We start from the raw sequence: 114,304 nt of genomic DNA on the forward strand, positions 1-114,304 counted from the left end.
GGATGAGCACGGGGATCCAGAACCGTCTCAAGAGCTTCATGTTTCGCTGGTCAGCCTTTCGGGTGCGCGACGAGACAGCTGTCCTTGCCGTACGACAAGTGAAACCTATACAGTCGGCTAACTTCAATCAAGTCGATTGGGTAATCGAAGGTGTGACCTGAGACCCCCTTGGGTACGCTCCTGGCGACGGAGGGACGAGTGTGGCGAAGGCAGTAGCGCCGCGCGGGTTCGCGCGTGAACGAGTGCTGGAAGCGGCACTCGCTCTATTCGCCGAGCACGGGGTCAACGGCACGTCCCTGCAGATGATCGCCGACCGGCTCGGGGTCAGCAAGGCCGCCGTGTACTACCAGTTCCATTCGAAGGACGAGATCGTCCTGGCGGTCGTGCAACCGGTGTTCGACGATATGGCCCGGTTGGTCAGGTTCGCCGAGACCATGTCCACACGTGAGGCCCAACGCGAAGTCGCGATCAACGGCATGGTCGAACTCGCGGTGCGCCACCGCCGGGTGACGGCGGTGTTCCACGGCGACCCGGCCATCGACACCATCGTGAACAGCCGGGCGGACCTCGCCGAGATCATCGAGCAGCTCACCGCGATGCTGCTGGGCGACGAGCCCGACGTGGCCACCCGGATCATCATCTCTGTGCTGGCATCCGGGATCTACGGCAGTGCAACCGATCCCAAGCTGAGCGACGTCGGTGACGACGATCTGCAGCAGGTGCTCCTGGACTGCACCCAGCGGCTGTTGCGCACGCGAGGAGCAGGTGAGGATCTGCGCACGCGAGGAGCAAGTGAGGATCTGCGGGCGCAAGGAGCAAGTGAGAGCTCAGCCGCGCAGCGCGGAGGCGAAGATAGCCGGCAACTTGCCCCATCCCGGTGAGCCGGCGAAGTCGACCAGAAGCCGGCCCGTGGTGGCCGCGGTGCGGTTGTTGACGAACCACGGCGGCTTCGGCGACAGTGACCACTCCCGGTGCAGCACCGAGCGTGGCGCCGGCCGGAAGGGACCCCGCACGACCGTCCGCTCGGGCCGGTCGATCAGGAAAGCGTAGTGCACGACGCCGACTCCGCTCTGGATGTCGTTGCGCAAGTGGCCGGGGTACGCGCCCCACGTCGCGGTGGGAGTCAGGTAACCGACGCCCGTCCAGGCGTTGACGGCGATGGTGCCGTAGCGCAGTCGGGCGATCAGCTCCTCGAACTGCTCGCCGAGCCCGGCGATGGTGTCGGGGTGCGCGATGATGTTCACCCCGAGCGTGCCGACGAACTCGTCGTTGGCGACCCGGACCGCTTCCTCGGCGAATTGCTCACCGGCAGAATCGAGTTCGATCACGCCGAGGACCGGGCTGAAGTACTCGGTACGCAGCAGTGCCTGCCGATCCTGCGGATCGACCACGAGCACGCGGGCTCCGTTGACACCGAGGTGCTGGGCGTCCGGATAAGACGCGTCGGCGCCGGCCACCCGGGCATCCGAGCCCGGGTAGTACGCCGGCCGCTGCGGTGCGTCGTTGATGGCCTTGCGCAGCGCCGCGATGAATTCGTTGCGTTGCGGCCAGTGCTTGGACAGCACCACTACCTGGGCGGCGATGCAGTTGTATCCGTTGTTGTGTAGCCGCTGCGTCGCGACATGGTGGGCCTGGAACTGGATGTCTGCCTTGCTCCACTGACCCGGCAGGATGATCGTCGGCGATACTCCGCCCAGCTCGGCCGTCATCTCCTTGTCCAGGACCGGCTCGTCGGCGGCCTTACGGGCCGCGCCCTCGGTGCCGGTGCCGAACACGATCGCGTCGTAGGTCAACGCGCTGCCGGTCATGTGCACGTGGTCAACGAGCTTGTGCCGCACCAGATATGTGCCCTCCTCGGCGCCACCGGTGAGGATCCGCACCGCGCCGACGGCGATGAACGGGGCGAGCACCTTGGACAGCACCGGAAGCAGCGGATCGGTGATGGGGTTGAGCTTGAGTGCCACCACGCGGTTGTTGGCGAACAGTTCGTAGATGGTGTCCAGCGGCGCGATCGAGAAGATGTTGCCCGCCCCGAGTACCGCGCCCACGCCGTGGGTATGGCTCGGGTCCCGCTGGGCCAGTCCCGCGGCCCGCACCGCCTCGGCCTGCCCGATGCCGGGCTGCAGCCACACGTCGGCGCTGAAACCGGACAGCAGCAACTGGTCGAAGGTGGTGAGCGGCAACGCTTTCACGGTGATCCGCCCACCCGGGGCGGTGCCGAACTCGGCGTCGTCGAGCGGGCTGCGTCCGGCTTCGAGCTTGGCCAGGCTGTCCGAGAGAGCCGCCAGGCCGAAGGTCAGGGCGTACGGGCCGGACATCCACTCCTCGCCCACCAGCGGCGAGGACGCGTCGAGTCCCTTGATGCCGGCGGCGGCATGCACCCATTCGGCGGTGTGTTCGACGGTGAGTGTGCGCATCTCGTCGAGCAGGCGCCTGCGGGCGGCCAACGGCAATGCTGCCCAATTCTTTTCGCCCTCAACGAGTTCTTCGAGGGCGCGGTCGATCTGTGCGGTCATAGGTCAGCTCGCGGTCTTGTCGAATTCCAGCAGTGCATCGTGATGGTTGTGCGCATAGGGCGTGGGCCCCTCGCCGGTTGCCCGCTTGGCCACGATTTGACTGTACTGCTCGAACGGCGTCGGCTTGGCCCACTTGGCGCGGGCTTCTGCCGGGGTGTAGGTGACTGTGTTCTTGGCCGGGATGCCCAGCAGCACGGGACCGACGATCGGCGTGGTGTGCGGCGTCGTCAGGTCCAGTGCCTTGATCTCCAGCCGCGGATTGCTCGCGATCAGCTTGAGGAACGGACGCACCACCACGCGGGCAGCGACGTCGGCGAACCGATTCTGCGGGATACCGCCGAGCAGCCGCATCCATTGCGGCATGGTGGCGATGATGGCGGCGCGCATCGGGACGTTGAACGCCTTGCGCAGCAGGTGCGGCATCTTCTCCGGCAGGATGTGGTACCCGAGATCGCACAGGTAATCCATCATTCGCTGGGCCACCTCGGAGCCGACCAGGTCGGGACGGAAGCTCTCGAAGTATTCGCGGATGCCCTCGCGGGTGCGCGGCACGTCGTCGGGATTGATGGTCTGGAATTCGGCGGCCCGTGCGCACTCTTCCCAGTACTGCAGCTCCTCGGCCTCGGTGAGCTTGCCCGGGCCGAACATCTCGTAGGTGTAGAGGATCGAGTGCCAGGCCGTCAGGTGGATCCACAGCTGCGAGTGCGGATCGTTGGCGTCGAAGGGGCGCTTGGTGATGGGCTCGGTGCCGATGGCCTTCGAGTGGATCTTGACGAGGATCTCCGACGCGTCGAGCACCGACTTGGCGTCGCCGAAGGCCACCAGCGCGAAGTACTGCATGGTCCGGTCGTAGCGCAGCCGGGGGCGGGCGTAGACCTGCCCGGTGGCGTCGACGGCGGCCGCCAGGAATGGGTCCAGGTGCTCGATGGTGACCGCGCGCGAGAAGCCCAACAGCATCGAAGTGGGGTAACTCCACACCTTCCAGGTGACCGATTCGGGGCCGAAGAAGCCGTAGTCCTCGGCGGGGGCGAGTGCCGCGCTCATCTGCGTCATTCCCTTCGAAAGGAGGTGGTACAAGCTGTACCAGTTACGGTATGGTACGTCACGTACCAGTTAATTGGCTAGGGTGTGTTCCGTGGAGTCAGTCAGCGGCCGGACAAGCAGATGGGCCGGACAGCGCGAACGCCGCCGGGCCGAGTTCGTCGACGCGGCGTTGGCGGCCATCGCCGAGCACGGGCCGCAGACTTCGACCGAGCAGATCGCCGCATACGTCGGCGTCACCCGCACCAAGCTCTACCGGCATTTCACCGATGCGGCCGACCTGCAGCGCGCGGTGGCGCAGCGGGCCAGTGAGATGCTCAACGCCGAGCTGGCGCCGCTGTGGACACCCCACGGTTCGATGGCCCAGATCATCGAGGCCAGTGTGGGCGCCCACGTGCGGTTCCTCGTCGACCACCGCAATCTCTACCGCTACCTCGCCCGGTGTTCGCTCGGCGAGGACGCGCCAGACGCGATCGCCGACATCAAGCTCACCATCGGTACCCAGCTGTGCCAGTTGTTCGCTGTGTACCTCAACGCTTTCGGCGTCGACACCGACCCGCAGCCGCTGGCGTTCGCCATCGTCGGGCTCGTCGAGTCCTCCGCCGGTCGGTGGCTCGACCATCCGGGGCAGACATCGGCCGACGGGCTGGTCGCCGATCTGGTGCGCTGGATCTGGTTGCTGGTCGACGACACACTGCGGGCCGGCGGCGTCCATCTGGACCGCGACGAGCCGCTGGCGACGCCGGACGTTATCGCAGCCGACACGCAGCGTTATCGGATGGTGGGTCAATAACGGTCCCTGTGAACGCTTCGCGCCCTATCCTGACCTCGGGGAACCCGGTTCTTGAGGGGTGGCATGACGCTGACGGGACGCAACGACGAGCTCGGCACCATTCGTCGGGTGTTGCACGGCAGCAAGCATTGCGGCGTGATGATCGTCGGGCCGGCCGGCGTCGGCAAGACCGCACTGGCCCGTCAGGTGCTCAGCCAGGCCGCCACGACCGGTGACCGCACCAGCTGGTTCGTCGGCACCGAATCGGCCAGGTCGCTGCCGCTGGGCGCGTTCACCGGAGCCATCAGCCAGGACATGTGCGATCCGCTGCCCAGCGTCCGCAGGCTGATCGATTCCTTTGTCGCGCAACAACACCAACGGCGCAGCATGATCGGGGTCGACGACGCGCACCTGCTCGACGAGCTGTCCGCGCACGTCCTGCACCAACTCGCCCAGGCCAGGGGAGTGCGGCTGGTGGTCACCGCACGGGCGGGTGGCGCCGCGCCCGACGCCGTCACCGCGTTGTGGAAGGACGGCCTGCTCGCGCGGCTCGATCTGGAACCGCTTTCGGGCGAGGCGACGCGCGCGTTCATCGAGCAGACGCTCGGCGGCCCGGTCGACAGCCGCAGTGCGCGGCGGTTCTGGAAGCTCACCGGCGGCAACGCGCTATACCTGCAGCAGGTACTGAAAGACCAGATCGACGGCAGGCGCCTGCGGCGGGTGGCCGGGGTGTGGATGTGGGACGGCGACCTGGCGGTGTCGCAGAGCATCACCGACATGGTGGGCAGCAACCTCGACCGGTTGCCTGCCGGCCCGGCCATGGTGGTCGACCTGCTGTCGCAGTGCGAACCGCTCGATGTCGACGTGCTGTGCGACCTGGTGGGCCGCGAGGAGCTGGAGGCCGCCGAGAACCTGCGGGTCGTCACCGTGGAACGCGACGGGTCGCGGCTGCAGGTCCGGCTGGCCCACCCGCTCTACGGTGAGCTGCGTCGCGCGAGTGCCGGTGAGATGCACCTCTCGGGGCTGCGGGGACGGCTCGTCGAGCGGCTGTCGTCGCATCCCGACGACGATCTGAGCGCCACGGTTCGGCGCGCCCTGCTGATGCTCGGCTCGGACCTCAAGCCCGACCCGCAGCTGTACCTCGACGCCGCCCGAGCGGCGATGACACTGCTGGATCCGCACTCCGCGGACCGCTTCGCCGCCGCGGCCGACGAGTGCGGCGCCTACGAGGCCGCGCCGATGCGGGCGATGGCGCTGCTGTTGCTCGGCCAGGGTGCGCAGGCGGAAACCGTTCTGGCCCAGATCAGTTCGGATGGGCGGCCGGACGCGCACCACTGGGCGACGCTGCGGGCGGCCAACCTGACCTTCATGCTGGGCCGTCCCCGCGATGCCGCGGTCATCCTCGAAAAGCTGGCGGCCGGCCCGGAGTCGGAGGCTGACCGGGCGGCCCGGCTGGCGATCCAGGCCGGCGTCGACGCGGTACTGGGGCACTGTGAGGCGGCGCGCGAAAAGTCCCGGGCTGCAATCGCATCGGGTCTGCTGCCGGACTACCACGCCATGATCGCGGCAGTGGCACTGACGATGGCCCTCGGTGCGCTCGGCGAGGTCGGCGACCTCACTGCGGTGGCCACCGAGGCGATCGACCGGGCGATCAACTCGTTCGAGTCATCGCAGATGCGGTTCTGGTACGGCGGCGTGTACGCCCGGGCCTGCCGGCTGACCGGGCGCATCGACGAATGTGTGCGCAACGCCAAGCAACTGGCGGATTCGGCGCGTGACCTGCCCGGCCTGGCCCAGGCCAACCTGGCGTTCCTGCTCGGCCATGCCGAATTGGTACGCGGCGCGATCCCCGACGCGGTGGGGCTGCTGCACGAAGCGCTGGCAGGCGTCGAAACCCACGGTGGCTCAACAGGTCTGCGCCCCGCCAGCTGCTTCGGCCTGGCCGAGGCGCACGGCAAGCTCGGGCAGGCCGAGGAGGCGGCCCAGGCGCTGGCGCAGGCCCGGCAGTGGGTGCCCGACGACTACGTCTACATGCAGACCAACCTCTCGCTGGCGACCGGCTGGGCGTTGGCCGCAGGCGGATCGCTGACCGAGGCCATCGGTGCCGTCCGTGCCGCCGCCGCCGAGGCCCGCGAACGCCGCCAACCGACCCATGAACTCGCCTGCCTGCAGGCCGCGACCCAATGGGGTGACACATCGGGTGCTGCCCGGGCTGCCGAACTGGCAGCCGAGTTGCGACTTCCGCTGGCGGACGCGGTCGCTCGGCACGCTGCGGCACTCGCTGCGAACGACGGTCCTGGCCTGCTCGACGCGTCGACCCGGTACCAGGCGATCGGTGACCGGGTGACCGCCGCGGACGCTGCGGCACAGGCGGCTGTTGCGTTCAGCGGATCCGGGCAGGGCAAGCGCGGGCTGTACGCCGCGGCGGTCGCACGCCAACTCGCCACCGACTGCGGCGGCATCTGTACCCCGGCCCTGCGGCACCCGGCAGGGCAGCCGCTGACCCAAAGGCAGCGTGAGATCGTCGAATTCGTGGTGGCCGGGCTGTCCAACCGCGAGATCGCCAAGCGCCTCGTGATGTCGGTGCGCAGCGTCGAAGGCCACCTGTATCGCGCGTGTCAACGCGTCGGGGCGAGCTCGCGGGAGGAACTCGCGGCGATCGTGCGGGGCGGGTTTCGGGCGTAGCCACGGCGGGCGATCCGCGCCGATTCTGCCCGCTCCGACCACCGCCAACGCGCGTAATCTGGGCAGTGATGGATGGGTGCGGCAAGGCCGAACCCCTTGCCGCGTAACGGAAGGGGTAGAAAATGACAACGGTCCATTCGTCAATCGATCAACACCCCGACATCCTGGCGCTGCGGGCCCGATATGACCGCGTCGCCGAGTCGATGGCCGCGCAGGCGACGTTCGGCTTGACGTTGATGGCCGGGCTCTATGTCGCCCTGTCGCCGTGGATCATCGGCTATCAGGGGTTCACCCGGCTGTCGGCCAACGACCTTCTGGTCGGTGGCACCGTCGGATTCCTGGCGCTGTGCTTCGGGTGCGCGCTCGACCGCAGCCACGGCATGACGTGGACATTGCCGGTCCTCGGTGTGTGGCTGATCATCTCACCGTGGATCTACGTCAGCGGGCCGACCGCGGGCATGATCTGGTCGCACGTCATCAGCGGGGCGGTGGTGTTCCTGCTCGGCCTGTATGCAACGTATCTCGGTATGCGAGTGCGTAATTCAGACACCAGGCACGCCTGAGTGGGGGTCGGTCGAGTAGCCGCGGAGTACATCGGCCGCCTCGGTCTGATAGGCGTGCTCGGCCCATTGCAGCGGCGTGGAGCCGAACCGCCCATCGGTCAGTGACGGGTCGGCGCCCGCGTCCAGGAGTCTGCGGATCAGCACCAGGTCGCCGTCCCACGCGGCCTGGTGCAGCGGCGTGGCGCCCTCGTCGTCGCGGGCGTTGGGGTCGTCGGGAAAGGTGGGCACTTTCACGTCGGCCCCGGATATGTCGATGCCGTGGCGCGCCAGCAGCTCGAGTCGCTCGGTGAAGCCGTGCTCTGCTGCCCAGTGGATCTGGCGCTGCCACATCTGTTCTCGAGTTTCCATGGCCTCACCGAGTCGGCGCTCCCACGGGCTGGGCTCGGCATCGGCCAGGCCATGGGCGAACAGCAGATCCAGGTGGGAGTTGTCGGGCCGGAACATCCGGTTGTAGAGGGTCTGCTGGTCGGCGGGATGGGCTCCGCGTTGTAAGAGCAGGGTGGCCAACGCGGTGGCGTGCGGGTGGCGGGGCTGACGCCGCGGGCCTTGCTCGCCCTCGCCGAACACCCCGGTCAACAGCGTGAACGGCGTCGACAGACCGCACCACAGGTAGCCGGTGTTGGGGTCGGCGCCTGCGTCGAGCAGCAGCGCCGCGGCCGTGGTGACACGTTCGGCGCTGTGGCCCAACGGAACTCGTGAGTAGCAGAGGTACATCAGCGGCGCCCAGCCGAACGGTCCACCGCCGGTGTTGGCGAGCGTGGGCCGCTTGGTCAGGTGATCGGCGAGCGCGTCGGGGTCGGCGGCCGCAGCGGCGGCCCACACGCTGCGCGCGACGATTGTCGGGTCGGCTGCCAGCAGGTCGGCTGCGGACTGCCAACGGGGTGGGGCGTCGGACTCGTTGTAACGCAACGATGCCCAATTGCAGAAGCGGTCGGCCGGGTCGAGGGCGTTCTCGCCGACGGCGCCCGGGTCGACGCTGAGTGCGGCCGCTTCGCGCAGGTAGTGCACGAGAGCGGGCCAGCCGGTGAAACCGTAGTTACGCGCGACCGCGAGCTGAGCCTGATGCAGTGGGGTGTGATCCGCGCGCTGCAGCCTGCGCGCTTCGTCGCGGAGCTTGTCCAGTGACGGGTTGCTGGGGAGTCGGCTGGCCATGACGGCCTCCTCTCATACGCCCGCGTCCGCGATTCGGGCCGAGAAGAGGTCGGTCACAAGGTAAGTCAACCAGCAGGGAGGCTGAGCCTCTTCGAGCGGACATCGGGCGTTCCTGCGCGCCTGACGTCACTGTACCGGCCCGCGAGCGTGCACGGAATGCTGGAGATTTGCGGTGTGTCGGCCAGCAGACATGCACGCTCGCGGTGCAGAGGGCTAGGTGCAGAGGGCTAGGTGCAGAGGGCTAGGTGCAGACGGCGCCGACGGCAGCGGACTGGACCAGCTTGGTGTATTTGGCCAGCACGCCGGTCTTGTACCGCGGGGGCAGTGGCTGCCAGCCGTCCTTGCGTCCGGCCAGTTCGGCTTCGTCGACGAGGATGTCGAGTGTGCCGTTGGCGACGTCGAGGCGGATCCGGTCACCGTCTTTGACGAACGCGATGGGCCCGCCGTCGACGGCCTCCGGGGCGATGTGCCCGACGCACAGACCCGTCGTCCCGCCGGAGAACCGGCCGTCGGTCATCAGCAGCACATCCTTGCCCAGGCCCGCGCCCTTGATCGCGCCGGTGATGGCCAGCATCTCGCGCATACCGGGGCCGCCCTTGGGGCCCTCGTAGCGGATGACCACGACGTCGCCGTGGGTGATGGTGCCGTCCTCCAGCGCATCGAGCGCGGCGCGTTCGCGCTCGAAAACCCTTGCGGTGCCTTCGAACACGTCGGAGTCGAAGCCCGCGGACTTGACCACGGCGCCCTCTGGGGCCAGCGAGCCGTGCAGGATGGTGATGCCGCCGGTGGGATGGATGGGGTTGTTCATCGCGCGCAGCACCTTGCCGTCCGGGTCGGGCGGCGCGATGTGGGCGAGGTTCTCGGCCATGGTCTTGCCGGTGACCGTCAGGCAATCCCCGTGCAGCAGACCGGCATCCAGCAGCGCACGCATCACCACGGGCACGCCGCCGATCTCGTCGACGTCCTTCATGACGTGGCGGCCGAACGGTTTGACGTCGGCCAGGTGTGGCACCTTGTTGCCGATGCGGGTGAAGTCGGCCAGTGTCAGCTCGACCTCGGCCTCCCGGGCGATGGCCAGCAGGTGCAGCACCGCGTTGGTGGACCCGCCGAAGGCCATGACGACGGCGATGGCGTTCTCGAACGCCTCTTTGGTCAGGATGTCGCGCGCGGTGATGCCGCGGCGCAGCATTTCGACGACGGCTTCTCCGGACTTGCGGGCGAACTCGTCACGCCGCTTGTCGATGGCGACGGGAGAGGCGCTGCCCGGCAACGACATTCCGAGTGCCTCGGCCGCCGAGGCCATGGTGTTGGCGGTGTACATGCCACCGCAGGCTCCCTCGCCCGGACAGATGGCGCGCTCGATGATGTCGACATCCTCGCGCGACATCAGCCCGCGGGCGCACGCGCCGACGGCCTCGAAGGCGTCGATGATCGTGACTTCCTTCTCGGTGCCGTCGGTCAGCTTCGCGACACCGGGCATGATCGAGCCGTTGTAGAGGAAGACGTTGGCCAGGTCCAGCCGGGCTGCGGCCATCAGCATGCCGGGGATCGACTTGTCGCAGCCGGCCAGCAGCACGCTGCCGTCGAGGCGCTCGGCCTGCATCACCGTCTCGACGCTGTCGGCGATGACCTCACGCGACACCAGCGAGAAATGCATGCCCTCGTGGCCCATCGAGATGCCGTCGGACACCGAGATGGTGCCGAACTCCAGCGGGTAGCCACCGGCGGCGTGCACGCCCTCCTTGACGGCCTGCGCCAGCCGCTGCAGCGACATGTTGCACGGCGTGATCTCGTTCCACGACGACCCGACGCCGATCTGCGGTTTGCCCCAGTCGTCGTCACCCATGCCCACCGCGCGGAGCATGCCGCGGGCTGCGGTCTTCTCGAGTCCGTCGGTGACGTCGCGGCTGCGCGGCTTGATGTCAGGTGTTTCCGAGGAGGGCATGCATGCAGTATGCCGCCTGCCGTTTCTCCCGGCCAAACCAGTCTTTATACCCCGGAGGGGTACCGGTATGCTGGTCTGATGGATGTGGTTGAGGGCTCTGGGACAAACGGCGGCACGCCGTCCACAGCGCATGGCTACTCGCCCCAGAAGGAGAACTACGCCAAGCGGCTGCGCCGGATCGAGGGGCAGGTCCGCGGCATCGCGAAGATGATCGACGAGGACAAGTACTGCATCGACGTCCTCACCCAGATCAGCGCCGTCAACAGCGCGCTGCAATCGGTCGCGCTGGGCCTGCTCGACGAGCACCTGGGCCACTGCGTCAGCCAAGCCGTGGCCGAGGGCGGCGAGCAGGCAGACGCCAAGCTCGCCGAGGCCTCGGCCGCCATCGCGCGGCTGGTGCGGTCCTAGTTGCCGAGCTCGCGCTCGATGCGTTCGACCTTCGCGGTGAGCTGACCGGTGTAGCCCGGGCGAATATCGGCCTTGAGCACGAGGCTGACGCGCGGCGACACCGCCGCCACTGCTTCGACAGCCCGCTTGACCACGCCCATGACCTCGTCCCATTCACCCTCGATGTTGGTGAACATCGCGTTGGTCTCGTTGGGTAAGCCTGATTCGCGGACCACCCGCACGGCTTCGGCCACGGCGGCGCCGACACCGCCGGACTCGTCACCGCCCATCGGGCTGACACTGAAGGCGACAATCATGGCGGGGCCTAGTGCTTGCTGTAGAGGGTCGGGCGCACCACCAGGACCACGCGGTCGGCGGCGTCGGCCGGAACTTCGGTCAGCGATCCGCTGTAGCGGTCGTTGAGCTTGAGGAAGAACTCCGCCTTCGGATCCGGCACGATCTCCTCGACCACACCGCGGACCTCCAGGTAGCGGTACGGATTGTCGGGATCGTGAATCGACATCGCGACCGCGGGGTTGGCCGTCACGTTGCGGTATTTCTGGCGCTTGGTGGTGTGGGTGAACCGCAGCCGGGAGCCGTCCCAGTCGAACCACATCGGATTGACCTGGGCCGTGCCGTCCGGCCGGGTGGTGGCCAGATGGCCGAACAACGGCCGATCGAGCAGGTCTTCAAACCCATCCGGTACAGCAACCATTACGTATCCCTTCGGTTCGGTTGTCCGAAACTGCAACGCCTACCCGTTACCGTGGCATCCCACCATGACCGTCGAGCTGTCGTCGACATCCACAGGCCCGTGGACGGTGCGCGTCGCCGCATCGCTCACGGTGCTGGCCGCAGCGGCCTTCATCTACGTCACCGCCGAGATCCTCCCTGTCGGCGCGCTGCCGGTGATCGCCGCGGACCTGCGGGTCAGTGAAGGCCTCGTCGGCAGTCTGATGGCCTGCTACGCGCTGGTCGCCGCGGTGACCACCGTGGCCCTGGTGCGGCTGACCGCATCCTGGCCGCGGCGTCGCACGCTGCTCGCGACGCTGGTGTGCCTGGCCGTCTCGCAAGCGGTTTCGGCCGTCGCGCCGAATTTCGCGGTCCTGGCCGGCGGGCGCGTGCTGTGCGCGCTGACCCACGGTCTGATGTGGTCGGTGATCGCGCCCATCGGAGCCCGGCTGGTGCCGCCCAGCCACGCGGGCCGAGCGACCGCGGCGGTCTACGTCGGTACCGGCCTGGCGCTGGTGGCGGGCAATCCGCTGACCGCGGCGATGAGCGAGCTGTGGGGTTGGCGGATGGCCGTGGCGGCGGTGGCAGGCGCGGCCGCCGTGGTGGCACTGGCGGCCTGGGTGATCCTCCCGCCGATGCCGGTGGCCCGCGACGAAGTGCCTGCCCGCCAGGTGCATCGCCGCAACGGCCGGTTGATGACGCTCTCCGGGCTGACCCTGATCGGTGTCACCGGGCATTTCATCGCCTACACGTTCATCGTGGTGATCATCCGCGACGTGGTGGGTGTGCACGGACCGCATCTGGCGTGGCTGCTGACCGGATACGGCATCGCCGGCCTGATCGCGATGGCGGCCATGGCCCGGCCGCTGGACCACTGGCCCAAAGCCTCGGTGGTGGCCTGTCTGGGCGCGCTGGCCGCGGCCCTGGTGGCGTTGACGACGCTGGCGTTCGGCCACGCCGGCGGCATGGCGACGGTGCTGATCGGCGTCGCCGCCGTGGTGCTGTGGGGCGCGGCGTCGACGGCACTGCCCCCGATGCTGCAGGCCTCGGCGATGCGCACGTCACCCGAGGACCCCGATGGCGCGTCCGGTCGCTACGTGGCCGCCTTCCAGGTGGGCATCATGGCGGGCTCCCTGGTCGGTGGTGTGCTCTACGACAACGCCGGTCTGGCCGTCATGATCGCCACATCGGCGGGTCTGATCGTCGTCGCGATGGCCGGAGTGCTGGCCACGCGCGACGTTTTCAAGGTTTCCTGCGCAACCACCGGGAAGTAACGCTTGACACCTCCGCGCCGACTGACAGTGCAGTTCAGCGCCGTGGATGCGGCCGGAGTCGGGGTGTCATGGCCTCTCGCGGCAGTAGCTGGTCTCCGCGCTGTGCGACACTGGAGAAAGTTCTGCTGTCTGGAGGTTATCTATGCCGAAATCGGCAAAACGCAGACTGATCACCGTTTTCATGGCCGCGGGATTGGTCGGCGGACTCGTGTTGAGCCCGTCCGCACTGGCGGATCCCGACGTGCCCCCGGCACCTGTGGACCCAGCTTTCCCGCCGCCACCTCCAGGCGTGCTGCCTGCGCCCGATCCAGCCAACGCGGCCGATCCGCTGGCCCCGGCCGCGCAACCGGCCGCCGTTCCGCCGTCGGTCACCAACTACGGCGCCCCCGCCGTCATCCCCTCGGGCACCCCCCCAGGCCAGAACCCGACCCCCTACACGGGCGAGCCGGTGTTCCTGCCGCCGTCCTTCAACCCGGTCAACGGGTCCATGGTCGGCGTGGCCAAGCCCATCTACATCCAGTTCCAGCGGCCCATCGCCGACAAGAAGCTGGCTGAGGACGCCATCCACATCTCGTCGAATCCGCCGGTCCCCGGCCGGTTCTACTGGGTCAACGACACCCAGGTGCGCTGGCGGCCGCAGGACTTCTGGCCGGCCAACACCGTGGTGAACATCGATGCGGGCGGCACCAAGTCCAGCTTCCGCGTGGGCGACTACCTCGTGGCCACCGTCGACGACAAGGCCCACCAGATGCAGGTGATGCGCAACGGGAAGCTGGAGAAGACCTTCCCGGTGTCGATGGGCAAGCCCGACGGCAAGCACGAGACCAAGAACGGCACGTACTACGTGCTGGAGAAGTTCCCCAGCATCGTCATGGACTCGGCCACCTACGGCGTGCCGAACACGTCACCCGAGGGCTACAAGCTGACGGTGCAGGACGCGGTCCGCATCGACAACAGCGGCGCGTTCGTGCACAGCGCCCCGTGGTCGGTGGCCGATCAGGGCAAGCGCAACGTGAGCCACGGCTGCATCAACCTCAGCCCGGAGAACGCGCAGTGGTTCTACGACAACTTCGGCAGCGGTGACCCGGTCGTCATCAAGAACTCCACGGGCCTGTACAACCAGCCCGACGGTGCTTCCGACTGGCAGATTTTCTAGCCGCAACTCTTCTCGCCGCAACTCTTCTAGCCGCAACTCTCGCGAACAGACGCGAAACCGCCCTTTTTCACGCGAAAGAGGGCGGTTTCGCGTCTGTTCGGCCGCTCATCCCGTGGTGTGCCGCACCACCAGCCGCGGTTCGAGCACGACGTCGAGCCGTTCGGTGCGGCCGTTGTCGAGGCGGTCGACGATCGCCTTGACGGCGCTTTGTGCCTGCTGCCGGGGTTCCTGGCTGACGGTCGTCATGTCGATGTGGGCCAGCTGGGCCAGCACGCTGTCGTCGTATCCCGCGACGGCGATGTCACCGGGGACGGCCGCGCCGGCACGCATCAACTGGTCGAGCAGGCCGATGGCGCTCTGATCGTTGGCCGCCACCACGGCCGTCGGCCGCTGGGGCCGCTGCAGCAGGGCGTGTGCGGCTGCGATGCCCGAGCTCTCGGTCAGGTCGCCGTCGATGACGTCGATTTCGGCGGACAGGCCGTGGCGCTTCATGGCCCGCGTATAGCCCGCCTTGCGGTCGGCTGAGATGGTCCCTGGACCACCGCTGAGATGGCTTATGCGCCGGTGGCCCAACTCGACCAGATGCTCGACCACCCTGCCGATACCGCGCCCGTCGGCCGTGCGCACCACGTCGACCTCAGGGCACGAGGTGCGACGGCCGACGACGACGACGGGCACTCGTCCCGCCAGGTCGGCCAGCGTGCTCTCGGTGAGCTCCGGTCCGAGCAGGATCAGCGCCTCGCACCGGAAGCTCAAAAGGGTCTCGACGACGGCCGCTTCCGGATGCGTTGCGGTGACCGCGCCCAGCACCACTTCGTAGTCGTTCGCATCGGCCTCGGCCACGATGTCCTCGACCAGTTCGGCGTGAAATGGGCTGCTGATGTTCGCCACCACTCCTATGAGGTGGGTGCGCCGTGCCGTCATCAGGGCGGCGGCCCGGTTGACCCGGTAGCCCAGTTCGTCGGCCGCGGCCAGGACGCGTTCGCGCGTCTGGGCGCTGGGGCCCTGGGCGTTACGGAAAACGAGCGAGACCAGCGCCTTGGACACGCCCACTCTGTCGGCGATGTCCTGCATGGTCGGCCGCTCTCGGTTGGCGGGCATCCGACTCCTTTCCGGTCTTGACAAGGCGCTGTGACGCAGCCCATAGTATCGGAACTAGACCGGTCAAATAGATCGGTTTAAGAAATCAGTTTCAAAAGGGGCGTGAAGTAGCAGTGACCTCTCAATCAATCGGCGTCGCCGTCATCGGCGGAGGTATGGCCGGACGCGCACATGCGGCCGGATACCGCACCGCCACAACGCTATTCGAAACCGGTCCGGATGTGCGGCTGGTCGCGATCGCCGACACCAGCGCCGCGGTGGCCGACGACACCGCCCGGCGCTACGGGTACGAGCGCGCCTGCTACGACTGGCGTGCGATCGCCGAAGCGCCCGACATCGACGCCGTGAGTGTGGTGGTGGCCAACCATCTGCACCGCGAGATCGTCGAAGGTCTGCTCGCTGCGGGCAAGCACGTGCTGTGCGAAAAGCCTTTGGCGGGAAGCCTTGCCGACGCCGAAGCCATGGTGGCGGCCGCGGAGCAGTCCGATTGCGTGACCGCCGTGGGCTACACCTACCGCCGCTCGCCGGCCGTCGAGCAGATCCGTCGTGAGCTCGCTGCGGGAACCCTTGGCGAGTTGGTGCATTTCAACGGCCGCTACTGGTGCGACTACGCACTGGATCCGAGGTCGCCGATCACGTGGCGGTACCGGGGCGGGCCCGGAACGGGCGCTCTCGCCGACGTGGGTAGTCACCTGATCGACATGAGCGAATTCGTGTGCGGCCCCATCGCCGAGGTCGGCGGTGCGGCGTTTACCACGGTCATCACCGAACGTCCGGTGCCGATCGGCGTCACGTACGGGCACACCAAAGCCGCGGTGAGCGACGAGGTCGCAGCGGTGGAGAACGAAGATGTCGCCACGTTCACGGCGACTTTCGACAACGGCGCGGTCGGAACGTTCTCGGCATCGCGGGTGGCCCACAACTCGCCTGACGGGTTGGGGTTCGACCTGTTCGCCTCCGCCGGCTCGGCGTCGTGGAATCTCCACCGCCCCGCCGAATTCGAGATCTCGACCGCCGAGAGCCGCGTGGAGCTGGCCGGAACACGACGCGTCATCATCGGACCCGAGCACCCGTATATCCGCGGTGGGCTGCCCATGGATGCCGGCGGCGTCGGACATGGTGTCGCCGACCTCTTCGCCTATCAGAATCGTGCGTTCCTGAACCAGATCGCAGGGACCGGCGAACTGGGACCGCTGCCTGGCTTCGACGCGGGACTGCACGGGCTACGCGTCGTCGCCGCCGTCACAGAATCCGCCCTGTCGGGCGGGGCCACCGTCAAAGTCGTTTGACCTGAAAGGATTCTCAATGAGCGTGTCAAGCCGCCGCTGTGGTGATTTGGCTCGTGGGTTCCCAGGCTCGGTTGTCACGGATCAATGCGTAGAGGACGTTGACGCGTCGGCGGGCCAGACAGATGGTGGCCGGTATGGGTCGCTTACCTTGGTCCCGTTTGCGTTGGTAGTAGGCCTTCGACGTGGGATCGCAGCGGATCGCAGTCAGGGCGGACATGTACATCACTCGGCGCAGCCGGCGGCTGTAGCGCTTGGGTGTGTGCAGCCGGCCCGTGCGTTTGCCGGAGTCTTTGGATACCGGGGCCAGCCCGGCCCACGCGGCCAGGTGATCGGGCGATTCGAGCAGGGCGGGATCGCCGATGACGGCAAGGAATTCAGCGCCGAGTCGGAACCCGATGCCAGGCAGGCTGGTGATCACTTCCGCGAGCGGATGGCGGCGAAATCGTTCCTCGATGTCCGCATCAGTGGTCTTGATACGGTCGTCAAGGTTCATCACCTCCTGGGCCAACTCGGCGACCAATGCTGCGCCAACATCTTCACCGGGCAGTCCGACGGTCTGGGCCTTGGCGGCTGTTACCGCGGCCGCCGCGATCGTGGCGGCGTTACGCACCCCGGCGGTGGTAAGCGCTTTGGTCAGTCGCGAAACACCGTTTCGGCGAATGGCTTTCGGTCGTTGGTAGTGTGCCAGCAGCACCGCCCAGCCCCGGTCCTGGGTCAGCTCAGCGACACGTTCCAGCGCCGGGCACACCGCCACCAGCTGCTGGCGCAGGCGGTTGATGGTCCGGGTGCGGTCGGCAACCAAGTCCGCACGGTGGGCGGTGAGCATGCGCAGTTCGGTGATCAGGTCATCCCCGGGACGCAGGACCGGAAGGTCTTCACCGCGCATCCGAGATTGATCGGCGATCACCCGGGCGTCTTTGGCATCGGTCTTGGATTCGCCACCACGGTAGGTCGAGGAGGCCTGCCAGACTTGCCGGCCGGCCAGGTAGCGCACCGTTTTGCCGGCATCGGCGAGCACCGTGAGCACCAGGGTGGCGTAGACGTTGCTCAGGTCCACCGTCCAGAACACCTCATCGGCAAGCCCATCAATTTCGGTGGCAAGGTCGCGGATCGTGTGTTCGTCGTTGATGAACTTGCGCGACAACACCATGTTGCCGTTGACATCCACGACGCACACCCAGTGATGTTCTTTGCCTACGTCGACCCCAGCCCATACCTGGTTTGCCGTCATAGAGCCTCTTTTCGCTTGTCTGCCAACAGGATCCCCATGGACAACCCCGCCGGCATTTCCTTAAACAAGCGATCACATCGCAGATCTCAATCAGCGGCCAGAGAAGTCCAGGCAGGCCGGGCGGCCAATCCTTTCAAGCCGCACCACCAGGCCGGCAAAAAACCATTAAGCCTCACCCGACCCACCCGGGTCGCAGCACACCGTAACCGCATCAACAGCACGAAGAAACTGCAACTACAAACTTAAGGAATTCCTATCATGAAGCTCGGTGTCTACACCGCCATCCTGCACAGCAGGTCGCTGCGTGAAGCGCTGGAGACCATCGCCTCACTCGGGCTGACCGGCGCCGAGATCAACGCGGGCGGGTTCCTGCCGACCCCGCACCTGCCGGTGGGTGACCTGTTGTCCGGCGCGGTGACTCCGCAGCAGTACCTGGCGGAGTTCGAGGGCACTGGTGTGTCGATCGCCGGCCTGAACTGCAACGGAAACCCGTTGCACCCAGACCCCGAAGTCGGGCCCGAGGATGCCGAAGACCTGCGAAACGCCATCCGGGTCGCCGGTCTGCTGGGGGTGGACCGGGTGGTCACCATGTCCGGCCTGCCGCAGGCTCATCCCGGTGGGCAGTGGCCGGCCTGGCATGTGAATACTTGGGACTCAGGCTATCTGGACTCACTCGACTATCAGTGGAATGAGGTGGCGGTGCCGTTCTGGTCTGAGATCGACTCGTTGGCCCGTGAGAACGGTGTCAAGGTCGCCATCGAGATGCATCCACAGAACCTGGTGTTCAATCCGCCCACGCTCAAGCGCCTCGTCGAGCGCACCGGCGCGACCAACGTCGGCGCCGAAATGGATCCGTCGCACCTGTTTTGGCAAGGCATCGACCCGATCGCCGCGATCGACTGGCTGGGACCGCTGGTGTTCCACGCTGCCGCGAAGGACACCCGGATCAACGACAACTGCAAGATCTACGGGGTACTCGATGACCGGTTCACCCGAATTCCGTGGGACGAGAATCCGACCGGGCTCGGGGGCAGGCATGTGGTCAACAAATGGCCGGAAGACTCAGCGTGGGATTTCGTCGCCGTCGGGCGCGGCCACGACGTCGACTTCTGGTCCCGGTTCCTGGCGGCGCTGCACCGCGTCGATCCGAACATGTGGGTCAACATCGAACACGAAGACGTCGCGTTCGGACCGCTCGAGGGCCTGCAGGTCGCCGCGGAAACCCTCAAAGCCGCCAATTCCGCAGTAGTCGGGTGACCGCCATGAACAAATTACGGGCCACAACCGCGTTGGCGGCCATCGTGATTGGGTTGAGTGCGTGCTCGTCTACCGGTGGTAAGCCGCACACCTCCGGGGGCGGTATGAGCGCGGGGCAGGCCGACACACCGCGGTTCACCGTCGCGATGGTCACCCACGGCCCACCCGGCGATACATTCTGGGATCTGGTGCGTAAGGGCGCCGAGACCGCGGCTGCCAAGGACAACGTCGAACTGAAGTACTCGTCCGAACTCCAAGGCCCCGACCAGGCGAACCTGGTGCAGAACGCAGTCGACAGCAAGGTCGACGCGATCGCGGTGACACTCGCGCGACCGGAGGCGCTGACCGGAGTGGTGCAGCGCGCAGTCGCCGCGGGAATCCCGGTGGTCGCCTTGAACGCGGGTATCGACGCGTGGAAAGCCGCGGGCGCCAAAGCGTACTTCGGCCAGGACGAGAAGATCTCCGGAATCGCAGCAGGAAAGCGGCTCGCGGCCGATGGCGCGAAGAACGTAGTATGCGTCATCCAGGACCAGGGCAACATCGCGCTCGAATCTCGTTGCGCCGGAGTGGCCGAAGGCTACGGCGGGCAGATGCAGACCCTCAACGTCAACGGTACCGACATGCCGTCAGTACAGTCGACGATCACCGCCAAACTGCAGCAAGATCCGTCGATCGACTACGTCGTCGCCCTTGGCGCACCAATCGCGATCACGGCCACGCAGGCAGCCGCCACCGCGGGCAGTCGTGCGAAAGTCGCCACCTTCGACACCAACGCCGCCTTGGTCGATGCGATCAAGGACGGCAAGGTGCAATGGGCCATCGACCAACAACCGTTCCTACAGGGATATCTGGCTGTCGACGCGCTGTGGCTCTACCTCAACAACGGCAACGTGATCGGTGGCGGTCAGCCCACGCTCACCGGCCCGGCATTCATCGACCGGTCCAACGTCGATGCCATCGCCGATTACGCAAAGCGAGGAACCCGATGAAGATTGCGTTGGATCCGACGCCGTTTCACCATTCGCATGAGTTGCTGGAGTTTCCGAAGTTGGTGGCGGAGTTGGGGTATGAGTATCTGCAGTTGACGCCGCACCGGGATTTCATCCCGTTTTTCAATCATCCGCGCGCCGATGATGATCTGGTGGCCGCGTTCCGTAAGGCGTGTTCGGCGGCGGGGGTGGGGATCGCGTCGGTGTTGCCGGTGCTGCGCTGGTCGAGTCCTGACCCGGATGCCCGGGAAGCCGCGGTGCGTAACTGGAAACGCGTCATCGAGATCACTGTCGATCTCGGTGTCAATGTGATCAACACCGAGTTTTCCGGGCGTCCGGAGAAAGCCGAGGAGTCGGAGCGGGCGTTTTTCCGGTCGATGGAAGAGCTGCTGCCGATCACCGAGCGGGAGGGGATCGATGTGCGCATCGATCCGCATCCCGATGATTTCGTGGAGGACGGGCTGGAAGCGGTGCGCATCATCCGCGGGGTCAACTCGCCGAACATCGGCATGGTGTACGTGGCGTGTCATACGTTTCACATGGGTGCCAACATGGGGGAGGTCATGGCTGCGGCGGGGGAGAAGCTGCGGTTGGTGCATGTGGCCGACACCATGGACCATCACCGCAGTCATGGGTTGCGCTACATCACCAATCCGCCGGGGAATCCGGTGCGGGTGCATCAGCACCTCAAGATCGGTGACGGCGATATCGAGTGGGATGAGTTCTTTGGTGGCCTGGCCGGGATCGGTTTTTATGATCGGCCCGACACGGTCATGGTGTCGAGTGTGTTCGCCGAGGACGAGAACGCTCACGAGGTGTCGCGCTATCAGCTGGCCACCATGACCGATTACGTGGCGAAGTACCGCTGAGTTCTTTGGCGAGCAGACACCGCGGTACCGCAACTGCGGCGTGTCGGGTACCGCGGGGACTGCTCGCCGGAGAAAACGCGCGAGGAACGGTCAGTTCCAGATGCGCACGCGCTGTGCGGGATCCAGATACAGCTCGTCGGTGTCGGTCACCTCGAACGCCTCGTAGAAGGAGTCGATATTGCGGACGACGCCGTTGCAGCGGAACTCCGGCGGTGAATGCGGATCGACCGCCAACCGCCGGATGGCTTCGGCGTCACGGGATTTGGTGCGCCACACCTGGGCCCAGCCGAAGTAGACCCGCTGCACGCCGGTCAGCCCGTCGATCACCGGTGGCTCCTCGCCCTTGAGGGAGAGTTCGTAGGCCAGCAGTGCGATGGACAGCCCGCCGAGATCGCCGATGTTCTCGCCGACGGTGAAGGCGCCGTTCACGTGATGGCTCGCGTCGAGCGCACGCGGCGTGAACTTCTCGTACTGCTCGATCAAAGCCTTTGTGCGGAGCCCGAATTCGGCGCGGTCAGCGTCGGTCCACCAGTCCACCAGGTTGCCGTCACCGTCGTACTTGGCGCCTTGATCGTCGAAGCCGTGGCCGATCTCATGGCCGATGACGGCGCCGATCCCGCCGTAGTTGGCGGCGTCGTCGGCGTCGGCGTCGAAGAACGGCGGCTGGAGAATGGCTGCGGGGAAGACGATTTCGTTCATGCCCGGGTTGTAGTAGGCGTTGACCGTCTGCGGCGTCATGAACCATTCGTCGCGGTCCACCGGGCCGCCCAGCTTCGCCAGCTCCCGGTCGGAATTCACCAGGTGACCCCGCCGGTAGTTGCCGTAGAGATCGTCGCGCATGATGACCAGCGCCGAGTAGTCCCGCCAGCGTGCGGGATAGCCGATCTTCGGGGTGAACTTGTCGAGCTTGTCGAGCGCCTTGGCCCTGGTCTCCGGCGTCATCCAGTCGAGATTGGTGATGCTGACCCGGTAGGCTTCACGCAGATTGGCCACCAGTTCATCCATCCGGGCCTTGGCCTCCGGCGGGAAGTGCCGCTGCACATAGAGCTTGCCCAGTGAGTCGCCCATCAGGCTCTCCACCACCGACACGGCGCGCTTCCAGCGGTCGCGGATCTGCTCGGTGCCGCTCAGCGTGCGACCGTAGAACGCGAAATCCTCGGCGACCAGGTCGTCGGTGAGCAGGCCTGCGCGGCTGTGGATCACGCGCCAGCGGGCCCACGCCTTCCAGTCCTCGATGTCCTCGCTCGACCACAGCGCCGCGAACGCCGTCAGGTAGTCGGGCTGGCGGACCACGAGTTCGGCCACCGCTTCTGGCGTCGTTCCCAGGCCCCGCACCCAGACCGACCAGTCGAACCCGGGGGACTCGGCGGGCAGGTCGGCGAACGTCCGCAGGTTGTACGTGAGATCGGCGTCGCGACGCTTCACCACATCCCAGTGCGCGGCGGCCAGCTTGGTCTCCAGTGCCACGATGCGGGCAGCCGTCTCGGTCTGATCCCCGCCGTACACGAGGCTGAACATCCGCGCGATGTGCGCCGGGTAGGCCGCCAGGATCTCGGCGTGCTGCTCGTCGCGATAGTAGGACTCGTCCGGCAGCCCGATCCCGGACTGGCTGACATGCAACAGGTACCGCGTCGAATCCTTCGAATCGGTGTCGATGTAGACGCCGGCACCGCCGCCGACGCCCGTGCGCTGCAGCGCTCCGAGCACCCCGGCCAGCTCGTCGGGGGTGGTGGCCGCATCGATGGGCGCCAGCTCGTCGAGCAGGGGAGCCAGCCCGCGCTCGGCGATGGTCTGTTCGTCCATGAAACTCGCGTACAGGTCGCCGATGCGTTGCTCGTCGGTGCCGTTCGCGGCCCCCGACTGGGCAGCCTGGGTGATCAGATCGCGGATCTGCTCCTCGGCGCGGTCATAGAGAGACCGGAACGCGCCGTCGGTGGCCCGGTCGGCGGGGATGTCGTATTCGGTCAGCCAGCGACCGTTGACGTGGCCGAATAGATCGTCCTGCGGGCGGGCCTGCGCGTCGACATGGCTCAGGTCGATACCGGACTTGATAGCTTCTACCGTCACCCCGACATTCTTCCAGACGCCTCGGCGGTGCTCTGGGCCTTGCAGCACACCGGTAGCCTCACGCGCATGCCCGAAGCCCCTGCCAAGGACAGCACCGACGACAGCGTGGACGACACCGTCGGCCTCTTCACCGGCTACGGCGTCGCGTCGGCGGTACTGGGGGTGATCGCGGTGGCCGCCGTCGTGCTGGGCGTCCTGATCTGGACCGGACACCGCAGCGAGACCGCCGAGCGGGCCTACCAGACGCGCGTGCTGCAAACCGCGGCCGACTGGACCAACATCCTGATCAACCTCAACAAGGACACCGTCGAATCGGGCGTGCAGAAGCTGCACGAGGGCACCGTGGGCCAGCTCAACACCGACTTCGACGCCACCGTCCAGCCCTTCCGGGACCTCGTCAAGCGGCTGCAGTCGAACTCGACCGGTCAGATCGACTCGGTGTCCATCGAATCGATCTACCACCCGCCGCCAGCGCCGAACGGCGCGCCGCAGCAGCCGCCCCAACCCGAGCTGACCGGTCTGGTGTCGCGGATCGATCATGTGCTGGTGGTGGCCACCTCGGTCAGCCAGAACGCCGGCTCGGACAAACCGCAGACCGTGCGCTGGGCGCTGCGCCTGGACGTCTCCGATGTCGACGGGCAGTTGATGATCTCGCGGCTGGAGCCGATCCGATGAGGAACCGGTTGAGAGTCCTGGCATTCGACATCCTCGCGCCGCTGGCCGCGATCCTGGCGTTGGTGTTCATCGGTCTGGCGCTGGCCTGGCCGCTGTGGTGGGTGTCGGTGTGCTCGGTGCTGTGCCTGCTGATCGTGCAGGGCGTGATCGTCAACGTGGTGCTGGCGCGCCGCGACGGCGTGACCGTCGGCACCGACGACGACGGCCCGGGGCTACGGCTGGCCGTCGTGGGGGTGGCGACCGTTGCGCTGGTGGCCGCGGTGCTCGTCGGCTACCTGCGCTGGACGCAGCCCGACAGCACGTTCAACAGCGACCGGGGCCAGGTGGTGCGCATCGCCAGCAGCGTCGCGGAGGCCACCGCCACCTTCGCGCCTCAGAGCCCGACCGCGTCGATCGACCGGGCCGCGGCCATGATGACGCCCGAGCGGGCCGACGCGTTCAAGAAGGAATTCTCGGGCGTCGCCAAGGATTTGACGAGCAAGAACGTCTCGGCGACCGCCAGCACCATCTCCGCGGGCGTAGAGGCGCTCGGGCCCGCAGCGGCCAGCGTCGCGGTGGTGCTGCGCGGCACCCAGAGCGTGCCGGGCAAGCCCGCCGACAACGCCGTGCTGGCCCTGCGCGTCACCCTGACGAAGTCCGACGGTCGCTGGGTGGTCGACAACGTGGTGCCGCTGCACTCGCGGTGAAGACCGAGCCACCGCGAGACTGAACAGAGGGTTGCTCTCGCGCGGGATTGACAGCCGGGAATGCAGTTCCGCGGGGGGAGTGTGGCGTTACTGTCCCGCGCGCTGGGCGGCGAGTTTGGCGAACCGGTCGGACAACCGCTGCATCCGCAGCAGCAGCGACGCGGGCGGGCTGACCGTGCCCTCCAGGTAGTTGGCGAAGTCTTCGTTGGAAACCCCGGCGCGGGAGGCGAATTCCTGCGGAGCCAGCCCGGACCGGCGCAGCAGCCCCTGGATACCGCGAGCGACATCGGCGCGTTCGCTGGCCTCAAGATGTTCGCGGGTGCGCAGCAGCACCTCGGACAGGGCCTTGGACACCCCGTAGGGCCGTGCTGTCTCGAGAACTTCTTCGACCTGACGTGCCGTGCGGCCGTAGGGGTCTCGCTTGACCGCGGCGACGATCCGTTGCCACACCGCCATGTCGTCGGTCTCGAGCGCGGCCCGGATCGCGGCGGTGGGCCAGTACTCGACCGGCCGGTCATCGAACGGAGGTTTGCGCGGGGGCAGAGGGGAGCGAGAACGCCCGCGCGGGGGGACGTTCTCGCGGTGTGGATCGCGAGTGTCCCGTGCCTCCGGGGCCAACGTCACTTCGCCTCCTCCAGCATCGCTACAGCCACTGACAGGCAGCGTTGCCTGACTTTCTCCCAGTCATTTGCAGCCTCTGGTCCAGACATTCTGACATCGTGTTCGTCGGACGGTTGCGGATCGGCCAAGCGGCGCACCAGCTGGGTCGCCACCCACCTACTTCTGGGTTGTTGACCACAGTAATACCGGTCCATGCCCGACAACACCAGAGCCGCTGTCTGCGTTTCCATCGACTCGACCAGCTCAGCAAACTCGGCGTAGTCCTTGGTGGTGTTGCGGCACATGATCAGGTAGCACTTCAGGCGCAGCGTTTCGGCGCCCGTCGGGATCTGCAGCCGGTCGCCGGTGGGCAGCTGCACGTTGGTGGTCTCCATCGGGCCGCGCCGCTCCACGGGCGCGCGTTTGGCATCGGCCTCGGTCTCCAACGCGTCGACGGCGACCGACAGCCGGCCCCGCCACATCGTCACCGGATGCACCGCACACGGTTTGGCGCGGCCGGGGCGCTGCTCGGCCAGCCGGGTGGCGAACGGCCGGCAGCCGCTGAACGCCAACGGGTCGGTGACGGTAATGGTTTGTGGCGCAAGGCTTTTCATGCGTGCCGCGGAACGGACCATCATGCGCAGATCGGCTCCGGTCGGGCCCGTCGCGGCGATGTTGTCGGGGATGATGACCAGGTCGGTCACCTCGACCTTCGGCAGCGGCTTCTCGAAATCCACCTCGGGCAGGATGCGGTCCAGCCAGCGTGGCAGCCACCAGTTCCACTCGTCGAACATCGCCATGAGCGCGGGCACCAGCACCAGCCGGACCACCGTGGCGTCGACGGCGATGGCCACCGCGCAGGCCACCCCGAGCTGGGCCACGAGCGGCATGCCGGCAAATGCGAAACCGATGAAGACCGCGATCATGATCAACGCCGCGCTGGTGATGGTCCGCGCGCTGGTGCTGACCCCGTAGGCGACGGCGTCGCGCGTGTTGCTGGTCTGCAGGAACCGTTCGCGGATCCGGGTCAGCAGGAAGATCTCGTAGTCCATCGACAGACCGAACGTCATCGCGAGCACCAGCGGCGGGATGGTGCTGTCGAGCGAGCTGAGCTTCTCGAAGCCCAACCCTTCGAACCAGCCCCACTGAAAGACCACCACGAGGCTGCCGTAGGCCGCGGCCACCGACAGCACGGTCATCAGCACGCCCTTGAGGGCCAGGAACAGCGACCGGATGGACACCAGCAGCATCACGAAGGCGATGAGCGCGACGAACACGAACACCCAGGGCTGGGTGGCCGAGACCCGGTCATCGAAGTCCTTGATCAGCGCGGTCGGACCACCGACGTCGACGCGGACGTTCGGGCCCGCCGCCGCGGGCAGCCGGTCGCGCATCCAGTCGATGGCCTTGCGGGCTGCCAGGTCCTCGGGGTCCACCGACAGCACCGCCGAGAGCAGCGCGCTGTTGCCGTTGCCGCTGTCGGAGAACACCGGGGGTTGCACCATGATCACGCTGGGCGCCTGGGCCATCTGCTGGCGCACGGCGTCGACCGCCGACTTGTCGGCGGCCTTGCCGTCGGGCACCGTCACCAGCACCCGGATCGGGCCGAGCGCACCCGGACCCAGGGCGTCGGCGGCAGCGTTGACCCCGCCGCGGATCTCGTGCGTCGGCTCGAACTGACGCTGCATGCTGTTGCCGAGCACCATCGAGAAGGCGGGTGCCGCCAGCGTCAGCAGCAGCACGACGGCCGCCAGCGCCGACGCCCACGGACGCAGCATCACCGCGCCGGTCCAGCGGGTCCAGAACTTGGACTGGCTCGCCTCGACCCGGCGCGACCAGTGCAGATAGGACGACCGTTTGGCGGCCGCGTGGCCGAATGTGGCTAGCACCGCGGGCGTCAGCGTCGTCGACGTCAACACCGCGACCGCGACCGCGAGGATCGCGCCGGTGGCCATCGACACCAGCACCGGGGTGTTGATCAGGTAGATGCCCGTCATCGAGGCGATCACGGTCAGACCCGACAGCACGACGGCCAGCCCGGACGTGGCCATCGCGGCGTCTACCGCCTCGGTCGGATCGCGGCCCGCCCGCAGTTCCTCGCGGAAGCGCATCAGGATGAACAGCGAGTAGTCGATGGCCAGCGCGATGCCGAACATCGACACCGTCGACGTCACGAACACGCTCATGGTCGTGAACATCGACAGCAGATAGACCAGGCCCATGGTCACCACGACCGTGCAGATCCCGAGCACCAGCGGCAGTGCCGCGGCGGCCAGCGAGCCGAACACGGCCAGCAGCACGATCAGCACGATCGGCAGGTTCCACTTCTCGGCGGCGGTGATGTCGTGCTTGGTGGCCTGGGTGGCGGCGGCGCCGAGCGCGCCTTGCCCGATCACGTAGAACTTGACCTTGCCGTTGCTGCTCTCGCCGGGTTGGTCGCCGTGGATGCCGACCTTCTGGCGCAACTGCTTGGCGACGTCGACCGCGCCGGTGTTGTTGAAGTCCAGCTGCAGGGTCAGCACATAGGGCCGGTCGGGCTGCGGCGCGGGCTGCTGCGGATTGGGCACGATCTTGACGCTGGGAACCTGTTTGGCGATCTGCTCCAGCCGCGCCACCGCCGCGTTCATGTCATCGAACGACGCGTCGGCGCGCGGCGCCGCAACCAGTGCCAGCGGGGAGGCGCCCTGATCGGGGAAATGTTCTTCGAGCTGACGCTGCACGTACAGCGACTGCGAACCCTCGACTTCGAACCCGCCGCCGGTCAGATTGGACGACTGGTTCATCGCGAGGTAGATGGAGGGCACCAGCAGCAGCAACCAGGTGGCGAACACCGCCCAGCGGAATCTGCGCAGATTGCTGCTCAAGCGCATCATGAACTGCTGGATGCGAGGTCCCCTCTTTCTCCCCCCGGCGTTGCGTACGTGAGCGTACCCCGCACTGGGGTAGGCTCACCCGCCCGACGGTCGGCACTGATACCGCACCGTGATGTGGGCTGGATTACCGCCCGCGCGGCTAACGCTATTCGCTGACATCGCGACATAGATGGCAAGATGGCCCCCGGCTGTGCATGCGTCGGGGGCTTCGCATGCCGCTGATCGTGAGGAGCCTGGCCATGAAGCCGATATCTGCTGGACTGCGCCGCGGCCTTGCGGGCGCGTTTGCGGTGTCCGCGGCGGGCGGCGTGGCCGCCACCCTGTTCCTGGGGCCGACCGCGACCGCCGGGACCGATCCGTGCGCGGCCAGCGAGGTCGCCAAGACCGTCGGCGGCGTCGCCACCAACATGGGCTCCTACCTCGACGCCCATCCGCAGACCAACCAGGCGCTGACCACCATCAGCCAGCAGCAGGCGGGCCCGCAGACCCTCGGCGCGGTCAAGGCCTACTTCGACGCCAACCCGCAGGTGGCCAAGGACATGCAGCAGCTGCAGTCGCCGCTGGTCAGCCTCGGTACCCGCTGCCGGTTGCCGGTCAGCCTGCCGCAGATGATGGGCCTGCTGCAGGGTGCTCAGCAGAGCGTGCCCGCAGGTGTGCCGTCGGCGCTGTCGTCGACCGCCTCGGCGGTGAGCACCGGACCGTTGCCCGGGCCCGCGGCCGGCCCCGGATTCAACCCGGGAACCCTGCCGGGCGTGACCACCGCGACGGGCACCACCACCCGCTAGCGCGCCGAACCGGAGTTCGGCAGGCCGAGAAGGCACTTCATTGGACACAAGGCGGGAAACTCGCACCGGATTCTGCTTAGCTTGCAGTGCCGGTACCCGCCCGGGGTTACGGCCTCCCATCCGATGAAGGAGCTTGACCATGTTGCTCTCGGCCCTGAACGCGCGGCGCGTCGTAGCCGGCGTGGCCGGCGCCGGCGCGGTTGCCGGCGCGATGCTGTTCGGCGCGATCCCGTCGGCCATGGCCGACGACCCGCCCAACTGCACTGCGGCTGACCTCGCCGGAGTGGCCTCGGGTGTGTCCGCCTCGACGTCCGCCTACCTGTTCACCCATCCGGACGTGAACGCGTTCTTCACCGGCCTCAAGGGCCTGCCCCGGGATCAGGTGCGCACCAAGGTGCACGACTACCTCGAGCAGAACCCGCAGACCAAGGCCGACCTGATCGGGATCCGCCAGCCCCTGGTCGATCTGAAGAATCGGTGCGGCGGCACGCCGCCTCAGACCCCGTAACCTGGTGCGGGTGGGAACATCCCCCGCGAACGGCGAAGGACCCGTCGTGCCTGAGGGTGCGAATCGCACGGTCCTGATGGTCGACGACGACCCGGACGTACGTACCTCGGTGGCCCGCGGCCTGCGGCACTCCGGGTTCGACGTCCGGGTCGCGGCCAGCGGTAAGGAAGCCCTGCGACTGCTGTCCAGCGAATCGCATGACGCCCTGGTGCTCGACGTTCAGATGCCGGAACTCGACGGCGTCGCGGTGGTGACGGCGCTACGTGCGCTGGGCAACGACATCCCGATCTGCGTGCTGTCCGCGCGCGACACCGTCAACGACCGCATCGCCGGCCTGGAGGCAGGCGCGGACGACTATCTCACCAAGCCGTTCGACCTGGGCGAACTCGTGGCGCGGTTGAACGCGCTGCTGCGCCGGTCCAGCCACACCGACCGGCAGTCGGACAGCATGACCGTGGGGCCGCTGACCATCGACACAGCGCGGCGGCTGGTGTTCGTCGGCGGCGAGCGGGTGGAGCTGACCAAACGGGAATTCGACCTGCTGGCCGTGCTGGCCGAGAACGCCGGTGTGGTGTTGTCCCGGCAGCGGCTGCTGGAACTGGTGTGGGGCTACGACTTCGACGTCGACACCAACGTCGCCGATGTGTTCGTGTCCTATCTGCGTCGCAAGCTCGAACGTGACGACATGCCCCGGGTGATCCACACCGTGCGCGGTATCGGTTACGTGCTGCGGGACGAGTCGTGAGGGCCCGGCGCTAGGTGCGGCTGTTCAGCCTGTTCCGGTCGACCTCGCTGCGTACCAGGGTGGCCATCGCGGCCGCGGTGGCGGCGTCCGCGGTGGTCGCCGGGTTCACGATCCTCACCTCGGTCGTGCTGGCCAACAACGACGCCGCGCAGCTCGACCGTCGGCTCGACTCCATCATCGACGCCAGCTTCAACCCCGATCAGTTCCAGGATCCGCGACGCGGCGTGCTGACCACCGGCCGGGCCAAGACCACCGGCGAGCTGGTGTTCCAGCGCGGGCCGCAGCTGCCCGCCCTGCCGCCCGGGACCGCGACGGTGGAGGTCAACGGCGCCGAATACCGCGTCCGCACCATCGTGCTGGACCAGGACGGCGGTCTGCTGATGTCCATCGGTATCCGCGCCGACAGCATCCTGCTGAGCGCCAACCGGATCCCGGTCTACATCATGGTCGGTGTCGTCACGGTGCTGATCGCCGGTGGGCTGGGCTGGTTGCTGGCCGAGCCGGCCGTGCGTCCGTTGCGCAAACTCACCGAGCACACCAGCAAGCTGGGCCGCGACACCGCGACCATGCCGGAGGTGCGCGGCGTCCGGGAGGCCGAGGACCTGTCCGAGGCGATGGCGGGCATGCTGACCCGGCTGGCTGCCGCGCAGCAGGCCACCACCAATTCCCTGCAGGCCGCCCAGGACTTCGCCGCCAACGCCGCCCATGAGCTGCGCACGCCGCTCACCGCGATGCGGGCCGATCTGGACACCCTGCGCATCCACGATCTACCCGAAGACGAGCGCGACGAAGTGGTGGCCGACCTGTCCCGAGCGCAGCGCCGGGTGGAGGCCATCATCACCGCGCTGGGTCAGCTCGCCTCCGGTCAGCTCGCCCAACAGGAAGACCGTGAACTCATCGACGTCACCGAGATGCTCTACCGGGTCGCGCGGGAGAACATGCGCGGCGGATCGGTCGAGGTCGAGGTGCGTGCCGACAGCAATGTGGGGTCGGTGCTGGGCTGGCCTGCCGGGCTCCGGCTCGCGGTGGACAACCTGGTGCGCAACGCCGTAACGCACGGTCAGGCCACCCGGATCGTGCTGGCCGCGCACCGCCGGCACCCGGTGCTGACCATCGTGGTCGACGACAACGGGCGCGGCCTGCCCGCCGAGGAACACGAGACCGTGCTCGGCAGGTTCCGCCGGGGCAGCACCGCGGGTGCGGGCGGTTCCGGTCTGGGGCTGGCGCTGGTGGTGCAGCAGGCCGAGCTGCACGGCGGGTCGATCCGGCTCTCGGACAGTCCGCTGGGCGGTCTACGGGCGACGCTGACGGTGTCCACGTCGCGTGAGCGCGTGACCGACGGCGGTCAGCCGGACTGAACGCGGCTGCGGCGGCGTAACCCGGCCAGCGCGGCGCGCCAGCCGAGCAGCAGCACCGCGGTCACCACTGACGCGACCACGATGAAACTGCCTGCCACTCCGGCCGAGGTGAGCTTGCGCAGCAGCATGCCGACCACGACGGTGCTGATCCAGACCGCAATACCGGTGGGCGCCAACGACGTCGGACGCTGCCAGCCGCGCGACACCAGCCAGCCCGCGAGGGTGCCCACCAGGAAAGGCCACGCGGTCTCAGCGACGCCGGCCACCGTGATGCCCTCGGCGTGACTGCGCCGGCCGATGGTGCAGAAGACAACTACGGCAACAAGATCCGCGAGCAGAGCAAGCAGGCTAGCCCGTCGCATACGTCATCACATCCAATACCAGTGGGCTGACCTCGGATTGGTCGCGGATGGCGAAACCGGGCTGCAGCGCGGCCGGCTTGCCGTCGAGCAGCGGTTGGAGCGAATCCTGCGACACCAGCCGAGAGTCCAGCCGGAACGACTTGAACACGAATGGTAACCCGTTGGATCCCAACGGATCAGGCCCGTCCATCACATGGAAGTGCAGATGCGGCGCATCGGAATTGCCCGAGTTGCCCAGCGCGGCGATGACCTGACCGGTCTTGAGCTCATCGCCCGGTTTGACCTTCAGGCTGCCCGGCTTGAGATGGGCGTAGAACGCGTAGTTGCCGTCGCCGATGTCCTGCACGATGTGGTTGCCGCCGTACTGCTGCAACGTCAGCCCCTTCGGGGTCACCCCCGGGACTTGTTCGGGCTGCCCGTCGAGGACGGCCACCACCTTGCCGTCGGCGACCGCGTGGATGTCGGCGCCGAAGTACGGGTAGCTCTCGACCTTGGCCACATCGCCGGTGAGGATGCGGTGTTGCGCATCGAGCTGGACGTAGTCGATGGCGAATCTCTCAGCGGCCCAAAGCTTTCCGTTGATCGGATTGAGGGCCATCCGATGCGCGGTCATATCGCAGCAACTGTTGACATCGGCCCAGTCGTCGCCGGTCAGCGGGGGGTTGATCGACGCCGGTTTACGGGTCTGCACCGAGGCGGGCGCGACGGTCTCGGTGAGTTCGGCGGGTATCAGCGGCGGCATCGGCTTGCTCACCGACACGCTGACGGCATGGTCGATGTGACCCGGCAGGTGCGCTGGGTCGTCGGCGATGACGTCGAGCCACACGTACGCGCTCTGGCCCGGCCCGAGCACGTTGGTGCCGGTGGTCGGGAACGCGACCAACCGGGTCCAGTACTTCAAGTTGTCTCCGGACAGCGTCAGCAGTTTGCGGTCGCCGTCCAGTGCGCTGACCGAGGTCAACGTGACGTCGGCGGGCATGGTGTTGGTCAGCATCAGCTCGTATGCCAGGTGCGTGCGCCCGTCGGTCATGGCCACGGGCACGGGATCGGCGAGCACCGAACCGACCACCGGGGTGGCGGCCGCGGGCGGGGTGGTCGACGTGGTCGTGGTGGCCTGCGGCACCTGCGCCGACGAACATGCGGTCAGTGCGGCGGCCAGCACACCGACCAGTGCGATGGCCACGGCGGAGTAACGCATGAGCGCTCCTAGCGGTCGGATTCCGGGTTGGCGGGTGCCGGCCCGGCCGATGTGGGGTCGGTGCACGCGGGCGGTGGCGCGTCGGCATCCGGATCGATGTCCTTCTCCGTGCGGAACATGAAGAAGAACACCACCCAGCCGATCGCGGAGATGAAGATCCAGCTCACCAACCGGTAGATCAGCATCGCGGAGATCGCCGAGGCCAACGTCATCCCGCTGGAGACCAGGCCGGGCACCAGCACCGCCTCGACCACCAGCAGGCCGCCAGGCATCAGTGGGATCGAGCCGACGGCGCGAGCCGCCGCATAGGCCACCACCACACCCGCCAGGGAGGGGCGCCCACCGGCCGCGTAGCAGGCGAACGCCAGGCACGCCACGTCGGCGATCCAGTTGAACAGCGACCAACTGAACGCGACGCTGAGGTCGCGTCGTCCCAGGCTGACCGATTCCAGCTGGCACAGGATCTCGCGCCATTTCCCGATCCCGGTGTCGGCCGGCTTGCCGCGCACCGAGTTGACCCAGGTGAGCACCCTGACGCCGATACCTTCGATCAGCTCGGGCCGAGTCGCCACAGCCTGGGCCAGCAGGATGATCGCAACGAAGCCCCCGAGCGAAAAGATAAGGGACAGTGGGTTTTTGCTCGCGCCGAGCATGAACGCGCCACCGAGGCCCAGCAGCGCCAGGCCCACCACCTGCAGCACACCCGACATCACCAGCTGCCAGGACGCGACCAGCGGCGAGGCGCCCCAGATGCGTTGCTGACGGTAGACGAAGGTGGCCGAGAGCACGGGCCCGCCCGGCATCGTGGTGGACAGCGCGTTACCTGCGTAGAACGCCGCCTCGGATCGCCACTGCTGCACCGGCACCCCGGCCGAACGCAGCAGCGTGCGCTGAATCTGGGCGAAGCTGTGCATCGACGCCATCGCGGCCACCACAGCGGCCAACACCCACCACGCGTTCGCCGTCAGGATGCTTTTCCACGCCTTGGCGAGCTGATCCCACACGAACGTCAATTCCACGGCCAACACGGTGACCGCGACGGCGAGAACCAGCCATCGCAGCCACCAGTACTTGCCGCGTGTGGATCGCGCCCGGCCGCGGGCAGTGAGCGCCGGCGCGTCGTGTGACACGCCCTAAGGGTAACCGCGCAGGTCGCGCCGTCATGACCACTGGTACGGGCGTGGCGCAGCTACGCTACGGGCATGCCATCGGATTCGGTTGCTGACGATGCCGTGACACCCCTTGTCCGCAAGGCCGCCGCCTGGTGCTGGCGGTTGCTGGTCATCCTCGCCGCCATCATCGCGGTGCTGTGGCTGATCAAACGACTCGAGGTGCTCGTGGTGCCGGTGGCGTTGGCCGCCATGGTGACCGCGTTGCTGCTGCCCGCCGTCGACTTCATGGACACCCGTGGCGTGCCCCGCGGTATCGCGGTGGCACTGGTGTTGCTGACCGGTATCGCCGTGGTCGGCGGCATCCTCACCTTCGTCGTCAGCCAGTTCGTCGAGGGCGCCCCCGCGCTGGTCGAGCAGATGACCCGCAGCATCGACGGTCTGCGGCACTGGCTGATCAACGGGCCGCCGCATCTGAGCAAGGAGCAGATCGACCAGGCGGGCAACACCGCGATCAACGCGCTGCGCAACAACCAGGAGAAGCTCACCACCGGCGCGTTGTCGACCGCCGGGACGCTGACCGAACTGCTCACCGGCGCCCTGCTGGCACTGTTCACGCTGATTTTCCTGCTGCAGGGCGGACGCAATATCTTCGGATTCGTCACCAAGGTGTTCCCCGTCAACGTGCGTGAGCGTGTCCGCGACGCCGGGCGGGCGGGCTTTCACTCACTGGTCGGCTACGTGCGCGCCACGTTCCTGGTGGCCCTGGTCGATGCCGTCGGTATCGGCACGGGCCTGGCGATCATGGGCATCCCGCTGGCCCTGCCGCTCGCGTCCCTGGTGTTCATGGGCGCGTTCATCCCGCTGGTCGGCGCGGTGATCGCCGGGTTCCTGGCCGTCGTGGTGGCGCTGTTGGCCAAGGGCTTCATCTACGCGTTGATCACGCTGGGCCTCATCATCGCGGTGCAGCAGCTGGAGGGCCATGTGCTGCAGCCGCTGGTGATGGGCCGGGCGGTGTCCATCCATCCCCTGGCCGTGGTGCTCGCCATCGCGGGCGGTGGCGTGCTGGCCGGGATCGTGGGCGCGCTGCTCGCGGTGCCCGCCGTCGCCGTGCTCAACAGCGCGATCCGGGTGCTGATCTCCCCGGACCCGGCCGCCGAGGAAGCCCGCCAGGAGGCCGAAGGGGAGGGCGTGATGATCGAAGCCACGCCCGACACCCCGCAACGCCGGCTGGCGCCGTCCGACAAGGACTAGAGCCGGCCCTCGCGGCGCAGCAGATCCTGCGCGCTCATGCCGCCGCCGCGCCGCTTGGGCTCGTCCTCGCGGGTGTTGAGCTTCTCGGTGGCCGGTTCCTGATCACGCTGACGCAGCGACGGCATCGCCGTGGTGGCGTCCGAACCGCCGTTGTCGGCGGGCCGTTGCGCGCTGAACGCCGTCGTCGGTGCGGCGTCGTCGCCGCCTGACTGTGGCATCGCCCGGGTGGGGTCGGCAGACGGCCGCATCGGCGGCGGGGGAGTGGGCTGAGCCGACGGCCCGCCACGCAGCGCACCGAGCCAGGACTCGATCTCCCGTTCCTCCCGCTGGGCCGGGGCAGGGGGCTTCGCAGAGCCCTCCACCGGCTGCTGAGGCAGCTGGGTGCGTTCCGTCGGGGCGTTGCCGTGACCCGTCGCCGTGTTGACCGCATTGGTCACCGCGTTGCGCACCGCATTGCGGGCCATCGCCAGTCGCGTCGTGGCAGGCTCGTCGGCTTGCGGCCGGGGCGGCTGCGGTGGCTGCGGCGGCTGCGGTGGCGGAGGCATCCGTGTCGTGCCCGCCGCCGACGGGGCGTTGGTGCGGGCCGGCGGCAGCTGCCGCGGATCGGCTGCGGGATGAGTGGGATCGTGCGGACGGGGCCGCGCCGGTGGCGGCGGGGCCCCGGCGCCGACCAGCGCACGTTCGTCGTCCGCGGGCTCGCGGACGGCCGGACGCTTACGTTCGTCGGGCAGCTCGGTCTCGCCGAGACCGATGCGCTGCTGGAGCCGCTTCATCCACAGCGGCGCCCACCAGCAATCGTCGCCGAGCAGCTTCATGATGGCCGGCACCAGGAACATCCGGATCACGGTGGCGTCCAACAGCAGCGCGATCAGCAGACCGAACGCCAGGTACTTCATCATCACCAGGTCGGAGAAGGCGAACGCGCCTGCCACGACGGCGAGGACCAGGGCCGCGCCGGTGATCAGGCGGCCCGTCGTCGCGGTACCGATCCGGATGGCCTCGGCGGTCGACATGCCGCGTTCGCGGGCCTCCACCATGCGGGACACCAGGAACACTTCGTAGTCGGTCGACAAGCCCCAGATCACCGCGATGATCAAGCCGATCATCGGCGCCATCAGCGGCTGTGGTGTGTAGTTCAGCAGACCCGACCCGTGCCCTTCGATGAACATCCAGGTCAAGATGCCCATGGTCGAACCGAGGGTCAGCGCGCTCATCAACGCGGCCTTGATCGGCAGCACCACCGATCCGAAGGCCAGGAACATCAGCACGGTCGTGGTGCTCACCAGGATGACCACCATCAGTGGCAGCCTGGAGAACAAGCTGTGGATCGAATCCTGCTCGAGGGCCGGCGTGCCACCCACGTACACCGTGATGCCGCGCGGCGGCTGCAGGGCTCGCAGATCACCGACCTTGGTGGCCGCATCGCCCCGATTCACCAGACCGTTCTGGATCACGCGGACCGACGGATCCTTGGACCCGCTGTCGTTGGCCGGGCGCTCCTTCCACATCGCATCCGGGTTGTTGTCCGGATCGGTGAAGCCGGAGACGGTCAGCGCTTTGGCGCGCATGTCGGCGATCTGGTTGTCGGTGATCGGCTGGCCGTCGTCGCGCTTCATCACGATGGTGAGCGGCTCGGTGCGGAAACCGGGGAAGAGCTTGTCGAACTCTTCCTGTGACTGGCGCACCGGGTTGTCCGGCGGCAGGTACTTCTCGCTGATACCGGCGAGTGCCAGGTGCCCGATGGGCAGGACCAGCAGCGTCATCAGGATCAGGATGGGTGCGGCGAACGCGATCGGCCGCTTCATCACCACGTTGACCAGCCGGCCCCAGAAGCCCCGTTCGACTTCTTCGCGGGTCTTGGTCTTCTGGGTCTTCTCGGCGAACCAGTCGATGATCCGGCGGGAGAACGGCCAGTTGGCCAGGAACGGCACGCGCAGCAGTGTGCGGACGCCGAGCGCGTCGACGTTGGCCCCGAGGATGCCCAGCGTCGCGGGCAGCACCGTGATCGAGAGGAACGCCGCGAGCATGACCGAGGCGATGATCGCGTAGGTGATCGACTTGAGGAAGCCGAGCGGGATCAGCAGCAGGGGCAGCGACGAAGCCACGATGATGACCGCGGAGAAGGCCACCGTGCGGCCCGAGGTCATCACCGATCTTCGTACCGCGGCTTCGGTGTCGTAGCCCTCGGCGAGTTCTTCTCGGAACCGGCTCACGATGAACAGGCCGTAGTCGATCGCGATACCGAAGCCCATCATCGTCACGACCGGCTGCGCGAAGAAGTGGACCGGGCCGAACTCTGCGGTGAACCGCAGGATGCCCAGCGCACCGCCGATGGTCAGACCGCCGATGATCGCGGGCAGGGCCGCCGCGACGGCGCCGCCGAACACGAAGAACAGCACCACGGCCACGAGCGGGACGATGGCCAGCTCGGCGCGCTTCTGGTCGGTGCCGATGGTTCCCGTCAGCTCGCTGGCCAGCGGGTTGAGCCCGGCCAGTTTGATGTCGCCGCCGTTGACCTTCTGCAGGTCGGGTGCGACGGCCTGGTAGTTCTTGAGGATCGCGTCGTCGTTGTCGCCCTTGAGCGGGACGCTGATGAAGGTGTGGCGCAGGTCCTGCGTCTTCATCTGGCTGACCGTCGGATCGGTCGTGTCGGGCGCCTTGAGCCAGCCCACCCAGCCGACGATCTGGTCCGGGTGGTCCTTGGTCACCTTGTCGAGCTCCCCGATGACCTTCTTCTGCCAGTCCTTGTCGGTGACCTTCTTGTCACCCGGCGGAGTCAGGATCGCCACGACGTGGCTGGTCCGGTCGCGGCCGTACACCTCGTCGCCCAGCAGCGACGCCGCCACGGACTGGCTGCCCTCGTCGTAGAAGCCGCTTTGCGTGACGTGCTTTCCCAGGTCGGCCCCGTAGATGCCGCCACCGAGGCAAAGCGCCACCATGACACCGATGACGATGTACCTGAACCGGTACACCGTTCGACCCCACCAGGCGAACACTTATGCTCCTAACTAGATCCGTGGAGACCCGCGCATCGAATTTCTCGGCGAAATTTCTTCAGGCCTTGTGCAGTTGTTACACGCGCGAGTTCAGCAGCGATGACAGCGGCCGGAACGGCTGCAGCCATGCCCCCTGCTCGGGCAGCGAGTCCAGGCCGATCCGTGGCAGCGGTTCCCGGAAAACACCAGGAATGTCCTCTAGATCGACAAACTCCAAGGTATCCGACGCTAGCGCCCAGCTTGCATGTTCGCGAAATCCGAGCACCTGCACCGGGGTGCCTTCGCGAGCAATGTCTTCCAGCGGCTGCCGGAACGCCTGCCCGTCGGCGGACGCGACAAGCACCGCGGCCAGCCCCTCGCGGCGGCGCAGCGCGATGTGGTCGAGCATGTCGCTGTCGACGTCGCTGTCGTCGTCAATCTTCGGTTTTGCGAAGACGGCGAACCCCACGTTACGCAAAGCCTCCACCCATGGGCGAACGACATCGGCGCTACCTGGGGCGATGTTGGTGAAGACGGTTGCTTCGGGCTCCAGCGATATGCCGGGTTCGGCCGCGGAGAGCTCAGCGGTGTAGCCCAGCAGCCAGCGGCCCAGCGCGTCGAAGCGGGGCCGGTGCGCGGCGGTCGGCCGGCCGCCCAGGATGGAGCCGAGGCCCATGTCGAGATTGGGTGCGTCCCACACCAGCAAAACCCGCCGGGTGGTGATGGTGGCGTCGGACTGTGACGCGTCTTGCACACTGTGCTCTTGCACACCGTCGTCGAGCTCGGGGAACACACTCATGGCCGCTTCTCCCAGATCAATTCGGTGATATCCGGACCGGCGAGGGCCTTTTGTTCGTATTTGGTGACGGGCCGCTGCACCGAGATGGGCAGCTCGTCGCTGTCGGAGACCCTGCGCAGCAGCGGCTCGGCGTCGCCGACCTCGGCCATGAATTCGGCGTAGCCGGCATGGTCGGTGGCGGCGTGCAGCACCCCGCCGGGACGCAGCCGGTCGGCGATCAGGGCGACTGTCGCGGGCTGCAGCAGCCTGCGCTTGTGGTGCCGCGACTTGGGCCACGGGTCAGGGAAGAAAACCCGAACCCCGGTCAGCGATTCATGGCCGATCATGTGTTCGAGCACGTCGACACCGTCGCCGCGGATCAGGCGGATGTTGTCGATGCCTGCCCGGTCGATGCCGCTGAGCAGCTGGGCCAAGCCCTTGCGGTAGACCTCGACGGCGATCACGTCGATATCGGGTTCGGCCTGTGCCATCGCCAGGGTCGAGGTTCCGGTGCCCGAGCCGATCTCCAGCACGAGCGGAGCGCTGCGGCCGAACCAGGCCGCGATGTCCAGGTCGACCACGGGTTGGCCGTCGTCGGTGCGGGCCTGCATGCCGAGGTCTGGCCAGCGGCGGTCCCAGGTGGCCTGTTGTCCGGTCGACAGCGTCGAACGCCGGGTGCGGAAGCTGGTCACGCGGGGCAGGCGGTGCGGCTGGTCGGTGTCGTCCGGTTGCGGTGCCGGCCCGCCGGCATCATCCGGCCCCGGAGCCGGCCCGCCGGCGACATCCAGCCAGGGCACGTGCATTTGTCCATGGTGTCTCATTGGCGCCGAAGTCCCCGCATCGTGGTAGAGATTGATACCCAACAGTTGCCTTGAACTGTCAGGGTCAAACGGCCGTTCGTGAGCCTGCCCGGGACATGCCACGATTTCCAGTGGGGACCGGATCGGGTCCGGATGTCGCAGGAAGGCCGCCACATTTTCGCAGATGAACTCGCGTGTTTCGCTGACCGTGCTGGTGGTTCACGGTTGGCGCAGATAAGCGCGCGGGTATCGGCCCCGGTGCGTATTGCGGTGCGGGGCCGCCCCGGCGTCGGTGCCGCGACCGTCGCCGACGCATTGGCGGCCGCGGGTGTGGTGGTGTCCGACGCCGGCCAGGTCGTGGTCCTGGTGATCGCCGAGGTGTGCAAGCCCGAGGACCTGGCGGTGTTGGCGGAGCTGCGCCGAGCCGGGACCCCGGTGTTGATCGTGTTCAACAAGGCCGACCTGGCCGGTTCGGGTCCCGGCGGTCCGATGGCCACCGCGCAGCGCCGGACCGCCGAGCTGCGTGCCTTGACCGGGTTCCCCGTGGTGCCCATGGTGGCGTTGTTGGCGGCGGTGACCCTGCCCGCCGAGTTGGTCTCGGCGCTGCGGACGCTTGCGGCGCAACCGGCGGTTCTGACCTCGGCCGACGCGTTCGTTGCCGGCGCGCACCCTGTGCCGCGCGCGGTGCGGGCCCAGCTGCTGGCCGCCCTCGACCGCTTCGGTGTCGCGCACGCCAGCCTGGCGCTGAGCCGCGGCGCCGACGCGGACGAGTTGCCCGGTCTGCTGCGCCGGCGCAGCGGCGTCGAGGACGTCCTCGCCGCGTTGCACGAGGTGTCCGCGCCGGTGCGTTATCAGCGGGTGCGCGGTGCACTGGCCGAGTTGCGGGCGCTGGGCGGTGACGAGGTCGGTCGTTTTTTGGCGGCCGACGACACCGTGGTCGCGGTGATGGCCGCGGCCGTCGATGTCGTGCAGGCGCATGGTCTGGTGGTCGATCCCGGTACGCATCCCGATGCGCATGTGCGGCGGGCCAGGCATTGGCGCAATTACGGTCGGGGACCTGTGGACGCGCTGCACCGCAGCTGCAGCGCGGACATCGTCCGCGGCTCGCTGCGGCTGTTGGGCGCCCGATGACCGATCCCGATCAGGATCCGGTCGCTGCGGCCGATGCCGTCGTCGCAGCGATCGATCCGGGACTGAACTCACCCGGCGTCGAACCCCGTGACGTCGTCCTGGTCACCGGGCCGTGGCTGGCCGGCGCCACCAGTGTGTTGGCGGCGCTGCGGGACCGCATGCCGCAGCAGCCGTTCGTCGAATCGACCGAGCTGGTGGCCGGTGAGGCGCCGGCGGCCGTCGTGTTCGTCGTTTCGGCAGCCGCACCGCTGACCGAATCCGATTGTGCCCTGGTCGATTTGGCGTCCACCTACACCGATCTGGTGATCGGCGTGGTGTCGAAGATCGACGCTCACCGCGGTTGGCGGGAGATCCGGGATGCCGACGCCGCGATCCTCTCGCAGCGATCCGCCCGGTATGCCCACATGCCGTGGGTTGGGGTGGCGGCGGCGCCGGACCTGGGCGAGCCGCAACTCGACGAGCTTGTCGAGCTGCTGACCGTTCGGCTGGCCGAACCCGAGGTGCGGCGGCGCAACCGGCTGCGGGCCTGGGAGGCCAGGCTGGATGCCGTGATCGGCAGATATGAGGCCGACGGCGCGGGAGCGGACCGCAAGGCCAGGGTGGAGGCGCTGCGCCAGCGTCGCGACGACATCGCGCGCAGTCGCAGGCTGGCCAGAACCGAACGCAGCATCGCGCTGCGCAGTCAGCTCCAGCAGGCCCGGGTGCAGCTGGGTTACTTCGCGCGCAATCGCTGCAATTCGGTGCGCACCGAATTGCAGGAAGACATCGCCGGGCTGAGCCGGCGGCGGATGGACGCGTTCGAGCAGTACGTGCACCGCCGTGCCGACGATGTGGTCGGTGAGGTCGACGACGGTGTCACCCAACATCTCGGCGACGTGGCGGCGGAGTTCGGTCTGACGGCCCCGGCGTCGGCCGGGCAACCGCCGCAGCCGGTCATCGAGTCGCCGTCGCTACGATCGCGCAGCACCGAGACCCGGCTGATGGCTGTGCTGGGTGTCGGCTTCGGTCTGGGTGTGGCGTTCGCGGTGAGCCGCATGCTGGTCGGGGCGGCGCCGCAGCTGGCCGTGGCCGGTCTGGTGGTCGGGGCCGTGGTGGGGCTGCTGTTGACCGTCTGGGTGGTCGGCGTCCGCGGGCTGCTGCGGGACCGTGCGGTGCTCGACCGCTGGGTCGCCGACACCACCGCATCGCTGCGGTCGACGCTCGAAGAATTCGTTGCCACCCGGGTGCTGGCCGCGGAGACGGCGTTGACCACCGAATCGGCCACGGTGGAGGAAACCGAAGCACAGACCACCGCCCGACAAATCGCCGAAATCGACGCCGAATTGCGCGAGCACGCCATCGCGACGGCACGGGCGGCCGCTCAGCGGGATCGCCGGATACCTCCCTTACAGCGGGCGCTCGACGCCGTCCGGGCCGATCTTTATGGCAGCTCAGGGGCTACTGCGGAGTAACCCGTCAACTGAATCGTTCTTGTGAGTAATCGGACATTGCAGTCGTCCACAATGGGTATGTCACCCGCGTTAACCTCATAGCCAAAGGACCCCCCGACCGCGTTATTTACGTGGTACGCGCTCCGAACAAACTCACGCAGGAGACTTTGATGCCCGCAGCGACCATTCCGGGTTTGGACACCGCACCGACCAAGCATGAGGGCCTACTGGCCTGGGTCCGTGAGGTGGCCGAACTGACGCAGCCCGACCGAGTGGCGTTCGCAGACGGGTCCGAGGAGGAGTTCAACCGACTCGCCGCCCACCTGGTCGAAGCCGGCACCTTCCAGAAGCTCAACGAGAAGAAGCTGCCCAACTCCTACCTCGCCTTGTCGGATCCCTCCGACGTGGCCCGCGTCGAGTCCCGGACCTTCATCTGTTCCGAGCGTGAGATCGACGCCGGGCCGACCAACAACTGGATGGACCCGGCCGAGATGCGCGGCATCATGACCGAGCTGTACCGGGGGTCGATGCGCGGCCGCACCATGTGGGTGGTGCCGTTCTGCATGGGCCCGCTGGATGCCGAGGATCCGAAGCTGGGTGTGGAGATCACCGACTCGGAGTACGTCGTCGTCTCCATGCGCACCATGACCCGGATGGGCCAGGCCGCGCTGGACAAGCTCGGCGACGACCGCTTCTTCGTCAAGGCGCTGCACTCGCTCGGCGCACCGCTGGAGCCCGGTCAGGACGATGTGCCGTGGCCGTGCAACGACACCAAATACATCACCCACTTCCCCGAGACGCGGGAGATCTGGAGCTACGGCTCGGGCTACGGCGGCAACGCGCTGCTGGGCAAGAAGTGCTACTCACTGCGCATCGCCTCGGCCATGGCCCACGACGAGGGCTGGCTCGCCGAGCACATGCTGATCCTCAAGCTGATCTCCCCGGAGAACAAGGCCTACTTCATCGCCGCGGCGTTCCCGTCGGCGTGCGGCAAGACCAACCTCGCGATGCTGCAGCCGACCATCCCTGGCTGGCGCGCCGAGACCGTCGGTGACGACATCGCGTGGATGCGGTTCGGCAAGGACGGCCGCCTCTACGCCGTCAACCCCGAGTTCGGCTTCTTCGGTGTCGCGCCCGGCACCAACTGGTCGTCGAACCCGAACGCGATGAAGACCATCGAGGCAGGCAACACCGTCTTCACCAACGTCGCCAAGACCGACGACAACGAGGTCTGGTGGGAGGGTCTGGAAGGCGATCCCGATCACCTCATCGACTGGAAGGGCCACGACTGGTACCGCGAGTCGGAGGAAAAGGCGGCGCACCCGAACTCGCGTTACTGCACCCCGATCTCGCAGTGCCCGACGCTTGCGCCGGAATGGGACGACCCGCAGGGCGTGCCGATCTCGGCCATCCTGTTCGGCGGGCGCCGTAAGACCACGGTGCCCCTGATCACGCAGGCCCGCGACTGGCAGCACGGTGTGTTCATCGGCGCCACGCTGGGCTCCGAGCAGACCGCCGCCGCTGAGGGCAAGGTCGGCACGGTACGCCGCGACCCCATGGCCATGCTGCCGTTCCTGGGCTACAACGTCGGCGACTACTTCCAGCACTGGATCAACATCGGCAAGAACGCCGACGAGTCGAAGATGCCCGCCGTGTTCTTCGTCAACTGGTTCCGCCGTGGCGAGGACGGCCGCTTCCTGTGGCCGGGCTTTGGCGAGAACAGCCGCGTGCTCAAGTGGGCCATCGAGCGCATCGAGCACCAGGCAGACGGCAAGAGCACCCCGATCGGCATCGTGCCGACAGCCTCCGACCTGGACCTGAGCGGCCTTGACGTGGACCCCGCCGACGTCGATGAGGCGCTGGCCGTCAATCCCGAGGAGTGGCGGGCCGAACTGCCGCAGATCGAGGAGTGGTTCGAGTTCGTGGGCGAGAAGCTGCCGACCGGGCTCAAGGACGAGTTCGACGCGCTCAAGCACCGTCTCGCCGAGGACGCCTAGGCCCAGCGGGCCACCTAGGCACCTAGCACCGCGAGCGTGCGTGTCTGCCCGTAGACACGCCGCAATATCTCAGCATTTCGCGCACCCTCGTGACCTCACGAGGGTGCGCGTTTGCATTGCCGGGCCCGCCGTCACGTGCGTAACGCAGTGGCGGCTTTCCGGCCGAATCCCCGCCCTGGCGTTACGCGCGCGGTGGCCGCGCCGGCAACCGCTGAAGCGTCCGGCAGCTTCCTCGTCAGCCCGCATCTCCCGGCGCGGCTGCGCGCGTCGCGGGCCACCCCTGTCGTCGGCCCGGTGCAGCTGTTGCGCCACGTCGGCGCCGGTTGAGTCCCAGGATCCACACATCAGGATTGCCACACTCGATAGTTTGGCCGCACGAAAACTATTCTTCAGGATTCTGACCAGCAAATTTGCGATGCCAGGACGCGAATATTCATAGATGCGCTACGTTGCTGGGTCGGTGGGCAAAGGGTAGCCTTCCTCGCAGCGAAGGGGAGTAGTTCCTGACCGTCGGCCTGGCCGGCGCGATGCGGATGGTCGACATGCTGGCGGCGAAGTCGCCCGGTCATCCACTGGAAGCGATATCCGGCGAGCGAGACCTTCGGCCGACATGACCGTGTCGGTCCGAGGTTTCGTCGTGCCGTCGATGAGGCCACGGGCCGCCCGAAGACTAAGGACTTCACGTGACCCGCACGCACGGACGAACCCTCGCCCGGTCGCTGATCACCACAGCCCTGTTCATCGCGCCTGCCCTGGTCGTCAGGATCGTCGGGCTGCATCCCAACCCCGTCGTCGCTCTCGTGATCTACGGCGCGGCCGTGGTCGCCGCGAGCTTCCTGCTGGCATGGGCAGCCGAGGCCGCGCAGATCGACGTCTCCGGAGGCCTGGCCATCGCGGTGCTGGCGCTCATCGCCGTGCTGCCCGAGTACGCCGTGGACCTCTATTACGCCTACACCGCAGGCCACAACCCGGACTATGTGCAGTTCGCCGCCGCCAACATGACGGGGTCCAACCGGCTGCTGATGGGTGTCGGCTGGCCGGTCGTGGTCTTGGTGGGCCTGTGGGTGGCTCGCAAGATGTCGGGTCGAAAGGCCGGATCGATGGCGCTCGATCCGGGTAACCGCGTCGAGTTGGGATTCCTGCTGATCGCCGGTGTCGTCGCCTTCGTGATCCCGGTGACCGGGCAGATCCACCTCGTCCTCGGCGTCGCGCTGCTGGCCTGGTTCGGCTTCTACCTCTACAAGATGAGCCGCGGCGAGGTCGAGGAGCCGGATCTCATCGGCACCGCGGCCGCGCTCGGCGCGCTGTCGGTGCGGGCTCGCCGCTCGAGCGTTATGGCGCTGTTCGTCATCGCGGGCGGCGTGATCCTGATGTGCGCGGAACCGTTCGCCGAGAGCCTGATCGGCGCGGGCACCCAGCTCGGCATCGACCAGTTCCTGCTGGTCCAGTGGCTCGCGCCGCTGGCCTCGGAGGCCCCCGAGTTCATCATCGCGATCATCTTCGCCAGCCGCGGCAACGGCACCGCGGCCATCGCCACCCTGATCTCGTCGAAGGTCAACCAGTGGACGTTGCTGATGGGCTCGCTGCCCATCGCCTACATCGCCGGCGGGGGCGGCACCGCGCTGGTGCTCGACGGGCGGCAGGTGGAAGAGGTCCTGCTGACGGCCACCCAGACGATGATGGGTATCGCACTGATCCTGGCGCTGCGGTTCCACCGCTACACCGCGCTGGCGCTGCTTGCACTGTTCGTCGTGCAATTCCCGATCACCTCGACCGACGGCCGGCTGGTGCTGTGCGGCGTGTACGCGGTACTGGCGCTGATCGGGTTCGTGGTCAATCGTCGCCATGTGGCGGTCACGCTGCGCGCGCCGTTCCGCTCGGCCGAGGTCGCCGACGACACAGCTGACGAGCCGGCGCTGGCGCGATAGCGACAACCGGCACCACTTGACACCTGTCAAGTGGTGCCGGTTACAGTGCCTCATGCAGATCCGCGAGCACGTCGGGACCAATAAGCCGGCGATCATCCTCCACCCGTCGGGCACCGTCGTCACGTTCGACGAACTGGAGGCGCGCGCCAACCGGCTGGCGCACTACTTCCGTCAGCGCGGACTGGTCGAGGGTGACGTGGTTGCGATCCTGATGGAGAACAACCAGCACATGCACGCCGTCATGTGGGCAGCCCGCCGGTCCGGCCTGTACTACGTGCCGATCAACACCCATCTCACGGCAGCCGAGGCCGCCTACATCGTCGACAACAGCGGCGCCAAGGCCATCGTGGGCTCCGGTGCCCTCAAGGACGTCCTGAGTGGCCTGGACAAGGATCTGCCCAACGGCCTGCCGGACATCCTGCTCATTGCCGACGGCGAGTTGGACGGCTGGCAGTCCTATCCGGAATGCGTTGCGGACCAACCCGGTACCCCCATCGATGACGAGATCGAGGGAGATCTGCTGCAGTATTCGTCGGGCACCACCGGTAGGCCGAAGGGTATCAAACGCGAACTCCCGCATCTCCCGCCGACAGCGGTGCCGGGCCTGATGGCCGGGCTGGTCGGATTCTGGATGACGCCGGATTCGGTGTACCTGAGCCCCGCGCCGCTTTATCACACCGCGCCGTCGGTGTGGTCGATGCAGGCGCAGGCCGCCGGCATCACCACCGTGGTGCTCGAGAAGTTCGACGCCGAGGGCACGCTCGACGCGATTCGACGGCACAAGGTGACGCACGGCCAGTTCGTCCCCGTGATGTTCACCCGGCTGCTGAAACTGCCTCAGAGCGTGCGTGATTCGTACGACGTGTCGAGCCTGCAGCGGGTCATGCACGCCGCGGCGCCGTGTCCGGTGGAGATCAAGAAACAGATGATCGACTGGTGGGGACCGATCGTCGACGAGTACTACGCCTCATCGGAAGCCATCGGCGCGACCCTGATCACCGCCGATGAATGGCTGGCGCACCCCGGTTCGGTCGGCCGGGCGATGACGGGCACAGTGCACATCCTCGACGAGAACGGCAACGAGCAGCCCGTGGGCCAGCCCGGCGAGATCTTCTTCGAGGGCGGTGCGGATTTCGAATACCTCAACGATTCGGAGAAGACCGCGTCCTCACGCGACGCGCATGGCTGGAAAACCGTGGGGGACATCGGATATCTCGACGAGGACGGCTACCTGTACCTCACCGACCGCCGGCATCACATGATCATCTCCGGTGGGGTGAACATCTACCCCCAGGAAGCCGAGAACATGCTGGTGGTCCACCCCAAGGTGATGGACGCCGCGGTGTTCGGCGTCCCCGACGACGAGATGGGGCAAGCAGTCAAGGGCGTGGTGCAAACCGTCGATCCTGCCGATGCCACACCGGAGTTCGCCGACGAACTGCTGTCCTGGTTGCGCGGCCGGCTCTCGCATTACAAGTGCCCGCGGTCGATCTCGTTCGAGACTCAGTTGCCCCGCACCGATACGGGCAAGCTGTACAAGCAGGGACTGATCGAGAAGTATTCATGATGTGATCGAACTGCCGGGCGGGATCCGCGTCGCCGTCGAAAAGCCCAGTGACACCGCGGCGTTCACCCTCACCGAGGCCGCGACCGCGGACCGCCGTGCGGTGACGGTGGATTCGGTCGAGCAGACCCTGCGGGTGCTCGCCGAGCGGTGCGAACGCTGGCCGCTGGCGGCGGCGGTGTGCGACGACGTGCTGCGCTCTGTCGACGTCGCGGCACCTGCGTTCGGCGGGCTGATCACCGAATCCCTGGCTTATTCGACGCTGCAGTCCGGGCCGGAATTCGCGCGCTGGCTGGCCGAGCGCGGTCCGGCGACGGTGCCTCTGCTGCCCGATCCGGTGCAAGCCGAGCGTGACGGCAACACGCTGCATATCCGGTTCAACCGTCCGCAGCGCCACAACGCCTTCTCCACCGACGCGCGGGCGGCGCTGCTGGAGGCGTTGGAGGTGGCCCGGCTCGACCTGTCGGTCGATGCGGTGGTGCTCAGCGGCAACGGCCGATCCTTCTGCAGCGGAGGCGATCTCGCGGAATTCGGGTCGTTCGACGACCCTGCCACCGCGCATCTGGCCCGCACGCGGCACAGCCCGGCGCTGGTGCTCGACGAATTGACCGGACGCCTGGGCCGCCACTGCCGGGCGGACGTGCACGGTCAGGTGCTGGGCAGCGGTCTGGAGATGGCGGCGTTCTGCGGGTGGGTCAGTGCACACCCCCAGGCCACGCTGGGCCTACCGGAGTTGGCGCTGGGACTCATTCCCGGCGCGGGCGGCACCGTGAGCATCACGCGACGCATCGGCCGATGGCGCACTGCGTATCTGGTGCTCACCGGGCGCAGCATCGACGCCGCGACGGCGCTGGACTGGGGGCTGGTCGACGAGGTCGTCAGTCGGTGAAGTCGATGCGCACCGAGACCGGCGTGGTCTCCAGGGCCTTGGCCACCCGCGCCCCGATCACGCCGAACTTGCGGCCCCGCGCCACGACATCGTCGTCCGGACGGAACTGGGCGACACCCGTACGCCACCGGTGTCCTTGTCGCAGGCGGACATTCGGGTTCGACGTGATGTTGCTACCCCAGCCGGAACGCGTTCCGTGCTGGCAGATCACCCACGCGCCGGTCGCGTCGAACTGCGCCGAGACTGGCACCCTGCGCAGCTGACCGGTCTTGCGGCCGATGGTCTCCAACTCCGACGCCAATGCGGTGCGCAACCCCAGTCGCGACAGCGCCGTAACGGCCGGGTTCAGAAGATGGCGTCCCAGCGCTCGCTCGCGACGGAACTTGTTCAGCGTCTTGTCGGTCATGAGTTCCTCCGGGCGCGAAAGGCGTTGACTCCGTTGTTCTTGAGCAGCGCAACGGCGGTCGCGAGCGGGCCGATCGTGGGGTCGGGCTCACCGCCCGCGGCAAGCCGGTGCAACTGGGTCCCATGCCATTGCAGCTCGAGTGCGCTGAGGAAAGTCTTGGCGCGCGCGGTATTCGTGATTCGGGCAGGCAGGGCCGGTGCGATGTCGGGCACGTGGAGGTGTGTCTGATGTGCCACCAGCAGGCTGTCGGCAGCGGCCGGGTTGACGGTGGTCGGCCTGCCCAGCCCGACCACGTCGCAGGCTCCTGAGCTGACGGCCTCGCTCATCGCCGCTCGCGTCCGGAAGCCGCCGGTCACCGCCAGCGGCACGCTACCCGCGAACTCCCGGGCGGCTCGGGCGTATTCGACGAAGTACGCCTCGCGCGCCGCGGTGGATGCGGACTGTATGACGGGCCGGCCTTCCATCGCAGGCGATTCGTATGTGCCGCCGCTGATTTCGATCAGATCGAGGTCTTCGGCGGCCAGCGCGGCGATGACGGCGCGGGACTCCTCTTCGGTGAATCCGCCCCGCTGGAAGTCCGCGGAGTTCAACTTGATGGCCACGGAGAAACCGGGACTGACCGCTGCGCGGGTCCGTCGCACCACTTCGAGTGCGAATCGCATGCGGCGCTCCGGGTCCCCACCCCAGCGATCTGTGCGCTGATTGGTGCGGGGCGACAGGAATTGCGCGACGAGATATCCGTGCGCACCGTGGATCTGGACGCCGTCGAAACCGGCCGCATCCGCGATCGCGGCGGTGTGCGCGTACCGGTCGATCGTGGCCTCGATCTCATCGTCGGTCAGCGCACGGGGTGCCTGCCATCCGGGCACGCTCATGCGGACGGCTGACGGCGCCACCGGCTGCGACCGCGTGGCCAGCGGATTGGCTTGTCGCCCAGGGTGGTTCACCTGCATCCAGACCAGTCCGCCGCCGTCCTTGGTGGCCTTGGCCCAGCGGGACAGCCCGTCGAGGTGGCGGTCGTCCTCGACGACGACATTGCCCGGCTCGCCCAGGTGGTCGCGGTCGACCATCACGTTCCCGGTGATCACCAGGCCGAAGCCGCCGGTGCCCCAGCGCCGGAAGAGCTCGACCAGCCTCTGGTCCGGCCCGTGGTCGGGTGTGCCGAGGCCCTCGCTGAGAGCCGACTTCATCAGCCGGTTGCGCAGCACCTGGCCGCTGGCAAGCGGGAGCGGGTCGTGAAGGTCGGGCATGTAGGTCTCCTGGGGGAAGTGCCGGGGATACCTCCGCGACGGTAGTACACCGATCGGTCTACTGCAATGTCCGGCAGGTGGCAGTCGGACGAGAGCGCTGCGCCAACTGTGTGCCAATACAGTTCACCGGCCGAGGTTCATGTCCTGAAATAAGGTCGGCGGTGCCGGCGGGCGATATATTCCAGCAGTGACCAGTGCCGCTGACGGTCTCGGACGCGACATGACAGCGCGTCCGAGCGGACCCGGCAGTGTCAGCGTCCGTGACATCGTCGAGCTGAGGCTTCTCCAGGCGACGCTGCTCGCAGGTGAGGCGGGGCTCGACCGCCGGGTGTCGTGGGCACACGTGACGGACGCATTCGACCCGTGGAACTGGCTGGATCCGGGCGACCTCGTGCTGACCTGTGGCTACATCGTCCCGCAGGAGCCGTCGGCGCAGGTGCGGTTCGTGCAGAACATGTTCGACGCGGGCTTGAGCGGAATCGTCATCGGTGAGGACGACCGCTGTCCTCACCTGTCCGACGAAATGCTCACCACCGCAGACCATCTCGGCTTCCCCGTGATCCACGGCGCACACGCGGTCGGCTTCGCGCAGTACGTGCGGTTCGTGGCCGCCGCCAACGCCAGGGGCGAGGATCAGTCCTTCATCCAGATCGCCCGGGTCAACGGCGAAGTGATGGCGAGCCTGCGCGAGACGCTCGCGGGCACCGAGTTCGTAGGCCGCCTCAGCAGGGTGGTGAGCTGCCGGCTGCACGTCGTCGACCCGGAGATGTGGGAATCGCTGATCCGCGGCAGCGAAACCCCCGACCGCGCGTGGAAGGACGCCTACGACGCCGAGCTGCGCCGCTCGTCGGGTCGCGCGCCGTTCGTGATGAACCTGACCGTCGGAGACCGGAGCGCCCTGACCATGCCGATCGTCGGCGAGCGTTCGGCCTGTCTCATCGCCTTCCCCGAGGGAGATGTGAGACCCCGGCTCGCAGTCCTGCAGCAGATCGCTGCGGCGTGCGCGCTGGAGATCGGTCGCGTCGATGCGGCGGTGGAGCGCTCTCGCCGGTCGGGAGCTGGTTTGCTGAACGACACGCTCAACGCCCGGCTCGAGCCGGCAGTTTTGACCGCGCTCTTCCGCGAGCGTCGCCTGCAGGGTGACCTGCGTGCGCTGGCCGTCGACGGCCGACCCGACGCGATCGAGAGGCTGGCGCGCCGATGGCTGATCCGCGGAATCCCGTTCCTGCTCGGTGAGATCGGCCAGATCGCCATCGCAGTGGTGCGGGCGGTCGACGTCCCGCAGGCGGACTTCGAGGAACGCACGATGCTGGAACGGTGGCGGGCCGGGCTCAGTGACCCGTTCGTCGGGCCGGCCAACCTCGGCGATGCCGTTCGCCAAGCCAGGTGGGCGCTGGAGACCGTCAGTCCGGATGGGTCGGCGCTGGCTCTCTACGGTGACAGCAGTCCGTCCTTCCTGCCGCGCACACTCGCGGAGTCCAAGCTCGCGGCCGACCGCGTGCTCGGCGCGGTCATCGAGTACGACCGCGAGCAGGGCACCGATCTGATCAAGACGCTTCAGGCGTATCTCGAATGCGATCGTTCGCCGAGCCGTGCCAGCGAGATGCTCTTCATCCACACACAAACCGTCAACTACCGGATCGCCCGCATTCAGGAGCTGACCGGCCGCTCGATGCGGTCTACCGGCGACGTCAGCGAGCTCTGGTTCGCGCTGCGGGCACTTGCGCTGTCCCAAGCCACGTAGCTGCCGCGCCGGGTCCCTATCCGGGCATATGACCGCCAGTGTGCGGGTCATATCCGCACACAGTGGGCAGCATCGAGTCGGGGTGACAGGCTGCCCCGGATGGCCACTGACGACAAGACGAGGGAACAGCTATGAGCACGTCATTCGAAGGACGCAGCGTGATCGTCACCGGGGTCGCGTCTGGTCTCGGGAGCGCGCTGGCGCGGGAGTTCGCAGCTGAGGGTGCGCAGGTCCTCGGCTGCGATGTCAACGACGAGGCGGGTGCGGCGGTGATGGACGGCATCGGCGTCTATCGCCACACCGACGTATCGAAGGAGGCGCAGGTCGAGGCCCTCGTCGACGACGCGGTGCAGCGTTTCGGCCGGCTCGATGTCATGGTCAACAACGCCGCGATCCAGGTCGAACAGGCACTGGCCGACACCACCGAGGAGCAGCTCGACCGCATCCTCGCGGTCAACTTGAAAGGCCCGTTCTTCGGCTGCAAGCACGCGATCCGCGTCATGCAGGGCACGGGCGGCGGTGCCATCGTCAACATCTCGTCGGTCCTTGCGGTGGCCGGCGACCCCATGCTCGCCGCGTACGGCGCGGCGAAAGGCGGTGTGCTTGCCCTGACGAAATCGGCGGCGGTGAAGTACGGCCGCGACAAGATCCGGTGCAACACCGTATTGCCCGGGGATATGCAGACAGAAATGGTCGAGGCGTACTTCGCCGCGGCCGAGGATCCGGCCGCGCTGCGCGCTCAGGCCGAAGGCGAATATCCGCTCGGCAGGATCGGCCAGCCTCGTGAGGTTGCCCGGGCTGTGCTCTTCCTCGCCTCCGATGACGCGAGTTTTGTCACGGGTGAAGCGCTCGTCGTCGACGGCGGCCTGCTGGCCGAATGCTACTGAACGAGAAGGGTTCTCATGCAAAAGCTCGGTATCGTCCACACCGTCTCCCAGCTCGCGCCCACCTTTGCCGACCTCGCTGCCGAATTGCTCCCCGGTGTGCAGACCACCGTCGTCGCCGACGAACTCCTGCTCAAGCGAACGATCCGCGACGGTGAGGTCGACGATGTGACGCGCGAACGGCTGCGCGGTCATGTCGCCGCACTCGCCGACTTCGGCGTCGACGCGGTACTGGTGACCTGTTCATCGGTGGGCGCGGTGGTCGACGAGATCGCCTCGGAGACAGACATTCCCGTGCACCGGGTCGACCGCGCCATGGCCGAGCGCGCAGTCGCGCTCGGGGCTCGTGTCGGCGTACTCGCCACCCTGACCACGACACTCGCGCCGACCACCGAGCTCGTAGCGGCCGCCGCACGTGACGCCGGCCGAGCGATCACCGTCGTCTCACGGCTCTGTGACGGTGCATTCGCCGCGCTGGGGCGCGGTGACGGCGCGCGGCACGACGCGATAGTCGCCGAGGAGCTCGACCGCTTGGCCGCCGAGGTCGATGTGGTCGTGCTCGCCCAGGCCTCGATGGCGCGGGTCGCCGCTGCGCGGCCCGGCGGCGGTACCCCCGTGCTGTCCAGCCCGCGGCCGGCGATGGAGAGGCTCGCCGAATGTGCCTATACCGAGCGATAAGCAGCCGACTCAGGTTGGTGCGGCGCGCTAATGGCGGAGATCACAGGAGTCCACCAGCATGATTGACGTGGAAGTTGAATGGATCCCTCGCATTCTCGGTATCGGCGGCACGACCCGTCCGGGATCGTCGTCAGAGCGGGCGCTGCGTGCCGCACTACAACTCGCCGAGGACGCCGGCGCCCAGACCGACATCCTCTTGGCCGATGATCTGGAGTTCCCGGCGTACGCACCGGAGCGCGGCGTGCTCGGGTCGAAGGCCGAGCGCATGCTGGATCTCGCCCGCCGTGCCGACGGGGTGATCGTCGCCAGCCCGGGCTTCCACGGTGGGCCGTCGGGGCTCATCAAGAACGCGCTCGACCACCTGGAGGAGCTGCGTGCCGACGAGCGGCCGTACCTCGACGGCCGTGCGATCGGTTGCATCGTGTGTGCGGCCGGCTGGCAGGCGACGGCGACAACGCTCGCGGCGTTGCGCTCGACCGTGCATGCGCTGCGCGGCTGGCCGACACCGCTTGGCGTCACGATCAACTCGACCACGCGCGGCGACGCGGATCCGATCGTGGCCGCCGCGCCGCAACTCGGCTTGCTCGTCGACCAGGTCATCGCATTCGCCCACTGGCGGCGGGCGGCGGCTGTTGTCGAGGTCTCCGCGTGACCCAGCCCCATATCACCACCGGCGTTCCCGCATCGGTCACCGGCCCTGGCCTGCGCACCGTGGTCGAGGGCTTACAACACCCCGAGGGCGTGTGTTGGTCCCCGAGCGAGCAGCTGCTCTACGCAGGCGGTGAGGGCGGCCAGTTGTACCGGTTCGGGTTGCAGGGCGGGGCATTCGAGACGGTGTGCACGGTGCCGGGCGGTTCGATGCTCGGACTGGCCCTCGACGGCGCGGGCGCCGTGTACATCTGCGATGTCGGCAACGGATGCGTCCAGAAGATCGCGCCCGACGGCAGCGTCCGGCAGTACGGCGCCGCCATCGGTTACCCGAATTACCCGGCCTTCGACGGCGCCGGCCGGCTGTGGGTGTCCGACTCCGGGGACTGGGGTCGAGCAAGCGGGTCAATCGTGCGGATCGACCCCGACGGCACCACCGAGCGGGTCCTCGGTGGCCTGTATTTTGCGAACGGCCTTGCGGTACAGGGGGATTGGCTGTACATCGTCGAATCGACGTGGCCACGGATCGTGCGGATCCCGCTGTGCGGCGGCGAGCCGGAGCCGGTCGTCGTTCTCGACCGGGTCGTACCGGACGGCATCGCATTCGACGCCGAGGGCGGTCTGTGGATCGGCTGCTGGCAGCCCAACCGCGTGTACCGCCTCGCCCCGGGCGGCACGCTCGACGTCGTCGTCGACGACTGGTCGGGTGTGTATGCGCCGACGCCGACGAACCTCGCGTTCGCCGGGGCCGAACTCGATGTCCTGGCACTCGCGTCGTTGGGCACGCTGGTGGTGACCGCGTGCGATCCCGGCGTTCGCGGGGCGCCGCTGCACCTGCCGGTGGACCTGGACCGAGTCTGACCGTGTTTGACAACGGCGCCCATGCGGATCGCCGAGCAGAGAGCTAGAGGGATTCACAGATGAATGACGAGATGTACGACGCCTTGGTGATCGGCGCGGGATTCGCTGGGCTGACGGCCGCGCGCGATCTCGCGCAGGACGGCAAACGGGTGCTGATCGTGGAAGCGCGGGACCGCATCGGCGGCCGTGCCTGGTACCGGCCCTTCGCCGACACCGGTTTCTGTATCGAGCTGGGCGGCAACTGGGTCGACCCGGAAGGCAACTCCGCCCTCATGGCGGAGGTGAAGCGCTACGGCGTACCGCTCGCCCAGAGTCCGCACCCCGAGCATCACGTTTCCCTGCTCGACGGCGTTCGCAGCCACGCGGCCTGCCCGATCAGCAGCGATGACGAGCTCGCCCTCGCGGAGGTGGTCCGGGAGGTCACCGCGCAGGTACGGCGAATCGACTCGGCGCTGCCATTGGATCAGCAGGATGTCGCCGACCTCGACGTCCCACTCGACACCTACCTCGATGGCTTCGGGCTGTCCGCGACGCTGCGCGAGCTCATGGGTGCGTGGATCCGCGAGAACACGGGCTGCCACGAGTCGCAGATCTCGGCTCTGCACCTGATGTCGTGGATCCCGAATCTCGGCAACGACGTTCTGGCGCTTGGGCATACGCCTACACACCGCTTCGCCGCGGGGACGATCGACCTCCTGCAGCGGATACTGGACGACTCCGGGGCGCAGCTGCGACTGTCGACGCCGGTGGTCACGGTGACGCAGTCGGCCGAGCATGTCGAAGCGCGTACCCAGGGTGGCGAGGTGCTGCGCGCCCGCGCCGCGGTGATCGCCTTGCCGCTCAACTGCCTGCCCGACATCACCTTCACGCCGCCACTGTCGCCCGAGAAGACTGCCGGTGCGGCGATCGGCCAGACCGGGGCGGCCAAGAAGCTGTGGGCGCTGGTCACGGGCTTGCCTCCGAAACTTCTCGGCGTGGGCGCGCACGACGAGCCGATCGACGTCTTCTTCACCGATTTCCCGGCCGAGAAGACCGGCCTGGGCGGCGATCTCGTCGTCGGCTTCTCAACGCAGGAGCGCCCGCTGGACATCCTCGACCGCCACGACATGGAGGCCGCTTTTCGTCGCTACGTACCGGAAGCGGGCGTCGTGAAGGTCGACGGTCACGACTGGCTCGCCGACCCCTACGCCAAGGGAACATGGTGCGCAGCCCCTGCGGGCCTGCTGTCCAAATACGCCTCCGCTCTGGAAGCCACAGAGGGCCGCCTGGTGTTCGCCGGATCCGACATCGCCCACGCCTTCCGGGGGTGGATGGAAGGCGCGGTCGCGACCGGCGCCACCGCCGCGACACGACTCTCGGCGATCCTGGCGCAGCACTGAGAACTGACAACGAGTTCCCAACACGATAGGAGAACCATGAGTTCTGCACGCGCACTTCAAGAATCCGCGTGGGACGCCGAGTGCCGCCACGACCTCGACGGCCTGCTGGACCACTTCCTCCCCGACGCGACGTTCTACGCCTACGGCCGGCCGCCGCAACAGGGCCACGACGCCATCCGCCGGCTGACCGAGGACTTCTACCGGTCGTATCCCGAACTCGCGATCGACGTCCTGGGCGAGTGGACCAACGGTGACTCGTCGGCGGCCTTCGAGTTCCGGGCCCGGCTGAAGGACACGGCCGGTGACCGATTCACCCTGCAGGGCGTGATTCTCGTCGAGATCGAGAGCGGGAAGTTCAAGACGGTGCGGTACTACGAGGAGGCGCCGGTCCCGGTGACCGACTGAGCGGCAAGCGCCAAAGGGCGGCATCCGGATGCGGATGCCGCCCTTTATGTTGTGCGGGAACGCTATTCGGGAGACGTGGTCCAGATCGTGTACACCTTGCGCACGGTCTCGCGGATGACCCAGGTACCACGCCAGCCGTCCGGGGCGACGAGCACGACGCCGGGGCGGATCTCGTGGACCGTACCGTCGGCCGTGGTGATGGTGCCTGCCCCGGCGATGAAGTGCATCAACTCGGTATCTCCCGTGCGTGCGGAGTCGAAACTCCCGGGCGTGCACTCCCAGATGCCGCTGCGCCCAACGGAATTCCGGTGTAACACGTGGACCGACTCGACCGGCGCACCGGCGAGTGCGGGCGTACGGGGGCCGAGGACGGTCAGCTCCAGTGTCTCGGGTTCGGCGTCGTAGACGATAACCGGGATCGTGCCGGTCACGCGCCGGTGACCGCGGGGATGGACAGCGTGGCGACACGAGGGCCGAGCGTGGCGATCTGCGGGCCGACCTCGCGCCCCAGAAGCTCAAGGTGGCGCCGATAAGGCTCGGGGTCCCGGCTGAAGTCGAAAGTGAACGACAGCAGGGCTCCGACGCCGCCGAGGTCTTCGTTGAAGCGCGTGATCTTCTCGACCACCGTGTCGGGGGAGCCGACGATGAAGAAGTGGTCGACCATCCAGTCGAGTGTCAGCTCATCGATGGTCATGCCGGGGTCGAGGAGCAGCTCGCCGAGTGCATACGGCTTGCCCCCGCGATCGCGCACGACGCGGAATGTCGGGAGTACCAGCTCGTCCCATGTGCGGCCGGCGGGTCCCGAGAGAAAGAGCCGGCGTGCCTCCTCGTCGGTTCCGGCGACGAAGACGTCGCGCATGACGCGCCAGTTGGCCCGGTCCGGCGTGTGGCCGGCCTCGATCGCCGTCGTCGCGTATGTCTCCCACTGCTGGCGCAGGGCGGCCATGCCGACCTGCTGGCTCATGGGGGAGAAGCCCCGCCGTGCGGCGTCGGCGAAGGTGGGCGATGTCGGCTGCACCCCGGTCATCACGACCTCGGGCCGCGGTCGCTGAAAAGGCTTGAGGTGCGGTCCATTCCATTGCGAGGTGTGCGCAGGCATGTCGACGGTCCAGAACTCACCCTCGATGCGGAACGGCCCCTGTCGCGTCCACATGGCTTCGATGATGTCGATGGCCTCGTCCATCATCTTCGCGTTGCCCTGCCCGACGCCGAACAGCTGCCCGTCGGTAGGGAACGAGCCGGGCGCGAAACCAGCGATGTAGCGGCCGCCCGTCATGTGGTCCAGATACATGAGCCGGCTCGCCAGCGCGATGGGGTTGTGGTAAGGCAGCAGATGGGCTGCAGCGCCGAGACGCAGCCGCTGCGTCTCGCGCCCGGCGGCGGCGATCATCAGGTCGGGAGCCGGGTTCGGCTCGTGACCGATCGTGTGGTGTTCGGCGAAGAAAAGTTCGGCCAGCCCGTATTCGTCGGCCCACCTGGCGATCTGGAGATCCCACTCGATCACTTCCTGCAGTGTGCGTCGGCCCGCGACGTACTCCTGTGCGTACGGCGGGCTGAAGAGTCCAAGTTCCATGGCTTCGGTCGATTCCTTGTCGTTTGTTGGGCGATACCCTCCCAACGTCGGTGAGCAGACACGTCTGCACAATTGGTGCCGACCTCAAACAACCCGCCATTGGCTGTCGATGCGTACAAGCCCTTAGATTTCGGGCTAACGCGCCGTCGGCGGTTCATGTCCATATACAGTGGCGCGTCGCCGGCGCGGCCGGGAAGCTCAGCGGCATGGTTAATCGGCTGGAAGGCAAGGTTGCGCTGGTCACCGGCGCAGCGCAGGGACAGGGCGCGGCGCACGCGGACCTGCTGGCCCGTCAGGGCGCCCGGGTGATCGCCACGGACGTCCTCGACGATCAGGGTGAGGCACTGGCGGAGCAGTTGGACGCCGAGGGCCTCGAGGTCGTCTACCGGCACCTCGATGTCGCATCCGAAAAAGACTGGGCGTCAGTCGTTGCCGGTGTCGACCCCGCCTGGGGACCGATCAACGTGCTCGTCAACAACGCGGGCATCAGCTCGCCTGCCGCGGTCGCCGACGTCAGCATCGACGAATGGAACCGTGTCGTCGCGATCAACCAGACCGGAATTCTGCTGGGCATGCAGGCGGTCATCCCGGGAATGATGGAGCTGGGCTCGGGATCCATCATCAACATCGCGTCGTCCTGGGCCCACCGCGGTGGCACGGAGAACGGTTTCATCGCCTACGTCGCGACGAAGGCCGCGGTTCTGGGGATCACCCGCAACGCAGCCATGAACCTTGGCCGGCATGGCATTCGGGTGAATTCGGTGTCGCCGGGTTACGTCCGGACACCGCAAGTCGAGTACGCAGAAAAGACCGAGCCCGACCGGGTCGCGAACGACGTCGCGAAGATCCCGATGCGGCGCATGGCGCGGCCGGCCGAGATCGCCAAGACGATCGCGTTTCTCGCCTCGGATGATTCGTCGTACACCACGGGCGTCGACCTTCTCGTCGACGGCGGTTTGAACCTCACATGACGCGTGATCGCCGCTGCGCACCGGTCGGCTTCATCGCCGACGACATCACCGGTGCGACGGATCTCGCCAGTGCCCTCGCGGCACGGGGGCTCGATACGCGTCTCGCCTTCGGCAGCTCCGCGGTGTGCGACGAGGGCGGCGACGCGATCGTCGTCGCTCTCAAGATCCGTAGTGTCCCCGCAGCCGAGGCACGCGCAGCCGCGATCGAGGCGGCCGAGGCGCTGCTCGCCACCGGCGCCGAGCAGCTGTTCTCCAAGTACTGCAGCACCTTTGATTCGACGCCCGGCGGGAACATCGGTCCGATCGCCGACGCGCTCATCGACGTGACGGGTGCCCGCCGTGTCGTGCACTGCCCGTCGTACCCGGCGAACGGCCGGACGGTTTACCTCGGACATCTGTTCGTTGGCGACACGTTGCTCAGCGAGTCGACGATGCGCGACCATCCGCTCAACCCGATGCGCGATCCGCACCTGCCGCGCGTCCTCGCACGACAGACGTCGCGAGACGTGGCACTCGTGGAATTCACCGCGGTCGATGCGGGCGCGGAAGCGGTCACCACATGTCTGGAGGGTATTGCCGACCAGGCCGCCGGCGCGCACCACGTGATCGCGGACGCCGTCCGGGACACCGACCTCGATACGATCGCGCAGGCCACGGCGGGCGACCGACTCTGCGCCGGCGGTGCGGCATACGGTGCCGCGTTCGCCGCGGCCGCGCGTACCCGTGCGGGGCATGCCCCGCACATGCAGCGGGAGCGGCCGGTGCTGCCGCGCGGGCCGAGCGCCGTCCTCGCCGGCAGCCTCTCGCAAGCGACGCACGAACAGATACGAGCGTTCGATGGACCGACGCTGACCCTCGGCGTGGTCGAGCTTGTCGACGGAGACATCGCCGTGCGCCGGTCGCTCGAGTTCGCCGAGCGCTGCCTCTCCAGCGGCCCACTGCTGATCACCACCGACCACGACGCTGTCGGGCTCCGCGCGGGCGCGACCGGACTGAGTCCGGCGCAGGTGTCGCGCAGAATCGAAGTGGCCATGGGCCGCATAGGGATTGGTCTTGAGAAGGCCGGCGTCCGGCGGCTCATCGTCGCCGGGGGTGAGACGTCGGGCGCGGTAGCCGAGGCGCTCTCCTTGCGGTCAGCGCGGATCGGTCCCGACATCAGTGTCGGCGTGCCGTGGCTCGTGGCCGAGGACCGCGGACTGGCCATCGCCTTCAAGTCGGGAAACTTCGGTGGGCCGTCGTTCTTCCGTGATGCACTGCAGGTGGCGCAGACATGAGTTTCGACGACGCAGCGCGCACCCAGATGGTGCGACTGGGTGCCGCCCTCTACGACCGGGGCCTGACGCCGGGCCGGACAGGGAATCTCAGTGTGCGGATGGACGATCAGATCATGATCACGCCGACCAATGCATGCCTGGGCCGGCTCGAGCCTGAGCGGCTGGCCGTGATGTCCGTCGACGGGGAGCATCTCGCGGGCGACCGCCCGTCGAAAGAGCTCGTGTTGCATCGGGCTTTCTACCGGCACCACCCCACGTGTACCGCGGTGGCGCACCTGCATTCGACCTCCGCTGTCGCCGTGTCGTGCCTGCCGGGCTTGCGTTGCGACGATGCGCTACCGCCCATCACGCCGTACTTTGTCATGCGCGTCGGGCGGTTGCCGCTGATCGACTATGGGGCACCGGGAAGCGCTGAGCTCGAAGAGTTGGTTTCGCGGGCGGCCAAGCACTCCCGCTCGGTGTTGATGCGCAACCATGGGTCATTCGCCGCGGCGAAGTCGCTCGAGAGCGCCGTCGACGCGGTGGAGGAGATCGAGGAGACCGCGCGTCTGTACTTGCTCCTGGCGGGCCGCTCGCCGGTGTACCTGGGAGAGGAGGCCGTGGCGGAGCTACACCGCCGCTATCCCTCGACCGCGTAGGCGGAATCGGCGGACGACATCTATCCGATCGAATTTTCTGACCCACGGCATGTCGCCTGGATGTGCCGGCAAATGCTAAGGCGGGCAAATGAATCGAAAAGCAACTGACGTCTCGGTTGCGTCGCCGGAAACCGGCTCCACGCACAAGGCCGTAGGCCTGACCGGATCTATGGGCACGTTCCGCCTCTTCGCGTTGGTGATGGCTTTCGTATCGCCGCTCGTGACGGTGGCTGGGTGGCTCGTCATCCTGATCGCCTACGGTGGTCCGGCCGCGCCGGCGATGATGCTTGTGGCCGCGGTGCTCGTCACGCTGTTCTCGCTGGGTTTCGTGGCGATGGGGCACCACATGCCCAATCCCGGAGCCTTTTACTCCTACGTCGCGGCGAGTTTGGGACGTGTGATGGGGCTCGGCGCGGGCTTCGTCGCGATCATCGTCTATGTACTCCTGGGGCTGTCGTCGTTCATCTTCTTCGGCGTTGCCGCATCGAACTTCGTCACTGGCGAACTCCACGGTCCCCATATCAGTTGGTACTGCTACACGCTGGTGTTGTTGGCCGTCGTGAGTGTCTTCGGTTACCTGCAGGTCGAAGTGTCGGCGAAGGTTCTGCTGGTCGCGATGGCGCTCGAAGTCGTGGTGGTCCTGATCTTCGATCTGGCGATATTCGGCGGCGGCAGGGTCGCTGAGAAGGGCGGTGTATCCCTCGAACCGTTTTCGTGGGGTTCGCTGACCGGGGCATCCTGGGGGCTGGGTCTGCTGTTCGCGATCTTGTTCTTCAACGGTTTCGAGGGCACGGCGGCTTTTCGTGAAGAGATCAAGAACCCTGCCCGTACGATCGGTCGGGCCACCCTGTTGGTGGTCGCTTTCGTCGGCATCTTCTACTGCATTGCGTCGTGGGCCATCATCTCTTATTTCGGCGCGGACAAGGCCGTCGAACTGGCCACGTCCGATCCGGTGAGCATGTTTTCCACAGCACTGGGCGCTTCGGTCGGTACCTGGTTGGTTGACGTCGCCAACGTGCTGCTCTTGAGCTCGATCTTTGCGGCTTCTGTCTCGATCTACAGCATCCTGGCGCGCTACATCTACTCACTCGGCGTCGACCGGGTCCTGCCGAGACAGCTCGGTGCCGTCCATCCCAAACACAACTCACCGCACAACGCGGCGTTCGCCGCGGGCGGCCTGTTCCTCGTCGGCGTTCTGCCCTTCGTGGTCGCCGGTACCGATCCCGCGCTGCTCTACGGCCAGCTCGGCGGCACCGGTGGGTACGGGTATCTCTTGCTTTTCGCGCTTGTCAGCCTCGCGGTCATCGTCTACTTCTGGAGGCAGCGAGGATCGCATTCGGTCAGCCTGTGGGTGTCCGTGGTTGCCCCGGGCGTCTCCCTGGTGGCAATGAGCGTTCTTCTGATCGTGGGGATCGTCAACTTCTCGACACTGACCGGTGGCTCCGGCGTATTCGCGGTCATTCTTCAGGCTGCCGTGTGGGGCAGCGGCCTCATGGGGATCGCGCTCGGCCTCTTCTACCGATCGAAACGGCCCGACATCTTTGCTCGGATCGGCAGGAGAAACTTGTCGAAGACCGCTTCGGGATCAACGGATGCACCGCCTGTGGGCCTTCGATAGCGACTTGCCGTGATTCCGAAGCACCCGGGGCCATGCGCCGCAGACGTTGTGAGAGTCGACGACTTCGATTGGGACATCGTGACATTCATATTGCGCTGGGCGCCATACGGAGGGCCGAGCGAAGAGGAGTGCTGGCCTCGCTTCGGTATGACCTGCGCGCAGCTTCACACCCGGTTCGCGGACATCATGCGTAAGCTCGGCGGTTTCGGTCACGCGAATCTCAGCGATCGCCAGCGCGAGCTCGTTCGGCAGGGGCAGAGACTGCTGGCGACAGTTACCGGCGAACCCACCCCAGTGCCGTCCACACCGGACGTCCGGCTCGCCACCGACCTCTCCGAAGCCCCCGGTCATTGGTCACTGCGGCAGGGCGTGTGGCATTGGACGAGCTGCGCCCGCTAACGCGAACGATCACGGGTGCAAGCACGCCGTCTCCCGATCCGGTCCCCCACGACCAGGTAGACTGACCGGTCTAGCAGGGAGGCGTGATGTCGGTACGAGAGACGTTGATCGAGAGCGTGACGGGGTTGGTGCGGCGCCGGGGCGTCGCGGGAACCGGTCTCAACGCGCTACTCGAAGACAGCGGTGTCTCGCGGCGGTCGATCTACCTGAACTTCCCGGGTGGCAAGGAGGAGCTCGTCGCCGAGGCCACCCGCGTTGCCGGGCAGGCGCTCACGGCCCTCATCCGGGCGGCCGATGACGGGCGCGAACCCGCCGAAGCCGTGCAGGAGTTCATCGACCAATGGAAGCTGCAGTTGGCCGAGACACACATGGAAGGTGGCTGCCCGATCGTCGCGGCCGTCCTCGGCCGCTGCGATGCACCGCAAGCCGCCGATGCGGCCGCTGAAGCCTTCCAGGACTGGCACGCGATCTTGGCGCAGCGGCTGGTCCGTGCCGGTACCGATGCCGACGTGGCGCGGTCGCTGGCGACGATGACGATTGCCTCCATCGAGGGTGCGGTCATCATGGCCATCGCGGCGCAAAAGACCGATGCCCTCGACGATGTCGGTCGCCATCTCGTCGAACTCACCAAGCTGCACCTACCGAGCACCTGAGCGGGTGCCGGTCTGCGACACAATGACCGGGTGGGTGCATGCGCGGTCTCGGCATCGGTGCTGACGCGTGCCCAGCGGGTGGCCGATGACTTCACCGCGCGGACCGGCGTCAGAGTTGATGCGACCGAATTGATCACCGGCCGGGCCGCGCTGCTCGATTTCACCCCCGGGGGCCGGATTTCGGCGGGTGGAGCGACACGACTCTTCGAGGCCGCCGACGGCTGGTGCGCGTTGACGCTGTCACGAGGCGACGATCTCGCCATGGTGCCCGCCCTGTTGCAGGCCGATACGGTCGCCGAGGACCCGTGGCCCGCCATCGAGGCATGGGCCGCCGGGGCGCCGGGGGCCACGGTGGCCGGCCGGGCGCGACTACTCGGATTGCCGGTCGCCGTCCTCGGGGAGACGGCGGTGGCACCGCCCCGGGTGACGACGCTCGGTCCACCGCGCTCGACGCCGCTATCGGAGGTGCTCGTCGCGGATCTGTCCTCGATGTGGGCCGGGCCGCTGTGCGGCCAACTGCTGGCGCGCGCCGGGGCCACGGTGGTGAAGGTCGAGAGCGTGGCCCGTCCTGATGGCACCCGAGGCGGGGAGCCGGCCTTCTTCGACTGGATGAACAGCGGAAAGCTCTCCTATGCAGTGGATTTCGACAGACCGGATGACGTTGCCGCGTTGCTGGCCGTTGCCGACGTGGTCATCGAGGCGTCCCGGCCTGCCGCCCTCGAGCGTCGGGGCCTGGGGCCGCACACCGCGCCACCGCGCCCGGGGCGAGTGTGGCTGCGCATCACGGGTCACGGCACGCGTGGGGACCAGGCCGGCTGGGTGGCATTCGGCGACGACGCCGCGGTATCGGGTGGTTTGGTCGGATACCGGGACGGCACACCGGTATTCGCCGCGGACGCGATAGCGGATCCGCTCACCGGCCTGCATGCCGCTGCGGCGGTCGTGGCCGCCCTCGGCCGCGGCGGCGGAGAGCTCATCGAATTCGCCATGGCGGCAGTGGCTGCCGAGTATGCCGGGCTGCCCACCGACGACAACGTCCTTCCCGCCGTGGCGCCCGCAGCGGTCCCGGTCGGCCCCGCGCTGGGCGCTGACAACGCCGCAGCACGCCAGCTCGTGACCCAAAGAGCAACTCCACCATGCTGATTCAGGGAGCGAGCCTACTCGACGGCAAGGTTGTCGACATCCGGCTGGGCGAGCAGATCGAGCAGGTGGCGGAGCGGCTGCGGCCCCGGCCGCGCGAGCACGTTCTCGACGCAGGATTCGGCACGGTGATCCCCGGTCTGCACGACCATCACCTGCACGTGTATTCCGCAGCGGCCGCGCTGAATTCGGTACGGGTCGGTCCGCAGGACGTACGGGGTGCAGACGGCATGGCCCGGGCCCTGGCCCGGGCGGTACCCGGTGCCGACGGCTGGATCAGGGCCGTCGGCTACCACGACGCCGTCGCCGGCCCGCTGGACCGCGACCTGCTCGACACGCTCACACCGCCCGTACCCGTACGGGTGCAACACCGCAGCGGCGTGATGTGGACGCTGAACTCGGCCGGCCTGGCCGCGCTCGGGCTCGCCGACCACCCCGACGGTCGGCTGCGCAGCGCCGACCGGACCTGGTCGGACGCCCTCGAGCGCACGCAGCCCACACTCGACGAATTCAGTGCGCGGCTGGCCGCCTACGGCGTCACCGGTGTCACCGATGCCACGCCCGATCTCGACGCCACGATCGGAATGCGCCAGCGGGTGCACGTGCTGGCTCCGGGCAAGCGGATTCTGCACGACGATGCCCTCGACCTCGACGCGCTCACCGCGTGGGTCGGCGAGAAGCACGCCGACGGCGTGCCGGTCGCCCTGCACTGTGTGACCGCGGCGCAACTCGTCGTCGCCATCGCCGCACTGCAGGCTGCGGGCCGACATCCCGGCGACCGCATCGAACACGCGGCGATGGTGCCCGCCGACTGCATCGCGGATCTGGCGGTCCTCGGTGCCACAGTGGTCACCCAGCCGAACTTCATCGCCGAACGGGGCGACCAGTACCGTACCGATGTGCCTGCGAGCGAACAAGACCAGCTGTGGCGCTTGGCTTCTCTACTGCGCGCCGGAGTGCCGGTGGCCCTGTCGACCGACGCGCCGTTCGGTGACAGCGATCCGTGGGCGGCGATGCGCGCCGCCGTGCATCGACGGTCGCCCGCGGGCCGGGCCCTCAACAAGGCCGAATGTGTCGATGCGCGAACGGCTCTGACGCTGTTCCTGGGCAGTGCCACCCAGCCGAGCAGGCCACGCACCATCGCGCCTGGGCAACCAGGGGACGTCTGCGTGCTGTCCGCGCCGCCGCGCGAGGCGCTCGACCAACTCGATGCCGACCTGGTGGCCGTGACCGTGATCGATGGGGCGACGGTCTTCACTCGATGACACAGACAACGGTATGGAGGACACCCGGCATGCCCGCGTTGCTGGGTGTCGCCGTGCTGGGCTTCATCGGATTCGCGTTGCTGCTGCCGGTCGCCCCGATGTGGGCCGTGCACAACGGCGCCGACGATTTCGGGGCGGGTGCGGTCAACGCGGTCCTGATGGCATGCACCGTGGTGGCGCAACTATCGGTCGGGCTGGTGTTGCGACGCCTGCGGTGGCCGGTCACCCTGGCGATCGGCCTGGCCCTGCTCGGTGCTCCCGCCATCGCGCATCTGCCGGCGCACAACCTGCCGACGGTGCTCCTGCTCGCGGCGTTGCGCGGGCTGGGTTTCGGCATCGTCACGGTGTACGGGGTCGACGGTATCGCAGGCCTATTCGGTCATGAGCAGCGTGGCCGGGCAGCCGGAGCGTATGGACTTGCCATCGCCGCACCGCAATTCGTGCTCACCCCGGTGGCGACATGGCTGGTCCACCACGTCGGATACACCCCGGTGTTCGTGCTGGCCACTGCGCCGGTGCTGGGCGTGCCGCTGGCACTGATGTTCATCCATCCGGTGCCGCGACCTCCGGCACAGCGCGGTGAATTCCGGGCGGTGAGCCGCGGGCTGATCGGCCCGATCGGTGCGCTCGTCGCGATCACCGCCGCGGGCGGGGCAGTCCTCACGTTTGCGCCCCAATTCGCCGACACCACAACGGCCTTTGCGACCCTGCTGGCGCTGACCGGGCCGGCGACGCTGGGGCGGTGGCTGATCGGCGGCCCGGCCGACCGCTTCGGGGCACACCGATTCATCACCCCGATGTTGTGCCTGGGTGTGGCGGGGCTGGCGGCGATCGCGGTGGGAATCCTCCACAGTCCTGCGGTGATCGTCGTCGGCGCTCTGCTGCTCGGCTTGGCGTACGGCTCGTTGCAGAACCTCACCCTGGTGCAGGCCCTGGCGGCCAGCGGTGGGCAATCCCGCGGCGCGGTGAGCGCAGCCTGGAACATCGGCTTCGACGGTGGGACGGGCCTGGGCGCGTTGGTGGCCGGTGCGCTCGCCACGTCGGGTTCGTTCCCGATTGCGTTTGCGGTGCTGGCCGGTGCGTGTGCGGTGATGGCGCTCATCTGGCGCCGGACAGGCATTGCGCGCGCAGGCTGACGTCAAACAGGTTGCGGCGCATCAGGTTGCCCATCAATGCTCTGCCGAGCAGAACGGGGTCGCGCAGGATGTCCGGCGGGTCGATGAGGCTGCTGACGCGCATGAGTCGTTCGGTGATGACGATGTCGTTCGCCGCGGCCTGCAGCACCTGCCCACGGATCCAGCTCATCAGCCGTCCGGCCAATCCCCGCTGAGGTGTCCCGGCACCCGCGGTGGCCCGGTTCATCGACCACACGGGACCGATGTGGCGCGCCGCGGCGCCGAAGAACAGTTGTGGTGCTCCAGTGCCGTATTCGGCGAGGTGGTCGCGCAACGCGAGGGCCTGCAGCGCGGCGACGGTCATGCCCTGACCGAAGATCGGATCGAGTCGGCACAGCGCATCACCGATCACCAGCAAGCCCGACGGAAAGCGATCCATGCGGTCGTAGCGCTGCCAGGATCCGCCCGGGTACCGGAACGGTTGCACTGGGCCGAGCGGTTTCGCGGCACGCAGCGCCGCGATGATCTGGCGCGGGACGAACCGCTCGGCCAACGCCAGCATGTCGGCGAAATCGGCTGGCGGATCCGCGAAATCATCGGCAGGCCCGGTCACCGTGAGCATCCACGTGTCGTCCTCGTAGGCGATGAGTCCGCCTCGGCTTGCCCCGCGGTCGGGCTGGACCAGCACCAGCCTCTCGCGAATGGAGCCGCTCGGCATCGTGACAAGCTGGCTGTAGTAGGCGCCCCGGCCAGGCATGACGCGCTCGTCGGGCGGGCCGTAGCCGAGCCGCTCGAGCAGCGCGGGTGTGCGCGTGGAGCGGCCCAGCGCGTCGACGACGAGATCTGCCGCGATCGATGATCGAGTGCCGGTGTTGCGGTCGGCGACCTGCGCCCCGGCGACGTGATCGGCGCGCGGAGTGTCGAATCCGATGACATCGAGACCGTCGCGGAACGTCACGTTGGGGTGGTCGGCGATCCGCTGGCGGAGATGGAATTCCAGGAACGGACGGCTGGCCAGGTAGATCGCGAGCGCGTCGGGATCGGCGAGGCTGCCGGTGCGGTTCATGGTGTACGGACCCATCCGGGTGTAGACCTTGGACAGGTTCGCGCCGTCGATCTTGTGCGCTCCGGCAGCGGTCAGCGTGTCGAGGATGCCGGGGTGCAACTCCTCGAGTGCGTGCGAGCCGCGACTGAGCAAGCTGTGCAGATGACGCCCCTGCGGGATGCCGCGTCGCTGAATCGGACTGTCCGGCAGTCGGTCCCGTTCCACCACCGTCACGGCGGCGAACTGCTCTGCCAGCACCCCTGCCGCGAGCAGGCCTGCGAATCCGGCCCCCAAGACCACCGCATGACCGTGTGCTTGATGCATGAGTCCCCCTCATCGTCCAACGGATGAGGGGGACGCTATCTCGAGTCTAAGAAAAGTAAGGAATTATTAAACAAACTCTAAGGGAGACGTCGGGGGGTCACACCGCTTGGCGCTGCAGCGTCACCGATGCGGTGTTGGCGTCCGACCGGGCGATGCCGCGGCCTTGCGCTGTGACGGCCAGTGCGGTCCGGTCGCCGCGGAACAGATCGCGGGAGAACTCGCAGGGGTTGCCGTTCTGGTCATAGGTGACCCGCGTGATCAGCAGCAGGGCGGCCTTCGGTTTGATGCCGAGCAGGGTGGCCTCACTGCTGGTGGCGTTGACTGCTTCGATCCGCTCGTCGGCCCTACCGGTCACCAAACCGTATCGGGTTTCCAGGATTTCGTAGAGTGACCCGCCGAGTTGCTGTTCCAGTAGCCCGGGGAAGGCATCGGCGGGGAACTGGGCGTGCTCCAGGGAGAACGGAGAGCCGTCGGCCAGCCGGATGCGCTGGATCTCGACGACATACTCGCCGTCATTGAGGCGCAGCGCGGTCTTGGTGGCCTGATCGGGAGTGGTGATGCGGGTGGACAGCACCCGGGTCCCGGCGATGTAGCCCTGGCTGGTCAGAAATGCGGGCACGCCGACGACGTCGGACAGGTTGCGTTCGACCTGGCCGTGGCTGATGAAGATGCCGCCGGCTCGGCCGATGATCCGGTGTACCAGCCCCGCCTCCTCCAGCGCGGCAAGCACTTGGCGCAGGCTGGAGCGGCTGGTGCCGTAGCGTTCGGCGAGGTCGCGTTCGCTGCCGAGTTTGGCGCCCGGGGTGCCCGCGCTGATGTCGGCGACTATGCGTCGCCGCAACTCCTCGCTCTGCGCTGCCACCCCGGACCCCTCTCCACTTTTGGTACAGCCAATTCTAGCCGTTTGGGGTATCAGAGTTCGGCGATAGCCAGATGCGATTCGGGCAGAATCTGACCACCGTCGACCACCAGCGATTGACCGGTGATGTAGGCGGCCTCGTCGGTGGCGAAGAACAGCGCGGCGTTGCCGATGTCGGCCACCGAACCTAACCGGCCCGCGGGTACTGCCGAGGCCATTTGGTCGAGGTATTCCTGGCCCATTTCGCCGAGGCCCTCGGTGATGATGTTGCCGGGAAGCACAGCGTTGATGGTGATGTGCTTGGGAGCCAGTTCCATGGCCGCGGTGCGCAGGAAGCCCAGCTGAGCCGCCTTGGACGCGCCGTAGTGCGACCACCCGGGGTATCCGGTGATCGGGCCGGTGATCGACGACGTGATCACCACGCGGCCGTGGCCGCTGGCGGTCAGCGCTGCGAGCGCGGCCTGCACGATGTACACGGTGCCCTTGAAGTTGACGGCCAGCACCTCTTCGATGGACTCGGGAGTGAGGTCCTCGAGCCGGCCCGACGGGAAGATGCCCGCGTTGGCGCACACGATGTCCAGACCGCCATGCCGCTCGACTGCCTCGGCCACCACGCGGCGCGCGTCCTCGGGGCTGGCCACGTCGGCGCTGAGCCCGCTGACCTTGCCCGGCGCACCGGACAGATCGGCCACGGCCTTGTCGAGATCGGCCTGGCTGCGGCCCGTGATCAGTACGTTGACACCGGCATTGGCGAACGTTTCGGCGATACCTCGGCCGATACCCTTGCTGCCGCCGGTGACGATGGCCGAGCGGCCCTGAAGCGATGCGAACATAGTGGGGTCCTTTGTGAGTCAGGTCAGAGTGCGGCCGTCGGAGCGCAGATACCGTTCGGCAAGTTCACAACTTCCCGCGGCGTAGCTGATCGCCTTGGTGGCCGATTCCCTGGAATGGCTGTGGCTGCCCATCCAAGCCAACAACAGCAGCCTGCGCAACAGCACGAACGATGCGAGCATGTCTTCATCCGCGGCAGGCAGTTCACGACGGCTGCGGTAGCCGCTCACCCATGATGCCTGCCATTCGGGCAGCGCCGGATCGTCTTCGATGAACGATACGGCGGTGCCGAAATCATAGAAATACCAGCCGAATCCGCAGTCGTCGAAATCGATGACGGTGATCTTCGACCCGGAATCGACCAGCAGATTGGCCAACCTCAGATCGGCGTGGATCAGCCCGAACCGATCCGGCCCGGTTCCGTACGCCTCCAGCCGCGTACGCAGCAGCGTCTGCGCCCGCTCGAGGACGTCGTTCTCCGACGGCCCGACGCCTTCGGCGTCCTGCCAGCGTCCCCACCGGGGCTGGGCACCCAGGCTGTGTTCCCAGTCCCAGGCGAACCGATCGAATCCGGAGGGACGCGCCCACCGCTGGGAATGGTCGTGCAGCGCAGCGGTGATCCTGCCCAGGGTGTGGAAGTCCTCCGCCGTGAGGGCGTTCTCGTCGGGTTCCGCGCCGGCGACCATGTCGAAATGGACGGCGTACCGGTCAGTTCCGTCGACGTTGACGGTGACCACACGACGCCCGTCGCGGGTGGGGAGCACTGTCGGCACTGTGACGTCACTGTCGGCCCGTAACGCCGCCAGCCAGTCCAACTCCGACTCGATCTCGTGCGCGCGGTGATAATCCCGCCGGTGTACCCGCAGGATCGACTGTGTTCCGGCATCCTCGACGAGATATGTGGCGTTCTCGGAGAGATTCAGCAACCGCAACGTCGCGTTGGGTCCGATGTCGTACTGCTCCAGGGCAAGCTGGGCGACATCGATCTCGTCGGTGATAACCATCTAGTGGTCCTGTCCTTCAATTCCCGCCAACACTGTCGTGATCCGGTCGCGGGCCGCTGTCACGTCCGCGACACTGCCACCGATGTACAGCCGCCCGGCAGCGCCGATCATTTGTACGTCCACCACGGTAAGCCCGGGTGCGGCCCGTTCGGCCTCATTGGCAGCCACGGCCGCGAACAGGGCCGGGGTCATTTCGTAGACCAGCAGCGACTGTCCGGGCAGGATCATGGAGGCCTGCCGGTTGCGGTTGAGGATCACCGCGTGTTGATCGGTGATGTCCTCGATGATGTCGTGGTAGAGCACCCGGGGCCGCAGCTGATCGGACGCCGAGTTGCCGGTGCCCGCCAGAATCGCCTTGCCGGCCCGCTGCACATCTTCGAGGTTGGCGGAGTGGATCTCCAGCACCCCGAATTGCCGCTCCACATAGAGGATCCCGGGCTGGATACCGGGCACCTCGCGCAGGGCAAGGTCGATCACGCGCTCGATGGCCAAGGCGGGGGACACCTCGACGATCAGCGCGTGTTCGCCCTCGTACGGCGGGTAGCCGCGGGCCCGGGTCGGCGTACCCAGGTAGGCGGCGAACTGCCGCTGCAGGTCTTCGACCAGCAGGTAGACGCGGATCTGGGTGCGGATCCGCGTGCTCTCGTCTGCTTGCGTCGGCATGGCTACTTGCTGGACACCGAGAAGTGCGCGCCGAGCTCGTTGTGCGGCCGCGGGATGACGTGGACGCTGACCAGTTCGCCGACCTGCGATGCGGTCTCCGCTCCCGCCTCCGTGGCGGCCTTGACTGCGCCGACCTCACCGGTGACGATCACGGCCACCAGCCCGTCGCCGACCTGTTGGCGATCGGTGATGGTGACATTGGCGGCCTTCACCATGGCGTCGGCAGCGGCCAGCGCAGCCACGAAGCCCTTGGTCTCGATCAATCCGATTGCATTGCTGGACATGGGGATATCTCCTTATTTGTTGGGGTTGGAATCGATGGATCCGATGATGAGTGCGTCGACCGGGGGCGGTGTGCCGGTGAACCAGCCGGAGGCCACGGAGCCCTGCGCGACCAGGACGTGCTCACCGACACCGGTGCCAAGGACGTCGAACGCGATCAACCGGGACCCGGTGCCGTCGACCTCGACCTCGAGGAAAGCACCGGCCGGGATACCTTCGATACGTCGCGTCGCCCAGACATTCCCGGTGACAGTCGCTTTAATCACATTCGCTCCTTGGTGATCGTGATGCCCAGGGATCGAGCCTTCTCCCTGGCCAGTGGGGTGAGCACGGCGCGCCGGCCCAGGATCAGGGTGCCGCCCGCGAGGTCGGCGATATGGCGTTCGGTGACCGCGCCGCTGTCGATGCGGTGTGTCGCGCCGCCGGACGGTGTCGCACTGCCTGCCAGCCGGAAGCTCAGCCGGCCGGCCTTCAGATCCGCGCGGGTCTTCGGGCTTTCGAACAGCCGCAACAACTTCCGTACGAAGGCATCGAGGTCGGAGTCCTTGGACAGCCGCACGGTCTCGACCCGGTTCTTGCCTTCGACGGCACGGGGCCCGGTGGGGTCGAGACCCAATTGATCGGCCACCGTGGTGGGTGCGGCCGGGGTGGGGGCCGGGGCCGGAGGCGAGGGGACAGCCACCGGCCCCGGAGTCTGGGCGGGTTTGAGACCCGAAACCGCCTCGCGCACCACCTCTCTGACGAGAGCGCGCAGATCGTCACGGTTGATGTTCATGCAGTGGCCCTTGCCAACGCATCCTGAGCAGCTTCGGCGGCCTGACGCACGTCGGCCTCGGTGCCGGAGAGGTACACGCGGCCGGTCGCGCCGATCATCCGGAAATCGACCACCTTGATGTCAGCGGCCTTCTCGGCTTCGTTGGTGGCCAGGATCGCATACGACGCCGGGGCGACCTCCAGGACGAACAGCGACTCGCCCGGCAGCACCATCGACCCGATCTTGTTGCGGTTGATCAGGAACGCATGCTGGTGGTCGATGCTGGAGATGATGCGCGAGGCCAGCACATTGGGCCGCACCGCGCTGTCCAGCGTGGCGCCCAGCTCGTCGAGTGCAGCGTCGGCGGCAGCCTTCACCGCGCCGGTCTCCCCGTGGAACTCCAGATATCCGAATTGCCGCTCCACCACCAGGATTCCGGCCTTGACCTCAGCATGCTTGAGGGCCACATCGGTGACGCCCTCGATGTCCAGGCCGGGAGCCACCTCAATGATCTGCGCAGCCTGGTTGGCGCGCGGCAGCGCGCCCTTGATCCAGGTGCCCAGATACGACATGGTCTGCGGTTGCAGCCGGTCGATGAAGATGAACGAACGCAGTTCAGCCACAGCCCTACCTCTTGATCAGTTGTGCGAGTTCTTCGACGACCAGCGCGCGCAATTCGGCTCGCAGCGCGTCCAGTCCGGGATCCGACGCCCGGCTCGGCGTCGCATACGACCGCCGCGGTGGCACCGCAACGCCGGCACGGTCGTTGGATGCGCGCGGATACTGCGGCACCGGCCCGGATGACGAGCGCCAGGGGTCGACGCCGGCGAAATTGCCCATCACCACGCCCGGTTCGCTGTTGTAGGCGATGCGGGCCCAGTTGATCAGGTTCTGCGGCTGCAGGTTCTCCCCGATCGAGCTGCGCCCGACGAACCCGGTGCCGATGGTCATCGACGGTGCCAGGTTGGTGTCCAGCCCGGAGCTGCCGGTCGAATTCCCGACGTTGACCGACACTCGCAGTACCGGCACCTGAGCCGCGAAATCGGTGATCACCGCGGGGTTTTCGCTGTGGATGGCGGCCGAATGCCCGGCCCCGCCGATCCGCACCACCGCACGCGCGGCGCGGATGCCGCGGGCGGCGTCGGCCGCGGTGGTCATGCCAAGCACGGGGGAGAGCTTCTCGTGGGCCAGCATCTCTTCGGCGATGACGTCGTCGAACGGCGCGATCAGGACCCGGGTCTTCGGTGTCACGCGCAGCCCCGCCTGCCCGGCGATCCACGCGGCGTCGCGGCCCACCACATCGGTGTTGAGATGACCGTCGGCGAACATGTAGGCCCGCAGCCGTCGTGCCCCGTCTTCATCGAGGATGTGGGCCCCGGCGCGGGTCAGTGCCGAGCGCAGCTTGTCGGCGACGGTGTCCTCGACGATGAGCACCGATTCGTTGGTGCACAGCACCGAGTTGTCGAATGCCTTGCTGTCGACGATGCGCTTGGCCGCGGCGTTGATGTCGGCGCTCGCGTCGACGAAAACCGGGACGTTGCCCGGACCGACGCCCAGCGCCGGGTTTCCCGACGAGTACGCGGCGCGTACGACGCCGGTGCCGCCCGTGGCCACGATGACATCGGTGCGCTCATCGGCCATGAGGGCCTGAACGAGCGGGATGGATGGCTCGTCGACCACCTGCACGATGCCGTCGGGCGCGCCGGCGGCGACGGCGGCCTCGGCGAGCACCCGGGCGGCGTCGGCCGAGCACCGCGTGGCCCGCGGGTGCGGCGCGACCACTACGGCGTTGCGGGTCATCAGCGCCAGGATCACCTTGAAGTACACCGTGGCAACGGGATTGGTGGTCGGCGTCAGAGCCAGCACCACCCCTGCGGGCCGGGGCAGCTCGACGATCTTGCGGGCCTCGTCGATGCGCGGGGACACATAGTCCTCGCCGCGGTAGAAGTCGACGATGCCGCGCGAGCACGCCTGGTTCTTGATGACCTTGTCGGCCGCGACGCCCATGCCGGTCTCGGCGACCGCCTCGGCGGCGAACCGTTCGGCCTCGGCGTAGCCGGCCTCGGCCACGGCGTTGACGATGTTGCCCACCGCAGCGGCGTCGTAGTCGGCGTATGCCGCGGCAGCCCACCGGGCCCGCTCAAGCATGTGGCCGGCCTGCGCAACGTTTGTCATGATGCTTTGCGTCCCTTCGCAGCAGTCTTGGCCCTTCCCACCGCTACAGCGAGGCGGTCCAGCACGTCCTCACACAGTTCTCGGGACAGCAGCAGGCCCGGTTTGAACTGCAGCACACGGGGATCCAGTGTCGAGAAGATCGCCCACACCCCGAGCTGATAGAGCTCGCGCATCACGAACTTGGCACCCTCGGGGTGGTCGAATTCCAGCCCGATCACCACGCCGTTCTGGCGGATCCCGACGAACCAGTCCGGATGGTCGGCCTGAATGCGCTGCAGGCCGTGGTCGAAGATGTCGGAGATGTAGTGGACCATCGAGCGCACTTCGGGGCGGGTGCAGATCTCCAGTGTCTTGATCGCGGCGACACAGCCGAGTTCGGCGCCACCGAACGTGGAGATGTGGCCGAACCCGTCCTCGTTGAGCCACTGCGCAGCTCGATCGCCGAGCAGCGCCGCCGTGATCGGGTACATGCCGCCGGACAGCCCCTTGCCTGTCACCAGGATGTCGGGTTCGATGCCATGTTTGGTGATGCCCCACAGTTCACCGGTGCGCATCAGGCCGGTCTGCACCTCGTCGGCGATGTAGAGCGTGCCGTACTTCTCGGTGGCGGCCTTGACCGCTTCGAGGTAACCCGGTGCGGGAAGGGGGAATCCGTACGTTGCCGGGATGGTCTCCATGATCACCGCGGCGATGTCGCCGGAGGCCAGCACCTTCTCCATCGCGTCGATGTCGTTGAACGGCACCTGCAGGAATTCGTCGGGCTGGTCGGCGAGGAAGAATTTGGCGAACCGGTCGTCGCCGGTGGCCACCGCCAAGCCGGTGTGACCGTGGTAGGCCTTGACGATCGAGACGATCTTGCGGCGCTTGGTGGCATGCCGGGCACTCTTGAGCGCGATGTCGATGGCTTCGCCGCCGCCCGATCCGAACGCGACCTTCTTGATCGACGCCGGCGCGGTCTCGACCAGGCGCTGCGCCAGAGCGGTACGGGCCACCGACGGGAAGTGGTGGTTGCCGACGTCGAAGTGCTGCATGCCTTCGGTAATCGCTTGCATCACTTCGGGATTGCGGTGGCCCAGGTTGTAGGTGCCGCCGTTGAGGTGCATGTCGATGAGACGACGCCCCTCCATGTCCCAGAGGAAATAACCCTCGCGGCGGTCGATCACCAGATCGACACCCGTGTCGGTCCAGAATTGTGTTTTGTCTGGATTCCAGAACGTCTTCGCCTTATCCAGCACTTCGGCTTTGGATTCGAACGTGAACGTGCCGTAGTCGTACATGCGGCTCCCTCTTGAGCTACCTGGTAGCTGTGATGCCCCACACGCTAAATGGTCGCAACCATTTCTGTCAATGGATCACACGAACCCTTGCCATTGGGTTTTGGTAGTGCCAATATACGTAGAGTTCGTACTGTGGCCCAGGCCACATCGAGCCTTCACCATAAGCCTGGAAGGTAAGCCGGTAGATGACCGAACAAGCTGTCACGAAGAGTGAACACGCAGCTCAAGATGTACAACGCTTGAAACGTAACGCCGTAGGCACCATCGGCGTGATCTTCATGGCGGTGGCTACCGCCGCTCCCATCACCGCAATGGTCGGCAACGTCCCGATCGCTGTAGGCGCCGGAAATGGTTCACACGCTCCCGCGGGCTACATCGTAGCCACCGTGGTCCTGGGCCTGTTTGCCGTCGGCTACGCCACCATGGCCAAGCACATCACCACCACCGGTGCGTTCTACGGCTACATCTCCCACGGCCTCGGCCGCATCATCGGGATGGCCAGCGGCGGTTTGATCACCATGGCCTACGTGGTGTTCGAGCCCTCGCTCATCGGCATCTTCTCGTTCTTCTTCCAGAACCTGATGCAGTCGCAGCTGGGCATCCATGTTCACTGGATCATCCCGGCCCTGCTGATGCTGACGGCCAACGCGATCCTCACCTACTTCGACGTGAACCTGACCGCCAAGGTGCTCGGCGTATTCCTGGTGACCGAGATCGTCATGCTGGCACTCGGTGCGGTGGCGGTGCTGGTCCACGGCGGCGGTCCGGACGGCTTTGCGGTGAGCGAGACGCTCAACCCTGCGGGGGCATTCACGCCTGCCGCCGGAATCGCCGGTGCCAGTGCAGGTTTGGGCTTGTTCTTCGCCTTCTGGTCGTGGGTCGGGTTCGAGTCGACGGCGATGTACGGCGAGGAATCGCGCGACCCCAAGCGGATCATCCCGCGCGCGACCATGCTCAGCGTCCTCGGCGTCGGCGTGTTCTACGTGTTCGTGTCGTGGATGGCGATCGCGGGCACCGGCCCCCAGAAATCGGTCGAACTCGCGCAGAGCGCAGACACCGCGTCGGAGATCTTCTTCGGTCCGGTGCGGGGCTACTACGGGGAATGGGCCATCACCGTCTTCAACATCCTCCTGGTCACCGGCTCGTTCGCGTGCGGCATGGCGTTCCACAACTGCGCGTCGCGTTACCTCTACGCGCTGGGCCGGGAGGGTCTGTCCAAGGGGCTGCAGAGGACCCTCGGCGCAACACATCCCAAGCACGGCTCGCCGCACATCGCGTCGTTCGTCCAGACCGGTATCGCCCTGGTGATCATCCTGGCGTTCCTGTTCGCGGGCATGGATCCGTACGTCCACATGTATTCGCTGCTGGCCATCCTCGGCACCATGGCGATCCTGATCGTGCAGTCGCTGTGTGCGTTCTCCGTCATCAGCTACTTCCACCTGCGCAAGAACCATCCGGTGTCCAAGCACTGGTTCAAGACGCTGGTCGCCCCGGGGCTCGGCGGGATCGGCATGCTCTACGTGGTCTGGCTGCTCTGGGAGCACAAAGATGCGGCGGCCGGGACCGCGTCGGGCACCCTGCTGTTCAAGCTGACTCCGTGGATCGTGGTGGGGCTGTTCGTGTTCGGCGCAGCCCTGGCCACCTACTTCAAGCTGCGTGATCCGCGCCGCTATGACCTGATCGGCCGGATCGTGTTCGAGGACACCGTCATTCGAGACTGACGTCGTGGACACGTTCGAGCGTGGCGTCCTGCAGTTCGTCCTCGCGTGGGCTCCCTACGGGGGTCCACGCGAGGACGACGTCTGGGTGCAGTTCGGGATGACGGTCGAGCAACTGGGCGCACGGTTCGCCAAGATCGTGGCCGGCCTCCTGCCGCGTGTCCGGGCGCTGCCCAACGCCGACAGGTGTCTGCTCCAGCGAGCCTGCGTGCACCTGCGGCAGTCAAGGTCCGATGCTGAAAGCCTTTCGCAGGGCAGAGATCTGGCTGGCGATGAAGGCGCGTGACACCGTGGATTTCGGCGCCAGCTGATCGAATCCGTGGAAGGCGCCGTCCACGATGTCGAGCTCGCAGGGCACCCCGGCGTCGCGCAGCCGCTTGGCGTACCTGACGTCCTCGTCGTGGAACAGGTCGAGCGTGCCGACGCCGATCCACGCAGGCGGCAGGCCGGACAGATCCGTTCGGCGGGCCGGTACGGCGGTCGCCGGGTCCGCGTCACCCAGGTAGGCCGACCAGCCGAACCGGTTGCTGCCCTGTGTCCACAACCGGTGGCCCGGGTGATCGAACTCCGCACCCGCCGTGCGGTCGTCGAGCATCGGATACACCAGAATCTGTGCGACAAGCGGTATTTCACCACGATCACGCGCCAGCAGGGCGAGCGCGGCGGCCAACCCTCCGCCCGCGCTGGCACCGGCGACCGCCACCCTGGCGGGATCGACTGCCGGTAGCGCAGCCAACCACGCCAGTGCCGAGTAGCAGTCCTCGAGGCCGGCCGGATACGGATGTTGCGGTGCCAGACGGTACTTCACCGCCGCGACGGTGATGCCCAGTTCGGCGGCGAAGCGGCGGCAGAGCGCATCGTCCTGCGCGGGGCTGCCGATCACATAGCCACCGCCGTGAATCCACAACAGTGCGGGCCCCGCGGTGGTGCGAGCCGTCGGGCGGAACAATCGCACCCCGGCCCCCGAGGCCAGCGTCAGCACCTCGACGTCTTTCGGGGTGGCCCGGCCGTGCCATTCGGTGAGCTTCTGCATGACCGGCAGCGTCGAGCGGGTGACGAGGCTGCGCGGTATGAACCGCGCCAGCCGGGCCAGGTCGGGGTGGAAGGCAGTGGCGGGCGTCACACAACCTGTCTACCACTTAGCTTGGCTATCGGTTACGTCAGCACCGTCTCGAACGCGATTCGGTCCCCACGGTAAAGCGCCCGCACCAGTTCGATCGGCACCCCTTCCGTGTCCAGAGACCGCCGGTTGAGCAGCAGCATCGGCATCGCGGTGGTGGATTCGAGCAGCTCGGCTTCGCGTGGTGACGCCAGGGCGGTCTCGATGCGTTCGGTGGCCGAGCCGAATTGCACGCCTGTGGCCCGGATGGCCGCATACAGCGATGTGGTCGGATCGAAGGTGGTCGCCAGGTCGGCGAAGCGGGCCGACGAGAGGTACGTGCTCTCCAGGCCGATGCGCTGATCGTCGGCGAGCAGGACCCGCTCCAGGTGCAGCACTGGGCCGCCGAGCGGAATGCCCAGGCCCGCAGCGAGTTCGGTACCGGCGTCGATGATCTCCGTGGTGACCTCGAGCCGGCCCGGCGTCCGCCCGACCGCCAGTGCGCCCTCGGTGTAGGACTGCAGGCTGAGCGGCTGGGTGAGTTTGGGGCGTGACACCACCGTGCCGCGGCCGCGCCGTTCGATGCGCCCGGCCACCAGCAGTTCGTGCAGCGCCTGCCGGACGGTTTCGCGGGCCACCCCGAACTGGACGGCGAGTTCACGTTCGGCGGGTACAGGGTCGCCCTCGGCAAGGTCGGCCAGCATGGTGTCGAGCGCGGTGCGAATCACATAGGGCTTCGGGAGCGGCTTCTGCTGGGGCGACGTCACCGGTCAGTTACCTTGCCGCACAATCCGTTCGGCGACGGCCAGCACGTCGTCGACGGTGGCGCCGCGGGCCTGCGGGTCCTTTGCCGCGTCGTCGTAGTGGCGCAGCCGCAGCGCATCGGGCCACCAGGGGTGCGCGACGTAGGTCGCGTCCACGCTCGCGCCACCCTGGTGTTGCAGCGACAGGGCCGAAACATCCGAGAGCGCGTAGTTCGGGTCGGTCGCGGCCAGGTAGCGCTTGGCCGCGACGTGCGCACCCGCCAGCCAGCCGACGCGCTCGCCGAACCGCGGGGTCAGCCAGTCCCGCGCGAAGCGGTCGTGCTGCTCGACGCCCTCGTGCTGCGCGAACAGCGGGCTGTGGGCCAGGTCGTGCAGTGCTGCGGCAAGCACCAGTTCATCGTCGGCACCGTCGTCGACGGCGCGGGCTGCGGACTGCAGTGCGTGGTCCAATTCGTCGACGGCTTCCTCGTCCCATACGCCGCGCAGGGAGTGGAGGACGCGGCCGATCTCGGCGACCTGTTGCATGCCGACAGTGTAACCCCGTTTGGTCTATACCAGTTCTTAACCTGGTGTTCGGCGCCACAACACCCGCAGGACTGCGGCCTGTCGTGATCAGCAGCGATGGTCATCAACCATGCGCGTGACGATCATCGGTGGTGGGATTCTCGGCACCGCGCACGCCGTCGAAGCGGTGAGTCGCGGTCATCAGGTCGTACACCTTGAGCGCGAAGCCGAGGCCCGGGGTGCGTCGGTGCGCAACTTCGGCCTCGTATGGGTTTCGGGGCGCTCGACCGGTGAACTCGAGGCCGCCCTGCGGTCACGTGAGCTGTGGGAGAAGCTCGCCGCCGACATCCCCGGAATCGGGTTCCGGCCGGCCGGTTCGATCACGCTGCTGCGCACGCCGGCCGAACTGGCTGTCGCGCAAGAGGCCGCGCAGGGCGTGAACGCGTATCACCGCGGCTTCACCCTGCTCGAACCGGACGAGGTGCGCGCGCTCAACCCTGCCCTGCGAGGAGACTTTCTCGGCGGGCTGCATTGCGCGCTCGACGCCGCGGTCGAGTCCCGCCAGGCACTGCCGGCGATCCGTGACTACCTGTCCGCGAGCGGCCGCTACGAATTCGTACCGGGCGTCGAGGCTCGCGCGGTCGACAACCGCACCGTGCGCGATGACCACGGCAACCGCTATGACGCCGACCTGGTGCTGGTGTGCGCGGGAGCCGCGCACGGCGGGCTGGTCCGCGAACTCGCGGGCAATCTTCCGGTCCGGCGGGTGCGATTGCAGATGATGCAGACCGAGCCGCTCGGTGAGACCATGACCACCGCCATCGCCGATGCGGACAGTTTCCGCTACTACCCTGCCTTCGCCGGTGCCGCGTTGGACACGTTGCGCACCAACGAGGCTCAGCATCCCGTCGCCGAGGCGGCGCACATGCAACTACTGTGTGTCCAGCGTCTGCACGGCGGCCTGACCATCGGCGACACGCACGAATATGACGAACCGTTCGGATTCGACGTGCACGAACCGCCCTACGACTACCTCGTGAGCGTCGTCGAGGAGTTCCTCGGCCGCACCCTGCCCCCGATCCGGCAGCGCTGGGCCGGGGTGTACAGCCAATGCGTCGACCCGCATCAGCTGGTGTGCCGGGCCGAACCCGAAAACGACGTGTGGGTGATCACCGGTCCGGGGGGACGCGGGATGACGCTCGGGCCCGCCATCGCCGAGCAGACCGCCGATCTCATCGGATTCTGAGTGAGGGAAACGCATGTCTACCAATGACATACAACTTGATGACATTCAGCTCGCTGTCATCGACATGGCAGGCACGACGGTGTCCGACGACGGGCTGGTGGTCAGTGCGTTCGATTCCGCCGCAACGGCCGTCGGGCTGCCCGCAGCCGGGCCCGAACGGGACCGCGCCCGCGAGTACGTGCTCGACACCATGGGGCAGTCCAAGATCGAGGTGTTCCGTGCCCTGTTCGGCACCGAGGACCTGGCGCGCCGCGCCAACGCCGAATTCGAGAAGGCCTATGCCAAGTTGATCGCGGCCGGCCGGGCGGAGCCCATCGACGGTGCGGCCGAAGCGATCACAGAGTTGCGCCAGGCCGGTATCAAGGTCGCGCTGACCACCGGATTCAGTGGCGTCACGCAGGGCAAGCTGCTGTCCGCGCTCGGCTGGCAGGACCTGGCCGATCTGGTGCTTGCGCCGGAACCCGGCGTGCGCGGGCGTCCCCATCCGGACCTCATCCTGACCGCGTTGATCCGGCTTCAGGTCGAGGCCGTAGAGAACGTCGCGGTCCTCGGCGACACCGCCAACGACATCGAAAGTGCCCTGCGCGCAGGCGCTGCCATCGCCGCGGGCACCCTCACCGGCGCGCATTCCGAAGAACAACTGCGCGCCGCCGGAGCCACCCACGTGGTCGGCTCCGTCACCGACTTCGCCGACCTGTTGTTGCTTGGCTGATCAGAGAAGGAACCCATGAAGACACGACATCTACTGCGCGCGACGGCAATCGCGGCGCTCGCCCTCACCAGCATGTTGAGCGCAGCCTGCGGCGGTACCGGAACGACCGGCTCGGGTGCGGCCGGCGCCGTCACCATCTATAGCGCGGATGGCCTGGGCTCCTGGTACAAGTCGACCTTCGACGCGTTCACCAAGGACACCGGTATCGTGGTGAACGTCGTCGAGGCAGGCTCGGGTGAGGTGGTCTCGCGGGTGGAGAAGGAGCAGTCCAATCCACAGGCCGACCTGCTGGTGACCCTGCCGCCCTTCATCCAGAAGGCTGACAAGTCAGGGCTTCTCGTACCCAGCGGGGTCGACACCACCGGCATCGCGGCAGGGCAGGTCGGACCGGACGGCAGGTATGTGCCCATCGTCAACAACGCGCTGAGCTTCATCGCCAACCCGTCCGTCAAACCCGCCCCCGCGGGATGGGACGATCTGCTCGCCCCGCGATTCAAAGGCAAGCTGCAGTACTCCACGCCGGGGCAGGCCGGCGACGGTACCGCGGTGCTCGTGCTGCTGCAGCACCTGCGCGGCCGCGACGGTGCGCTCGACTACCTGACCAAGCTGCAGGCAAACAACGTCGGGCCGTCGTCGTCGACCGGCAAGCTGCAACCCAAGGTCAGCAATGGTGAACTGCTGGTCGCCAACGGCGACGTGCAGATGAACCTCGGCTCCATCAAGGACGACAAGTCGACGTTCAGCATCTTCATTCCCGCCCACGACGGCAAGCGCACGACTGTGTCACTGCCCTACGTCGCGGGTGTCACCAAGGGCGCACCGCACGCCGACAACGCCAAGAAGCTGCTGAGCTACCTGCTCACCGACGGCGTGCAGAAGACCGTCGCCACCGGTGCGCTGGGCATCCCGGTGCGCGACAACCTTGCGGATCACGGTGCACCGCAGCCGAATACGCCTGCGAGCGTGCTCGACGGGGTCGAGGTGTGGGTACCGGACTGGAATGCGGTGTTGGCAGGGCTCGACGCCGACCTTGCGGCTTATCAGAAGGCAACAGGCAACTGATATGACCGAGACAGGGCTGGGCAGGCCGAACACCAAGGCCGAACAGAATGCGGACACGAAGCAGGAATCGCTCACGCCGGCCATCACTTTCGACCGGGTGGGGGTGCGCTTCGGCCGGGGCAAGCGGGTGACGCAGGCCCTGATCGACTTCAACCTGCGGGTGGCCACCGGTGAGACAGTCGCGCTGCTGGGGCCGAGCGGATCGGGCAAGTCGACCGCGCTGGGAGCGCTCGCCGGTTTCGTCCGGCCCACGTCGGGCACTGTCCGGCTGGCCGGGCGCGACGTCACCGACCTGCCGCCCGCCAAACGCGGCATCGGGGTGGTGCTGCAGTCCTATGCGCTGTTCCCGCACATGCGGGTGGCCGAGAACGTCGCGTTCGGCTTGAAGGCGCAACGGGTTCCGCGCGCCGAGATCGGCGCCCGGGTGGCCGAAGCCTTGGACATGGTCGGCATGGCAGCCTACGGGAAACGCTTGCCCCGTGAGCTTTCCGGCGGTCAGCAGCAGCGCATCGCGATCGCCCGGGCACTGGCGATCCGGCCCAAGGTGCTGCTGCTCGACGAGCCGCTCGCGGCACTGGACGCGCAACTGCGGCAGTCGATGCTGGCCGAACTGCAGCAGCTCAAGGAGTCGCTGCCCGACACCGCCATGCTCTATGTCACCCACGACCAGGCCGAGGCGCTGGCGCTGGCCGACCGGATCGTCGTGATGAACAACGCCCGGCTGATGGACGTCGACACCGCCGAAAACCTGTGGAAACGTCCGCCTACCAGCTTCACCGCGGCGTTCCTCGGCGGTGCCAACCTGATTCCCTGCACGGTGGGGCGGGTCATCGGGACCTCAGCACTGGTGACCGTCGCCAACCGCACCGTCAGCGCCGAGGCGCCTCAACCTGCCGTCGGCAAGATCGACTGGGCACCAGGGTCTTCCGCGTTGCTGTGCATCCGCCCGCACGCCCTGCAATTGGTGTCACTGGGCAACCGCGACGCCATGCGCGCCGAGGTGAAATCCGCGGTGTGGCGAGGCGCGACAACGCGTCTCGTGGTGTCGGTCAACGGTCTTCCCGACAGCCTCGTCGAACTCGACGTGCCGGGCCACGCACAGTTCGAGGTGGGTAACGAGGTCGGCGTCCGGATTCCCGAGCCGGCCGGGGTGCTCGTGCAGGCCGCCGCGTGACGCTTCTCGACGAGCCCACCGCAGCAGCCCCGGAGCGGGCCGCCGCACCGCGGTCCCGGGCCGCGCTGTGGGTGCTGCCGCCACTGCTGGTGGTGCTGCTGATCGCGCTCTACCCGCTGCTGCGGGTGCTCGGGGAGTCGGCTGACCCGGGAACCTGGGCCGAGGTGCTGGGCTCGGCGGTGTTCCGGGATGCGTTGTGGCGCACCGTCGCCATCGCGGTGACGTCGACGGCAGGCTGTCTGGTTCTCGGCACCTTCGTGGGGATCGTGCTGGCCTTCGTGCCGTTTCCGGGGTCGCAGCTGGTGGGCCGGCTGATCGACACCGTGCTGTCGCTGCCGTCGTTCCTCATCACGCTGGCCTTCACGTTCCTGTACGGCACCGCCGGTGCGGTGAACGCGGCGATCCTGAGCGTCACCGGCGGTGATACTCCGCTGCTGAACTTCCTCTACACGCCGGCCGGTGTCGTCGCCGCCGAGATCACGTTCTTCACCCCGTTCGTGGTGCGGCCGCTCCTGGCGGCGTTCGCGTTGGTGCCGCGTGCGCAGCTCGACGTGGCGGCGAGTCTGGGGGCCTCGCCGCTGCGGGTGCTCCGGTCGGTGATCATGCCTGAGGCCTGGCCCGCTCTGGTAGCCGGGGGCAGCTTGGTTCTGCTGTTGACCCTCAACGAATTCGGCATCGTGCTGTTCACCGGCGCGAAGGGCGTCATCACCCTGCCGGTGCTGATCTACACGCGCGGCATCGTGACGTTCGACCTGCCCGGCGCCGCGGTCATCGCGACCGTACAGGTGGTGCTGTCACTGGGCCTGTACGGGGGATACCGAATGGTGTTCGCCCGCATGACAACCGGAAGGGGCGTGGCCGATGCTGCTGTGGAACAGGCGAAGTAAGGCTTTGGTCCTCACGGTTTTCGGACTCGTGGTTCTCGTGGTGTTCGTGGCACCGCTGGCCACTGTGGTATTGGCTGGTCTGGCCGGAACGTGGACATCGGCTCTGCCGTCGAACCTCGGCTTCGGTCATTTTCACGACGCGTTGTCCGGCGAGAACCTGGCCAGCCTGTCGGTGAGCCTGCAGACCGCATTCGCGGCCGGGGCCGTCGCGCTGGTGCTGGGAACCTGGGCGGCGCTCGCCGCGCGCGAATGTCCTTCGTGGCTGCGGAAATTCACCGATGCCGTGTTTCACCTACCGATCGCCGTGCCGTCGGTGGCCATCGGCCTCGGGTTGCTCATCGCGTTCAACTCACGTCCGCTGCTGCTCGGTGGCACGCGGTGGATCGTCATCCTCGCGCACACCATGCTGGTGCTGGCATTCGCGTTCAGTGCGGTGTCGGCAGCGCTGGATCGGCTCGACCCGGCCTATCGGCAGGCCGCGGAATCGCTTGGCGCCGGGCCTGTTCGGGTGTTGACGCGGGTGACGTTGCCGTTGCTGCTGCCGTCGTTGGGAGCCGCGGCCGGGTTGGCCGTCGCGCTGTCGATGGGCGAACTCGGGGCCACCGTGATGGTGTACCCCGCGACCTGGAAGACCCTGCCCGTCAACATCTTCGGGCTCACCGACCGTGGTCAGGCGTTCCAGGCCGCCGCATGCACCACCATCCTGCTGCTCGTCACCCTGCTCGCCCTCGTGGTCCTTGGCCGCATTCGCGGCCGCGCCGCCGTGCGTTAGCCCTTGCAGTCAGGAACCCTTGCACCGGGAACCCTTGCACCGCGAGCGTGCGTGTCTGTTGCCCGCCACGCCGTATTCCGCCAGCGCGTTCCGCACGCTCGCGGGCCGTCAGGGTGCGGGCCGTCAGGGTGCGGAGGCCGTCAACGCTGCCCGGATTTCGACGTATCGCGTCAGGAAGAGACGTTCGTCGAGCCGCTTACGCCGCATCCAGCCGGTCACCTCGTCATTGCATTTGCTCGCATTGCATGACGCGCACGCAGGCACGACGTTGTCGATGGTGTACCGCCCACCCCGCGAGATGGCCATGACGCAATCTCGCTGCAATGCGGTACCGGTAGTGCCGCAGTAGGCGCAACCGTTCCACGCATCCTTAATCGCGGACCATTGCGCGTCGGTCAGGTCGTTGACCACGCTGTCGAGGCGACGCTTGCGCTTGCGGGCGGCCCGCGCCCGACGAGTTCGACTGACCGCCATGGGATGAGCGTAGGCGGGACGAGCGTGCGTGAACTGCCGGTGAGACCCGGCGTGTCGGGGGACAGACACGCACGCTCGCGGTGCTAGGTGCTAGGTGCCAGGTGCCAGGTGCAACTGCTACCGGAGCAGCGGGTCTCGGGGGAGGCCGAGGATGCGCTCGGCGATGGTGTTGCGGGTGATCTCGGAGGTGCCGCCGGCGATGGTCATCGCCCGGTTGCCGAGGTAGGCGCGGGTCAGCTTGCGGGTGGCACCGGAGACCGCGGCTGCCCCGGCCAGATCCATACCCAGTTCGGTCAACCGTTGCGAATGCTCGGCCACCAGTAGCTTGGTCACGTTGCCTTCCGGGCCGGGTTCGGCACCGGCGATGGCCCGCGACACGCGGCGCAGGTTGAGCAGCCGCAGCGTGTGGCCGACGGCGATCACCTCGCCGGCGCGCCACGCGTAGCCGGCGCCGGCGGGCGACGCGTCGAGCATGGCCACGAGATCGTCGGCACTGAACCCGGTCGGCGCCGCGGAGCCCCCGCCGATCGAGATGCGCTCGTTGCCCAGCGTCGCCCGCGCCACCAGCCAGCCCTTGTTCACGTCGCCCACCACGTCCTCGTCGGGCACGAAGACGTCGTCGAAGAACACCTCGTTGAAGTGCGCGTCGCCGGTCAGGCCCTGCAACGGATTCACCGTAACGCCAGGCGATTTCATGTCGATTGCCATCATCGTCACGCCGGCGTGCTTGGGTGCGTCGGGATCGGTGCGCACCGTGGCCAGGCCCCACTGGCAGTGCTGAGCCAGGCTGGTCCACACCTTCTGACCCGTGACCCGCCAGCCGCCGTCGACCTTCTTCGCCGCCGTGCGCACCGCCGCGGCATCGGATCCCGCACCCGGTTCGGAGAACAGCTGGCACCACATGACCTGACCGCGCAGCACCGGCTCCACCCAGCGGTCACGCTGATCGTCGGTGCCGGCCTGCGCGATGGTCAGCGTCACCCAGCCGGTGATGCCCATGTCGGGGCGCTCAATGTCGGCGAATTCCTCTTCGATCACCAACTGCTCCAACACATCTGCGCCGCGGCCCCACGGCTTGGGCCAATGCGGTACGAGATAGCCGGAGTCGACGAGATAGTCGCGACGCTGCTCGGCGGGCAGGGCCCGCACCTCAGCGGCCGCCTCGGCGGCGGCCTTCCGGTGCACGTCCGCTTCCGGCGGAAGGGTGAACGACGCGCCGTGCGCCCGGCCGGTGCGCTGCCCGTCGACGACGTCGAGCAACGGGTCGGCGGCCTCGCCCAGTAGCGCGGCCAGTGTCCTGGCCCGGCGCAGGTACAGGTGCGCGTCGTGTTCCCAGGTGAACCCGATGCCGCCGTGCAGCTGAATGTTGTTCTCGGCGTTGAAGACCACAGCCCGGGCGGCATGCGCTGCGGCGACGGCGGCGGCGAACCAGGCGCCGTCGAGATCATCGGCGCGGGCCGCGTCCCAGACGGCGGCGGTGGTCTGCTCGGCGGCGACGAGCATGTTGGCGGCGTGGTGTTTGACGGCCTGGAACGTTCCGATGGTGCGGCCGAACTGTTCGCGCACCTTCGCGTACTCCACTGCCATGTCCAGCGCGGCCCACGCCACGCCGACCGCCTCGGCACCCGCCAGGATGCGAAACACCGTGCGGGCCAAGGGCGCAGCGCCACGGATCACGCGTTCATCGGCGACGGAGACCGCACGCAGCGTGACGGCGCCGATACTGCGGGTGGGGTCAAGCCCGTCTTCGGCCGTCACCGTGACTCCGTCGGCGGCGGCGTCGACGATGACCAGGTCGTCTCCCGCGGCGAGCACCAGTACGTGGGCGTCGGGTGCGCCCAGCACGGCGGCCGCGGTTCCTGCGAGTAAGCCGTCCGCACCGATGTCCACGGTGCCGGCCAACCCAAGCGCTCCGATGGAAGAGCCGCCTGCCAGTCCCGGAAGCAATTGCGCCCGAACAGGTTCGGTCGCAAGGCGATCGATCGCCACCGCCGCGGCGACGGTGGGCAGAAACGGACCCGACATCAGCTCGCGGCCCGCGACCTCGACCACGACGGCCAGTTCGGCGAGTCCGAAACCCAATCCTTCGTGCTCTTCGGCGACGGCTAGCCCGTTCCACCCGAGATCGACTGCTGCCGACCAGATTTCGTCGGGAAAGGAACCCGGGGCGGCCAGCGTGGCGCGGGCCGCACCGCGGCTGCCGAGCCGTGACAGCTGCCCGAGAGCCGATTCGGCAAGGTCTTGGTGTTCTTCGGTGATGGCCAGAGCTGACTTACCCATGTTTAGCGAAGCTAACGGGATGCGGGGCCGACGGCTAGGTGATCCAGGTCACAGTCCGACATCCACTGTACAAGTTGGCGAAGTTGTCACCTGGCAGCCGTCGATGCGCGGTACGCTCGCGAAATGACGGCACGACCGGACGACCGGCACCGCGGACCCAGCCTTGCCAGCCGGGCTCGTTGGCTGCTGCGGGCCACGCCGGCCGACCACATGCTGGCCTGGACCGTGGCCTCGGCCTCATTACCGGTCGTCGGTAAGCACCTAGAGCCACTCGGCGCCATGGCGGCCATGGGGGTGTGGGGCTTCCGGCATATGCCCGACTTCTTTGCGGCATCGGCGAAATCCTGGTTGACCCCCGGTAATGCCCAGGTCCGCAAGGCGGAGCGGGACCAGACCAACGAAATCGCCCAGACCGCATTGCGCGGCGTGGTCACCCCCGCCGATCTCGATATCCAGTGGCCGGCGCAGCGGCCCATGCCGCCGTTGTGCAACACGCTGGAATACCGCCGGGACGTGTACCGGACCTCGGTGCGCTACGGCGACAGCCCGACACAGCTGCTCGACGTGTGGCGGCCCAAGCACCTGCCCAGTGAACCCGCGCCGGTTCTGTTGTTCGTCCCCGGCGGAGCCTGGGTGCACGGGAGCCGGATGTTGCAGGGCTACGCCCTGATGTCGCACCTCGCGCAGCGGGGCTGGGTGTGCCTGTCCATCGACTACCGGGTGGCTCCGCATCACCGTTGGCCACGGCACATCACCGACGTCAAGGCTGCGATCGCGTGGGCCAGGGCCAACGTCGACAAATTCGGTGGTGATCGCAGCTTCGTTGCGGTGGCGGGATGCTCGGCTGGCGGGCATCTGGCCGCGTTGGCCGGACTCACGCCCAACCATCCTGATCTGCAGGGCGCGTTGCCCGATGGGTCGGACACGTCGGTGGACGCCGTCGTCGGCATCTACGGCCGCTATGACTGGGAGGACCAGTCCACCGAGGAGCGGGTGCGCTTCGTCAACTTCCTCGAACGCGTCGTCGTCGGTCGCCGCATCGACCGGCACCCGGAGATCTACCGGTTGGCCTCGCCCATCGCACAGATCCACCGTGACGCCCCACCGTTCCTTGTCGTCCACGGCACCGGCGACAGCGTCATCCCGGTCGCGCAGGCGCGCAGCTTCGTCGACCGGCTCAAGGCCGTATCACGCTCACCCGTCAGCTATATCGAATTGCCCGGTGCCGGGCACGCGTTCGATATGACCGACGGTGCCCGCACCGGATCCGTTGCGACCGCAATCGGGCTGTTCCTCAACCAAATTCACCGAAATCGGATGCTTGAACGGGCCAAAGCGGTTATATAGACGCCTCCACAGGGGAGGTCAAGAGTGAAGCGGTTGAGTGGGTGGGACGCGTTCCTGCTGTACACCGAAACGCCCAATGTGCACATGCACACGTTGAAGATCGCGATCATCGCGTTGGACGACCTCGGCGACCGCACGTTCGGGATCGAAGAGTTCCGTCAAGTGATCCACAGCCGGCTCTACAAGCTCGACCCGTTCCGGTACCAGTTGGTCGACATCCCGTTCAAGTTCCACCACCCCATGTGGCGGGAGAACTGCGACGTCGACCTTGAGTACCACATCCGGCCGTGGCGGCTACCCGCCCCCGGTGGCCGTCGCGAACTCGATGCCGCCATCGGCGAAATCGCCAGCACCCAGCTGGACCGCAGCCGCCCGCTATGGGAGATGTACTTCGTCGAAGGCCTGGCCAACGGCCGGATTGCCGTCGTCGGCAAGGTGCACCACGCGCTCGCCGACGGCGTCGCGTCGGCGAATCTCATGGCCCGCGGCATGGACCTGCAGCAGGGGCCGCAGCGCGACCGGGATTCCTACGCCACCGATCCGGCTCCGTCCAAGAGTGAGCTGGTGCGTTCGGCGTTCCGCGACCACCTGCGGCAGATCGGGCGGTTGCCGGCGACGGTGCGCTACACCGCCGAAGGCATCGGCCGGGTGCGCCGCAGCCACCGCAAGCTGTCCCCGGAGCTGACCCGGCCGTTCACCCCGCCGCCGAGCTTCATCAACCACGTGCTCGGCCCCAAGCGGTTGTTCGCGACAGCGACGCTGGCGCTCGCCGACGTCAAAGAAACCAGCAAGGCGCTCGGCGTGACCATCAACGATCTGGTGCTGTCCATGGCCTCGGGAGCGCTGCGGACGTTGTTGTTGCGGTACGACGGCAAGGCCGATCATCCGTTGCTGGCGTCGGTCCCGATGAGTTTCGACTTCTCCCCGGACCGGATCTCGGGCAACCGGTTCAGTGGTGTGCTGGTTGCGCTGCCGGTCGACGTCGACGACACGGCCGAACGCATCCGCCGCGCACGCGAAGCGGCCAATCTGGCAAAGGAAAGCCATCAACTGGTCGGCCCTGAGTTGGTCGCCCGGTGGGCCGCGTACATGCCGCCGGCACCCGTCGAGGCAGCATTCAAACGGTTGTCCGCGAAGGACGGCCAGAACAAGGTGCTCAACCTCAACATCTCCAACGTTCCGGGCCCCCGGGAACGCGGCAAGGTCGGCGGCGCCACCGTCACCGAGATCTACTCGGTGGGGCCCATCACGGCGGGCAGCGGTCTGAACATCACCGTGTGGAGCTACGTCGACCAGCTCAACATCTCGGTGCTCTCCGATGACGCCACCGTCAAGGATCCGCACGAGGTCACCGACGCGATGCTTGATGAGTTCGGCAGCATCCGGCGAGTGGCGGGATTGCCGGACACGCTGACCGTGGTCGAGTCGGCCATGCCGCAATAGCGGGGGCAGGGCCGGTGTGCGGGGTTAATCTGGCCTGAGATGGGCTGATTCCGGATCGAGGATTGCAGCGATGGCCGAGGGTGATCCGCTGGCGACGCGGCAGAGCTATGTCGGCGATCTTGCTGCCGAACTCGCCGACGAGGGTTTCGGCGAGGCGCAGGAGATCGGTCGCGGGGGCTTCGGCATCGTCTACCGCTGCGCGCAGCCGACGCTGGATCGCACCGTCGCGGTCAAGGTGCTCAACTCGGATCTGGACGACGAGAACATCGACCGGTTCCTGCGCGAACAACGCGCCATGGGCCGGCTCTCCGGGCATCCGAACATCGCCACCATCATGCAGGTGGGCGTGACCACCGGGGGCAGGCCGTACCTGGTGATGCCGTTCTACGCGAAAGGCTCGCTGGAGGCGCTCATCTCCAAACACGGGCCGCTGGACTGGGTGGAGATGCTCAGCGTGGGGGTGAAGATCGCCGGCGCACTCGACGCCGCGCACGGCGCAGGCATCCTGCACCGCGACGTCAAACCGGGCAACATCCTGCTGTCCGATTACGGCGAGCCGCAGCTGACGGACTTCGGGATCGCCCGGGTTTCCGGCGGGTTCCAGACGTCGTCGGGTCTCATCACCGGATCGCCCGCGTTCACCGCGCCCGAGGTTCTCGAAGGGGGCGCCCCCAGCGTCGCCTCCGATGTGTATTCGCTTGGCGCAACCCTGTTCTGCGCGCTCACGGGGCATGCGGCGTTCGAACGTAAACAGGGTGAGAAGGTGGTGGCCCAGTTCCTGCGGATCACCTCGCAGCCGATCCCGGACCTGCGGGAGCGGGGTATGCCCGGTGACGTGGCGGCCGCCATTGAGCAGGCGATGTCCCGCGATCCCGCGGAGCGCCCCGCGAGCGCCACCGAACTCGGCGACATCCTGCGCGACGTGCAGCAGCACAACAAACTCGGCGTCGACGCGATGGCCAAGCCCGTCGAGCTCGGCGTCGAACGGCAGACGCCGCCCGCGGCGTCGGCCGAGCGGCGTCGCACCGTAACCACGCCACCCACGCCGGCCACCAAGTACCGCCCCGCGACCCCGGTCAAGGGCCTGGTCAACCGGGAGCGGCTGCTCCGCCTGCTGCGCGACGGCGGTCGACGGCGACTCGTATTCATCCATGCCCCATTGGGTTACGGCAAGAGCACGCTGGCGGCCCAGTGGCGCGACGAACTCACCGGCGCGGGTGTCGCTGTGGGCTGGCTGACCATCGACGAGGACGACAACAACGTGGTGTGGTTCCTGGCGCACCTGGTCGAGGCGATCCGCCAGGTCCGGCCGGGCCTGGCCGCGTCGCTGGGGGCGACGCTGGAGGAGCACGGCGAGAATGCCGATCGCTATGTCCTGACCGCTCTGGTCGACGAAATCCATTGCAGCGGTGAGCGCATGGCCGTCGTGATCGACGATTGGCACCGGGTGTCCGACCCTCGCACCGCCGCCGCCCTCGGCTTCCTGATCGACAACGGATGCCATCACCTGCAGCTCATCGTGACGAGTTGGTCGGGTTCGGGCCTTCCCCTGAGCAAGCTCAGGATTCATGACGAACTCGTCGAAATCAACGAGACCACACTGCGATTCGACGTCAAAGAATCGCGGGCCCTGCTGCTCGAAGTGGGAAAGCTTGACCTCTCACCCACCGACGTGGCGGCACTGACCACCTCGACCGACGGATGGGCCGCCGCGCTGCAGCTGGCCACGTTGTCGTTGCGCGGGGCCGAGGACACCGCCAGCCTGCTCGCCCGTATCGCGGAGCACGACGCGGTCGTCGGTGAGGCGGTGGGCGAGTTTCTCGCCGAAAACGTCCTGGACACACTGGAACCCGAGCTGCTCGACTTCCTCATGCTGACCTCGATCACCGAACGGACCTGCGGTGCGCTGGCGGGCGTGCTTGCCGGGGTGCCCGGCGGCCAGGCTCGGCTCGAGGACGTGGAACGCCGTGGCCTGTTCCTGCGCCGCGCCTGCGAAGACCGCACGTGGTTCCGGTACCACCACATGTTCGCCGAGTTCCTCCGGCGCCGGCTCGAACGCGACCGGCCCGACGTCATCACCACTCTGCACCGGGCGGCCGCGGCCTGGTTCGCCGCCAACCACGACCTCAACGATGCGGTCGATCATGCTCTGGCTGCCGGAGATCCGGAGTATGCGATCGAATTGGTCGAGCAGGACGAGACTTATCTGCTCGAGCAGTCGAAGATGACGACGTTCCTGGCGATCGTCAAGAAGCTGCCGGCTCAGGCGGTGGTGGCACGGGCGCGGCTGCAGCTCGTCATCGCCTGGGCGAACATCCTGCTGCAGCGCCGCGCGGAAACCTATACCGCGCTCAACCGATTCGAGACGGCGCTCAAGAACAGCGGGCTGCCCGAGTCGGTGCAGACGGACCTTCGCGTCGACGCCGACGTGGTACGAAGCGTCGCAGAGGCTTTCGGGGATCACACCGACCGCATCGAAGCATTGGTGGCCGAGGTGCTGGCCCGGCCGGACACTCTGCCGCCCCGCGTCGCGGGCGTGGCGGGCAACATCGCCACCTTCGCGGCCATCTACCGCTTCGACTACGAGGCCGCCCGGCGGCACTCGGCGTTCGCCGCGCGGTATCACGACCTGATGGGTGCCTTCGCCCCGGTGTACCGGCTGTGCTTCGACGCCATCGCCGCCAAGCATCAGCTGGACATCCCCGGGGCAATGGATGCGTTACGGCAGGCCCACGGGATGGGCGCGGAGCTGGGCCCACACTCGCACGCGGTGCGGGTGGCGGGCGCGCTTCTCGGTGAATTGCTCTATGACACAGGCGAGTTGGCCGAGGCGTCACGCATCATCGAGGAGAGCTACGCGCTCGGCTCCGAAGGCGGCGCGGTGGACTACATGATCGCGCTGTACGGAACGGCGGCCCGGCTCAAAGCGGCCGACCGCGACCTCGATGCCGCGGGCACCCGGCTGTCCGACGGTATGCGGGCCGCCGAACGGCTCGACCTGCCCCGGCTCGCCGCGGTGATGACGAACCTGCGGATCCGCCTCGGCCTGCCGATCACCGCCGACGTAGCGGATCGCTTGCGGTCGCCGGGCTCGCCGCCAGCTGGTGCTGACGGAATCACCATCATCACCGCCGAATTCGACGAGGACTCGGGTGTGCGGTTGCTGGCCGCGAGCGACTCGGCTGCCGACCGTGCCGAAGCACTGCGGCGGGCCGAGCGCCTGGCCGCCGGAATCGATGGTGCGCAACGCCCGTGGGCTGCTCTGCAGGCAGGGTTGCTCGTCGCGGAAACGCTCGTGGCTCTCGGACGCCGAGCCGAAGGCCTGGAACACCCTGCCGTCGCCCGATGCGCCGAACTCGGTCTGACCCGGCTGCTGGAGGACGCCGGGCTGACGTGATTCGCGGCTTGGCGCTGAACGTCAGTCGGTCGCGTTGGCGAGATCGCGGGCCGTGCGGGCCAGGTGGGCGATGGTGCGCCAGTCTTGGCGTGCCACCACATCGGCCGGCGTCAGCCAGCTTCCGCCGACGCAGCCCACGTTCGCGCTGGCCAGGTAGTCGCCCATGTTGGCGGGCGTGATGCCGCCGGTGGGGCAGAAGCGGGCGGCGGGAACCGGTGATTGGACGGCGCGCAGATACGCCGCGCCTCCTGCCGGTTCGGCGGGGAAGAACTTGAGTTCGGTGTAGCCGTGTTCGAGGAGCGCCAGCACCTCCGACACCGTGGAAACCCCGGGGAGATGCGGTAGTCCACTGTCCTGCATGGCTGCGATCAGCGCGGGAGTGCTGCCCGGGGACACCAGGAACTGCGCCCCGTTGGCGAGGGCCTGCGCGGGCTGCTGCGTGTCGACGATGGTGCCCGCACCCACGAGGATTTCGGGTACCTCGTTGGCGATGCGTTTGATGGCCTCGAGCGCGGCCGGGGTGCGCAGCGTCAGCTCGATCACCGGCAGGCCGCCGTCGACCAGGGCCTTGGCGATCGGCACCGCGTCGGCGGCGTCGTGCACCACCACGACGGGGATGACGGGGACGAGGTCGAGCAGGGATTCGATGGTCATACGGCACTCCTGAAAATCGTGGCGCCCTCGTCGGCTGGCCCGACGCCGGCACGCATGCTGGCAAAAAGTTCCCGACCGGTGCCGATCCATTCATCGGCGGTCGGGGCCTGCCCGGTGTGCGGGCGGGAGTCGAATTCCTCGGCGGTGACGTCGACCGACAACGTGCCGGTGGTGGCGTCGAGGGTGATGACGTCGCCGTCACGCAACCTGGCCAGGGGACCGCCTGCTGCGGCTTCGGGTGTCAGGTGGATGGCGGCGGGGACCTTGCCCGACGCACCCGACATCCGGCCGTCGGTCACCAGGGCCACGCGGTAGCCGCGGTCCTGCAACACACCCATGGCCGGGGTCAGTTTGTGCAGTTCGGGCATGCCGAGGCCCTGGGGACCCTGATAGCGCACCACCCCCACGAAGTCGCGGTCGAGGTGGCCGGACTTGAACGCATCCAGGAAATCCTCCTGGCTGTCGAACACCACCGCAGGTGCGGTGACGGTGCGGTGGGCGGCGTCGACGGCCGACGTCTTGATGACGCTCGTCCCGAGGTTGCCGGTCAACGTCTTCAGGCCGCCGTCGGGAGCGAACGGCGCGTCGACACCCCGCAGCACTGACGTGTCGAGACTCTCGGGCACGCCGTCCACCCACTGCAGCGAGCCGTCGATCAGTCGCGGTTCGCGGGCGTAGCGGCGCAAGCCGGGGCCGACGACGGTGCGCACGTCGTCGTGCATGAGTCCGGCGTCGAGCAGGGACCTGATCAGGAATGCCATGCCGCCCGCGGCCTGGAAGTGATTGACGTCGGCCTTGCCGTTCGGATAGATCCGCGCCAGCAGCGGCACCACGGCAGACAGCTCGGCAATGTCGTTCCAGGTCAAGATGATTCCGGCGGCCCGGGCAATCGCGACCAGATGCATGGTGTGGTTGGTGGAGCCACCGGTCGCCAGCAGCGCGACGGCCCCGTTGACCACGGCGCGTTCGTCGGTCACTGCGCCGACCGGGGTGTATTCGTCGCCCAGCGCGGTGATCCGGCCGGCGCGTGCACCGGCGGCGGTGGTCAGCGCGTCGCGCAGCGGGGTGTCGGGGGTGACGAGGCTCGAGCCGGGCAGATGCAGGCCCATCGCTTCCATCAGCAGCTGGTTGGAATTCGCTGTGCCATAGAAGGTGCAGGTGCCGCGGCCGTGGTAGGACGCTGCCTCGGCGTCGAGCAGCGCCTCACGGTCGACCTTGCCTTCGGCGTAAAGCTGTCGGATTCTTGCCTTTTCGCCGTTGGGCAGGCCCGACGCCATCGGGCCTGCGGGCACGAAGATCGTGGGCAGGTGCCCGAAGCTCAAGGCGCCGATCAGCATGCCGGGCACGATCTTGTCGCACACACCGAGCATCAGTGCGGCGTCGAACATGTCGTGGGACAGAGCGATTGCCGTGGACATGGCGATCACGTCGCGGGAGAACAGCGACAGCTGCATTCCGGCTCGGCCCTGGGTGATGCCGTCGCACATCGCCGGAACGCCGCCGGCCATCTGCGCGATGGCGCCCGCTCCCAGTGCTGCCACCTTGAGCTGGGCGGGATAGTCCTCGAACGGCTTGTGTGCCGAGAGCATGTCGTTGTACGACGACACGATCGCGATGTTGGGCTTGACGATATGCCGTAGCGCGGCCTTGTCGGGTGCCTCGGCAGCGGCGAAGCCGTGCGCCAGGTTGGCACATGCCAACCGACCGCGGGCCGGGCCGCGATGGGCCTCGGCGGCCATGCGCTCAAGGTAGGCGTTGCGGGTCGTGGCGCTGCGGTCGGTGATCCGCTGGGTCACTTCGGCGACAACGGAATTGAGCATGGTCATCATGCGGCTCCTTCGTGCCAGCGACGGCCGTCGCGCTCGATCAGGGTGGCTGCATCGACGGGTCCATCGGTGCCCGCGGGGTAGACCCGAGGCACCCGGCCGGAGTCCTGCCAGTTGTGCAGGATCGGTTCGGCCCAGGCCCACGCTGCCTCGACCTCGTCGCGGCGCATGAACAGCGTGGGGTCACCCCGCACGACGTCCATGAGCAGGCGTTCGTAGGCATCAGGGGACCGGTCCTGGAACGCCTCGGTGTAGTTGAGCGCCAGTGACACCGGCCGCAGGCGTCCGCCGGACCCGGGCTCCTTCGCGGTCATCTCCAGGCGGATCTCTTCATCGGGTTGCAGCGAGATGATCAACCGGTTCGGCTCCGACGCCCCTTCGATGCCCGGAAACATCGGTAGCGGAACGGGTTTGAACTGCACGACGATCGACGACGAGCGTCGTGACATGCGTTTGCCGGTGCGCAGGTAGAACGGCACCCCGGCCCAGCGCCAGTTCCTGATCTCCGCCTTGATCGCAACGAAGGTCTCGGTGAGGCTTTCCGGGTTCTCGGCGTCGTCACGGTAGCTGCCGACGACCTCGCCGTCGACCAGACCGGGACCGTACTGGCCGGTGACGGTGTCGCGTTTGATGTCGTCGGCCGACAACGGCGCCAGCGCCTGCAGCACCTTGCGCTTCTCGTCACGCACCGATTCGCGGTTGACGTGGGTAGGCGGTTCCATCGCCACCAGGCACAGCACCTGTAGCAGGTGGTTCTGCAGCATGTCGCGCAGTGCTCCGGAACGGTCGTAGTAGTCGCCGCGGGTTCCCACGCCAAGCGATTCGGCAGCGGTGATCTGGACGTGGTCGATGCGGCTGGAATTCCACAGCGGCTCCAAGAGCGTGTTGGCGAACCGCGTGACCAGGAGGTTCTGCACACTCTCCTTGCCGAGATAGTGGTCGATCCGGAAGATCTGGTGCTCGGCGAACACTGCTCCGACGGCGTCGTTGATCTCCCGCGCCGAAGCGAGGTCACGTCCGATGGGCTTCTCCAGCACCACCCGCGCGCTCTCGGTGACCAAGCCGTGCGCGTCCAGCGCGGCGCAGATGGGCCCGAACAGCGCGGGAGCGCAGGCCAGGTAGAAGACCCGGATGTCGACGCTCGACGACGCCAGCACGGCGGCGACGGCGGTGTAGTCGGAGGGCTCGGTCAGGTCGATGCTGACGAACCGCAGCCGGGCCAGGAAACGTTCGATGGTGTCGGTTTCCAGCAGGCCGGAGGGGACGAATCTGGCCAGCTCGGCCTGGATCTTGTCGCGGTAGCCGGGCTCGTCGAGGCCGGCCTTGGCGACGCCGATGATTCGGGTGCCTTCGGTCAGTTGGCCGTCGCGGTCACGTAGGTACAGGGCTGGCAGCAGCTTGCGAACCGCCAGGTCGCCGGTGCCACCGAAGATCACGAAATCGCACGGGTCAACGGGTCGCGGTGTACGCATCACTGATCCTCCTCAATGGAGCTTGATCGGTTCAGTGGGAAACTACCGGCTGTCTTAGGGCTTTGGCAAGCGAACTTATGCTTTCAAAATACCTAAATGGGGATGGCTTACGTTTGCTCTGGGCCTGGACGTCTTGCTTCAATGGAGGTCATGGCACTCCCCGCGGTATCTCCGACCCCGGGAGAAGTGTTTGCGGTGATCAGGGATCACCGGACCGTGACCCGGGCCGAGATAGGGCGGATCACCGGCCTCTCGCGTACCGCCGTGACCGCGCGGGTGACGGCACTCGAATCGCTCGGGCTCGTGATCGAGCAGGACCAGGCCGCGTCGACCGGTGGCCGCCCGGCCGCGCAACTGACGTTCAATGTCGACGCCGGAGTGGTGTTCGCGGCGGCCATCGGGCGCAGCCGCACCCAGCTCGCGCTGTGCAGCCTCGCCGGCGACATCTTGGCTTCCAGCGAGGTCGACCAGGAGCCGGGCATGGGCCCCGACGAGCTGATGCCCGATCTCGTCAAGCGGCTCGATGCCCTGCTCGACGACTCCGGGCGTCGCGGTACCCGCATCTTCGGGGTGGGGTTGAGCCTGCCCGGCACCGTCGATCAACAGTCCGGTGCCAGCCTCGATTCCCCCAACATGGGTGGTTGGGACGGCGTGCCGTTGGCTCCCTACTTCCGGGGCCTCACCGACGCGCCGGTGCTCATGGACAACGACGCCAATGTCATCGCTCTGGCTGAACGACGCGGCGGCCTCGGAGAATTCGACGACATGCTGGTGGTCAAGGCGTCAACCGGGCTCGGCGCAGGCCTCATCATGGGCGGCCGACTGCAGCGCGGCGCGGTGCAGGCTGCCGGCGAGTTCGGCCACAGCAAGACCGCGGCCGCCGCCGGAGTACCGTGCCGCTGCGGCGACACCGGTTGCCTGGAGGCGATCGCCGGTGGTTGGGCGCTGGTGCGCGATCTCCAGCGCGACGGCCACCCCGTCGGGCATCTCCGGGACGTCGTGACGCTGGCACACAGCGGGGATGCCGAGGCCCGCCGCATGATCCGGGAAAGCGGACGCCACATCGGCGAAGTGCTCGCCGCTGCGGTCAACCTGCTCAATCCGGCCGCGCTGGTCGTCGCAGGCGATATGGTCGGCGCCTACGACGTATTTGTCGCAGGTATGCGAGAAACCCTGTACGGCAACGCTACTGCGCTGGCCACCCGTACGCTGCAGATCATGCCGGCGATCCACCGGGAACGTTCCAGCATGGTCGGTTGTGCGATCACCGCGCTCGACCACGTGCTGAGTCCTGGCGCCGTCGACGCCGCGCTCGGGAATGCGTTGCTCTGAATCTCGGTGCAGCCACCGACGTCACACCGCCGGTGGTTCGAAACCCAACTCGGCCAACCGGTCCCGGTAGGCGGCGATGGTGCCCAGCTTGACCGACTCGTAGCCGCGCACCAGATCGGCGGCGGCCGCCGCGGCGACGGCGGTGTCGTAGCTCTCGATGGACAGCGATGCGGCCGCGTCGAGCACCATGTCGCGGTAGTGCGTCACGAGCGCGCGTTCGGTGCGGCGCAGCGACGCGTGACCGAACGGGTCGAAGATGCTGCCCCGCAGTCGCTTTCCCTTGGCCAGGAGCCGCAGCGTCAGGTGGCTGCGCGGGCCGAACCCGATCTTCGAACGACGGCCCAGGGCCCGCAGCGCGGGTGGGTGCAGCCGATAGGTGAGGTCGGTGGCACCGGGGAACTGTGCCTGCACGCTCGCTGCGAACGCAGGATCGGTGAGCAGCCGCGCCACTTCGTACTCGTCCTTGTAGGCGGTTAGCTTGAACAGTCCCTCGGTGACCGCCGTGCTGAATTCCGTCCGGTCACCCAGGCGGCGCTCAGCGGCCCACACCGCCTCGATCACGTCGATGTACTCGGCGGCAACGGCGCGGCTCTGGTAGGCAACGAGTTCGGCGGCGCGGCGTTCAACCAAGGGCCGCAACGGTTCTGCGACAGTGATGCGGCCGGCCACCGCGGCGGGCAGGGTCGGGATGCTGCGGCTCTCTGCGGCAGCGGGAGTCGTCGCTTCGGCGAACGCCTCGGGAGCGCAGACCGCGGCCCGGCCCCACCGGAAGGCAGCCACGTTGGTGGCGACCGCCACACCGTTGAGTTCGATGGCCCGTTCCACGTCGGCCGCCGGGATGGGCAGCGCACCGAGTTGCACGGCGGCGCCTACCAGCAGGAAGTTCGCGGCGGCGGTCGACCCGAACAAGGCCTCCGCGGCCGCGAGCGCATCGAAGCTGAGCAGGTCCCGCGTCGACACGCTGAGCCGGTCCAGCAGGGCATGGTCGTCGGGGTGACTGACCTGCGGATCGGACACCATGGCGCCGGTCGCGGTCCGGCTGGTCGAGGCCACCGCGACCGTGCGAGCGCTGTGCGCGTAACGCAGGTTGCGGGCATCGGCGGCGGTAAGCAGGTCGAAGGCCAGCAGGCAGTCCGCCGTCGCCGGGCTCACGCGGTTCGACGAGGTGAGCGGGTTCGTGCTGAGTCGCAGGTGCGACGTGACCGGGCCGGCCTTCTGGCTCAGGCCGGTCTGGTCCAGTCCCTGCACGTGCAACCCGGCCTGCAGGGCCGCGACTCCGAGCACCTGGTTGACGGTCACGATGCCCGTACCGCCGATGCCCGCCAGGAAGATGTTGTAGGTCGCCGCCAGTCGGACCGCCGGCGGTTGGGTGAGGTCAGGCAAGACCGGCGTCGTGCGCTCCGAGCGCTCCTGGTGTTCGGGCAGTTCGACGGTGACGAACGACGGGCAGTCGCCGTCGAGGCAGCTGTAGTCGGTGTTGCAGCTGGTCTGGTCGATGCGGGTCTTGCGGCCGAACTCGGTGTCCACGGGCTGCACCGACAGGCAGTTGCTCTTCACACCACAGTCTCCGCAGCCCTCGCACACGGCTTCGTTGATCACGACCCGCGTGCGGCGTACCGGTTGCAGACCCCGCTTGCGCTTGCGCCGCGCCTCGGCGGCGCACTGCTGGTCGTAGATCAGCACCGTCACGCCCTCGGTGTCGCGCAGGACGCGTTGCGCCTCGTCGAGCCGATCCCGGTGCCACAGCAGGGTTCCCGACGCGAGGCTGCTCGCAGGGTAACGCGTGGGGTCCTCGGCGCACACGATGATCCGCCGGACGCCTTCGGTTGTCAGCTTGTGCGTGAGCGCGGGTACCCCGAGCGCGGCCTCGGCGTCTTGGGCACCGGTCATGGCGACAGCCGAGTTGTAGAGGATCTTGTAGGTGATGTTGACCCCGGCGGCCACACAGGCTTGCACAGCCAGCTGTCCGGAGTGGAAATACGTTCCGTCGCCGATGTTCTGGAAGATGTGTTTGACGCCGGAATACGGCGCCTGGCCGATCCACTGGGTGCCCTCGCCGCCCATCTGGGTCAGCCCGGTGACCGCCGATTCGGGGCGCGCCGACATCGTCACCAGGGTATGGCATCCGATGCCGCCGGCCGCCAGCGATCCGTCGGGCACGACGGTGGACCGATTGTGCGGGCAGCCCGAGCAGAAGTACGGCGTGCGCGCTGTGCTCAACGGGGTGAGCTCCAGGCGCGGCGGGGGCAGCGGCGCTACTGGCACCCGCGGGTTGAGGACCCGATGCAGCGGGCGCAGCAGCCGAGCGGCGGTGAGTTCGCCGTCTGCTGGGATCAGCGGGCCGCCGGCGGCGTCCTGTTTGCCGATCACCTGCGGGCGCTCCGCGGAACCGTAAAGTGCTTGCATCACTTGGGTTTCCACGAAGGCTGTCTTGTCTTCGACAACCAGCAGGGTGTCCACGCCGCGTGCCAGCTGCCGGATCCGCGCGGCCCCCAGCGGATACGGCATGCCGACGCGCAGCACCCGGATGCCACGGTGGTACAGATCCTCATCGGTGAGCCCCAGTTCGTCGAGCGTCTGCCGCACGGCGTCGTAGGCGGTCCCGACCGCGACGATGCCCAGCCATGCCTCCGCCGGGTCGATCTCGATGCGGTCGATGTCGTTGGCGTCATTGAACGCCTGCACCATCGTCCAGCGCGGCCCGTAAAGATCGGCCTCGGCCAGCACGCTGTCCGGCGGCGCTGCCATGAGTCGTTGCCGGTAGGTCCATGGCCTGCCCTGCCACTGAAGTTCGGGCACCGTGATCTCGAAGTCCGCGTAGTTGCGTTGTACGGTCCAAAGGCCATCTGCCACATCGGCATTGATTTTGAGGGCGACGGGGCAACCCGAGACGCGCGACAGCGCGACGCCGTACAGTCCGAAGCCGATGATCTCCTCGGCGTTGCGCGGGAACAGGACCGGGATGTTCATCGCGGCCAGTGAGCGCTCGCTGGAGGCGGGCACCGTGGACGACTTCGCCGCCGGATCGTCGCCGACCATCAACAGCACACCACCCGACGGGTTTACCCCGTAGACGGTCAGGTGCCGCAGCGCGTCGGTCGCGCGGTCCAACCCCGGCCCCTTGCCGTACCAGACCCCGACGACACCATCATGTGTCCGGGTGTCCCGCGGCAGCTCCAACTGGCTGCCCCATACCGACGTCGCCGCCAGTTCCTCGTTCATTCCCGGCACGAGCGTCACATCGTGGCGTTGTGCCAGTCCGTCGATACCGGCCAGCAGCTTGTCCAGCCCGGCCAACGGGCTGCCCGGATATCCCGACACGAACGTCGCCACCTTGTGTCCGGCGCGCCGGTCCCGCTCGTGTTGTTCGACGAACTGCCGTGCCACAGCCTGCACGCCGGTGAGCAACACCGGACCGGAATCCACCCGGTACCGACTGGCCAGATCCACCGAAACTCTTGGGGCGTCATCGAGTTGGGTCACCAGATAACGATCACTGAGCTCATCACCATGGTCAACAGAAGCGCTCACAACTGAGCAGAATGGTCAATCTGTGGTCGCGGTCACACGGTCAGCTGAGCGGATTGCTCAGTGCAGGACGGCGCCGGGATTGAGGATCCCGTGGGGGTCGAGCGCGTCTTTGATGCTCTGGGTCAGAGCCATCACGTCATCACCGAGTTGGGCGGGCAGCCAGTCGCGCTTGAGTCGTCCGACCCCGTGCTCACCGGTGATGGTGCCGCCGAGCGCGATCGCGAGTTCCATGATGCGGGCGAACGCACGGTGCGCGCGGTCGGTGGCGTCGGCGTCGGTCGGGTCGAACACGATCACCGGATGGGTGTTGCCGTCCCCGGCGTGGGCCACCATGCAGATCAACACGTCGCACTCGGCGGCGATGTCCTCGACCCCGGTCACCATGGCGGGCAACTGCGGTATCGGCACGCCGACGTCTTCCAGAAGCAGGCTGCCCATTTTCTCGACCGCCGGGAACATCGCTCGCCGTGCCGCGGTGAACGCCGCGCCCTCGGCCGGATCATCGGTCGCGAAAACTTCTGTCGCACCGCATTTCTCGCACTCGGCGAGGATGGCGGCCACCTCGTCGGCGGCCGCCCCCGGAGCGTCGGACTGCACCAGCAGCATGGCCCGCGCCGACCGGTCGAGTCCCATCTTCAGGTGATCTTCGACGGCGTTGATGCTTGCGTGGTCCATGAATTCCAGCATTGCCGGGCGGAGCAGTCCGGTGATGGCCACGACCGCGTTGGCTGCGTCGTTCACCGAGCCGAACAGGGCCACCACAGTCGACGCGGGCGACTGGGCGGGGATGAGCCGCAGCGTGAGCTCGGTGATGACACCCAGGATGCCTTCGGAGCCGACGAACAGCTTGGTCAACGACAGGCCCGCAACATCTTTGAGGCGTGGGCCGCCGAGGCGCACAGCTGTGCCGTCGGCCAGCACCACCTGCATGCCCAGCACGTAATCGCCGGTCACGCCGTACTTCACGCAGCACAACCCGCCGGCATTGGTGGCGGCATTGCCGCCGATCGACGAGATGTCGACCGAGGCCGGATCCGGCGGGTACCACAGTCCGTGTTCGGCGGCAGCCCGTTTCACCTCGATGTTGGTCAGGCCGGGCTGTACCACTGCGGTGCGGGTGGCGACGTCGATCCGGATGTCGCGCATGCGTTCGGTGCTGAGCACGATCGCGCCGTCCACCGCGTCGGCACCGCCTGACAATCCGGACCCGGCACCGCGGGGCACCACCGCGACCCGGTGTGCCGAGGCCCAGCGCAGCACCTCCTGCACGTCTTCGGTACAGGTGGCGCGCACCACCGCCAGAGGGGTGCCCGCGGTCGGGGCCGCCGCGGAGTCCCGCCGGTACCGTTCGATGACGTCGGGATCGCTCAGCACGGCACCGGCGGGCAGGACAGCCGACAGCGAATCGATGGTCGTCATGACGTCTCCTCGTCGCGCGGTGCCGGTGTCGACCGGCCCCACCCGCGGGTCTTGGTCAGCTTCTGCAGCAGTGGTTGGGTGCGGTAGCGCAGTGGGGTGGTCAAGGTGAGTGTGGTGCTCGAATGCACCACACCCGGGATCCCGACGATGTGTTCGATGAGCTCTTGCAACCCGGCCTGGGTTTGCGTCGCGACCCGGGTCAGCAGATCCTCTCGGCCCGTCGTCACGTGGATTTCCAGCACTTCCGGTATGGCCGTGAGCAGTTCGGCGATGCGCAACAGCCGGCCCTGCTGTACCTCCAGGGCGATGAAGGCCTGTACTGCGACGCCCGCGGCCGCCAGATCGATATCGGGCCGGAACCCGCGCAGCAGCCCGCTCTCCTCCAGTCGGCGCAGCCGCGATTGGACGGTGTTGCGCGCGACACCGAGATTCGACGCCAGTTCGGCGACACCCATGCGGGCGTTGCGCCCGAGCAGGTCGATCAGGTCCGAGTCGAGTTGGTCGAGGTTGATCACGGTTCAACTCACAGGCGAGCTGAGGGCTGACTTTCGGTGCACGCAACAACTGTAGGGTCCGGGCGGAGTCGACTGTGCGGGATCTCCCGGCCCGCTCGGCACCGGACGTTCTACGACCCGCGCTGGCTGGTCAGGCATCTGCCCGCACATGCGCAGGAGAACATCATGTTCCGCAACGGAATTCAGGCTTACAAGCTGCCTGAGAACGGCTCGGTGCGGTTGCCGTGTCGTCGGTTCCGGCCTTGCGCAACAACGCTTTGAGCTGCCGTTGTTCGGTGGGCGTCAACCGGTCGAGCACGCGCTGATCGGCGACGTGGACGGCTTCCTCGGCGCGGCTGAGCAGCGCCCGTCCGGCGTCGGTGAGTTCGGTGGGCAGCGCGCGACCGGCCGCAGCGGTATCGGGTCGGCGTACGGCCCCGATGGCTTCCAGCCGGTGCAGCAGCTGATTGGTCGCCTGGGCGGTCACGTTGGTGTAGCGGGCGAGCTCGGCACTGGTGAGCCCGGGATGCAGCGAGATGATGCGCAGGCAGACGAAATCCGCGAGTCCGAGTCCGATCGGCGCGAGAACTGTCGCGACCTCCGGGCGCAACGTCGCGGCTACGCGGTGCAGCAGATATCCGAGCGGCTCACTGTCCGGAGCGGTCATGGCTGGAATCCTCACACGCGCCACCGGTGTGGGGCCATCCGGATCGGCCGCACGTTTCGCTCACGGCTCAACCAGTTCTCAGGCAGATCTCATTGAATTGCCCCCGATGCGCGCGTATCAAGGAACTTGATACACCTGTCGGGCCGCGATCCGTCGGTCCGGCTGATTCTGGAAAAGGATGTGTGACATGGGTTTTGGAGGATTTTTCGGCGGCTGGGGCCCGGCGGGATTCGGCGGCGGGAACTGCGGTCCCGGTGAGCACGGCGGCTTCGGAGGTTTCGGGGCAGGAGGGTTCGGTGCACCCGGATTCGGCGGTGGCTTCGGGCCGGGCTTCGCACTCAAACGCGCTGCGGTCGGCACTGCGGCACTGCTGCTCGACGGGCCTGCCACAGCTGAGCAGATCGTCGAGCGCACCACTGAAGCCACCGGGGGTGCCTTCACCCCGCCGCTGGACATCGTCGAATTGGCGATCAGCGGCCTGGCCGCCCGCGGCGTCGTGACCGTCACCGACGGTGTCGCCACGCTGACTGAATTCGGCACGCAGCTGCTGGCCTGGCGCGGTGTCACCAGCGAGACCGCACATGCGATGTTGGGCAAGGTGGGCAAGTTCGCCGACGTCATCAAGATCCGTACGGGACTGCACGAGCTGGCGGGGCTGGCCCGCACCATCGTCTTCACCGGCACGGACGAACAGAAGGCGAAGCTCGGGGAGGTACGCACCAACCTGCTCGCCGCGATCAACGAGGCGAAGAAGGCCCTGCACGGGGTGCTGGCCGAAGGGTGACGCCGACCGTGGCGGCGTAGCCCGGGGTTACGCCGCCACGGTCGGTCACTCCGACCGCGATGCGGCCTGAACGCTGAGCGGGCTGAGCTGACGTGCCGCGAGCACCCAGTTCAGGAATTTCTCGACCGCGTCGGCGGTGTAGTGGCCGTGCGGTGAGCCGAAAATGTCGAATGCGTGCTGCGCGTGCGGAATCTCGGCGTAGACCACCGGAGCGGTCGCCACTTCCCGTAGGGCTTCGACGAATTCGCGACCCTCCTCGACCGGGATCAGCGAATCGTTGGTGCCGTGCAGCACGAAGAACGGCGGTGCGTCCGGGTGGACCAGCGTGATGGGCGAGGCGTCGTGGTACAGCTGCTCGTTGCCTGCGAACGGAAGCTTGACGATGAGCCGCTGTAGGGCGTCGACGAACTGACCGCGGCCGTTGCCGGTCCTGCTGAACCAGTCGTAGCGGCCGTAGATCGGCACCGCCGCGACCACCGAGGTGTCGGCGTCCTCGAATCCCGGCTGCCATTTCGGATCGTTGGGTGTCAGAGCCGCCAGCGCCGCGAGGTGTCCGCCGGCCGATCCGCCGGTGATGCACACCGAATCCGGGTCGCCGCCGTATTCGGCGATGTTGGCCTTCACCCACGCCAGTGCCTGCTTGACGTCGATGATGTGGTCGGGCCACGGGTACTTCGGGCTGACGCGATAGCCGATCGACACGCAGATCCAGCCCTGTTCGGCGAGCTGGCCCATCAACGGATATCCCTGGGGCCGTCGGTCGCCGATCATCCAGGCGCCGCCGGGCACCTGCAGCAGCACCGGCGCCTTACCGTCACGCGGCAGGTCGGCGCGCCGCCAGATGTCGGCCAGGTTGGCCTTGTGGGGACCGTACTTCACGGTCTGCTGGACGTAGCGGCGGCGGATCCGCGAGGTCGCCCATACTCCGGCGGGCCGCCCGGCCCGGGCCACCTCGCGGTAATCCGCACCGAGCGCATTGCGCAGCGGTGTCTCGAACGACGGCCGGGACCGCACGCCGCGCCGGTGTACCAGCAGCAGAAGCGCCCACGATATGACCTTGAGCAGCAAGGATATTCGTCCTGATGCGGTGCGGTACTCACCGCGGGCACCGTGCCGCAGCGCGCCGAGCGCCGAACCGGTGATCACCAGTGGTGCGTTCTCGGAGGTCGGCCAGCCGAACGCGAACGCCAGCAGGGTGCCGTTACCTCTGCGGATCAGCGGTTGCACCGCGTTGGCGGCGTTGGCCAGTTCCGCGGCCGCGCCGATGACAAGGCGTCTACCCATCGGCGCGCGCCTGCAGTTCGCGCCGGGCAATCTTGCCGGTGTTGTTGCGGGGTAGCTCATCGAGCACGGTGATCTCCCGTGGCACTTTGTAATTCGCGAGATTTTCGCGGACGTACGCCTTGAGTTCGTCGGGTGTGACCGGATTGGCCAGCACCACAAAGGCCGTGAGGCGCTGGCCGAACTGCTCGTCGTCGACACCGATCACCGCGGCCTCGGCGACATCGGGATGACCGGCGAGCACCTTCTCCACTTCGATCGGGTAGACGTTCTCGCCGCCGGACACGATCATCTCGTCGTCGCGGCCCACCACGAACAGCCGGCCGGCATCATCGAGGTAACCCACATCGCCCGAGCACATGTAGCCGTCGTGGAAATCCTTGGTGCTACCGGAGGTATAGCCGTCGAACTGCGTCGAGTTGCGGACGTAGATGGTTCCGACCTCACCGGTCGGCAGCTCGTTGAAGTCGGCGTCGAGAATGCGGATATCGGTGCCCTCGGCGGGTTTACCGGCAGTGTCGGGTGCGGCACGCAGATCGGCGGGGGTGGCCGTGGCGATCATGCCCGCCTCGGTGGCGTTGTAGTTGTTGTAGATGACGTCACCGAACCGGTCCATGAACTTGGTGACGACGTCGGGGCGCATCCGCGAACCGGAGGCCGCGGCGAACCGCAGCGAGCGCCCGTCGTAGCGGCGCAACACATTGTCGGGCAGGTCCATGATCCGGTCGAACATCACCGGTACGACGCACAATCCGGTTGCGCGGTGCCGGTCGATGAGCTCGAGCGTGGCCTCCGGGTCGAACTTGCGCCGGGTGATGATCGTGCAGGCCATCGACGCCGCGAAGGCCAATTGCGAGAAACCCCAGGCGTGGAACATCGGAGCCACGATCACCACCGGCTCCTCGGCGTGCCAGGGCGTGCGGTCCAGGATCGACTTGAGCACCTCGGGACCGCCGCCGGAATGCTTGGCGCCCTTGGGTGTTCCGGTGGTGCCCGACGTCAGCAGGATGACCCGGCTCTTACCGGTGGCCCGCTGCGGCTGCTTGCCCTCGAACTCGTCGACGAACCTGGACACAGTGGCCTCGTGTGCCTGGGTGTCGGTCCAGGCGACGATGCGCGCGGCGGTCGGCCGGTCGGCCAAGGCGCGGTCCACCGTCGCGGTGAATTCCTCGTCGAAGATGATGGCGTCGACGGCTTCCCGCGTCACCACCTCCGCCAGGGCGGGCCCGGCGAACGACGTGTTGAGCAGCAGCACGTCGGCGCCGATGCGGTTGGCGGCGATCAGCGACAGCACGAAACCGCGGTGATTGCGGGCCATGATGCCCACCACACGTGGTGCGCCGGCGGGCAAGGCTTGCAGTGCGGCGGCCAGCGCATCGGCACGCTGGTCGAGCTGGCGCCACGTCAGCGTGCCCAGCTCGTCGATCAGGCCCGCACGGTCCGGGCAGCGTTGTGCTGAACTCGCGAAACCCGATGTGACGCTCATGTTTTCGCGCGCCATCATGGCGGCGATCCGCAGGTACTTGTCGGGGCGCAGCGCGGTGAGCAGTCCCGCTCGGCGCATGGTGTTGGCCAGGCCGGCGGCGTTGTTGAGCTGGCCGGCAGCGTTGTTGAGCTGGCCGGCCAGGCGATCGAGCGGTCCCACCCCAGCTCAGCCGATCACCGGGAACCGACGCTCGTCGGCGAGCTTGTCGAGGGCGCGCTGCATGAGCCGACGGACGTGGGCGTCGACCTCGTCGATATCGGGGTCTTCGCCGAACTCCGCGGAGATGTCCACCGGTGGGAGGGCCTGCATCACGATCTTGCTCGGCAGCGGCACGTTGAGCGGTAGCACGGCGGACAGTCCGAACGGGAATCCGAAGGACACCGGCACGATCTTGGTGCGCGCCAACCGCGCGATGGGCCCGAGCGCCTTGGCGATCTCGGTGCCCCGGGACAGGAAGATCTGCGTCTCCTGGCCGCCGATGCCGACCATGGGCACGATCGGTACGCCCGCGTTGATGGCAGCCTTGACGTAGCCGCGCCGACCCGCGAAATCGATCTTGTTCGCCGCCAGGGTCGGCCGGTAGACGTCGTAGTCACCACCGGGGAACACCACTACGACGCCACCGGAGCGCAGGGCCTCGTCGGCGTTCTCATGGTTGGCCCGGATGAAGCCGGTCTTCTTGAAGAACGCCGCGGTCGGCCCTGTCATGAGCATGTCGTGGCTGAGCGTGTACACCGGCCGCTCATAACCGAACTCCTCGTAGAAGCCCGTCGCGAACACCGGCACGTCCAGTGCGAACAGGCCGCCCGAGTGGTTCGACACCACGAGCGCGCCGCCCTTGGGGAAGTTCTCCAGACCGCGTACCTCGGAGCGGTGGTAGCCCTTGATGAGCGGACGCAGGAAGCCCATTACCTTCTCGGTCAGGCCCGGATCCCACTTGGTGATTTCGGATGGGTTGATGTCGGTCGCGGCCACCGGGGTCCCCCTGGGGTGAATTGGAACGTGTTCTAATTTTCCATGATAGCCAGCTGGTGCAGTGAAATCCGATTCACTTCTGGCGCGACGGCTCACCCCGGCCGCGCGGAGCTGTCGACCTTGCTGAAAAACCGCAGGTCACCGAGGACTGTCAGCTGGTCAGCGCGGCGATCTCGGCCGTCACATTGCGGCGGGCCTGCGCCTCCCAGCGGTTCCGGCCGGGCGTCGTGTGGAAGATCGATCCACCCAGCAGGTCGGTCAGGATCCGAGCCCGGGCCGGCTTGAACACGTCGTCGGGCACCGTGTCGTACTCCTCGCGCACCGCGGCCGCGTAGCGCTCATAACGCGCGGCGTTCGCTCCGAGCACCGACAGATCGGCGTCGCTGAGCACCGCCGCGTTGATGTCGCCGTCGGCGACTTTGTGGGTCTTGGTGGCCAACACCAGCCGGGCGACCTCGTCGCGCATCGGGCATGACGACAGCAGCTCGCGGGCCAAATCGGCCGAGCGGTCCTCGTTGTCGTCGCGACCGATCTCGTAGATCGCATCGTGGAACCACGCCGCCAGTTCGACGGCCTCCCGATCGAACCTCAGCCCGTCCTCGGCCAGCGACTGGACCGCGTCCAGTAGTTCGTGCAGATGCGTGACGTTGTGGTGCTTGCGATGGGACTCCGACCAGCGGGCCAGCAGATCTTCCCGCAGGTCCTCGGTGAGATGCGCGGACATGATGTCAGTCTGCTCCGGTTTGACCTCAACCGCTGTTGAGGACGCATCATTGGCTCTCGTGGGCACATCGGCATTCGACCTCGATGGATACTTCAGCAGGATCGGCCATGAGGGACCCGCACGTCCCGACCTGGACACGCTGCGCGACATCGTCGCCGCGCACAACCGGTCCATCCCGTTCGAAAACCTCGACCCTCTCCTCGGTGTGCCCGTGGTCGACCTGAGTGCCGAGGCCTTGTTCGACAAGCTGGTGACCCGGCGCCGCGGCGGTTACTGCTACGAACACAACGGTCTGCTCGGCTATGTGCTCGACGAGTTGGGTTTCGGCGTCGAGCGGCTGGCGGGCCGGGTGGTGTGGATGCGCGCGCCCGACGCCCCGCTACCCGCCGAAACCCACAACGTGCTTGCGGTGACGGTGCCGGGTGTGGATGAGCGCTACCTGGTCGACGTCGGCTTCGGCGGCCAGACCCTGTCGTCACCGATCCGGCTGGTGGCAGGCCCGGTGCAACAGACGCGTCATGAGCCCTACCGGCTGCTCGACCACGACAACGGACTGGTTCTGCAAACCCAGATCCACGACGACTGGAAGTCGCTGTACACGTTCACCACCGCGCCGCGGCCTCGCATCGACCTCGAGGTCGGAAGCTGGTATGTCTCAACGCATCCCGGCGGTGTCTTCGTGGTGGGGCTGACCGCGGCGCTGGTCACCGACGACGCGAGATACAACCTGCGGGGCCGCAACCTGGCCATCCACCGCGGCGGAGCCACCGAGCGGACCCGGTTCGACACCGCGGCCCAGGTGCTCGACGAGTTGACCGGCCGATTCGGGATCGACCTGGGCGACGTCGACCGGTCGATGCTCGCCGCGCGGGTCCACGACGTGCTCGACAGCTGACGCAGCAGGAATCGTCATGTCGCCGACGCCGGAAGGCGACCATACTCGGACAGCGTGAGCGCGCCACCGAATGGACGAGACCGACTGCGGGAACTGCTCGACGCCGTCGTCGATGCCGACAACACCGCGGTCGGCGAGATGGCCCGCAGCAGCTATGTGTCGGAGTTCCACTTCTCCCGGGAGGTACGCCGGCTCACCGGTGAGCCACCGGCCGCGATGCGTCGCCGCGTCATGCTCGAACGCGCCGCATGGCGGTTGCAGCGCGGACAAGGCGTGGCCGACGTGGCGGCCGCGGAGGGCTGGTCGTCGGCGGAGGTGTTCTCGAGGGCCTTCCGGCGGGCCTTCGGCGTACCGCCGTCCCGCGCAGGCGATGTCGCATTCCGGCTCTCCGCACCCAACGGCGTGCACTTCCACCCACCGCAGTCGCTGTGGTGTGACAGCGTGGGCGACACCCGGCCGGACATATCGCAATTCATGCTCGTGCACGACGTCGCCGACACCACGTATCTGATCGGACTCGCTGCCGACCTCAGCGAAAGCCAATGGGTGCAGGAGATTTCACCCGGGCAGGTGGTGCTGGAGTGGGACGGACCAGAGCCCAGCGTCGCGGCGGTCCTCGGCGCGACGGTGTGGACCAAGGAGGTCTGGCTGGCCACCATTGAGGGCTGGGACTTCCCGTCGCGCGACGTTCCGGCCACCCCGCGGGAACTGGCCGAACGTCATGACGTCATCGGAAAGCGCTGGACCACATTGATTTCCGAGTACTCGGTGGCCGGTCGACTGGGTGACACCGTGATCGACGCGCTGTGTGATCCACCGGAATCCTTTCAGCTGTACGGCATCGTCGCGCACGTGCTGACGTATTCGGCGCAGCGCCGGGGCATTACCCGCGCGATGCTGGCCCACCACGGCGTGATCGCCGACAACGGTGACCCATTGGCATGGATGAGGAGCGAGTGAGCATGAAAACTGTCTACTACACCGGCTCAAGCCTGGACGGCTACCTCGTAGACGCGGAGGGCAGCCTGGACTGGCTGATTTCCCGGACCATCGACGCCGACGGCCCGTTCGGCTACGGAGCTTTCATCAAAACCGTTGG

Annotated in this window: 104 protein-coding genes and 1 pseudogene (1 of these 105 cut by a window edge); 56 read left to right on the forward strand and 49 right to left on the reverse strand. The window is 67.5% G+C overall.

Going from position 1 to position 114,304, the window contains the following annotated elements:
• The first annotated feature begins 200 nt into the window (after positions 1-200).
• The gene (locus RMCB_RS28305; RefSeq protein ID WP_072278564.1) at positions 201-881 is read left to right on the forward strand and encodes a TetR/AcrR family transcriptional regulator; all 681 of its coding nucleotides are present in this window, start codon (positions 201-203) and stop codon (positions 879-881) included.
• Here RMCB_RS28305 and RMCB_RS28310 read toward each other — a convergent pair.
• Both RMCB_RS28310 and RMCB_RS28315 read right to left on the reverse strand, forming a co-directional pair.
• A complete protein-coding gene (locus tag RMCB_RS28310) occupies positions 828-2,516 on the reverse strand; it encodes an aldehyde dehydrogenase family protein (RefSeq protein ID WP_062831404.1) in 1,689 nt (562 codons plus the stop codon). The genes RMCB_RS28305 and RMCB_RS28310 overlap by 54 nt on opposite strands.
• A gap of 3 nt (positions 2,517-2,519) precedes the next feature.
• Positions 2,520-3,560 (reverse strand): oxygenase MpaB family protein, encoded by a 1,041-nt coding sequence (locus RMCB_RS28315; protein ID WP_062831477.1) that lies wholly within the window; start codon positions 3,558-3,560, stop codon positions 2,520-2,522.
• A gap of 91 nt (positions 3,561-3,651) precedes the next feature.
• Here RMCB_RS28315 and RMCB_RS28320 point away from each other — a divergent pair, with 91 nt between their 5' ends.
• From RMCB_RS28320 to RMCB_RS28330, 3 genes are all read left to right on the forward strand, one after another.
• On the forward strand, positions 3,652-4,350 hold the full coding sequence (locus RMCB_RS28320; protein WP_109784452.1) for a TetR/AcrR family transcriptional regulator: 699 nt from the start codon (positions 3,652-3,654) through the stop codon (positions 4,348-4,350).
• 63 nt (positions 4,351-4,413) lie between these two features.
• Positions 4,414-7,014, forward strand: a complete 2,601-nt coding sequence (locus RMCB_RS28325) for a LuxR C-terminal-related transcriptional regulator (protein WP_062831406.1) — start codon at positions 4,414-4,416, stop codon at positions 7,012-7,014.
• Positions 7,015-7,136: 122 nt separating this feature from the next.
• Entirely contained in the window at positions 7,137-7,577 is a 441-nt protein-coding gene (locus RMCB_RS28330) for an SPW repeat protein (protein WP_029370809.1), read from the forward strand.
• Here the strand turns inward: RMCB_RS28330 and RMCB_RS28335 are convergent.
• Both RMCB_RS28335 and ilvD read right to left on the reverse strand, forming a co-directional pair.
• A complete protein-coding gene (locus tag RMCB_RS28335) occupies positions 7,557-8,729 on the reverse strand; it encodes an ankyrin repeat domain-containing protein (RefSeq protein WP_062831407.1) in 1,173 nt (390 codons plus the stop codon). The two genes, RMCB_RS28330 and RMCB_RS28335, sit on opposite strands and share 21 nt — an antisense overlap.
• Before the next feature lie 241 nt (positions 8,730-8,970).
• On the reverse strand, positions 8,971-10,674 hold the full coding sequence (gene ilvD / locus RMCB_RS28340) for a dihydroxy-acid dehydratase (protein ID WP_062831408.1): 1,704 nt from the start codon (positions 10,672-10,674) through the stop codon (positions 8,971-8,973).
• A gap of 78 nt (positions 10,675-10,752) precedes the next feature.
• On the opposite strand from ilvD, the gene ricR reads away from it, so the two are divergent.
• Complete coding sequence (gene ricR / locus RMCB_RS28345) at positions 10,753-11,082, forward strand: copper-sensing transcriptional repressor RicR (RefSeq protein WP_029370806.1); 330 nt, start codon at positions 10,753-10,755, stop codon at positions 11,080-11,082.
• Here ricR and RMCB_RS28350 read toward each other — a convergent pair.
• Positions 11,079-11,378, reverse strand: a complete 300-nt coding sequence (locus tag RMCB_RS28350; RefSeq protein ID WP_062831409.1) for an MTH1187 family thiamine-binding protein — start codon at positions 11,376-11,378, stop codon at positions 11,079-11,081. The genes ricR and RMCB_RS28350 overlap by 4 nt on opposite strands.
• Before the next feature lie 8 nt (positions 11,379-11,386).
• A complete protein-coding gene (locus RMCB_RS28355) occupies positions 11,387-11,776 on the reverse strand; it encodes a PPOX class F420-dependent oxidoreductase (protein WP_029370804.1) in 390 nt (129 codons plus the stop codon).
• Between the two features lie 64 nt (positions 11,777-11,840).
• Between RMCB_RS28355 and RMCB_RS28360 the strand changes: the two genes are divergently transcribed.
• Both RMCB_RS28360 and RMCB_RS28365 read left to right on the forward strand, forming a co-directional pair.
• Positions 11,841-13,067 (forward strand): MFS transporter, encoded by a 1,227-nt coding sequence (locus RMCB_RS28360; protein ID WP_062831410.1) that lies wholly within the window; start codon positions 11,841-11,843, stop codon positions 13,065-13,067.
• A gap of 142 nt (positions 13,068-13,209) precedes the next feature.
• On the forward strand, positions 13,210-14,223 hold the full coding sequence (locus tag RMCB_RS28365; protein ID WP_062831411.1) for a L,D-transpeptidase: 1,014 nt from the start codon (positions 13,210-13,212) through the stop codon (positions 14,221-14,223).
• 105 nt (positions 14,224-14,328) lie between these two features.
• Here the strand turns inward: RMCB_RS28365 and RMCB_RS28370 are convergent, their stop codons facing one another.
• Positions 14,329-15,324, reverse strand: coding sequence for a LacI family DNA-binding transcriptional regulator (locus RMCB_RS28370; RefSeq protein ID WP_062831412.1), 996 nt, complete (start codon positions 15,322-15,324; stop codon positions 14,329-14,331).
• A gap of 113 nt (positions 15,325-15,437) precedes the next feature.
• Here RMCB_RS28370 and RMCB_RS28375 point away from each other — a divergent pair, with 113 nt between their 5' ends.
• Positions 15,438-16,613, forward strand: coding sequence for a Gfo/Idh/MocA family protein (locus RMCB_RS28375; RefSeq protein WP_062831413.1), 1,176 nt, complete (start codon positions 15,438-15,440; stop codon positions 16,611-16,613).
• Between the two features lie 25 nt (positions 16,614-16,638).
• Here the strand turns inward: RMCB_RS28375 and RMCB_RS28380 are convergent, their stop codons facing one another.
• On the reverse strand, positions 16,639-17,844 hold the full coding sequence (locus RMCB_RS28380) for an IS110 family RNA-guided transposase (RefSeq protein ID WP_062831414.1): 1,206 nt from the start codon (positions 17,842-17,844) through the stop codon (positions 16,639-16,641).
• Between the two features lie 258 nt (positions 17,845-18,102).
• Between RMCB_RS28380 and RMCB_RS28385 the strand changes: the two genes are divergently transcribed.
• From RMCB_RS28385 to RMCB_RS28395, 3 genes are read left to right on the forward strand one after another with little or no spacing between them, the layout of a single operon-like run.
• Positions 18,103-19,101 carry a sugar phosphate isomerase/epimerase family protein gene (locus tag RMCB_RS28385; protein ID WP_062831415.1) on the forward strand — a complete coding sequence of 333 codons (999 nt, stop codon included), beginning with the start codon at positions 18,103-18,105 and terminating at the stop codon, positions 19,099-19,101.
• Positions 19,102-19,106: 5 nt separating this feature from the next.
• On the forward strand, positions 19,107-20,090 hold the full coding sequence (locus RMCB_RS28390) for a substrate-binding domain-containing protein (protein ID WP_062831416.1): 984 nt from the start codon (positions 19,107-19,109) through the stop codon (positions 20,088-20,090).
• Entirely contained in the window at positions 20,087-20,959 is an 873-nt protein-coding gene (locus RMCB_RS28395) for a sugar phosphate isomerase/epimerase family protein (RefSeq protein WP_062831417.1), read from the forward strand. Before RMCB_RS28390 ends, RMCB_RS28395 begins: the two co-directional genes overlap by 4 nt.
• Before the next feature lie 90 nt (positions 20,960-21,049).
• Here RMCB_RS28395 and RMCB_RS28400 read toward each other — a convergent pair whose 3' ends face one another.
• Positions 21,050-23,026 carry a M13 family metallopeptidase gene (locus tag RMCB_RS28400; RefSeq protein ID WP_062831418.1) on the reverse strand — a complete coding sequence of 659 codons (1,977 nt, stop codon included), beginning with the start codon at positions 23,024-23,026 and terminating at the stop codon, positions 21,050-21,052.
• Between the two features lie 66 nt (positions 23,027-23,092).
• Here RMCB_RS28400 and RMCB_RS28405 point away from each other — a divergent pair, with 66 nt between their 5' ends.
• Positions 23,093-23,701 (forward strand): hypothetical protein, encoded by a 609-nt coding sequence (locus RMCB_RS28405; protein WP_029373223.1) that lies wholly within the window; start codon positions 23,093-23,095, stop codon positions 23,699-23,701.
• A complete protein-coding gene (locus RMCB_RS28410) occupies positions 23,698-24,387 on the forward strand; it encodes a hypothetical protein (RefSeq protein WP_029373224.1) in 690 nt (229 codons plus the stop codon). The genes RMCB_RS28405 and RMCB_RS28410 overlap by 4 nt, the downstream gene beginning before the upstream one ends.
• Positions 24,388-24,474: 87 nt before the next feature.
• Here RMCB_RS28410 and RMCB_RS28415 read toward each other — a convergent pair whose 3' ends face one another.
• Both RMCB_RS28415 and RMCB_RS28420 read right to left on the reverse strand, forming a co-directional pair.
• Positions 24,475-25,011 (reverse strand): hypothetical protein, encoded by a 537-nt coding sequence (locus RMCB_RS28415; RefSeq protein WP_029373225.1) that lies wholly within the window; start codon positions 25,009-25,011, stop codon positions 24,475-24,477.
• Positions 25,008-27,860: an MMPL family transporter gene (locus RMCB_RS28420; protein WP_029373226.1), complete on the reverse strand. Its 2,853-nt coding sequence runs from the start codon at positions 27,858-27,860 to the stop codon at positions 25,008-25,010. The genes RMCB_RS28415 and RMCB_RS28420 overlap by 4 nt, the downstream gene beginning before the upstream one ends.
• A gap of 239 nt (positions 27,861-28,099) precedes the next feature.
• Here RMCB_RS28420 and RMCB_RS28425 point away from each other — a divergent pair, with 239 nt between their 5' ends.
• From RMCB_RS28425 to RMCB_RS28440, 4 genes are all read left to right on the forward strand, one after another.
• Positions 28,100-28,645 carry a hemophore gene (locus RMCB_RS28425; protein WP_029373227.1) on the forward strand — a complete coding sequence of 182 codons (546 nt, stop codon included), beginning with the start codon at positions 28,100-28,102 and terminating at the stop codon, positions 28,643-28,645.
• Between the two features lie 139 nt (positions 28,646-28,784).
• On the forward strand, positions 28,785-29,153 hold the full coding sequence (locus RMCB_RS28430; RefSeq protein ID WP_029373228.1) for a heme-binding protein: 369 nt from the start codon (positions 28,785-28,787) through the stop codon (positions 29,151-29,153).
• 46 nt (positions 29,154-29,199) lie between these two features.
• Positions 29,200-29,898: a response regulator transcription factor gene (locus tag RMCB_RS28435; RefSeq protein WP_036425864.1), complete on the forward strand. Its 699-nt coding sequence runs from the start codon at positions 29,200-29,202 to the stop codon at positions 29,896-29,898.
• A gap of 14 nt (positions 29,899-29,912) precedes the next feature.
• A complete protein-coding gene (locus tag RMCB_RS28440; protein WP_029373230.1) occupies positions 29,913-31,256 on the forward strand; it encodes a HAMP domain-containing sensor histidine kinase in 1,344 nt (447 codons plus the stop codon).
• On the opposite strand, the gene RMCB_RS28445 is transcribed toward RMCB_RS28440, so the two are convergent.
• The 3 genes from RMCB_RS28445 to RMCB_RS28455 are packed head-to-tail and all read right to left on the reverse strand — an operon-like array spanning position 31,244 to position 33,946.
• Entirely contained in the window at positions 31,244-31,618 is a 375-nt protein-coding gene (locus RMCB_RS28445) for a DUF3054 domain-containing protein (RefSeq protein WP_062831419.1), read from the reverse strand. The genes RMCB_RS28440 and RMCB_RS28445 overlap by 13 nt on opposite strands.
• Positions 31,605-32,816: a M23 family metallopeptidase gene (locus RMCB_RS28450; RefSeq protein ID WP_062831420.1), complete on the reverse strand. Its 1,212-nt coding sequence runs from the start codon at positions 32,814-32,816 to the stop codon at positions 31,605-31,607. The genes RMCB_RS28445 and RMCB_RS28450 overlap by 14 nt, the downstream gene beginning before the upstream one ends.
• An 8-nt stretch (positions 32,817-32,824) precedes the next feature.
• Complete coding sequence (locus tag RMCB_RS28455) at positions 32,825-33,946, reverse strand: lysylphosphatidylglycerol synthase transmembrane domain-containing protein (protein ID WP_029373233.1); 1,122 nt, start codon at positions 33,944-33,946, stop codon at positions 32,825-32,827.
• 72 nt (positions 33,947-34,018) lie between these two features.
• On the opposite strand from RMCB_RS28455, the gene RMCB_RS28460 reads away from it, so the two are divergent.
• Positions 34,019-35,179 (forward strand): AI-2E family transporter, encoded by a 1,161-nt coding sequence (locus tag RMCB_RS28460; RefSeq protein WP_029373234.1) that lies wholly within the window; start codon positions 34,019-34,021, stop codon positions 35,177-35,179.
• Here RMCB_RS28460 and RMCB_RS28465 read toward each other — a convergent pair.
• From RMCB_RS28465 to trmB, 3 genes are all read right to left on the reverse strand, one after another.
• On the reverse strand, positions 35,176-38,175 hold the full coding sequence (locus RMCB_RS28465) for a trehalose monomycolate exporter MmpL3 (RefSeq protein ID WP_062831421.1): 3,000 nt from the start codon (positions 38,173-38,175) through the stop codon (positions 35,176-35,178). The genes RMCB_RS28460 and RMCB_RS28465 overlap by 4 nt on opposite strands.
• A 76-nt stretch (positions 38,176-38,251) precedes the next feature.
• A complete protein-coding gene (locus RMCB_RS28470) occupies positions 38,252-38,953 on the reverse strand; it encodes an NYN domain-containing protein (protein WP_201028361.1) in 702 nt (233 codons plus the stop codon).
• Complete coding sequence (gene trmB / locus RMCB_RS28475) at positions 38,950-39,753, reverse strand: tRNA (guanosine(46)-N7)-methyltransferase TrmB (RefSeq protein ID WP_062831422.1); 804 nt, start codon at positions 39,751-39,753, stop codon at positions 38,950-38,952. Before trmB ends, RMCB_RS28470 begins: the two co-directional genes overlap by 4 nt.
• 204 nt (positions 39,754-39,957) lie before the next feature.
• Here trmB and RMCB_RS28480 point away from each other — a divergent pair, with 204 nt between their 5' ends.
• From RMCB_RS28480 to RMCB_RS28505, 7 genes are all read left to right on the forward strand, one after another.
• Entirely contained in the window at positions 39,958-40,863 is a 906-nt protein-coding gene (locus RMCB_RS28480; protein WP_062831479.1) for a P-loop NTPase family protein, read from the forward strand.
• Complete coding sequence (locus RMCB_RS28485; RefSeq protein WP_062831423.1) at positions 40,860-42,314, forward strand: hypothetical protein; 1,455 nt, start codon at positions 40,860-40,862, stop codon at positions 42,312-42,314. Before RMCB_RS28480 ends, RMCB_RS28485 begins: the two co-directional genes overlap by 4 nt.
• A gap of 149 nt (positions 42,315-42,463) precedes the next feature.
• Positions 42,464-44,290 carry a phosphoenolpyruvate carboxykinase (GTP) gene (locus tag RMCB_RS28490; protein WP_029373240.1) on the forward strand — a complete coding sequence of 609 codons (1,827 nt, stop codon included), beginning with the start codon at positions 42,464-42,466 and terminating at the stop codon, positions 44,288-44,290.
• 192 nt (positions 44,291-44,482) lie between these two features.
• On the forward strand, positions 44,483-44,617 hold the full coding sequence (locus tag RMCB_RS36870; protein WP_264028890.1) for a hypothetical protein: 135 nt from the start codon (positions 44,483-44,485) through the stop codon (positions 44,615-44,617).
• A gap of 356 nt (positions 44,618-44,973) precedes the next feature.
• The gene (locus RMCB_RS28495) at positions 44,974-46,218 is read left to right on the forward strand and encodes a calcium:cation antiporter family protein (protein WP_062831424.1); all 1,245 of its coding nucleotides are present in this window, start codon (positions 44,974-44,976) and stop codon (positions 46,216-46,218) included.
• 52 nt (positions 46,219-46,270) lie between these two features.
• Entirely contained in the window at positions 46,271-47,785 is a 1,515-nt protein-coding gene (gene fadD4 / locus RMCB_RS28500) for a fatty-acid--CoA ligase FadD4 (protein WP_062831425.1), read from the forward strand.
• A gap of 4 nt (positions 47,786-47,789) precedes the next feature.
• Positions 47,790-48,671 (forward strand): enoyl-CoA hydratase/isomerase family protein, encoded by an 882-nt coding sequence (locus RMCB_RS28505; protein WP_062831480.1) that lies wholly within the window; start codon positions 47,790-47,792, stop codon positions 48,669-48,671.
• Here RMCB_RS28505 and RMCB_RS28510 read toward each other — a convergent pair.
• A complete protein-coding gene (locus RMCB_RS28510; protein ID WP_062831426.1) occupies positions 48,661-49,077 on the reverse strand; it encodes a nitroreductase/quinone reductase family protein in 417 nt (138 codons plus the stop codon). The two genes, RMCB_RS28505 and RMCB_RS28510, sit on opposite strands and share 11 nt — an antisense overlap.
• Positions 49,074-50,327: an NADH:flavin oxidoreductase/NADH oxidase family protein gene (locus RMCB_RS28515; protein WP_062831427.1), complete on the reverse strand. Its 1,254-nt coding sequence runs from the start codon at positions 50,325-50,327 to the stop codon at positions 49,074-49,076. The genes RMCB_RS28510 and RMCB_RS28515 overlap by 4 nt, the downstream gene beginning before the upstream one ends.
• 187 nt (positions 50,328-50,514) lie before the next feature.
• Between RMCB_RS28515 and RMCB_RS28520 the strand changes: the two genes are divergently transcribed.
• The 7 genes from RMCB_RS28520 (at position 50,515) to RMCB_RS28550 (ending at position 56,926) form a co-directional block, all read left to right on the forward strand.
• The gene (locus RMCB_RS28520) at positions 50,515-52,071 is read left to right on the forward strand and encodes a PucR family transcriptional regulator (RefSeq protein WP_062831428.1); all 1,557 of its coding nucleotides are present in this window, start codon (positions 50,515-50,517) and stop codon (positions 52,069-52,071) included.
• Between the two features lie 131 nt (positions 52,072-52,202).
• Positions 52,203-52,958 carry an SDR family NAD(P)-dependent oxidoreductase gene (locus RMCB_RS28525; protein WP_062831429.1) on the forward strand — a complete coding sequence of 252 codons (756 nt, stop codon included), beginning with the start codon at positions 52,203-52,205 and terminating at the stop codon, positions 52,956-52,958.
• Positions 52,959-52,973: 15 nt separating this feature from the next.
• The gene (locus tag RMCB_RS28530) at positions 52,974-53,633 is read left to right on the forward strand and encodes an aspartate/glutamate racemase family protein (RefSeq protein WP_062831430.1); all 660 of its coding nucleotides are present in this window, start codon (positions 52,974-52,976) and stop codon (positions 53,631-53,633) included.
• Positions 53,634-53,691: 58 nt separating this feature from the next.
• Complete coding sequence (locus RMCB_RS28535) at positions 53,692-54,285, forward strand: NADPH-dependent FMN reductase (protein ID WP_201028362.1); 594 nt, start codon at positions 53,692-53,694, stop codon at positions 54,283-54,285.
• A complete protein-coding gene (locus RMCB_RS28540; RefSeq protein ID WP_062831431.1) occupies positions 54,282-55,142 on the forward strand; it encodes an SMP-30/gluconolactonase/LRE family protein in 861 nt (286 codons plus the stop codon). The genes RMCB_RS28535 and RMCB_RS28540 overlap by 4 nt, the downstream gene beginning before the upstream one ends.
• Positions 55,143-55,201: 59 nt before the next feature.
• Positions 55,202-56,521, forward strand: a complete 1,320-nt coding sequence (locus RMCB_RS28545) for a flavin monoamine oxidase family protein (RefSeq protein WP_062831432.1) — start codon at positions 55,202-55,204, stop codon at positions 56,519-56,521.
• 36 nt (positions 56,522-56,557) lie between these two features.
• On the forward strand, positions 56,558-56,926 hold the full coding sequence (locus RMCB_RS28550; RefSeq protein WP_062831433.1) for a nuclear transport factor 2 family protein: 369 nt from the start codon (positions 56,558-56,560) through the stop codon (positions 56,924-56,926).
• Between the two features lie 62 nt (positions 56,927-56,988).
• Here the strand turns inward: RMCB_RS28550 and RMCB_RS28555 are convergent, their stop codons facing one another.
• Positions 56,989-57,357, reverse strand: a complete 369-nt coding sequence (locus RMCB_RS28555) for a cupin domain-containing protein (protein WP_201028363.1) — start codon at positions 57,355-57,357, stop codon at positions 56,989-56,991.
• Entirely contained in the window at positions 57,354-58,499 is a 1,146-nt protein-coding gene (locus RMCB_RS28560) for an LLM class flavin-dependent oxidoreductase (RefSeq protein WP_062831434.1), read from the reverse strand. Before RMCB_RS28560 ends, RMCB_RS28555 begins: the two co-directional genes overlap by 4 nt.
• Before the next feature lie 206 nt (positions 58,500-58,705).
• On the opposite strand from RMCB_RS28560, the gene RMCB_RS28565 reads away from it, so the two are divergent.
• From RMCB_RS28565 to RMCB_RS28605, 8 genes are all read left to right on the forward strand, one after another.
• A complete protein-coding gene (locus RMCB_RS28565; protein WP_062831435.1) occupies positions 58,706-59,470 on the forward strand; it encodes an SDR family NAD(P)-dependent oxidoreductase in 765 nt (254 codons plus the stop codon).
• Positions 59,467-60,744, forward strand: a complete 1,278-nt coding sequence (otnK, locus tag RMCB_RS28570; RefSeq protein WP_062831436.1) for a 3-oxo-tetronate kinase — start codon at positions 59,467-59,469, stop codon at positions 60,742-60,744. The genes RMCB_RS28565 and otnK overlap by 4 nt, the downstream gene beginning before the upstream one ends.
• Positions 60,741-61,382 (forward strand): 3-oxo-tetronate 4-phosphate decarboxylase, encoded by a 642-nt coding sequence (gene otnC / locus RMCB_RS28575; RefSeq protein ID WP_062831437.1) that lies wholly within the window; start codon positions 60,741-60,743, stop codon positions 61,380-61,382. Before otnK ends, otnC begins: the two co-directional genes overlap by 4 nt.
• A 169-nt stretch (positions 61,383-61,551) precedes the next feature.
• A complete protein-coding gene (locus RMCB_RS28580) occupies positions 61,552-63,000 on the forward strand; it encodes an APC family permease (protein ID WP_062831438.1) in 1,449 nt (482 codons plus the stop codon).
• A gap of 485 nt (positions 63,001-63,485) precedes the next feature.
• Positions 63,486-64,052 carry a TetR/AcrR family transcriptional regulator gene (locus tag RMCB_RS28590; protein WP_062831440.1) on the forward strand — a complete coding sequence of 189 codons (567 nt, stop codon included), beginning with the start codon at positions 63,486-63,488 and terminating at the stop codon, positions 64,050-64,052.
• 30 nt (positions 64,053-64,082) lie between these two features.
• Complete coding sequence (locus RMCB_RS28595) at positions 64,083-65,195, forward strand: CoA transferase (RefSeq protein WP_062831441.1); 1,113 nt, start codon at positions 64,083-64,085, stop codon at positions 65,193-65,195.
• The gene (locus tag RMCB_RS28600; RefSeq protein ID WP_062831442.1) at positions 65,189-66,457 is read left to right on the forward strand and encodes an amidohydrolase family protein; all 1,269 of its coding nucleotides are present in this window, start codon (positions 65,189-65,191) and stop codon (positions 66,455-66,457) included. Before RMCB_RS28595 ends, RMCB_RS28600 begins: the two co-directional genes overlap by 7 nt.
• Positions 66,458-66,486: 29 nt before the next feature.
• The gene (locus tag RMCB_RS28605; RefSeq protein ID WP_062831443.1) at positions 66,487-67,593 is read left to right on the forward strand and encodes an MFS transporter; all 1,107 of its coding nucleotides are present in this window, start codon (positions 66,487-66,489) and stop codon (positions 67,591-67,593) included.
• Here RMCB_RS28605 and RMCB_RS28610 read toward each other — a convergent pair.
• The 11 genes from RMCB_RS28610 to RMCB_RS28660 all read right to left on the reverse strand — a co-directional run bounded on the left by RMCB_RS28610 (position 67,556) and on the right by RMCB_RS28660 (position 76,786).
• Positions 67,556-68,941, reverse strand: a complete 1,386-nt coding sequence (locus RMCB_RS28610; protein ID WP_062831444.1) for an FAD-dependent oxidoreductase — start codon at positions 68,939-68,941, stop codon at positions 67,556-67,558. The two genes, RMCB_RS28605 and RMCB_RS28610, sit on opposite strands and share 38 nt — an antisense overlap.
• A gap of 97 nt (positions 68,942-69,038) precedes the next feature.
• Positions 69,039-69,803 carry a GntR family transcriptional regulator gene (locus tag RMCB_RS28615; protein ID WP_062831445.1) on the reverse strand — a complete coding sequence of 255 codons (765 nt, stop codon included), beginning with the start codon at positions 69,801-69,803 and terminating at the stop codon, positions 69,039-69,041.
• 50 nt (positions 69,804-69,853) lie between these two features.
• Positions 69,854-70,633: a 3-oxoacyl-ACP reductase FabG gene (gene fabG / locus RMCB_RS28620; RefSeq protein ID WP_062831446.1), complete on the reverse strand. Its 780-nt coding sequence runs from the start codon at positions 70,631-70,633 to the stop codon at positions 69,854-69,856.
• Positions 70,634-70,651: 18 nt separating this feature from the next.
• Entirely contained in the window at positions 70,652-71,635 is a 984-nt protein-coding gene (locus tag RMCB_RS28625; RefSeq protein WP_062831447.1) for a phosphotransferase enzyme family protein, read from the reverse strand.
• A complete protein-coding gene (locus tag RMCB_RS28630) occupies positions 71,636-72,298 on the reverse strand; it encodes a microcompartment protein (protein ID WP_029373254.1) in 663 nt (220 codons plus the stop codon).
• A gap of 2 nt (positions 72,299-72,300) precedes the next feature.
• Complete coding sequence (locus tag RMCB_RS28635) at positions 72,301-72,582, reverse strand: BMC domain-containing protein (protein WP_029373255.1); 282 nt, start codon at positions 72,580-72,582, stop codon at positions 72,301-72,303.
• Between the two features lie 12 nt (positions 72,583-72,594).
• Positions 72,595-72,846, reverse strand: coding sequence for a EutN/CcmL family microcompartment protein (locus RMCB_RS28640; RefSeq protein ID WP_062831448.1), 252 nt, complete (start codon positions 72,844-72,846; stop codon positions 72,595-72,597).
• The gene (locus RMCB_RS28645; RefSeq protein ID WP_062831449.1) at positions 72,843-73,355 is read right to left on the reverse strand and encodes a hypothetical protein; all 513 of its coding nucleotides are present in this window, start codon (positions 73,353-73,355) and stop codon (positions 72,843-72,845) included. The genes RMCB_RS28640 and RMCB_RS28645 overlap by 4 nt, the downstream gene beginning before the upstream one ends.
• On the reverse strand, positions 73,352-73,957 hold the full coding sequence (locus RMCB_RS28650) for a BMC domain-containing protein (RefSeq protein WP_062831450.1): 606 nt from the start codon (positions 73,955-73,957) through the stop codon (positions 73,352-73,354). Before RMCB_RS28650 ends, RMCB_RS28645 begins: the two co-directional genes overlap by 4 nt.
• A gap of 4 nt (positions 73,958-73,961) precedes the next feature.
• Positions 73,962-75,509: an aldehyde dehydrogenase family protein gene (locus RMCB_RS28655; protein WP_062831451.1), complete on the reverse strand. Its 1,548-nt coding sequence runs from the start codon at positions 75,507-75,509 to the stop codon at positions 73,962-73,964.
• Positions 75,506-76,786 (reverse strand): class-III pyridoxal-phosphate-dependent aminotransferase, encoded by a 1,281-nt coding sequence (locus RMCB_RS28660; RefSeq protein WP_029373260.1) that lies wholly within the window; start codon positions 76,784-76,786, stop codon positions 75,506-75,508. Before RMCB_RS28660 ends, RMCB_RS28655 begins: the two co-directional genes overlap by 4 nt.
• A gap of 185 nt (positions 76,787-76,971) precedes the next feature.
• Here RMCB_RS28660 and RMCB_RS28665 point away from each other — a divergent pair, with 185 nt between their 5' ends.
• Complete coding sequence (locus RMCB_RS28665) at positions 76,972-78,507, forward strand: APC family permease (protein ID WP_062831452.1); 1,536 nt, start codon at positions 76,972-76,974, stop codon at positions 78,505-78,507.
• On the opposite strand, the gene RMCB_RS36145 is transcribed toward RMCB_RS28665, so the two are convergent.
• The 4 genes from RMCB_RS36145 to RMCB_RS28685 all read right to left on the reverse strand — a co-directional run bounded on the left by RMCB_RS36145 (position 78,494) and on the right by RMCB_RS28685 (position 80,892).
• Positions 78,494-78,718: a hypothetical protein gene (locus RMCB_RS36145; protein ID WP_062831453.1), complete on the reverse strand. Its 225-nt coding sequence runs from the start codon at positions 78,716-78,718 to the stop codon at positions 78,494-78,496. The genes RMCB_RS28665 and RMCB_RS36145 overlap by 14 nt on opposite strands.
• Before the next feature lie 9 nt (positions 78,719-78,727).
• Positions 78,728-79,627: an alpha/beta hydrolase gene (locus RMCB_RS28675; protein WP_062831454.1), complete on the reverse strand. Its 900-nt coding sequence runs from the start codon at positions 79,625-79,627 to the stop codon at positions 78,728-78,730.
• Positions 79,628-79,659: 32 nt separating this feature from the next.
• On the reverse strand, positions 79,660-80,307 hold the full coding sequence (locus RMCB_RS28680; protein ID WP_062831483.1) for a GntR family transcriptional regulator: 648 nt from the start codon (positions 80,305-80,307) through the stop codon (positions 79,660-79,662).
• A 66-nt stretch (positions 80,308-80,373) separates the two neighbouring features.
• Positions 80,374-80,892: a hypothetical protein gene (locus RMCB_RS28685; RefSeq protein WP_062831455.1), complete on the reverse strand. Its 519-nt coding sequence runs from the start codon at positions 80,890-80,892 to the stop codon at positions 80,374-80,376.
• 109 nt (positions 80,893-81,001) lie between these two features.
• On the opposite strand from RMCB_RS28685, the gene RMCB_RS28690 reads away from it, so the two are divergent.
• Genes RMCB_RS28690 through RMCB_RS28715 form a run of 6 tightly spaced genes read left to right on the forward strand, consistent with a single transcriptional unit; the run spans position 81,002 to position 86,724 of the window.
• Positions 81,002-82,117 (forward strand): TIGR03364 family FAD-dependent oxidoreductase, encoded by a 1,116-nt coding sequence (locus tag RMCB_RS28690; RefSeq protein ID WP_062831456.1) that lies wholly within the window; start codon positions 81,002-81,004, stop codon positions 82,115-82,117.
• A 13-nt stretch (positions 82,118-82,130) separates the two neighbouring features.
• Positions 82,131-82,829, forward strand: coding sequence for a phosphonatase-like hydrolase (locus RMCB_RS28695; protein ID WP_036425859.1), 699 nt, complete (start codon positions 82,131-82,133; stop codon positions 82,827-82,829).
• Between the two features lie 15 nt (positions 82,830-82,844).
• A complete protein-coding gene (locus RMCB_RS28700) occupies positions 82,845-83,891 on the forward strand; it encodes a 2-aminoethylphosphonate ABC transporter substrate-binding protein (protein WP_062831457.1) in 1,047 nt (348 codons plus the stop codon).
• 1 nt (position 83,892) lies between these two features.
• On the forward strand, positions 83,893-85,065 hold the full coding sequence (locus RMCB_RS28705) for an ABC transporter ATP-binding protein (RefSeq protein ID WP_109784454.1): 1,173 nt from the start codon (positions 83,893-83,895) through the stop codon (positions 85,063-85,065).
• Positions 85,062-85,952: a 2-aminoethylphosphonate ABC transporter permease subunit gene (locus RMCB_RS28710; RefSeq protein ID WP_062831458.1), complete on the forward strand. Its 891-nt coding sequence runs from the start codon at positions 85,062-85,064 to the stop codon at positions 85,950-85,952. Before RMCB_RS28705 ends, RMCB_RS28710 begins: the two co-directional genes overlap by 4 nt.
• Positions 85,927-86,724, forward strand: coding sequence for an ABC transporter permease (locus tag RMCB_RS28715; RefSeq protein ID WP_062831459.1), 798 nt, complete (start codon positions 85,927-85,929; stop codon positions 86,722-86,724). The genes RMCB_RS28710 and RMCB_RS28715 overlap by 26 nt, the downstream gene beginning before the upstream one ends.
• A gap of 123 nt (positions 86,725-86,847) precedes the next feature.
• Here RMCB_RS28715 and RMCB_RS28720 read toward each other — a convergent pair whose 3' ends face one another.
• Positions 86,848-87,198 carry an HNH endonuclease gene (locus RMCB_RS28720; protein ID WP_062831460.1) on the reverse strand — a complete coding sequence of 117 codons (351 nt, stop codon included), beginning with the start codon at positions 87,196-87,198 and terminating at the stop codon, positions 86,848-86,850.
• Positions 87,199-87,315: 117 nt separating this feature from the next.
• Positions 87,316-89,478, reverse strand: coding sequence for an acyl-CoA dehydrogenase family protein (locus tag RMCB_RS28725; RefSeq protein ID WP_062831461.1), 2,163 nt, complete (start codon positions 89,476-89,478; stop codon positions 87,316-87,318).
• Between the two features lie 123 nt (positions 89,479-89,601).
• Here RMCB_RS28725 and RMCB_RS28730 point away from each other — a divergent pair, with 123 nt between their 5' ends.
• The 3 genes from RMCB_RS28730 (at position 89,602) to RMCB_RS28740 (ending at position 95,665) form a co-directional block, all read left to right on the forward strand.
• Positions 89,602-90,825 carry an alpha/beta hydrolase gene (locus tag RMCB_RS28730; protein ID WP_062831462.1) on the forward strand — a complete coding sequence of 408 codons (1,224 nt, stop codon included), beginning with the start codon at positions 89,602-89,604 and terminating at the stop codon, positions 90,823-90,825.
• 24 nt (positions 90,826-90,849) lie between these two features.
• Complete coding sequence (locus RMCB_RS28735; RefSeq protein ID WP_062831463.1) at positions 90,850-92,268, forward strand: WS/DGAT/MGAT family O-acyltransferase; 1,419 nt, start codon at positions 90,850-90,852, stop codon at positions 92,266-92,268.
• A 70-nt stretch (positions 92,269-92,338) separates the two neighbouring features.
• The gene (locus RMCB_RS28740) at positions 92,339-95,665 is read left to right on the forward strand and encodes a serine/threonine-protein kinase (RefSeq protein ID WP_062831464.1); all 3,327 of its coding nucleotides are present in this window, start codon (positions 92,339-92,341) and stop codon (positions 95,663-95,665) included.
• Between the two features lie 21 nt (positions 95,666-95,686).
• Here the strand turns inward: RMCB_RS28740 and eda are convergent, their stop codons facing one another.
• From eda to zwf, 3 genes are read right to left on the reverse strand one after another with little or no spacing between them, the layout of a single operon-like run.
• Entirely contained in the window at positions 95,687-96,319 is a 633-nt protein-coding gene (gene eda, locus RMCB_RS28745; RefSeq protein ID WP_062831465.1) for a bifunctional 4-hydroxy-2-oxoglutarate aldolase/2-dehydro-3-deoxy-phosphogluconate aldolase, read from the reverse strand.
• Positions 96,316-98,145 (reverse strand): phosphogluconate dehydratase, encoded by a 1,830-nt coding sequence (edd, locus tag RMCB_RS28750; RefSeq protein ID WP_062831485.1) that lies wholly within the window; start codon positions 98,143-98,145, stop codon positions 96,316-96,318. Before edd ends, eda begins: the two co-directional genes overlap by 4 nt.
• The gene (gene zwf / locus RMCB_RS28755; RefSeq protein WP_062831466.1) at positions 98,145-99,617 is read right to left on the reverse strand and encodes a glucose-6-phosphate dehydrogenase; all 1,473 of its coding nucleotides are present in this window, start codon (positions 99,615-99,617) and stop codon (positions 98,145-98,147) included. The genes edd and zwf overlap by 1 nt, the downstream gene beginning before the upstream one ends.
• Positions 99,618-99,758: 141 nt before the next feature.
• Between zwf and RMCB_RS28760 the strand changes: the two genes are divergently transcribed.
• Entirely contained in the window at positions 99,759-100,949 is a 1,191-nt protein-coding gene (locus tag RMCB_RS28760; RefSeq protein WP_109784455.1) for an ROK family transcriptional regulator, read from the forward strand.
• Between the two features lie 21 nt (positions 100,950-100,970).
• Here RMCB_RS28760 and RMCB_RS28765 read toward each other — a convergent pair whose 3' ends face one another.
• The 3 genes from RMCB_RS28765 to RMCB_RS28775 all read right to left on the reverse strand — a co-directional run bounded on the left by RMCB_RS28765 (position 100,971) and on the right by RMCB_RS28775 (position 106,414).
• Positions 100,971-104,432 (reverse strand): indolepyruvate ferredoxin oxidoreductase family protein, encoded by a 3,462-nt coding sequence (locus tag RMCB_RS28765; RefSeq protein ID WP_062831467.1) that lies wholly within the window; start codon positions 104,430-104,432, stop codon positions 100,971-100,973.
• A 105-nt stretch (positions 104,433-104,537) separates the two neighbouring features.
• A complete protein-coding gene (locus RMCB_RS28770; RefSeq protein WP_062831487.1) occupies positions 104,538-105,899 on the reverse strand; it encodes an FAD-binding oxidoreductase in 1,362 nt (453 codons plus the stop codon).
• Positions 105,896-106,414, reverse strand: coding sequence for an Lrp/AsnC family transcriptional regulator (locus RMCB_RS28775; protein WP_062831468.1), 519 nt, complete (start codon positions 106,412-106,414; stop codon positions 105,896-105,898). Before RMCB_RS28775 ends, RMCB_RS28770 begins: the two co-directional genes overlap by 4 nt.
• 99 nt (positions 106,415-106,513) lie before the next feature.
• Here RMCB_RS28775 and RMCB_RS36700 point away from each other — a divergent pair.
• Positions 106,514-106,618: pseudogene (locus RMCB_RS36700) on the forward strand (amidohydrolase family protein); the annotation flags it as partial.
• Here the strand turns inward: RMCB_RS36700 and RMCB_RS28785 are convergent.
• Positions 106,578-107,060 (reverse strand): MarR family winged helix-turn-helix transcriptional regulator, encoded by a 483-nt coding sequence (locus RMCB_RS28785; protein WP_062831469.1) that lies wholly within the window; start codon positions 107,058-107,060, stop codon positions 106,578-106,580. The pseudogene RMCB_RS36700 and the gene RMCB_RS28785 sit on opposite strands and share 41 nt — an antisense overlap.
• 187 nt (positions 107,061-107,247) lie before the next feature.
• On the opposite strand from RMCB_RS28785, the gene RMCB_RS28790 reads away from it, so the two are divergent.
• Entirely contained in the window at positions 107,248-107,844 is a 597-nt protein-coding gene (locus RMCB_RS28790; protein ID WP_029373285.1) for a hypothetical protein, read from the forward strand.
• Between the two features lie 45 nt (positions 107,845-107,889).
• Here RMCB_RS28790 and RMCB_RS28795 read toward each other — a convergent pair whose 3' ends face one another.
• The 4 genes from RMCB_RS28795 to RMCB_RS28810 form a co-directional block, all read right to left on the reverse strand.
• Entirely contained in the window at positions 107,890-109,128 is a 1,239-nt protein-coding gene (locus tag RMCB_RS28795; protein WP_062831470.1) for an alpha/beta hydrolase, read from the reverse strand.
• Entirely contained in the window at positions 109,121-110,689 is a 1,569-nt protein-coding gene (gene fadD12 / locus RMCB_RS28800) for an acyl-CoA ligase FadD12 (protein ID WP_062831488.1), read from the reverse strand. Before fadD12 ends, RMCB_RS28795 begins: the two co-directional genes overlap by 8 nt.
• 87 nt (positions 110,690-110,776) lie before the next feature.
• Positions 110,777-111,586, reverse strand: a complete 810-nt coding sequence (locus RMCB_RS28805; protein WP_062831471.1) for a 1-acyl-sn-glycerol-3-phosphate acyltransferase — start codon at positions 111,584-111,586, stop codon at positions 110,777-110,779.
• A gap of 151 nt (positions 111,587-111,737) precedes the next feature.
• On the reverse strand, positions 111,738-112,310 hold the full coding sequence (locus RMCB_RS28810) for an HD domain-containing protein (RefSeq protein WP_062831472.1): 573 nt from the start codon (positions 112,308-112,310) through the stop codon (positions 111,738-111,740).
• Between the two features lie 58 nt (positions 112,311-112,368).
• On the opposite strand from RMCB_RS28810, the gene RMCB_RS28815 reads away from it, so the two are divergent.
• The 3 genes in view from RMCB_RS28815 to RMCB_RS28825 are tightly spaced (at most 54 nt apart) and all read left to right on the forward strand, a layout consistent with a single transcriptional unit that may run on beyond the window.
• A complete protein-coding gene (locus RMCB_RS28815) occupies positions 112,369-113,205 on the forward strand; it encodes an arylamine N-acetyltransferase family protein (protein ID WP_062831473.1) in 837 nt (278 codons plus the stop codon).
• Positions 113,206-113,259: 54 nt separating this feature from the next.
• Positions 113,260-114,165 carry a helix-turn-helix domain-containing protein gene (locus tag RMCB_RS28820; protein ID WP_062831474.1) on the forward strand — a complete coding sequence of 302 codons (906 nt, stop codon included), beginning with the start codon at positions 113,260-113,262 and terminating at the stop codon, positions 114,163-114,165.
• Positions 114,166-114,167: 2 nt separating this feature from the next.
• On the forward strand, positions 114,168-114,304 hold the beginning of the coding sequence (locus RMCB_RS28825) for a dihydrofolate reductase family protein (RefSeq protein ID WP_062831475.1). Its footprint extends 391 nt past the window's final position; the window shows 137 of its 528 coding nt (coding positions 1-137); the start codon lies at positions 114,168-114,170; its stop codon lies beyond the right edge, outside the window.

Origin of the sequence: Mycolicibacterium brisbanense (assembly GCF_001570425.1) — a bacterium.
In the GTDB taxonomy this organism is placed as follows: domain Bacteria; phylum Actinomycetota; class Actinomycetes; order Mycobacteriales; family Mycobacteriaceae; genus Mycobacterium; species Mycobacterium brisbanense.

Excerpts from the sequence above, each read along its gene's own strand:
- RMCB_RS28310 (WP_062831404.1), bottom strand. The coding sequence starts at position 2,516 with ATGACCGCACAGATCGACCGCGCCCTCGAAGAACTCGTTGAGGGCGAA.
- RMCB_RS28315 (WP_062831477.1), bottom strand. The coding sequence starts at position 3,560 with ATGAGCGCGGCACTCGCCCCCGCCGAGGACTACGGCTTCTTCGGCCCC.
- RMCB_RS28325 (WP_062831406.1), top strand. The coding sequence starts at position 4,414 with ATGACGCTGACGGGACGCAACGACGAGCTCGGCACCATTCGTCGGGTG.
- RMCB_RS28330 (WP_029370809.1), top strand. The coding sequence starts at position 7,137 with ATGACAACGGTCCATTCGTCAATCGATCAACACCCCGACATCCTGGCG.
- RMCB_RS28335 (WP_062831407.1), bottom strand. The coding sequence starts at position 8,729 with ATGGCCAGCCGACTCCCCAGCAACCCGTCACTGGACAAGCTCCGCGAC.
- ilvD (WP_062831408.1), bottom strand. The coding sequence starts at position 10,674 with ATGCCCTCCTCGGAAACACCTGACATCAAGCCGCGCAGCCGCGACGTC.
- ricR (WP_029370806.1), top strand. The coding sequence starts at position 10,753 with ATGGATGTGGTTGAGGGCTCTGGGACAAACGGCGGCACGCCGTCCACA.
- RMCB_RS28350 (WP_062831409.1), bottom strand. The coding sequence starts at position 11,378 with ATGATTGTCGCCTTCAGTGTCAGCCCGATGGGCGGTGACGAGTCCGGC.
- RMCB_RS28355 (WP_029370804.1), bottom strand. The coding sequence starts at position 11,776 with ATGGTTGCTGTACCGGATGGGTTTGAAGACCTGCTCGATCGGCCGTTG.
- RMCB_RS28360 (WP_062831410.1), top strand. The coding sequence starts at position 11,841 with ATGACCGTCGAGCTGTCGTCGACATCCACAGGCCCGTGGACGGTGCGC.
- RMCB_RS28365 (WP_062831411.1), top strand. The coding sequence starts at position 13,210 with ATGCCGAAATCGGCAAAACGCAGACTGATCACCGTTTTCATGGCCGCG.
- RMCB_RS28370 (WP_062831412.1), bottom strand. The coding sequence starts at position 15,324 with ATGCCCGCCAACCGAGAGCGGCCGACCATGCAGGACATCGCCGACAGA.
- RMCB_RS28380 (WP_062831414.1), bottom strand. The coding sequence starts at position 17,844 with ATGACGGCAAACCAGGTATGGGCTGGGGTCGACGTAGGCAAAGAACAT.
- RMCB_RS28385 (WP_062831415.1), top strand. The coding sequence starts at position 18,103 with ATGAAGCTCGGTGTCTACACCGCCATCCTGCACAGCAGGTCGCTGCGT.
- RMCB_RS28390 (WP_062831416.1), top strand. The coding sequence starts at position 19,107 with ATGAACAAATTACGGGCCACAACCGCGTTGGCGGCCATCGTGATTGGG.
- RMCB_RS28395 (WP_062831417.1), top strand. The coding sequence starts at position 20,087 with ATGAAGATTGCGTTGGATCCGACGCCGTTTCACCATTCGCATGAGTTG.
- RMCB_RS28405 (WP_029373223.1), top strand. The coding sequence starts at position 23,093 with ATGCCCGAAGCCCCTGCCAAGGACAGCACCGACGACAGCGTGGACGAC.
- RMCB_RS28410 (WP_029373224.1), top strand. The coding sequence starts at position 23,698 with ATGAGGAACCGGTTGAGAGTCCTGGCATTCGACATCCTCGCGCCGCTG.
- RMCB_RS28420 (WP_029373226.1), bottom strand. The coding sequence starts at position 27,860 with ATGATGCGCTTGAGCAGCAATCTGCGCAGATTCCGCTGGGCGGTGTTC.
- RMCB_RS28425 (WP_029373227.1), top strand. The coding sequence starts at position 28,100 with ATGAAGCCGATATCTGCTGGACTGCGCCGCGGCCTTGCGGGCGCGTTT.
- RMCB_RS28430 (WP_029373228.1), top strand. The coding sequence starts at position 28,785 with ATGTTGCTCTCGGCCCTGAACGCGCGGCGCGTCGTAGCCGGCGTGGCC.
- RMCB_RS28445 (WP_062831419.1), bottom strand. The coding sequence starts at position 31,618 with ATGCGACGGGCTAGCCTGCTTGCTCTGCTCGCGGATCTTGTTGCCGTA.
- RMCB_RS28450 (WP_062831420.1), bottom strand. The coding sequence starts at position 32,816 with ATGCGTTACTCCGCCGTGGCCATCGCACTGGTCGGTGTGCTGGCCGCC.
- RMCB_RS28460 (WP_029373234.1), top strand. The coding sequence starts at position 34,019 with ATGCCATCGGATTCGGTTGCTGACGATGCCGTGACACCCCTTGTCCGC.
- RMCB_RS28470 (WP_201028361.1), bottom strand. The coding sequence starts at position 38,953 with ATGAGTGTGTTCCCCGAGCTCGACGACGGTGTGCAAGAGCACAGTGTG.
- trmB (WP_062831422.1), bottom strand. The coding sequence starts at position 39,753 with ATGAGACACCATGGACAAATGCACGTGCCCTGGCTGGATGTCGCCGGC.
- RMCB_RS28485 (WP_062831423.1), top strand. The coding sequence starts at position 40,860 with ATGACCGATCCCGATCAGGATCCGGTCGCTGCGGCCGATGCCGTCGTC.
- RMCB_RS28490 (WP_029373240.1), top strand. The coding sequence starts at position 42,464 with ATGCCCGCAGCGACCATTCCGGGTTTGGACACCGCACCGACCAAGCAT.
- fadD4 (WP_062831425.1), top strand. The coding sequence starts at position 46,271 with ATGCAGATCCGCGAGCACGTCGGGACCAATAAGCCGGCGATCATCCTC.
- RMCB_RS28510 (WP_062831426.1), bottom strand. The coding sequence starts at position 49,077 with ATGACCGACAAGACGCTGAACAAGTTCCGTCGCGAGCGAGCGCTGGGA.
- RMCB_RS28515 (WP_062831427.1), bottom strand. The coding sequence starts at position 50,327 with ATGCCCGACCTTCACGACCCGCTCCCGCTTGCCAGCGGCCAGGTGCTG.
- RMCB_RS28525 (WP_062831429.1), top strand. The coding sequence starts at position 52,203 with ATGAGCACGTCATTCGAAGGACGCAGCGTGATCGTCACCGGGGTCGCG.
- RMCB_RS28530 (WP_062831430.1), top strand. The coding sequence starts at position 52,974 with ATGCAAAAGCTCGGTATCGTCCACACCGTCTCCCAGCTCGCGCCCACC.
- RMCB_RS28535 (WP_201028362.1), top strand. The coding sequence starts at position 53,692 with ATGATTGACGTGGAAGTTGAATGGATCCCTCGCATTCTCGGTATCGGC.
- RMCB_RS28545 (WP_062831432.1), top strand. The coding sequence starts at position 55,202 with ATGAATGACGAGATGTACGACGCCTTGGTGATCGGCGCGGGATTCGCT.
- RMCB_RS28550 (WP_062831433.1), top strand. The coding sequence starts at position 56,558 with ATGAGTTCTGCACGCGCACTTCAAGAATCCGCGTGGGACGCCGAGTGC.
- RMCB_RS28560 (WP_062831434.1), bottom strand. The coding sequence starts at position 58,499 with ATGGAACTTGGACTCTTCAGCCCGCCGTACGCACAGGAGTACGTCGCG.
- RMCB_RS28565 (WP_062831435.1), top strand. The coding sequence starts at position 58,706 with ATGGTTAATCGGCTGGAAGGCAAGGTTGCGCTGGTCACCGGCGCAGCG.
- otnK (WP_062831436.1), top strand. The coding sequence starts at position 59,467 with ATGACGCGTGATCGCCGCTGCGCACCGGTCGGCTTCATCGCCGACGAC.
- otnC (WP_062831437.1), top strand. The coding sequence starts at position 60,741 with ATGAGTTTCGACGACGCAGCGCGCACCCAGATGGTGCGACTGGGTGCC.
- RMCB_RS28580 (WP_062831438.1), top strand. The coding sequence starts at position 61,552 with ATGGGCACGTTCCGCCTCTTCGCGTTGGTGATGGCTTTCGTATCGCCG.
- RMCB_RS28590 (WP_062831440.1), top strand. The coding sequence starts at position 63,486 with ATGTCGGTACGAGAGACGTTGATCGAGAGCGTGACGGGGTTGGTGCGG.
- RMCB_RS28600 (WP_062831442.1), top strand. The coding sequence starts at position 65,189 with ATGCTGATTCAGGGAGCGAGCCTACTCGACGGCAAGGTTGTCGACATC.
- RMCB_RS28605 (WP_062831443.1), top strand. The coding sequence starts at position 66,487 with ATGCCCGCGTTGCTGGGTGTCGCCGTGCTGGGCTTCATCGGATTCGCG.
- RMCB_RS28610 (WP_062831444.1), bottom strand. The coding sequence starts at position 68,941 with ATGCATCAAGCACACGGTCATGCGGTGGTCTTGGGGGCCGGATTCGCA.
- fabG (WP_062831446.1), bottom strand. The coding sequence starts at position 70,633 with ATGTTCGCATCGCTTCAGGGCCGCTCGGCCATCGTCACCGGCGGCAGC.
- RMCB_RS28625 (WP_062831447.1), bottom strand. The coding sequence starts at position 71,635 with ATGGTTATCACCGACGAGATCGATGTCGCCCAGCTTGCCCTGGAGCAG.
- RMCB_RS28630 (WP_029373254.1), bottom strand. The coding sequence starts at position 72,298 with ATGCCGACGCAAGCAGACGAGAGCACGCGGATCCGCACCCAGATCCGC.
- RMCB_RS28635 (WP_029373255.1), bottom strand. The coding sequence starts at position 72,582 with ATGTCCAGCAATGCAATCGGATTGATCGAGACCAAGGGCTTCGTGGCT.
- RMCB_RS28645 (WP_062831449.1), bottom strand. The coding sequence starts at position 73,355 with ATGAACATCAACCGTGACGATCTGCGCGCTCTCGTCAGAGAGGTGGTG.
- RMCB_RS28655 (WP_062831451.1), bottom strand. The coding sequence starts at position 75,509 with ATGACAAACGTTGCGCAGGCCGGCCACATGCTTGAGCGGGCCCGGTGG.
- RMCB_RS28660 (WP_029373260.1), bottom strand. The coding sequence starts at position 76,786 with ATGTACGACTACGGCACGTTCACGTTCGAATCCAAAGCCGAAGTGCTG.
- RMCB_RS28665 (WP_062831452.1), top strand. The coding sequence starts at position 76,972 with ATGACCGAACAAGCTGTCACGAAGAGTGAACACGCAGCTCAAGATGTA.
- RMCB_RS28680 (WP_062831483.1), bottom strand. The coding sequence starts at position 80,307 with ATGCTGGCCGACCTTGCCGAGGGCGACCCTGTACCCGCCGAACGTGAA.
- RMCB_RS28685 (WP_062831455.1), bottom strand. The coding sequence starts at position 80,892 with ATGCAACAGGTCGCCGAGATCGGCCGCGTCCTCCACTCCCTGCGCGGC.
- RMCB_RS28690 (WP_062831456.1), top strand. The coding sequence starts at position 81,002 with ATGCGCGTGACGATCATCGGTGGTGGGATTCTCGGCACCGCGCACGCC.
- RMCB_RS28695 (WP_036425859.1), top strand. The coding sequence starts at position 82,131 with ATGTCTACCAATGACATACAACTTGATGACATTCAGCTCGCTGTCATC.
- RMCB_RS28700 (WP_062831457.1), top strand. The coding sequence starts at position 82,845 with ATGAAGACACGACATCTACTGCGCGCGACGGCAATCGCGGCGCTCGCC.
- RMCB_RS28705 (WP_109784454.1), top strand. The coding sequence starts at position 83,893 with ATGACCGAGACAGGGCTGGGCAGGCCGAACACCAAGGCCGAACAGAAT.
- RMCB_RS28715 (WP_062831459.1), top strand. The coding sequence starts at position 85,927 with ATGCTGCTGTGGAACAGGCGAAGTAAGGCTTTGGTCCTCACGGTTTTC.
- RMCB_RS28720 (WP_062831460.1), bottom strand. The coding sequence starts at position 87,198 with ATGGCGGTCAGTCGAACTCGTCGGGCGCGGGCCGCCCGCAAGCGCAAG.
- RMCB_RS28725 (WP_062831461.1), bottom strand. The coding sequence starts at position 89,478 with ATGGGTAAGTCAGCTCTGGCCATCACCGAAGAACACCAAGACCTTGCC.
- RMCB_RS28730 (WP_062831462.1), top strand. The coding sequence starts at position 89,602 with ATGACGGCACGACCGGACGACCGGCACCGCGGACCCAGCCTTGCCAGC.
- RMCB_RS28740 (WP_062831464.1), top strand. The coding sequence starts at position 92,339 with ATGGCCGAGGGTGATCCGCTGGCGACGCGGCAGAGCTATGTCGGCGAT.
- eda (WP_062831465.1), bottom strand. The coding sequence starts at position 96,319 with ATGACCATCGAATCCCTGCTCGACCTCGTCCCCGTCATCCCCGTCGTG.
- edd (WP_062831485.1), bottom strand. The coding sequence starts at position 98,145 with ATGACCATGCTCAATTCCGTTGTCGCCGAAGTGACCCAGCGGATCACC.
- zwf (WP_062831466.1), bottom strand. The coding sequence starts at position 99,617 with ATGCGTACACCGCGACCCGTTGACCCGTGCGATTTCGTGATCTTCGGT.
- RMCB_RS28760 (WP_109784455.1), top strand. The coding sequence starts at position 99,759 with ATGGAGGTCATGGCACTCCCCGCGGTATCTCCGACCCCGGGAGAAGTG.
- RMCB_RS28770 (WP_062831487.1), bottom strand. The coding sequence starts at position 105,899 with ATGACGACCATCGATTCGCTGTCGGCTGTCCTGCCCGCCGGTGCCGTG.
- RMCB_RS28785 (WP_062831469.1), bottom strand. The coding sequence starts at position 107,060 with ATGACCGCTCCGGACAGTGAGCCGCTCGGATATCTGCTGCACCGCGTA.
- RMCB_RS28790 (WP_029373285.1), top strand. The coding sequence starts at position 107,248 with ATGGGTTTTGGAGGATTTTTCGGCGGCTGGGGCCCGGCGGGATTCGGC.
- RMCB_RS28795 (WP_062831470.1), bottom strand. The coding sequence starts at position 109,128 with ATGGGTAGACGCCTTGTCATCGGCGCGGCCGCGGAACTGGCCAACGCC.
- fadD12 (WP_062831488.1), bottom strand. The coding sequence starts at position 110,689 with ATGCGCCGAGCGGGACTGCTCACCGCGCTGCGCCCCGACAAGTACCTG.
- RMCB_RS28810 (WP_062831472.1), bottom strand. The coding sequence starts at position 112,310 with ATGTCCGCGCATCTCACCGAGGACCTGCGGGAAGATCTGCTGGCCCGC.